Origin of the sequence: Hamadaea sp. NPDC051192 (assembly GCF_040682475.1) — a bacterium.
GTDB classification, from domain to species: domain Bacteria; phylum Actinomycetota; class Actinomycetes; order Mycobacteriales; family Micromonosporaceae; genus Hamadaea; species Hamadaea flava.
In genome coordinates this window covers 1-115,343 of sequence record NZ_JBFBAZ010000011.1, presented here as the reverse complement: position 1 = coordinate 115,343, position 115,343 = coordinate 1, and the positions used below count along the sequence as shown (strand labels likewise).

The 115,343-nt window shown below is 70.1% G+C and carries 100 protein-coding genes, 1 tRNA gene and 2 pseudogenes (1 of these 103 running past the window's edge); 47 read left to right on the top strand and 56 right to left on the bottom strand.

The features are described from left to right. Both AB0M47_RS07580 and AB0M47_RS07575 read left to right on the top strand, forming a co-directional pair. Positions 1-377 carry the 3' portion of a hypothetical protein gene (locus tag AB0M47_RS07580; RefSeq protein WP_363409982.1) on the top strand. The gene continues 310 nt to the left of window position 1, outside the view, so only the last 377 of its 687 coding nucleotides appear in the window; its start codon lies off the left edge, out of view; it ends in the stop codon at positions 375-377. A 76-nt stretch (positions 378-453) separates the two neighbouring features. Continuing rightward, positions 454-2,031 (top strand): acyl-CoA carboxylase subunit beta, encoded by a 1,578-nt coding sequence (locus tag AB0M47_RS07575; RefSeq protein WP_363409979.1) that lies wholly within the window; start codon positions 454-456, stop codon positions 2,029-2,031. A 43-nt stretch (positions 2,032-2,074) separates the two neighbouring features. On the opposite strand, the gene AB0M47_RS07570 is transcribed toward AB0M47_RS07575, so the two are convergent. After that, positions 2,075-2,683 (bottom strand): hypothetical protein, encoded by a 609-nt coding sequence (locus tag AB0M47_RS07570; protein ID WP_363409975.1) that lies wholly within the window; start codon positions 2,681-2,683, stop codon positions 2,075-2,077. A 158-nt stretch (positions 2,684-2,841) separates the two neighbouring features. Between AB0M47_RS07570 and AB0M47_RS07565 the strand changes: the two genes are divergently transcribed. The 6 genes from AB0M47_RS07565 to AB0M47_RS07540 all read left to right on the top strand — a co-directional run bounded on the left by AB0M47_RS07565 (position 2,842) and on the right by AB0M47_RS07540 (position 7,664). After that, positions 2,842-4,242 (top strand): hypothetical protein, encoded by a 1,401-nt coding sequence (locus AB0M47_RS07565; RefSeq protein WP_363409972.1) that lies wholly within the window; start codon positions 2,842-2,844, stop codon positions 4,240-4,242. Further along, on the top strand, positions 4,239-5,429 hold the full coding sequence (mycP, locus tag AB0M47_RS07560; protein ID WP_363409969.1) for a type VII secretion-associated serine protease mycosin: 1,191 nt from the start codon (positions 4,239-4,241) through the stop codon (positions 5,427-5,429). The genes AB0M47_RS07565 and mycP overlap by 4 nt, the downstream gene beginning before the upstream one ends. Before the next feature lie 28 nt (positions 5,430-5,457). Further along, complete coding sequence (locus AB0M47_RS07555) at positions 5,458-6,042, top strand: hypothetical protein (protein ID WP_363409966.1); 585 nt, start codon at positions 5,458-5,460, stop codon at positions 6,040-6,042. 104 nt (positions 6,043-6,146) lie between these two features. After that, positions 6,147-6,350, top strand: coding sequence for an acyl-CoA carboxylase subunit epsilon (locus tag AB0M47_RS07550; RefSeq protein WP_363409963.1), 204 nt, complete (start codon positions 6,147-6,149; stop codon positions 6,348-6,350). 31 nt (positions 6,351-6,381) lie between these two features. Beyond that, on the top strand, positions 6,382-7,005 hold the full coding sequence (locus AB0M47_RS07545) for a nucleoside triphosphate pyrophosphatase (protein WP_363409960.1): 624 nt from the start codon (positions 6,382-6,384) through the stop codon (positions 7,003-7,005). Further along, on the top strand, positions 7,002-7,664 hold the full coding sequence (locus AB0M47_RS07540) for an O-methyltransferase (RefSeq protein ID WP_363409957.1): 663 nt from the start codon (positions 7,002-7,004) through the stop codon (positions 7,662-7,664). Before AB0M47_RS07545 ends, AB0M47_RS07540 begins: the two co-directional genes overlap by 4 nt. A 97-nt stretch (positions 7,665-7,761) precedes the next feature. On the opposite strand, the gene AB0M47_RS07535 is transcribed toward AB0M47_RS07540, so the two are convergent. From AB0M47_RS07535 to AB0M47_RS07515, 5 genes are all read right to left on the bottom strand, one after another. Beyond that, positions 7,762-8,955 (bottom strand): MFS transporter, encoded by a 1,194-nt coding sequence (locus AB0M47_RS07535; protein WP_363409954.1) that lies wholly within the window; start codon positions 8,953-8,955, stop codon positions 7,762-7,764. 73 nt (positions 8,956-9,028) lie between these two features. Then, complete coding sequence (locus AB0M47_RS07530) at positions 9,029-10,828, bottom strand: S8 family serine peptidase (RefSeq protein WP_363409951.1); 1,800 nt, start codon at positions 10,826-10,828, stop codon at positions 9,029-9,031. 209 nt (positions 10,829-11,037) lie between these two features. Beyond that, positions 11,038-11,793, bottom strand: coding sequence for an ABC transporter permease (locus AB0M47_RS07525; RefSeq protein ID WP_253758012.1), 756 nt, complete (start codon positions 11,791-11,793; stop codon positions 11,038-11,040). A 2-nt stretch (positions 11,794-11,795) separates the two neighbouring features. Continuing rightward, positions 11,796-12,746, bottom strand: coding sequence for an ATP-binding cassette domain-containing protein (locus AB0M47_RS07520; protein WP_363410004.1), 951 nt, complete (start codon positions 12,744-12,746; stop codon positions 11,796-11,798). Between the two features lie 162 nt (positions 12,747-12,908). Next, positions 12,909-13,535: a PadR family transcriptional regulator gene (locus tag AB0M47_RS07515; RefSeq protein ID WP_363409948.1), complete on the bottom strand. Its 627-nt coding sequence runs from the start codon at positions 13,533-13,535 to the stop codon at positions 12,909-12,911. Positions 13,536-13,632: 97 nt separating this feature from the next. On the opposite strand from AB0M47_RS07515, the gene AB0M47_RS07510 reads away from it, so the two are divergent. The 6 genes from AB0M47_RS07510 (at position 13,633) to AB0M47_RS07485 (ending at position 19,794) form a co-directional block, all read left to right on the top strand. Beyond that, a complete protein-coding gene (locus AB0M47_RS07510; RefSeq protein WP_363409945.1) occupies positions 13,633-15,384 on the top strand; it encodes a biotin carboxylase N-terminal domain-containing protein in 1,752 nt (583 codons plus the stop codon). A 62-nt stretch (positions 15,385-15,446) separates the two neighbouring features. Beyond that, positions 15,447-15,815, top strand: a complete 369-nt coding sequence (locus AB0M47_RS07505) for a hypothetical protein (RefSeq protein ID WP_363409942.1) — start codon at positions 15,447-15,449, stop codon at positions 15,813-15,815. Then, complete coding sequence (locus AB0M47_RS07500; protein ID WP_363409939.1) at positions 15,812-16,450, top strand: hypothetical protein; 639 nt, start codon at positions 15,812-15,814, stop codon at positions 16,448-16,450. Before AB0M47_RS07505 ends, AB0M47_RS07500 begins: the two co-directional genes overlap by 4 nt. Before the next feature lie 9 nt (positions 16,451-16,459). After that, positions 16,460-17,899 carry a GuaB1 family IMP dehydrogenase-related protein gene (locus AB0M47_RS07495; RefSeq protein ID WP_363409936.1) on the top strand — a complete coding sequence of 480 codons (1,440 nt, stop codon included), beginning with the start codon at positions 16,460-16,462 and terminating at the stop codon, positions 17,897-17,899. An 86-nt stretch (positions 17,900-17,985) separates the two neighbouring features. Further along, the gene (locus AB0M47_RS07490; protein ID WP_363409933.1) at positions 17,986-18,852 is read left to right on the top strand and encodes a pyridoxal-phosphate dependent enzyme; all 867 of its coding nucleotides are present in this window, start codon (positions 17,986-17,988) and stop codon (positions 18,850-18,852) included. Between the two features lie 9 nt (positions 18,853-18,861). Next, positions 18,862-19,794, top strand: coding sequence for a class I SAM-dependent methyltransferase (locus AB0M47_RS07485; RefSeq protein ID WP_363409930.1), 933 nt, complete (start codon positions 18,862-18,864; stop codon positions 19,792-19,794). A gap of 115 nt (positions 19,795-19,909) precedes the next feature. On the opposite strand, the gene AB0M47_RS07480 is transcribed toward AB0M47_RS07485, so the two are convergent. Further along, entirely contained in the window at positions 19,910-22,984 is a 3,075-nt protein-coding gene (locus AB0M47_RS07480; RefSeq protein WP_363409927.1) for a BTAD domain-containing putative transcriptional regulator, read from the bottom strand. Positions 22,985-23,111: 127 nt separating this feature from the next. On the opposite strand from AB0M47_RS07480, the gene AB0M47_RS07475 reads away from it, so the two are divergent. Then, complete coding sequence (locus tag AB0M47_RS07475) at positions 23,112-23,501, top strand: hypothetical protein (RefSeq protein ID WP_363409924.1); 390 nt, start codon at positions 23,112-23,114, stop codon at positions 23,499-23,501. Positions 23,502-23,576: 75 nt separating this feature from the next. Here the strand turns inward: AB0M47_RS07475 and AB0M47_RS07470 are convergent, their stop codons facing one another. The 3 genes from AB0M47_RS07470 to AB0M47_RS07460 all read right to left on the bottom strand — a co-directional run bounded on the left by AB0M47_RS07470 (position 23,577) and on the right by AB0M47_RS07460 (position 26,702). Then, positions 23,577-23,879: a hypothetical protein gene (locus AB0M47_RS07470; RefSeq protein ID WP_363409921.1), complete on the bottom strand. Its 303-nt coding sequence runs from the start codon at positions 23,877-23,879 to the stop codon at positions 23,577-23,579. Beyond that, positions 23,879-25,168 (bottom strand): hypothetical protein, encoded by a 1,290-nt coding sequence (locus AB0M47_RS07465; RefSeq protein WP_363409918.1) that lies wholly within the window; start codon positions 25,166-25,168, stop codon positions 23,879-23,881. Before AB0M47_RS07465 ends, AB0M47_RS07470 begins: the two co-directional genes overlap by 1 nt. Positions 25,169-25,298: 130 nt before the next feature. Further along, positions 25,299-26,702, bottom strand: a complete 1,404-nt coding sequence (locus AB0M47_RS07460; protein WP_363409915.1) for an NAD(P)H-quinone dehydrogenase — start codon at positions 26,700-26,702, stop codon at positions 25,299-25,301. 115 nt (positions 26,703-26,817) lie between these two features. On the opposite strand from AB0M47_RS07460, the gene AB0M47_RS07455 reads away from it, so the two are divergent. After that, positions 26,818-27,273, top strand: a complete 456-nt coding sequence (locus AB0M47_RS07455) for a gamma-glutamylcyclotransferase family protein (protein ID WP_363409912.1) — start codon at positions 26,818-26,820, stop codon at positions 27,271-27,273. A gap of 124 nt (positions 27,274-27,397) precedes the next feature. Here the strand turns inward: AB0M47_RS07455 and AB0M47_RS07450 are convergent, their stop codons facing one another. Both AB0M47_RS07450 and AB0M47_RS07445 read right to left on the bottom strand, forming a co-directional pair. After that, positions 27,398-28,162: a hypothetical protein gene (locus AB0M47_RS07450; protein WP_363409909.1), complete on the bottom strand. Its 765-nt coding sequence runs from the start codon at positions 28,160-28,162 to the stop codon at positions 27,398-27,400. Between the two features lie 11 nt (positions 28,163-28,173). Further along, a complete protein-coding gene (locus tag AB0M47_RS07445) occupies positions 28,174-28,806 on the bottom strand; it encodes an MBL fold metallo-hydrolase (protein WP_363409906.1) in 633 nt (210 codons plus the stop codon). A 47-nt stretch (positions 28,807-28,853) separates the two neighbouring features. Here AB0M47_RS07445 and AB0M47_RS07440 point away from each other — a divergent pair, with 47 nt between their 5' ends. Then, on the top strand, positions 28,854-29,804 hold the full coding sequence (locus AB0M47_RS07440; RefSeq protein ID WP_363409903.1) for a DUF4349 domain-containing protein: 951 nt from the start codon (positions 28,854-28,856) through the stop codon (positions 29,802-29,804). Positions 29,805-29,850: 46 nt separating this feature from the next. Here the strand turns inward: AB0M47_RS07440 and AB0M47_RS07435 are convergent, their stop codons facing one another. Next, the gene (locus AB0M47_RS07435; protein ID WP_363409900.1) at positions 29,851-31,110 is read right to left on the bottom strand and encodes an amidohydrolase; all 1,260 of its coding nucleotides are present in this window, start codon (positions 31,108-31,110) and stop codon (positions 29,851-29,853) included. Positions 31,111-31,505: 395 nt separating this feature from the next. Beyond that, positions 31,506-33,080 (bottom strand): methylmalonyl-CoA mutase family protein, encoded by a 1,575-nt coding sequence (locus AB0M47_RS07430; protein WP_363409897.1) that lies wholly within the window; start codon positions 33,078-33,080, stop codon positions 31,506-31,508. A 224-nt stretch (positions 33,081-33,304) separates the two neighbouring features. Between AB0M47_RS07430 and AB0M47_RS07425 the strand changes: the two genes are divergently transcribed. From AB0M47_RS07425 to AB0M47_RS07360, 14 genes are all read left to right on the top strand, one after another. Further along, positions 33,305-35,080, top strand: a complete 1,776-nt coding sequence (locus AB0M47_RS07425; RefSeq protein WP_363409894.1) for a serine/threonine-protein kinase — start codon at positions 33,305-33,307, stop codon at positions 35,078-35,080. 56 nt (positions 35,081-35,136) lie between these two features. After that, complete coding sequence (locus tag AB0M47_RS07420; RefSeq protein ID WP_363409891.1) at positions 35,137-36,828, top strand: phospho-sugar mutase; 1,692 nt, start codon at positions 35,137-35,139, stop codon at positions 36,826-36,828. A gap of 24 nt (positions 36,829-36,852) precedes the next feature. Further along, positions 36,853-37,485, top strand: a complete 633-nt coding sequence (gene upp / locus AB0M47_RS07415) for a uracil phosphoribosyltransferase (protein WP_363409888.1) — start codon at positions 36,853-36,855, stop codon at positions 37,483-37,485. A gap of 331 nt (positions 37,486-37,816) precedes the next feature. Then, positions 37,817-38,764 (top strand): deoxyribose-phosphate aldolase, encoded by a 948-nt coding sequence (deoC, locus tag AB0M47_RS07410; RefSeq protein WP_363409885.1) that lies wholly within the window; start codon positions 37,817-37,819, stop codon positions 38,762-38,764. A 5-nt stretch (positions 38,765-38,769) separates the two neighbouring features. Beyond that, positions 38,770-40,200 (top strand): aldehyde dehydrogenase family protein, encoded by a 1,431-nt coding sequence (locus tag AB0M47_RS07405; RefSeq protein ID WP_363409882.1) that lies wholly within the window; start codon positions 38,770-38,772, stop codon positions 40,198-40,200. Continuing rightward, positions 40,190-41,101 carry an aldehyde dehydrogenase family protein gene (locus tag AB0M47_RS07400; protein ID WP_363409879.1) on the top strand — a complete coding sequence of 304 codons (912 nt, stop codon included), beginning with the start codon at positions 40,190-40,192 and terminating at the stop codon, positions 41,099-41,101. Before AB0M47_RS07405 ends, AB0M47_RS07400 begins: the two co-directional genes overlap by 11 nt. A gap of 90 nt (positions 41,102-41,191) precedes the next feature. Next, complete coding sequence (locus AB0M47_RS07395) at positions 41,192-42,415, top strand: cytochrome ubiquinol oxidase subunit I (protein WP_363409876.1); 1,224 nt, start codon at positions 41,192-41,194, stop codon at positions 42,413-42,415. 9 nt (positions 42,416-42,424) lie between these two features. Then, a complete protein-coding gene (locus tag AB0M47_RS07390) occupies positions 42,425-43,105 on the top strand; it encodes a cytochrome d ubiquinol oxidase subunit II (protein WP_363409873.1) in 681 nt (226 codons plus the stop codon). 23 nt (positions 43,106-43,128) lie between these two features. Next, positions 43,129-44,934 carry a thiol reductant ABC exporter subunit CydD gene (cydD, locus tag AB0M47_RS07385; protein ID WP_363409870.1) on the top strand — a complete coding sequence of 602 codons (1,806 nt, stop codon included), beginning with the start codon at positions 43,129-43,131 and terminating at the stop codon, positions 44,932-44,934. Then, on the top strand, positions 44,931-46,658 hold the full coding sequence (locus tag AB0M47_RS07380; protein ID WP_363409867.1) for an ATP-binding cassette domain-containing protein: 1,728 nt from the start codon (positions 44,931-44,933) through the stop codon (positions 46,656-46,658). The genes cydD and AB0M47_RS07380 overlap by 4 nt, the downstream gene beginning before the upstream one ends. Before the next feature lie 96 nt (positions 46,659-46,754). Next, a complete protein-coding gene (locus AB0M47_RS07375; protein WP_363409864.1) occupies positions 46,755-48,464 on the top strand; it encodes an aminotransferase class V-fold PLP-dependent enzyme in 1,710 nt (569 codons plus the stop codon). A gap of 112 nt (positions 48,465-48,576) precedes the next feature. Beyond that, complete coding sequence (locus AB0M47_RS07370) at positions 48,577-49,455, top strand: DNA primase (RefSeq protein WP_363409861.1); 879 nt, start codon at positions 48,577-48,579, stop codon at positions 49,453-49,455. Between the two features lie 58 nt (positions 49,456-49,513). Continuing rightward, entirely contained in the window at positions 49,514-51,964 is a 2,451-nt protein-coding gene (locus AB0M47_RS07365) for a transposase (protein ID WP_363409858.1), read from the top strand. Between the two features lie 118 nt (positions 51,965-52,082). Next, positions 52,083-53,285 carry an ABC transporter substrate-binding protein gene (locus AB0M47_RS07360; protein ID WP_363409855.1) on the top strand — a complete coding sequence of 401 codons (1,203 nt, stop codon included), beginning with the start codon at positions 52,083-52,085 and terminating at the stop codon, positions 53,283-53,285. Between the two features lie 79 nt (positions 53,286-53,364). Here the strand turns inward: AB0M47_RS07360 and AB0M47_RS07355 are convergent, their stop codons facing one another. The 5 genes from AB0M47_RS07355 to AB0M47_RS07335 all read right to left on the bottom strand — a co-directional run bounded on the left by AB0M47_RS07355 (position 53,365) and on the right by AB0M47_RS07335 (position 59,582). Beyond that, positions 53,365-53,952, bottom strand: coding sequence for an ATP/GTP-binding protein (locus AB0M47_RS07355; protein WP_363409852.1), 588 nt, complete (start codon positions 53,950-53,952; stop codon positions 53,365-53,367). Between the two features lies 1 nt (position 53,953). Next, on the bottom strand, positions 53,954-54,325 hold the full coding sequence (locus tag AB0M47_RS07350; RefSeq protein ID WP_253758075.1) for a DUF742 domain-containing protein: 372 nt from the start codon (positions 54,323-54,325) through the stop codon (positions 53,954-53,956). A gap of 66 nt (positions 54,326-54,391) precedes the next feature. Further along, positions 54,392-54,796, bottom strand: a complete 405-nt coding sequence (locus AB0M47_RS07345) for a roadblock/LC7 domain-containing protein (RefSeq protein ID WP_253758077.1) — start codon at positions 54,794-54,796, stop codon at positions 54,392-54,394. After that, the gene (locus tag AB0M47_RS07340; RefSeq protein WP_363409848.1) at positions 54,793-58,143 is read right to left on the bottom strand and encodes a nitrate- and nitrite sensing domain-containing protein; all 3,351 of its coding nucleotides are present in this window, start codon (positions 58,141-58,143) and stop codon (positions 54,793-54,795) included. Before AB0M47_RS07340 ends, AB0M47_RS07345 begins: the two co-directional genes overlap by 4 nt. 335 nt (positions 58,144-58,478) lie before the next feature. Further along, a complete protein-coding gene (locus tag AB0M47_RS07335; RefSeq protein WP_363409845.1) occupies positions 58,479-59,582 on the bottom strand; it encodes an adenosine deaminase in 1,104 nt (367 codons plus the stop codon). 24 nt (positions 59,583-59,606) lie between these two features. Between AB0M47_RS07335 and AB0M47_RS07330 the strand changes: the two genes are divergently transcribed. Beyond that, positions 59,607-60,413: a putative RNA methyltransferase gene (locus tag AB0M47_RS07330; RefSeq protein WP_363409842.1), complete on the top strand. Its 807-nt coding sequence runs from the start codon at positions 59,607-59,609 to the stop codon at positions 60,411-60,413. Between the two features lie 4 nt (positions 60,414-60,417). On the opposite strand, the gene AB0M47_RS07325 is transcribed toward AB0M47_RS07330, so the two are convergent. The 12 genes and pseudogenes from AB0M47_RS07325 to AB0M47_RS07270 all read right to left on the bottom strand — a co-directional run bounded on the left by AB0M47_RS07325 (position 60,418) and on the right by AB0M47_RS07270 (position 74,759). Beyond that, positions 60,418-61,098: a DUF4272 domain-containing protein gene (locus tag AB0M47_RS07325; RefSeq protein WP_253758084.1), complete on the bottom strand. Its 681-nt coding sequence runs from the start codon at positions 61,096-61,098 to the stop codon at positions 60,418-60,420. Between the two features lie 4 nt (positions 61,099-61,102). Next, complete coding sequence (locus AB0M47_RS07320) at positions 61,103-62,377, bottom strand: thymidine phosphorylase (protein ID WP_363409839.1); 1,275 nt, start codon at positions 62,375-62,377, stop codon at positions 61,103-61,105. 148 nt (positions 62,378-62,525) lie between these two features. Then, a pseudogene (locus tag AB0M47_RS07315) lies at positions 62,526-62,894 on the bottom strand (cytidine deaminase); the annotation flags it as partial. Beyond that, entirely contained in the window at positions 62,894-64,165 is a 1,272-nt protein-coding gene (locus AB0M47_RS07310) for an ABC transporter permease (protein WP_363409836.1), read from the bottom strand. The pseudogene AB0M47_RS07315 and the gene AB0M47_RS07310, both read right to left, overlap by 1 nt. 2 nt (positions 64,166-64,167) lie before the next feature. Next, positions 64,168-65,604: an ABC transporter permease gene (locus AB0M47_RS07305; RefSeq protein WP_363409833.1), complete on the bottom strand. Its 1,437-nt coding sequence runs from the start codon at positions 65,602-65,604 to the stop codon at positions 64,168-64,170. After that, a complete protein-coding gene (locus AB0M47_RS07300; protein ID WP_363410001.1) occupies positions 65,601-67,061 on the bottom strand; it encodes an ABC transporter ATP-binding protein in 1,461 nt (486 codons plus the stop codon). Before AB0M47_RS07300 ends, AB0M47_RS07305 begins: the two co-directional genes overlap by 4 nt. A 301-nt stretch (positions 67,062-67,362) precedes the next feature. Beyond that, positions 67,363-68,430 carry a BMP family ABC transporter substrate-binding protein gene (locus AB0M47_RS07295; protein WP_363409830.1) on the bottom strand — a complete coding sequence of 356 codons (1,068 nt, stop codon included), beginning with the start codon at positions 68,428-68,430 and terminating at the stop codon, positions 67,363-67,365. A 266-nt stretch (positions 68,431-68,696) separates the two neighbouring features. After that, complete coding sequence (locus tag AB0M47_RS07290) at positions 68,697-69,044, bottom strand: hypothetical protein (RefSeq protein WP_363409827.1); 348 nt, start codon at positions 69,042-69,044, stop codon at positions 68,697-68,699. Positions 69,045-69,054: 10 nt separating this feature from the next. Beyond that, positions 69,055-70,866 (bottom strand): glycoside hydrolase family 13 protein, encoded by a 1,812-nt coding sequence (locus tag AB0M47_RS07285; RefSeq protein WP_363409824.1) that lies wholly within the window; start codon positions 70,864-70,866, stop codon positions 69,055-69,057. A gap of 71 nt (positions 70,867-70,937) precedes the next feature. Further along, positions 70,938-71,786, bottom strand: coding sequence for a sugar ABC transporter permease (locus AB0M47_RS07280; RefSeq protein ID WP_363409821.1), 849 nt, complete (start codon positions 71,784-71,786; stop codon positions 70,938-70,940). Next, complete coding sequence (locus tag AB0M47_RS07275; protein ID WP_363409818.1) at positions 71,783-73,486, bottom strand: ABC transporter permease subunit; 1,704 nt, start codon at positions 73,484-73,486, stop codon at positions 71,783-71,785. Before AB0M47_RS07275 ends, AB0M47_RS07280 begins: the two co-directional genes overlap by 4 nt. Before the next feature lie 13 nt (positions 73,487-73,499). Continuing rightward, entirely contained in the window at positions 73,500-74,759 is a 1,260-nt protein-coding gene (locus AB0M47_RS07270) for a maltose ABC transporter substrate-binding protein (protein ID WP_253758100.1), read from the bottom strand. A gap of 162 nt (positions 74,760-74,921) precedes the next feature. On the opposite strand from AB0M47_RS07270, the gene AB0M47_RS07265 reads away from it, so the two are divergent. The 3 genes from AB0M47_RS07265 to AB0M47_RS07255 all read left to right on the top strand — a co-directional run bounded on the left by AB0M47_RS07265 (position 74,922) and on the right by AB0M47_RS07255 (position 79,307). Further along, positions 74,922-75,938 carry a LacI family DNA-binding transcriptional regulator gene (locus AB0M47_RS07265; protein ID WP_253758102.1) on the top strand — a complete coding sequence of 339 codons (1,017 nt, stop codon included), beginning with the start codon at positions 74,922-74,924 and terminating at the stop codon, positions 75,936-75,938. Between the two features lie 260 nt (positions 75,939-76,198). Further along, positions 76,199-77,653 carry an alpha-amylase family protein gene (locus tag AB0M47_RS07260; protein WP_363409814.1) on the top strand — a complete coding sequence of 485 codons (1,455 nt, stop codon included), beginning with the start codon at positions 76,199-76,201 and terminating at the stop codon, positions 77,651-77,653. A 46-nt stretch (positions 77,654-77,699) separates the two neighbouring features. Further along, positions 77,700-79,307, top strand: a complete 1,608-nt coding sequence (locus AB0M47_RS07255) for a glycoside hydrolase family 13 protein (protein ID WP_363409998.1) — start codon at positions 77,700-77,702, stop codon at positions 79,305-79,307. 31 nt (positions 79,308-79,338) lie between these two features. Here the strand turns inward: AB0M47_RS07255 and trpS are convergent, their stop codons facing one another. Continuing rightward, entirely contained in the window at positions 79,339-80,361 is a 1,023-nt protein-coding gene (gene trpS, locus AB0M47_RS07250; RefSeq protein WP_363409811.1) for a tryptophan--tRNA ligase, read from the bottom strand. A gap of 111 nt (positions 80,362-80,472) precedes the next feature. Further along, positions 80,473-81,375, bottom strand: coding sequence for a hemolysin family protein (locus AB0M47_RS07245; protein ID WP_363409808.1), 903 nt, complete (start codon positions 81,373-81,375; stop codon positions 80,473-80,475). 130 nt (positions 81,376-81,505) lie between these two features. Between AB0M47_RS07245 and galE the strand changes: the two genes are divergently transcribed. Then, on the top strand, positions 81,506-82,477 hold the full coding sequence (gene galE, locus AB0M47_RS07240; RefSeq protein ID WP_363409805.1) for a UDP-glucose 4-epimerase GalE: 972 nt from the start codon (positions 81,506-81,508) through the stop codon (positions 82,475-82,477). A gap of 193 nt (positions 82,478-82,670) precedes the next feature. Here the strand turns inward: galE and AB0M47_RS07235 are convergent, their stop codons facing one another. Beyond that, positions 82,671-84,083 (bottom strand): glycoside hydrolase family 18 protein, encoded by a 1,413-nt coding sequence (locus tag AB0M47_RS07235; RefSeq protein WP_363409802.1) that lies wholly within the window; start codon positions 84,081-84,083, stop codon positions 82,671-82,673. Between the two features lie 94 nt (positions 84,084-84,177). Between AB0M47_RS07235 and galK the strand changes: the two genes are divergently transcribed. Continuing rightward, a complete protein-coding gene (galK, locus tag AB0M47_RS07230; RefSeq protein ID WP_363409799.1) occupies positions 84,178-85,302 on the top strand; it encodes a galactokinase in 1,125 nt (374 codons plus the stop codon). A gap of 177 nt (positions 85,303-85,479) precedes the next feature. After that, on the top strand, positions 85,480-86,400 hold the full coding sequence (locus AB0M47_RS07225; RefSeq protein ID WP_363409796.1) for a YihY/virulence factor BrkB family protein: 921 nt from the start codon (positions 85,480-85,482) through the stop codon (positions 86,398-86,400). On the opposite strand, the gene AB0M47_RS07220 is transcribed toward AB0M47_RS07225, so the two are convergent. The 11 genes from AB0M47_RS07220 to AB0M47_RS07170 form a co-directional block, all read right to left on the bottom strand. After that, positions 86,285-86,884 (bottom strand): 2'-5' RNA ligase family protein, encoded by a 600-nt coding sequence (locus tag AB0M47_RS07220; RefSeq protein WP_363409794.1) that lies wholly within the window; start codon positions 86,882-86,884, stop codon positions 86,285-86,287. The genes AB0M47_RS07225 and AB0M47_RS07220 overlap by 116 nt on opposite strands. 169 nt (positions 86,885-87,053) lie before the next feature. After that, positions 87,054-88,352 (bottom strand): GTP-binding protein, encoded by a 1,299-nt coding sequence (locus AB0M47_RS07215; protein WP_363409791.1) that lies wholly within the window; start codon positions 88,350-88,352, stop codon positions 87,054-87,056. Further along, a complete protein-coding gene (gene cysD / locus AB0M47_RS07210; protein WP_253758121.1) occupies positions 88,352-89,266 on the bottom strand; it encodes a sulfate adenylyltransferase subunit CysD in 915 nt (304 codons plus the stop codon). The genes AB0M47_RS07215 and cysD overlap by 1 nt, the downstream gene beginning before the upstream one ends. Positions 89,267-89,327: 61 nt before the next feature. After that, positions 89,328-90,176, bottom strand: coding sequence for a 3'(2'),5'-bisphosphate nucleotidase CysQ (locus AB0M47_RS07205; RefSeq protein WP_363409995.1), 849 nt, complete (start codon positions 90,174-90,176; stop codon positions 89,328-89,330). 8 nt (positions 90,177-90,184) lie between these two features. After that, the gene (locus AB0M47_RS07200) at positions 90,185-91,537 is read right to left on the bottom strand and encodes a sugar transferase (RefSeq protein WP_363409992.1); all 1,353 of its coding nucleotides are present in this window, start codon (positions 91,535-91,537) and stop codon (positions 90,185-90,187) included. A gap of 285 nt (positions 91,538-91,822) precedes the next feature. Continuing rightward, positions 91,823-92,404, bottom strand: a complete 582-nt coding sequence (gene pth / locus AB0M47_RS07195; protein ID WP_363409989.1) for an aminoacyl-tRNA hydrolase — start codon at positions 92,402-92,404, stop codon at positions 91,823-91,825. 79 nt (positions 92,405-92,483) lie between these two features. Beyond that, entirely contained in the window at positions 92,484-93,119 is a 636-nt protein-coding gene (locus AB0M47_RS07190; protein WP_363409787.1) for a 50S ribosomal protein L25/general stress protein Ctc, read from the bottom strand. A gap of 203 nt (positions 93,120-93,322) precedes the next feature. Next, the gene (locus AB0M47_RS07185) at positions 93,323-94,303 is read right to left on the bottom strand and encodes a ribose-phosphate diphosphokinase (protein WP_363409784.1); all 981 of its coding nucleotides are present in this window, start codon (positions 94,301-94,303) and stop codon (positions 93,323-93,325) included. Positions 94,304-94,429: 126 nt separating this feature from the next. Beyond that, on the bottom strand, positions 94,430-95,881 hold the full coding sequence (glmU, locus tag AB0M47_RS07180) for a bifunctional UDP-N-acetylglucosamine diphosphorylase/glucosamine-1-phosphate N-acetyltransferase GlmU (RefSeq protein ID WP_363409781.1): 1,452 nt from the start codon (positions 95,879-95,881) through the stop codon (positions 94,430-94,432). Between the two features lie 53 nt (positions 95,882-95,934). After that, positions 95,935-96,006: transfer RNA gene (locus tag AB0M47_RS07175), tRNA-Gln, on the bottom strand. 17 nt (positions 96,007-96,023) lie between these two features. Beyond that, complete coding sequence (locus AB0M47_RS07170; protein WP_363409778.1) at positions 96,024-96,872, bottom strand: helix-turn-helix domain-containing protein; 849 nt, start codon at positions 96,870-96,872, stop codon at positions 96,024-96,026. Between the two features lie 181 nt (positions 96,873-97,053). Here AB0M47_RS07170 and AB0M47_RS07165 point away from each other — a divergent pair, with 181 nt between their 5' ends. After that, positions 97,054-98,094 carry an acyl-CoA desaturase gene (locus AB0M47_RS07165; RefSeq protein WP_363409775.1) on the top strand — a complete coding sequence of 347 codons (1,041 nt, stop codon included), beginning with the start codon at positions 97,054-97,056 and terminating at the stop codon, positions 98,092-98,094. A gap of 131 nt (positions 98,095-98,225) precedes the next feature. Then, positions 98,226-98,828, top strand: coding sequence for a TetR/AcrR family transcriptional regulator (locus tag AB0M47_RS07160; RefSeq protein WP_253763700.1), 603 nt, complete (start codon positions 98,226-98,228; stop codon positions 98,826-98,828). A 15-nt stretch (positions 98,829-98,843) separates the two neighbouring features. Here the strand turns inward: AB0M47_RS07160 and AB0M47_RS07155 are convergent, their stop codons facing one another. From AB0M47_RS07155 to metG, 9 genes are all read right to left on the bottom strand, one after another. Next, positions 98,844-99,326, bottom strand: a complete 483-nt coding sequence (locus AB0M47_RS07155) for a DUF4383 domain-containing protein (RefSeq protein ID WP_363409772.1) — start codon at positions 99,324-99,326, stop codon at positions 98,844-98,846. Positions 99,327-99,381: 55 nt separating this feature from the next. Continuing rightward, positions 99,382-100,395 carry a GNAT family N-acetyltransferase gene (locus AB0M47_RS07150; RefSeq protein WP_363409769.1) on the bottom strand — a complete coding sequence of 338 codons (1,014 nt, stop codon included), beginning with the start codon at positions 100,393-100,395 and terminating at the stop codon, positions 99,382-99,384. Between the two features lie 67 nt (positions 100,396-100,462). Further along, a complete protein-coding gene (locus AB0M47_RS07145; protein ID WP_253758137.1) occupies positions 100,463-100,900 on the bottom strand; it encodes a DUF4383 domain-containing protein in 438 nt (145 codons plus the stop codon). A 98-nt stretch (positions 100,901-100,998) separates the two neighbouring features. Continuing rightward, complete coding sequence (locus tag AB0M47_RS07140; RefSeq protein ID WP_363409765.1) at positions 100,999-102,789, bottom strand: ABC-F family ATP-binding cassette domain-containing protein; 1,791 nt, start codon at positions 102,787-102,789, stop codon at positions 100,999-101,001. A gap of 107 nt (positions 102,790-102,896) precedes the next feature. Continuing rightward, positions 102,897-103,847 carry a 4-(cytidine 5'-diphospho)-2-C-methyl-D-erythritol kinase gene (locus AB0M47_RS07135; protein ID WP_363409762.1) on the bottom strand — a complete coding sequence of 317 codons (951 nt, stop codon included), beginning with the start codon at positions 103,845-103,847 and terminating at the stop codon, positions 102,897-102,899. Next, positions 103,844-104,740 carry a 16S rRNA (adenine(1518)-N(6)/adenine(1519)-N(6))-dimethyltransferase RsmA gene (gene rsmA, locus AB0M47_RS07130; protein ID WP_363409759.1) on the bottom strand — a complete coding sequence of 299 codons (897 nt, stop codon included), beginning with the start codon at positions 104,738-104,740 and terminating at the stop codon, positions 103,844-103,846. The genes AB0M47_RS07135 and rsmA overlap by 4 nt, the downstream gene beginning before the upstream one ends. 33 nt (positions 104,741-104,773) lie before the next feature. Continuing rightward, entirely contained in the window at positions 104,774-105,631 is an 858-nt protein-coding gene (locus AB0M47_RS07125) for a TatD family hydrolase (protein WP_363409756.1), read from the bottom strand. Positions 105,632-105,696: 65 nt separating this feature from the next. Next, positions 105,697-106,722, bottom strand: coding sequence for a hypothetical protein (locus AB0M47_RS07120; RefSeq protein ID WP_363409753.1), 1,026 nt, complete (start codon positions 106,720-106,722; stop codon positions 105,697-105,699). A 54-nt stretch (positions 106,723-106,776) separates the two neighbouring features. After that, on the bottom strand, positions 106,777-108,567 hold the full coding sequence (metG, locus tag AB0M47_RS07115) for a methionine--tRNA ligase (RefSeq protein ID WP_363409750.1): 1,791 nt from the start codon (positions 108,565-108,567) through the stop codon (positions 106,777-106,779). Between the two features lie 108 nt (positions 108,568-108,675). Between metG and AB0M47_RS07110 the strand changes: the two genes are divergently transcribed. Further along, on the top strand, positions 108,676-109,479 hold the full coding sequence (locus AB0M47_RS07110; RefSeq protein WP_363409747.1) for a hypothetical protein: 804 nt from the start codon (positions 108,676-108,678) through the stop codon (positions 109,477-109,479). Here AB0M47_RS07110 and rsmI read toward each other — a convergent pair. Next, complete coding sequence (gene rsmI, locus AB0M47_RS07105; protein WP_363409744.1) at positions 109,476-110,297, bottom strand: 16S rRNA (cytidine(1402)-2'-O)-methyltransferase; 822 nt, start codon at positions 110,295-110,297, stop codon at positions 109,476-109,478. The genes AB0M47_RS07110 and rsmI overlap by 4 nt on opposite strands. A 104-nt stretch (positions 110,298-110,401) precedes the next feature. On the opposite strand from rsmI, the gene AB0M47_RS07100 reads away from it, so the two are divergent. The 3 genes from AB0M47_RS07100 to AB0M47_RS07090 all read left to right on the top strand — a co-directional run bounded on the left by AB0M47_RS07100 (position 110,402) and on the right by AB0M47_RS07090 (position 113,281). After that, positions 110,402-111,958 carry a phospholipid carrier-dependent glycosyltransferase gene (locus tag AB0M47_RS07100; RefSeq protein ID WP_363409741.1) on the top strand — a complete coding sequence of 519 codons (1,557 nt, stop codon included), beginning with the start codon at positions 110,402-110,404 and terminating at the stop codon, positions 111,956-111,958. Between the two features lie 301 nt (positions 111,959-112,259). Beyond that, positions 112,260-112,733, top strand: coding sequence for a hypothetical protein (locus tag AB0M47_RS07095; protein WP_363409738.1), 474 nt, complete (start codon positions 112,260-112,262; stop codon positions 112,731-112,733). Between the two features lie 29 nt (positions 112,734-112,762). Beyond that, complete coding sequence (locus AB0M47_RS07090; RefSeq protein ID WP_363409735.1) at positions 112,763-113,281, top strand: GNAT family N-acetyltransferase; 519 nt, start codon at positions 112,763-112,765, stop codon at positions 113,279-113,281. Between the two features lie 265 nt (positions 113,282-113,546). Here AB0M47_RS07090 and AB0M47_RS07085 read toward each other — a convergent pair whose 3' ends face one another. After that, positions 113,547-113,747: a hypothetical protein gene (locus AB0M47_RS07085; protein WP_363409732.1), complete on the bottom strand. Its 201-nt coding sequence runs from the start codon at positions 113,745-113,747 to the stop codon at positions 113,547-113,549. Between the two features lie 160 nt (positions 113,748-113,907). Here AB0M47_RS07085 and AB0M47_RS07080 point away from each other — a divergent pair. The 3 genes and pseudogenes from AB0M47_RS07080 to AB0M47_RS07070 form a co-directional block, all read left to right on the top strand. Then, a pseudogene (locus AB0M47_RS07080) lies at positions 113,908-114,219 on the top strand (metalloregulator ArsR/SmtB family transcription factor); the annotation flags it as partial. Between the two features lie 148 nt (positions 114,220-114,367). Next, positions 114,368-115,015 (top strand): SRPBCC family protein, encoded by a 648-nt coding sequence (locus AB0M47_RS07075; protein ID WP_363409730.1) that lies wholly within the window; start codon positions 114,368-114,370, stop codon positions 115,013-115,015. A 17-nt stretch (positions 115,016-115,032) separates the two neighbouring features. Then, a partial coding sequence (locus AB0M47_RS07070) for a VOC family protein (RefSeq protein WP_363409727.1) occupies positions 115,033-115,343 on the top strand: 311 nt, incomplete at its 3' end.

The following is a 115,343-nucleotide window of genomic DNA, read 5'->3' as shown; positions in this document are numbered from 1 at the left end:
GCGCCCGTGATTTCGAGCCCGCCTCGCCCGACCGGGAGCAGCTGAGCCGGCTGTTCCACGAACACGAGGGGATGCTGTCGCCCCGGCCGGAGCCGCCGCTGCCGGACGGAGCCGTCCGCGTATCCGTCCTGCTGGTCAAGGAGGTCCAGGGCGCGGGCGAGGAGATGGTCGCGACCGTCGCCGCCGACGTGCTCGCCGGAGCACTGCCCGTGGGCGCCCGCGTCACCGTGCCCGGCTCGCCGGAGCCGCTGGCCGTCGACGGCATCCGGGTCAAGGACGGGCCGGCCGAGGCGCTCGCCGCCGGGCAGAAGGGCCTGGTGCAGCTGCGGGGCGCCGCCGCGATCGCCCTCCACGGCGGAGTCGTCCTCACCGGCTGACCGCTTTCCCGGGTGTGAGCGCGTCGATGGCCCGCATCACAGCGACCAGCGGCCGAACGATCGTTAGGATCTCGGCATGACCGAGGCTCCGGATCCGCACACCACCGCCGGCAAGCTGGCCGAGCTGACCGCGCGTATCGACGAGGCGGTGCACGCCGGGTCGGCCCGCGCGGTGGAGAAACAGCATTCGCGCGGCAAGAAGACGGCGCGGGAGCGGATCGCCATGCTCCTCGACGAGGGTTCCTTCGTCGAGCTGGACGAACTGGCCCGGCATCGGTCGACGAGCTTCGGGCTGGAGAAGACCCGGCCCTACGGCGACGGCGTGGTGACCGGTTACGGCACCGTGGACGGTCGCCAGGTCTGTGTGTTCGCCCAGGACTTCACGGTCTTCGGTGGCTCGCTCGGCGAGGTCTTCGGCGAGAAGATCGTCAAGGTCATGGATCTGGCGATGAAGATCGGCTGCCCGGTGGTCGGGATCAACGACTCCGGCGGCGCGCGGATCCAGGAAGGCGTCGTCTCGCTGGGGCTCTACGGCGAGATCTTCTTCCGCAACGTCCGGGCGTCCGGCGTGATCCCGCAGATCTCCCTGGTCATGGGCCCGTGCGCCGGCGGGGCGGTCTACTCCCCCGCCGTCACCGACTTCACCGTGATGGTCGACCAGACCTCCCACATGTTCATCACCGGCCCGGACGTCATCAAGACGGTGACCGGTGAGGACGTCGGCTTCGAGGAGCTGGGCGGCGCGCGTACGCACAACACCAAGTCGGGCAACGCGCACTATCTGGCGGCCGACGAGGACGACGCGATCGAGTACGTCAAGGCGCTGCTGGCGTACCTGCCGGCCAACAACATGGACGAGCCGCCGTCGGTGCCGGCCGAGCCGTCGCTGGAGGTGAGCCCGGACGACGAGGCGCTGGACGTCCTCATCCCCGACTCGGCCAACCAGCCCTACGACATGCACAAGGTCATCGAGACGATCCTCGACGACGGCGAGTTCCTCGAAGTCCAGCCGTTGTACGCGCAGAACATCGTGGTCGGCTTCGGCCGGGTCGAGGGCCGGCCGGTCGGCGTGGTCGCCAACCAGCCCATGCACTTCGCGGGCTGCCTCGACATCGCCGCGAGCGAGAAGGCCGCCCGGTTCGTGCGTACCTGCGACGCCTTCAACATCCCCGTGCTCACCTTCGTCGACGTCCCCGGCTTCCTGCCCGGCACCGGCCAGGAGTGGGAGGGGATCATCCGGCGCGGCGCCAAGCTGATCTACGCGTACGCGGAGGCGACGGTGCCGAAGATCACCGTGATCACGCGCAAGGCGTACGGCGGCGCGTACGACGTCATGGGGTCCAAGCACCTCGGCGCGGACTTGAACTTCGCCTGGCCGACCGCGCAGATCGCGGTGATGGGCGCCCAGGGCGCGGTCAACATCCTCTACCGGCAGGAGCTGGCGCAGGCCGCCGATCCGGTGACCGAACGCGCCAAGCTGATCGCGGAGTATGAAGACGCCCTGGCCAATCCGTACGTCGCCGCCGAGCGCGGTTACGTCGACGCCGTCATCCAGCCGTCCTCGACCCGGGCGCACATCACCCGGGGGCTGCGCACGTTGCGGACCAAGCGGGAGACGTTGCCGCCGAAGAAGCACGGCAACATCCCGCTCTGACGGCCACGATCGGGTAACAGTTCGCAGCGCGCCGGGCGATCGGTCAGAGCCGGTCGACCTGGGCGAGCGCGATTCGGCGTACCTCGGACTCGGTGAGCTGCGTGCCGGTCACGGTGGCGACGGTGGATCCCCGGCGGACCACCGCCGTCCACCACTCCTTGGCCGGTTCCGCGCCTTTGACGTGGTCGCTGCGCACCATCAGGGAATCGTCGCCGGCGAACCCCTCCGCCTCGATCGTGTGGCTCGCCAGGACTTCGCCGTCGTCGTATCGCGGGCAGGCCGCGATCACCTCGCGTACGTCGGTCATGGCCTGATCGGCCCAGCTGTCCGCGTACCCCTCCAGGATCAATCGCAGCTCGCGGCCGTGCCCCTGGCTGAAGGCCGCGGCGCGGGCCGAGGCCCGGTGGCGTTGCGCGGGATAGTCGGCGGCGGCGTAGACCGGGCACCCGCTCACCGCGAAAGACCAGCCCAATTCAGCTGGTACGCCGACCGGCCGCCAACCGGCGCCGGGAATGTCGCCTCGAGTGAGCAGATCCGCCGCGTGAGTGGAGCCGGCACTGACGGCCGGCGCGGCCGTCCCCGTCGTACGCGGTTGGCATCCCGCGGTCGCGGCGAGCACGAGAACGGCGATGACCAGGGTGCGTGATGCCACGGTAGGGGTAACGCGCCCAGCCGGGTACGGGCAACGCACGAACCCCGGCGATCACCTTTATCCCCAAGTTATCCACAAGTAGCGGATCGGGTAGCACGTCGTTGCCTTGGCAAAGTACTCTCAGCATCGATCGCTCGAACATTGGGGAGGGTCTGGCGATGCTTGACGCGGGCGGCGGCGGCGGTGGCGGCACCAGCTGGTACGACAAGGACACGCCCACCATGTGGGCGTATATCAGCGAAATCAACACCGAGCCGATGTGGAAGCAGGCCGGCGGCTGGCAGAAGGCCATCGACCTGGCATCCACCAATTTGTACCGATTGAAGGACTTCCGGGAGCAGCTCGTCACGGCGTGGCCGCCGGACAAGAGCACGGCTTCCAAGGCTTACGTCGACAAGCTCGACGAGCTCATCAAGAGCGTGCAGGACGTCTACGACGGCGCGGTCACCAACAAGACCAGCGCGACCAACCTGGCCTCCGCGATCGGCGAGGCGCAGTACAAGGTCAAGCCGTTGTACGACCAGTGGCTCGAGAACCTCGGCAAGCAGTCGACCTACGACCAGAATCTCTCGGCGAAGAAGACCGAGCTGGCCGACAAGTACGGCGCGAACAGCCGGTCCTACTCGACCTCGCTCGGCTCGTGGATGCGGTCGAACCCGGACCCGAGTGTGGCGGCCAAGCAGGACGCGCTCGACAACCAGGCCCGGACGGCGATGTCGAACCTGAGCACCGATCTGGTGGTCAGCAAGGGCAACATGGTCGAGCCGCAGCCCTACACGCCGCCGAAGCTCGCCGGCAAGCCCCGTGACGACAGCGGCGGCGACAGCGGCAGCACCGGCTCGACCGGGTCCACCGGATCGTCGAGTTCCTACAGTGGGAGCTCGAGTTCGGTCCCGCCGGTGGTTCCGATGCCGGCCTACATTCCGCCGTCACAGCCGTCGCTGACGGGTAGCACCTACGTGCCCAACCCGACGATGCCGACGCCGATGCCGACCGTGCCGACGCTGCCGGGGACACCGCCGACCGGCCCGATCGGCCTGACGCCCCCGGTTCCGCCAGTCGGTCCGCAGGGCGTCATCAAGCCGAACCTGCCGCCGGGTCCGACCGGGCCCACGGTTCGTCCCGGCCCGCTCGGTCCCAACAACATCCTCGGCGGCAAGAACCCGTTGGCCGGTCCGCCCGGTGGACGTCCGCTCGTCGGCCCGCAGGGCATCATCGGCCAGCAGGGCGGCCGCCCCACGACCGGCGGCATGCCCGGTCGCGGCGGCGTCAACCCGGCCGGCGGCGTGGTCGGCGGTCGCGGCGCGGGCGGAGTCGGCGGCCCTGGCGCGGCCGGTGGCCGCGGCGGAACCGGTGGCACGGGTGTCGCCGGCGGCCGAGGCGCGGGCATGGTCGGCGCCGGAGCTGGTGGCCGTGGCAAGCGGGGCGACGACGAGCACGGCAACGAGTGGGATCCGGACAATCCGTGGGAGGTCGCGGAGGGCGTCGCGCCCGTCGTCGACGCACCCGGTGACTTCGGCCCCATCGACCCCGGTCCCGCGATCGGCGGCCGGTGGTGAGGTTGCTTCGCCGGTCGGCGCTGGCGGCGCTGGCGGCTTCGGCCGTCCTCGCGTCCGCCACGCCGGCCGCGGCGCACGGCGATGCCATCCGCGCCAAGCAATGGCACCTCGGCTACTTGAAGATCGCTCAGGCTCACCAGATCGCGCAGGGTCAGGGAATCACGGTCGCCGTGATCGACACGGGAGTGGCCGATCACCCGGACCTGACCGGCAACGTTCTCACCGGCGTCGACGTGATCAAGGGCGGCACCGGCAACGGCCGCGCTGACGACGACGGGCACGGCACCGGCATGGCCGGGATCATCGCCGCGCACGGTCACGGCACCAACAACCGTGACGGCGCGCTGGGCATCGCCCCGAAGGCGAAGATCCTGCCGATCCGGATGAGCGTCGGCAAGGGCTCGACCGGAGTCGAGGGCGGCGACAAGCCGGTCGCCGAGGGCATCCGCTGGGCGATCCAGCACGGCGCGAAGATCATCAACATCTCGCAGTCCGTGGGCGATCTCGAAACCCTGCGGGCGGTCAACGAGGCGCAGGCGGCCGGGGTGCTGATCTTCGCCGCGGCCGGCAACACCGACGCGCACGACACCGGCGTCCAGGTGCCCGCCCGGTATCCCTGGGCGGTCGCCGTCGCCGGTCTGGACCAGCAGGGCAACCACCTTTCGACGTCGGTCACCGGCGACGAGGTCGAGCTGTCCGCACCGGCGAAGAACATCTACAGCGACAACCGGGGCGGCATCTGGCGCTTCGGTACCGGGACGAGCGACGCGACCGCCATCGTGTCGGGCGTGGCGGCCCTGGTCTGGTCGAAGTTCCCCCAGCTGACCGCAGCCGAGGTGCTGCACCGGCTGGAGGCCACGGCGACCGACAAGGGCACGCCGGGCCGCGACCCGGAATACGGCTTCGGCGCGATCGATCCGATCAAGGCGCTGACCGCCGACGTCGCCCCGGTGGCGAGTCCGACCAAATCGGCGACCCCGTTGCCGACGTACAGCCCTCGATCGCCCGAGGCCGAGGTTCCGACGTCGACCAGCAACACCGGCCTGATCGTGGGGCTGGCGGCCGGCGGTCTCGTCCTGTTGGCGATCATCGCGCTGGTGCTGTTCCTGGCCCTGCGCCCACGGCGGTCGACCGGCCCGCCGGCCGGTCCCCCGCCACCCACGTGGCCGAACGGCCCGCGACCATGACTGCTATTCGAGCGACGGAGGTGTGACCATGACGGATCCGAACGACAAGCTGCTGTACGACCCGAAGCTCTACCACAACCTGCCCCCGGAGGACCGCCCGTCGCAGTTCATCAGCGACTACAAGGACATCCAGATCAACGTCAAGGATCTGGACTCGTTCGCCAAGTCGCTGCAGGCTGAACTGGAGCAGAACTACCTGCCCCACCGCGACCAGGTGGCCACCGAGCTGGCGGCCGGCGACGTGTACACCAACCAGGGCTTCACCGAGTTCATCGACGCCCTGCAACGGCACGCCGAGATCCGCCAGGTGACCCTCAACCGGCTGTTCGACCACGGCACCGGGACGGGCACGCTGTCCGAGGCTGCGACGATCATCAGCTCGAACTACGGTTCGGCGGACGCCTACTCGGCGGCCACGGCGAAGAGCGTCGACAACGTGATGACGCAGGCGCCGACCACGACGCAGGAAACGCCGGTCGACACGAACACGCAGGTCCGGACGGACCCGCAGGTCTACGTTCCCGGCACGGACACCAACGTCACCGTCCCGAAGGACACGACGACGACCACGCAGGGCGGTTCGCAGGACGAGGGCACCGACGTCTCCGGCTGACCGCGTACGCCTTGAAGGGCGCGCTTCCCCTCGGGGAGCGCGCCCTTTCGCTGTGATCGGGATCGCAGTCTCCCGACCGGGCGCGGCCGGGCAGAATGGGGGGCATGACGAGCGCGTACGCCGAACCGCCGGTGATCACCGTGGTCCGCGGCAATCCCACGGCCGAACAGGTCGCGGCGCTCGTCGGTGCCCTGCTGAGCACCCCTGCCACCCCGGCGCCGGAGCCCGTGCAGCAGCGCAGCGCGTGGTGGGCCAGCGGCCTGCCCGGCCGTCCCCGGGGTTGGCGCGAGTCCGGCCTGCCCCGCTGAACGGCGGTCGGCCGGCGGTTAGCCTGAGCCCATGAACCTCGTCCTCGCTTCGGCCAGCCCGGCCCGCCTGACTCTGCTCACCGCCGCCGGAATGGACCCGTATGTCGTGGTCAGCGGCGTGGACGAGGAAGCGGTGGAGGCGACCAGCGCAGAGGCGCTGTGCGCGACGCTGGCCCGGCTGAAGGCCAACGCCGTCGCGGCCCGGATCCGGTCCGGCGAGCTCGGCGACGGGCTGCCCGCCGGGAACACGCTGATTCTCGGCTGCGACTCGCTGCTCGCCTTCGAAGGCGAGATCCTGGGCAAGCCGGACGGTCCCGAGGAGGCGCGTAAGCGCTGGCAGGCGATGCGCGGGCGGAACGGCGTACTGCACACCGGGCACTGTCTGATCGACCTGGAGGGTGACCGCGCGGTCGAACAGGTCGCCTCGACCGTGGTGCATTTCGCCGACATCAGCGACGCGGAGCTGGACGCGTACGTGGACAGCGGCGAGCCGCTCGGGGTGGCCGGAGCGTTCAAGATGGACGGTCTCGGCGGCCCCTTCGTGGAGCGGATCGACGGCGACCCCAGCACGATCATCGGACTGTCCCTGCCGGTGCTGCGGCATCTGCTGGCCCGGCTGGATCTGACGGTCATGTCCCTGTGGAGGCGTTCATGAGTAAGCGATCCCTGTCGGTCGACGCCGAACTGCACCAGTACCTCGTCGCCCACGGAACCCCGCCCGACGATCTGATCGCCGAGCTGATCGAGGAGACGCAGGCCGCGCTCGGCTCGCTCTCCGGTATGCAGATCGCGCCGGAACAGGCGTCGTTCTTCACTCTCCTGGCCCGGCTGCTCGACGTGCGTACCGGGGTCGAGGTCGGCACCTTCACCGGTCTGTCGAGCCTCGCCGTGGCGCGGGGTATGCCGCCGGGCTCCAGCTTGATCTGCTTCGACATCTCCGCCGAGTACACCGCGATCGCCCAGCGCTACTGGGAGCGGGCCGGCGTGGACGACCGGATCGAGCTGCGGCTCGGCCCGGCGCAGGAGGGCCTTAACCGGCTGCCGGCCGAACCGCACCTGGACTGGGCGTTCATCGACGCCGATAAGGAGGGCTACCCGGGCTACTGGGAGGCGCTCGTGCCCCGGATGCGGCCCGGCGGCCTGATCGTGGTCGACAACGTGCTGCGTGGCGGCACGGTCATCGACCCGCCCGCCGAGCAGAACTCGTCGACCGCTGCCATCGTCGCCTTCAACGACATGGTCGCCGCGGACAAGCGGGTCGAGCCGGTCATGCTCCCGGTCGGGGACGGTCTGACCCTCGCCCGCAAGCGCTGACGGCTTCCCTGCCCCGGCTTCCGTCTTCGCTGGATCAGGGTTCCAGGTCGAATCTTGCACCAAGATTCGGCCGAGAACCGTGATCCAGCGGTGAGGGTTAGGCGGGCTGTGGTTCGAGCATGGGCACGGCGGCGGGCTGGATCATCGCCCGGCCCAGCCGCCAGGCCAACGCTCCTGCGGCGATCAGCAAGAGCGGGACGATCAGGAACGCCAGGCGTACGCCGATCAGGTCGGCCGCCGCACCGAGCACGAGCGGGCCCGCGCCGAAGCTGATCCCCATCGAGTAGGAGGCCACCGCCGCCGCTCGGTCCGGCTCGTCGGGCGCGACCTTCAAGGCCAGTGCGATGGCGATCGGATAGTGCATCGCGTTACCCAGTCCGAGCAGCAGCAACCCGGCCACGGCGACGGCTGGCGTCATCGTCGTCCAGAACACGGCGAACCCGGCTGCACTGGTGATCAGCGCGGCGAGGTAGAGCCGTAGCGGCGCGATCCGCAGCGACAGCCGCGCGCCGACGAACCGGCCGAGGAACATCCCGGCGACGATCGCCGAGATCGCCTGGGCGGCCGCCCCCGCGCTCATCCCGTCCCGGTCGCGCAGCAGGTCGGCGGCCCACAACGACAGCCCGGCCTCGATCGATCCGGTGACCGCCATCATGATCCAGGCCAGCTGGTACGCCCGCCCGAGCGGCCGTCGCCGGCGCGGGCCCGGTCCGGCGACCACTTCGCCCGCCGGAAGGCGTACCCGGAAGGCGAAGGCGACCAGCGCGAGCACCCCGATCACCGCGACCAGGGAAAGCAGGCCGGGCCGCCACCCCGCACCCGCGCTGACGGTGAGTCCGATGACGAACGGTGCGATCAGCCCCGCGCCGGTGGCGGCCGCGTTGGCCTCGGTGATCGCGGCCGGAGCGGCCGCGCCGTGCCGTTCGTTGAGCGCGGCCACCACGCCCGTGATCAGCACGATGCCGAAGATCGTGATGATGCCCGCCAGGGGCAGGGTGTATTCGAGTCCGTGCAGCGCGGCGAAGGCCACCACACAGGCGACGACCCCGCCGAGCGAGGCCCAGATGGCGTGCCCGCGGCCGAAGCGGCGCAACAGATAGGGCGCGATCGCGCCGCCGATCATCGACCCGGCGGCCATGGCGGTGCTGTGCAGACCTGCGACCGCGCTCGAGACCTGATTCTCGTCGCGCAGCAGCGGCACGATCGGCCCGAATCCGTAGAGGAAATAGCCCCACGCCCCGAGTTGGGCGTAGATGAGCCAGGTGACACGGTCGCGGAGCAGGTGGGGCACGAATTCACGCTACGCAGCGACGATCCAAACCTCAGTGGGTCGAACGGCCAGGCCGGTTATGACCTTGCCCACCTCAGTGCGGCTCGTCCCGCTTCTCCACCTTCGGGAAGTACGCCGTGTCGTAGATGCTCGGCTGGCTCTCGTCCGCCGTGTCGCCCGGGAACGCGAAACGCGGCCGCTGCACCGTGACGGTGGGCTGGTTGAGCGCCTCCGCGTCGACCGGCGGCCGATGCTGGGCCGGCTGCGGCTGAGCGGGCTGCGGCTGGGCGTGCTGTGGCTGGGAGTGCTGTGGCTGCGCGGGCTGCTGCTGGACGGGTCGCTGCCAAGCCTGCGTTGTCTCGGCCTGCGGTGGTTGCTGGGCCTGCGGCGGTTGCGGGGATTGCTGCTGGGCATACAGCGGCTGGACGTGCTGCGGATGCGCGGGTTGTCCGGGGCGCTGCACCGGGAGCTGCTGCGTCTGGTCGGCCGCCCGCTGCATCGACGGGAGCGTCGGCTGAGCGGCCGGCTGCTGGTACGCCTGGGTCTGCGGATAGCCCGGCTGGGCCTGCGGATACGCCGGGGTCGGCTGAGCGCCCGGCTGGTACGCCTGAGTCTGTGCGTAGCTCTGCTGCGGCGTCTGCTCGTATCCCACCTGCGACGGCAGCTGGACCTGTTGCGCCGCCCACGGCGACGAAGGCGGGGTCGGGCCGCCCGCACCGGCCAGTGCCGGGGAGGAGCCGCCGCCCTGACCGCGCTTGAGCAGCAGCACGACGCCGGCGGCGAGGAAGAGGAGGAAGAGGAGCCCGCCGCCGATGCCCAGCACCGGCATCATCGAACCGCCGGTGTCCTTGGTGTCGGCGACCGGCTCGGCGGCGGCCGTCTCGGTCGGCGCCGCCTCCTCGGACGGGCTCTCGCTCGGGCTCGCCGACGGGCTGGCCGACGGCGACGGCGATGCGATCACCTGCGCGGCCGTCAGCGCGTTCGCGGCGTTCACTACGCCATACCCGTACTGGCTATCCTTGCCTTTCGTGCCCTTGTCGGTCGCGCCCTTCTGCATCGCCTGCAACACCTCGGCGAGCTTCATCTTCGGGTACTTCGCCCAGACGAGCGCCGCGACCCCGACGGTGGCCGCGCTGGCCAGCGCCGTCGACGCCGGCGTGACGTACTTGCCCGCCACCTTGTCGACGGTGATCATCCCGCTGCCCGGGGCGGCGAAGTCCACCTTGGCGCCGGCGACGTAGAGCGGATCGAACTTGCCGCTCTTGTCGACCCCGGTGACCGCCACGACGCCGGGCCAGGACGCGGGCGGCATGATCTGCTTGTCGTACGTCGTGTTCCCGGTCGCCGCGACCACCATCACCCCGGCCGCGACGGCCTTCGCCACCGCGTCCATCGTGGCCTGATCGCCCTGGTACGCCGGAAGGTGGATGATCTTCGCGCCCTTCTTCCGGGCGTACGCGATGGCCTTGGCCACGGTGTCGTCGGTCGGCCAGTGCGAACGGTCCACGGCGACCCGCAACGGCAGGATGCGCGCGCTCGGCGAGATCCCGAGGAGGCCGAGACCGGTGCCGTGGCCCCGGCCGGAGATGATCCCGGCGATGAGGGTGCCGTGGCCGTCGGTGTCGACCTGACCGTTGCCGCCCGCCGCCGTGGTGTAGTCCATCCCCGCCAGCACCCGGTCCTTCAAGTCCTCATGGACGAAGACGCCGGTGTCGATGACCGCGACGGTGACCCCGCGCCCCTGGGTGATCTTGTGTGCGGTGGCCACTTTGAGGGTGCTCAGCCACCACTGCGCCGACCGCGTCGCGTCGGCGGCGCCGGCCGGTGCCGCGGGCAGCACCAAGGCGGCCACGATCGCCGTGACCAGCACAGTTTTGGCATGCCACCGCATCATGACCCTCCCCGGAGCGGCCCTGTCGAGCCCGTCGTCGGTGGACGCAGAAGCGCCGCAGGGCAGATTACCCCGCGGCGCAAAACGTGGTATCGCTCGCGGCCTCACCAAATCGTCACCACCAGATCAGGGATGTGCCTGGAATCTTGGGCAAAGATCGCCGTCATATCCCTGATCTGGTGGTTGAGTCGCCTCGCCAGCGACGATTCGGACTAACGGACAGACTTCGCGAACTCTCGGGCAGCCCAGACCACGGCGAGCACGGTCAGCAGGCCGACGATGGTCAGGCCCTGCCAGACGTGATCGGTTCCCGGGTGGCCGTTGAACAGGTCGCGTACGCCGTCGACCGCCCACGAGAACGGGTTCCACTTGGCGACGTTCTTCAGCCACTGCGGCGCGAACGCCAACGGCAGCAGGATGCCGGCGGTCAGCAGGATCGGCTGGCTGACCGTCTGGAGCAGCGGGGCGAGCGCGTCCTCACTGCGTACCTTGAGCGCGACGGCCGCCGAGACGGCTGAGCAGAGCATCGCGATGAGTCCCAGCATCAGGTACGCGACCAGCACGTTCTGCAGCTCGACCGAGAGCCCGAAGGGCAACGCGATCAGGGTGATCATGACGCCCTGGACCAGCAGCGTAACGACGTCGCGCATGGATCGGCCGAGCATCAGCGCGAGCCGGCTGACCGGGGTTACCCGGCTGCGTTCGATGACCCCGGCCCGCATCTCGGCGATGAGGCCGAAGCCGGAGAAGAGCGCACCGAAGATGGCCAGCATGACCAGCAGACCGGGCACGAAGACCTGGTACGCCTCGGCGTTCGTCCGCACGCCCAGCGCCGGCTTGAGCAGCGGCGCGAACAGCAGCAGGTAGAGCAGCGGCTGGAGGACGCCGACGACCACCCAGACCGGGTTGCGCAGCAGGAGCAGGATCTGGCGGCTGAAGACCAGCCACGTGTCGCGGAGGATCTTCATCGTCAGCTCTCCCGGAGGGTTCGGCCGGTCTTGGTGAGGAACACGTCGTCGAGGCTGGGCCGGTGCAGCTCGATCGTCCCGATCGCCACTCCGCCGCTGTCGAGCGCCCGCAGGACCAGCGGAATGGCGCTGCCCGCCTCGTCGACGTAGAGCCGCAGCGCGTCGTCGGTGGTCTCCAGCTTGCGGACGAAGTCGGCGCTGCCGAGCAGCTCCGCGCCCCGGGTGACGTCGGTCAGCCCGATGTTCACCACGTCGCCGGAGATCTCCTGCTTGAGCGCGTCCGGGGTGCCCTCGGCCACGACCTGGCCGTTGTCCATGATCGCGATGCGGTCACAGAGCGCGTCGGCTTCTTCGAGGTAGTGCGTCGTGAGGAAGACCGTCATGCCCTCGTCGCGGAGGCGGCGTACCTCGTCCCACATGTGCGCGCGGCTCTGCGGGTCGAGGCCGGTCGTCGGCTCGTCGAGGAAGACGATCTTCGGCTGATGGATGATGCCGAGCGCGATGTCCACGCGCCGGCGCTGGCCGCCCGAGTAGGTCTTGCACTTGCGGTCGGCGTATTCGGAGAGCTGGAAGGCGTCGAGGACGGCGGCGGCCCGGCGCTTCGCGTCGGCCTTGCTCACCCCGTACATCCGGGCGTGCAGGATGAGTTCCTCACGTCCGCTCGATTCGTCCCACGTGCTGCCGCCCTGGGCCACGTAGCCGATGCGGCGGCGCACCTCGCCGGGATCGCGCCGCAGGTCGGCGCCGGCGATGACCGCCGAGCCGCCGTCGGGCGTGATGAGGGTGGCGAGCATGCGCAGGGTGGTGGTCTTGCCCGCGCCGTTGGGACCGAGGAAGCCGAAGATCTCGCCCGGCGCGACCGCGAGGTCGACTCCCCGGACGGCGTCGACCGTCTTCGTCTCCCGACCCTGGCGCGACCGGAAGGACTTCTTCAGCCCATGGGTCTCGATCATCATGACGCGCACACTATCGCGTTATGACGCGATCGGTCAACTTTGAATAATGCCCAGAACGCGACAGTCGCGTTTCGCGGCGGATCAGGGTTCGCGGTCGAATCTTGGCCCGAGATTCGACCCGGAACGCTGATCCAGCGCCCCGCGACCAGCGCGGAACGGTCAGGCTTCGGCTTCGGCGATCTTGTCGCGGTACGCCTTCCACCCCGCTTCCTCGTCGAGTTCAGGGGTGGTTCCCGGCATGTAGGAGGCCCCGGATTCGATGAGGTCGGCGACCCGTTCGCACCAGGCGACCTCGCCTTCGGCGCGCGCGATCCACAGTTCGAACATCCACTGGACGTGCACCGGCTTGGTGATGTCCGTCCGCCCGGTCGCGATCATGTCGCGTAATCCCTGCGTGGTGACGCTGAGCATGCGGCCGCGATGCCGCAGCGCGGCGACCGCCTCCTTGCGCGGCAACGCGGGGAGGAAGGCGAACGCGGCGGTGAACGGATCGCTGCCGGTCTGAACCTCCCACCACTGCTCACGCAGCATGTTCTCGAAGGCGTCCTTGCCACGCGCGGTGATCTTGTAGGTGGTCCGCTCGGGGCGCGCCCCGACCTGTTCGGTGGTGACCTCTTCGAGCAGCCCTTCCTCGGTCATCTTCTTCAGCGCGTGGTAGATCGATCCCGGCTGGATCTTCGCCCACTTGTCGGCGTTCCAGCTCAGCAGCTCACGGCGTACGTCGTAGCCGTGGACCGGTTCCATCCAGTTGACCAGTCCGAGGATCATGAGCCGCGTCGTCGACATGCCCCAAGCGTAATACTCAAACTTTTCCAACTGATCAGTAGCATCGGTGAGCGATTGCACAGACCACCGAAGTGAACGGCCGTTTAGACTGCGGCGCATGAGGACAGTGCTGATCGCCAACCGGGGCGAGATCGCCGTACGCGTCATCCGCGCCTGCCGGGACGCGGGCCTGCGCAGCGTGGCGGTCTACGCGGACTCCGACCGCGACGCGCTGCACGCCAAGCTCGCCGACGAGGCGTACGCCCTGGGCGGCGAGACGGCGGCCGAGACGTATCTGCGCATCGAGAAGCTGATCGAGGTGGCCGCGAAGGCGGGCGCGGACGCCGTCCACCCCGGCTACGGGTTCCTGTCGGAGAACGCCGACTTCGCCCAGGCCGTCCTCGACGCCGGGCTGATCTGGATCGGCCCGACTCCGCAGGCAATCCGCGACCTGGGCGACAAGGTGACCGCGCGGCACATCGCCCAGCGCGCCGGCGCGCCCCTCGTCCCCGGTACGCCCGAGCCGGTCAAGGACGCGGCCGAGATCATCACCTTCGCCGAGCAGTACGGACTGCCGGTCGCGATCAAGGCGGCCTTCGGCGGGGGCGGACGTGGCTTGAAGGTGGCCCGGACGCTGGAGGAGATCCCGCACCTCTTCGAGTCGGCCACCCGGGAGGCGGTCGCGGCGTTCGGCCGGGGCGAGTGCTTCGTCGAGCGGTACCTCGACCGGCCGCGGCACGTCGAGGCGCAGGTCCTCGCCGACCAGCACGGCACCGTGATCGTCGTGGGCACCCGTGACTGCTCGCTCCAGCGTCGTCACCAGAAGCTGGTCGAGGAGGCGCCGGCTCCGTTCCTCACCGACGAGCAGCGCCGGGCGATCCACGAGTCGGCCAAGGCCATCTGCCGTGAGGCGAACTATCACGGCGCGGGCACCGTCGAGTATCTCGTCGGGCAGGACGGCACCATCTCGTTCCTCGAGGTCAACACCCGTTTGCAGGTCGAGCACCCGGTCAGCGAGGAGACCGCCGGTCTCGACCTCGTCCGCGAGCAGTTCCGCATCGCCGACGGCGAGCCGCTGCGGTTCACCGAGGACCCCCGGCCGCGGGGGCACAGCATCGAGTTCCGGATCAACGGCGAGGACCCGGGACGCGGCTTCCTTCCGGCCCCCGGCACGGTCACCACGCTGCACCTGCCGACTGGGCCGGGCGTACGGGTGGACACCGGGATCGAGGCCGGCAGCGTCATCGGCGGCAACTTCGACTCGCTGCTCGCCAAGGTGATCGTGACCGGCGAAAGCCGGGCCGAGGCGCTGGAGCGGGCGCGTCGCGTACTGGACGAGATGGTGGTCGAGGGCATGGCCACTGTGCTGCCCTTCCACCGGCTCATCGTCCGCGACCCCGCCTTCACCGGCGAGCCGTTCACCGTCCACACGCGCTGGATCGAGACGGAGTGGGCCAACACCGTCGAGCCGTTCACGGCCGTGGCGGGCGTCGAGACCGCCGCGGACGAGCGCACGACCGTGGTGGTCGAGGTCGACGGCAAGCGCCTGGAGGTACGCCTACCGGCCGGACTGGGCTCGGTGGCCCCCGCCTCGGGTGGGGCCAAGGCAGCGCGCAAGCGCGGTGGTGCGAAGCAGGGGCAGTCGGCGGCGGCCGGCGGCGACTCGCTGCTGGCGCCCATGCAGGGCACCATCGTGAAGATCGTCGTGGCCGACGGGGACGAGGTCGCCGAGGGCGATCCCGTCGTCGTGCTCGAGGCCATGAAGATGGAGCAGCCGCTGACCGCGCACAAGGCGGGCAAGATCTCCGGGCTGACCGCGACGGTCGGCGAAGTCGTCCAGGCCGGCACCACCATCTGCACCATCTCCTGACCGGTCCGGGGGTTATCCACAGGGGGTGTCGGCGGGGGTTCCGGCTCGGCTAGCCTGCGGATGTGACGGAACCCATCGCTGTCGATACGGGGCGGCTACGGCTGATCGGCCGCGAGCTGAGCGACCAGACGCGGGCCGTCCTGCTGCCGGTCTGGGACCAGTTGAACCAGCTGGAGATCCCGGACGATCCGAACGCGGCCACGGCCGAGGGTTCCGACGTCGCGGCCGGGATGGCCGCCTGCCTCACGGCCGTCACCGAGGAGGTCCGCCGGGCGGCGGTCGAGCTGCAAGAACTCGGCGATTCGCTGGTGCGCTCGGCGCAGGGCTACGAGGAGTCGGATCGGGAGGCCCATCGGCTGACCCGCGAGATCGTGACCGAACGGGCGGACGTGCCCGTGCCGCACACCGACCCGTCGAGGTGGAAGCTGTGATCATCCCCCGTGAGACGGTGAAACGGCTCTACGGAGTGGGTGCCGACCTCAGTCGGCTGCGGGTCGAGCCGGACTCGATCGATCGGCTGGGCACGCTGGTCACGGCGGCGGCCACGCTCACCACCCGGGTCTCGGTCGCCGAACTCGACGAGGCATACGCGGCGCTGCTGGAGAGCCCGGACAGCGCCGACGAGGCGGACCGGATCGTCGCCGCCACCGAGCGGGAGCTGGCTGGGCTCTGGGCCGGGACGGCCGGGGGCACCGCCGGGGTGGATCTGACGGGAGCTCGCGCTCGGCTGGCCCGGATTCGGGCGGCGGCGCTGGCCACGACGGAGGCGCTCGAACGGCTCGACCGGCAGGTCGCCGAGGTCGACGGGGTCATCCGGCAGGGCGGCAAGCATCTTGTCGACGCGCACAAGCAGCTGCCCGCGGTCGCGGCGGCGGCCGGCCAGTTCGGCGACCAGCTGCAGTTCGAGGCGGTCTTCGAGCAGACCCGGACCTCGGCGGTCACCGGAGCCGGCCTCGTTTACCAGGCGTACCTGCGGTTCGACAAGGTGTGCGCCGAGGCACGGAACACACTGGAGCGGATCGGGCGCGAGGTGGGAAACCCGGACGCGGTGCGCGCCTCTCCCTAGCATGAGGGCATGCGGTTCCTCAGCGGCGCGACGCCCGCGAACGACCTGACCTACAACGACGTCTTCATGGCCCCGAGCCGGTCCGATGTGGGCTCGCGCCTGGAGGTCGACCTGTCCACCAGCGACGGCACCGGCTGCACCATCCCGATCGTGGTGGCGAACATGACCGCGGTGGCCGGTCGGCGCATGGCCGAGACGGTCTCGCGGCGCGGCGGGCTCGTCGTCATCCCGCAGGACATCCCGATCGACGTCGTGACCGAGGTGATCGGCTGGGTCAAGGACCGTCATCTCGTGCACGACACGGCCATCACGCTCGGCCCGTCCGACACCGTCGGCGACGCGATCCACCTGCTCCCGAAGCGAGCGCACGGCGCGGTCGTCGTCGTGGACGCCGAACGCCGCCCGGTCGGTGTGGTCACGGAGACCGACACGATCGGTGTCGACCGGTTCGCTCAGCTGCGCCACGTGATGTCCGTCGACCCCTTGACCGTCGACGTCCGCGCCGATCCGCGTACCGCCTTCGACACGTTGTCGAACGCGCGCCGCAAGCTGGGCCCGGTGGTCGACCACGACGGACGCCTGGTCGGGATCGTGACCCGGCAGGGCGCGTTGCGCGCGACGCTGTACCGGCCCGCGTTGGACGAGAAGGGGCGGTTGCGGATCGCGGCGGCGATCGGCATCAACGGCGACGTGGCGGGCAAGGCCCGCGCGTTGCTCGACGCGGGCGTGGACACCCTGGTGGTGGACACGGCGCACGGCCATCAAGAACGCATGATCAACGCGTTGCGCGCGGTACGCGCGCTCGACCCGGACGTTCCGGTCGTGGCGGGCAACGTCGTGACCGCCGAAGGGGTACGCGACCTGGTGGAAGCCGGCGCGGACATCCTCAAGGTCGGGGTCGGGCCGGGCGCGATGTGCACCACCCGGATGATGACCGGCGTGGGGCGACCGCAGTTCTCGGCCGTGCTCGACTGCGCCGCTGCCGCCCGTGACCTGGGCAAGACCGTCTGGGCCGACGGCGGCGTACGCCATCCGCGCGACGTGGCGCTCGCGCTGGCGGCCGGCGCGGCGAACGTGATGATCGGCTCCTGGTTCGCCGGGACCTACGAGTCGCCGGGCGATCTCTACACCGACGTCGAGGGGCGGCGCTACAAGGAGAGCTTCGGGATGGCCTCGGCCCGTGCGGTCAGCGCCCGGACTGCCGAGGACTCCGCGTTCGACCGCGCCCGCAAGGCGGTCTTCGAGGAGGGCATCTCCACGGCGAAGATGTACCTCGATCCCCAGCGGCCCGGAGTCGAGGATCTGCTGGACGAGATCGTCGCGGGCGTACGCAGTGCCTGCACCTACGCCGGGGCCCGCACGCTCGACGAATTGCACGCCCGCGCGATCGTCGGAGTGCAATCGGCCGCCGGGTACGCCGAGGGAATGCCGTTGCCGACGAGTTGGTAGTCGCGTTGTAGCCAGTGCCGCCTCTATACGACATCGACAACTTCACATCGTGCGGGCGGCGTCCTGCAGGATATGAAGGCAAGGGCATGGTAGCCACCGTGATCGCAACCGGCATGGTCACCCGTAACGACGTCGAGGCGGCGGCTGCGCGTACCCGCAACGTCGTCCGGCACACGCCGCTGACGTTGGTGGAGTCGGGGATCTTCCCGGCCACCGTGATGCTGAAACTGGAGCAGCTGCAGCACGCCGGCGGCTACCCGGTCCGGGGCGTCTTCAACCAGGTCGTCGCCGGGCTGGAACGCCGGGCGTTCGACCCCGACGCCGGGCTGGTGACGGCGTACACCCCGACGGTGGCCGCCGCCGTGGTCCACGTCGCGCGACGGCTCGACCTGCCCGTCACGGTGTTCGCCCCGGCGTCGGCTGACCGCACTCCTGGCGGCTCGGGCAAGCCCTCCCCGGCGGCGAACGCGTCCACCACGATCACAGTGGACGGTACGCTCGCCGACGCTCAGCTGGAGGCGGAGCGGCACGCCGTGGCGACCGGCGCGATGCACTGCCCCGGCCTGACGCCGGAGTGCTGGGCGCAGATGGTGGCCGGGGCGGGCACGGTCGGGCTGGAACTGTGGACCCAGACGCTCGGGCAGCTCGACACCGTCGTGGTCCCCGAGCGCGCCATCGCACTGGCTGCCGGGATCTCCGCCGCCCTCGTCGGCCACGTACGCGTCGTCGAGGCGACGAGCACGCCCGAGCGCTGCGCGGTCGCCCGCCACGATCTCTGGCACGAGCGGCGGATCGCCGTCGACGACGTGGCCGCTTGCGCGTACGCGTTTCTCGTCGACGGCTATCGCCCGGCCGACGGCGAACGGGTGGCGGTGGTGCTGAGCAGTGCCGATACCGCCCCGGCGACGATTCCGGCCCCACTTTCACCACCATTGTCCGCATTGTCCGCATAGGATGGCGCCATGACCCAGGCCGACTCGTATCCCACGATCGACTACGACGCCAACGGCTACGACTACCAGCAGTACTGGGAAGGCCGGGACTACGAGCTGTGGGCGGAGGACCGGGCGCTCCGGCGGCTCGTGCCCCGGCTGGGTGCGTACCGGTGGTTCGTCGACCTCGGCGGCGCGTACGGGCGGAACGCGGGCTACTACCTGCCGCAGGCCGACCGGGCGGTGATCCTCGACTACTCCGCGACCAACCTCACCAACGCGGCTCGCCGCCACCCGGAGGCGGTCACGTCCGGCAGGCTCGGACTCGTCCGCTGCGACCTCAACGCCATCCCGTTCGGCGACCTCGCCTTCGACGGCGCGATGGTGGTACGCGTCCTGCACCATCTGCCCGACGTCGAGCACGCGCTCGGCGAGATGGGCCGCATCATCCGCGGCGCCTGGCTGGTCGACGTGCCGATCAAGCATCACCTGCTCGGGCTGGTCCGGGGCGCGGCGACCGGCCGCCTTCGCCAGATCCGGTCGGCCGAACCGCTGGTGACCGGTGCGACCGACGAGAAGTACTTCAACTTCCAGCTCACCGCCGTCCGGGTGCGGCTGACCGGGCTCGGCTTCCAGACTCGCCTCGGCGCGAGCGCCAACAACTTCCGCCGCTGGGAGAGCCGGGTGCCGGACCAGGTCGCCCGGTACGCCCGCCCGCTCGTCCAAGGCATGGAGGCGGCGACCCAGGGGCTCGGCAAGGGCTGGCTCGGGCCGTCGCAGTTCGTCCTCGCCACCCGGGACCCTGCGTCGGAGTCCCCGTACGCCGACCCCGACGAGCCCTTCACCGCACGCATGAACTGCCCGGACTGCCGGTCCCCGCTCATGTTCGACCCGGAGTCCGCGGCCTGTGTCGGCTGCTCCCGGGCGTTCCCGAAGTCCGGCCCCTTCTGGGACTTCGTCTAACTCTTGGGCACCGGATCTCTTGGGCACCGGATCTCTTGCGCACCGGATCAGGGATGTGCGGGCTTCGAAGCGCTTCGGTAGCCTGCACATCCCTGATCTGCAGGGGACCCGGCGGTCAGGAGAGAATGCGGTAGCCGGTCTCGGCGCAGATCTCCGCCTGCAACCGGCGATACTCGGCGGCCGCCGGATCTCCGAGATCGGCGTGGATCCGGGCGAGCACCTCCGCGGCGTCCGCCTCCACCACGCGTAACTGGTGCCGGCGGGTGTCGGCGAGCGCCTCTTCCGCCCGCGACCGCGCCTCGGCGTACCGCCCGAGTCCCCGGTACGCCTCGGCGAGCCCCACCACCGCGAGCAGGCGTACGCGGAGCGAGTGCGGTCCGTCGAGGAGGGTCAGGACGCGCTCGTGCTCTTCCGCCGCGGCGGCGTACTCCCCGCGCAGGGCCAGAATCGTGCCGAGGGTCACGCGCGACTCCGCCGCCGTACGCCTGAATCCGTGATCGGCCGCGATGGTGACCGCCTGACGCGCCAGTTCCAGCGCCGTGGCGAGGTCGCCGAGATCCCGATGAATGCAGGCCAGTACTTCCAGGACGGTGGGAATGGACCAGTTGTTGCCGCCCGCGTACGCGCGATCAAGCGCCTCCCGCGCCTCCGCCAGCGCGAGGTCGTACTCGCCCAGCATCCGATGGCTGCTCGCCATGTTCGAGAGGGCGTTGGACGGGTGCCCGCTCTTCACCTCCACTGCCAGCTCGCGCCGGGCCAGCTCGATGGACTCCCGCAGCCGCCCGAGGTCCTGGTAAGGACCACCGAGGTTGCCCAGCGCCAGCCCTTCGCCGGCCACGTCGCCGAGCCGCCGGAACAGCTCCGCCGCCGCCCGCAGGGCCGCCGAGGACTGCTGCGGCTCGGTCAGCTCCAGGTGCACGACGCCGAGATTGTTGTACGCCGCCGCCTGGCAGTCCAGCCACCCGATCTCGGCGGCCAGATCGATCGTCCGGTGGAGGAACTCGACCGCTTCCTCGTAGCGGGTTTGCCGGCGCGCGACGCCGGCGAGGCTGAGACAGGCCGACGTCTGACCCCAGCGGTCGGCCGCCCGTTCCGCGGCGGCGAGGGAGGCGAGCGCGACCGCCCGCCATTCGAGCATCGGCGCACGCGGCAGGAAGTGACAGCGCAACACGTCGCCCAGTCGCCAGGCGAGCGACCGCGACCCACGCTCGGCCGCGTCGAGCACCAACGCCACGAGGTTCTGCAGCTCCGCGTCCAGCCAGGCCTGCGCCGCCGGCCGGTCCGCGAAGCCGCGCGGTGAACGCTCCGCCAGCTCGGCCGCGTCGGGCAGGCGTTGGATGTGCGGGTACGCCGTCCGCGCCGCCGCCGCTGCGACGGTCAGATACCAGCCGGCCAGGCGCTCATGGGCGGACGCCGCCTCGGCGTCGTCGTCGGAGAGTTCCCGGGCGTACTCCTGGACCAGATCGTGCATCGAATACCGGTGTGGCGACGGCTCCTGGAGCAGATTGGCGGCGCAGAGCCGATCGAGCAGTGCGCGTACGCCTGCGGACCCGGCGAGCACGGCCGCCGCGTCCGCGCTGACGTCCGGCCCGACCAGCGCCCCGAGCAGCCGGAACAACCGTCCGGCAGCCGGATCGAGGCGGGTGTAGGACAGCTGGAGAGTCGCCCGGACCCCGGCGTCGCCGTCGACCGTCAGCGCGGCGAGGCTCCCCTCGCGCAGCAGTCCGAGGTAGTACTCGACGCTCCAGGTCGGATGCAGGGCCAGGTTGGCCGCCGCCACCCGGAGCGCCAGCGGGAGATGCCCGCACAGCCGGGCCAACTCGGCCGCACCCGGTCGATCGGCGGCGATCCGGTCGGCTCCGGCGATCTCGGTCAGCAGCGTCTCCGCGTCCGCCGGGGCCAGCTCGGCGAGCGGCAGGCGTACGCCCCCGTGCCGGGCGATCACCGAACCGAGCCGATCGCGGCTGGTCACCAGGGCGGCGCTGCCGGGGCACCCCGGCAACAGCGGGACGACCTGATCCACCGACCCGGCGTTGTCGAGCACGAGCAGCACCCGCCGGCCGCTCAATCGCGTACGCAGCAGCCCGGTCGCCTCGGCGTCGTCGTCCGGGATCTGATCGCTGTTGACGCCCAGCGCCCGCAGCAGCCGGGTCAGCGCCTCGATCGGACGCATCGGCGCCGCGTCGGAGTAGCCGTGCAGGTCGAGATACAGCTGACCGTCGGGGAAGTGGCTCGCGAGCCGATGGGCGGTGTGCACAGCGAGGGAGGTCTTCCCGACGCCGCCGAGCCCGTCGATCACGACGATCGGCGAGCCCGGCCGGCTCAGCGCGGCGAGCACCCGGTCGGCCTCGGCCCGCCGTCCGGTGAACGCGGTCGCCTCCCGGGGCAGCTGACGGGGCACGGGCGTACCGGCGGACGGGACCGGATCGGGAGCCCCGGACAACGCGGGATCGGCCCGGAGGATGCGCTGATGCAGCTCCCGCAGCCCGGCCCCGGGCAGCACGCCCAACTCCTCGTCCAGCAGGGTCCGCGCCTCCTCGAACGCGGCGAGCGCGTCGGCTTGCCGGCCGTCCCGGAAGCGCGCCAGCATCAGCAGCTCCCACAGCCGTTCCCGCAGGGGCTGTTTGCCGATGAGCGGCACCAGCTCGGCCGCCACCTCCCGGGCCTGGCCGAGTTCGAGCCGGGCGGCCAGGCACTCCGCCTGCGCGGAGAGCCGCAGCTCGGTCAGCCGGTTCACCTCGGGCTGCAGGTCGACGGGCAGCCCGAGGCCCTCGGCCACCGCCTCGCCCCGCCAGAGGCCGAGCGCCTCGTCGAACAGCCGAGCCGCCGTCGCCGGGTCGTCCGCCGCCGACGCCTGGAATCCCTGGGCGACCAGGCCTTCGAAGGCGGCGTGGTCGATCTCGCCAGGGTCGGCCCACAGCCGATAGGACCGTTCCCCGGTCTCGATTCCACACCCGTCGTCGCCGATCGCGCGGCGGCAGTGGGCCACATAGGTCTGAAGGTTGGCCTGCGCCGAGGCCGGTACGCGCTCGCCGTCCCACAGCAGCTGGAGCAGCTCGTCGACGCCGACGAAGCGGTTCGCCCGCAGCAGCAGGATCGCCGATAGCTGCCGTTCTTTGCGACGCGCCAGCTGGATCGCCAGCCCGTCCGGCGTACGCAGCGACAGCGGTCCCAACAGTCCGAATCGCACGCCGTGCCTCCCCTTGCCGATCGCGCTCCCCATACCGTAGCGATCCCGTGCAAGGTCCCGTATAGCCGACGTATGGCACGGATCCCTACGTTGTCCTCGTACCGCAACCGACCAGGGGGAGGACTCAGTGAAAGAACACGCGAGACGGCTGTTCGCGTTGTCAGCGGCGATCGGCGTATTGGTGACAGCTTCGGCGACCGCCGCCGCGGCCGACCTGCCGAGCGAGCCGTCGACCTGCGTCACCACGACGGGGACCCAGGTCTGCTACTACCCGAAGTCGCAGCACCTGAAGGTGTGGGACATCGTCGCGGACGGCCACCACGCCACCGGCGAGCTGATGGACTACAACGCCGACTGGGAGACGCCGTACTGCGAGAACTACCAGGGCAACAACACGATGCGCGAGTGTGACTACAGCTCGATCATCCCGGCCGGGGACCGGGCGGTGCTGCGCGCGATCACGATGGAGGGCGACGACTGGATCTCCACCAACTGGAAGATCGTCGAGCGCACCTGAGCGGCATACGGGGGGAAGGGCGGCCGGGGCATCTCGCCCCGGCCGCCCTTTGTGTTGTCGACCGCCCTGTGCTGTCTACGGTTCCAGGTCGTCCAGACCCGCCCGGTACGCCTGCCGCGCCTGGTCCTGCCAGCGCCAGCGCTCGTCGTCGCCGAGCGTGTCGAACCACTCCGCCCGGCGTTCGAGCCGGTCGTGCAGCGCCTCCTGGTACGCCGGGTAGGCGACCGCCTCGGCCGGCGACCTGATGCTGCCGTCGAGCAGCCCGGCGGCCATCTCGCGGACCATCGGGTCCGGGTCGGACTCGGCCATGCGGCGCAGGTGGGGACGCATCATCCGGGGTAGGTCGACGACGACCCGGGGATCGGACGGCTCGGTCATCAGGTGGTCCCTCCGGTTCGGCCTAGGCGAAGCGTGCGTAGCGCGCCGGTCTGCTCCCGCACCGCGTCGGCCAGCGAGGTGAGCGAGGTGGCGCAGGTCGTGGCGTCGTCGAGGCAGTGACCGTGGCTCACCTTCACCGAGTTGTGCCAGATGTGCAGGGCTTCGCCCAGGCAGTAGTCGAACGCGGCGAGGTCGTAGAGCTTGCTGATCGCGATGCCCTTGCCGCCGCCGGTGACGCCGTCCTTGGCGTTGCCGTAGTCGGAGCTGTCGGTCGCCGCCATCGCCCAGGACCCGAGGTACATGGTCGCCTGGATCCAGAAGGCCATCGTCGGAACCCGGTCGGCGACTGCGGCGAAGGCGTCGTCGATCGCCTGGGCCGAGCTGGTGAGCGCCTCGACCGGTTGCAGCGCTCGGGCCGACAGCTCGGAGAAGTACGCCTCGGCCTGGTCGGCTGCCTCCCCCGACCAGGTGACCCGCAGATCCGTCATGCCCTGCGTGACGTTCCGGCTGATCGACGCCAGCCCGATCGCGACCCGGCGCAGCCCGCTGGAGCAGACCCGCAGGTCGTGCCAGTCCCCCGTGAACTTCTCGGTCATCCCGTCGACGCCGATGCCGTAGCCGCTGAGGAAGGCCTTGACCGGTCCGGCCGCCTCCTCGTTCACGAAGTCGAACTCCCAGTTCCAGCTGGTCACCCGGTCCAGGAGCGACGGACCGCCGGTGAGCGAACGGACGCCGTCGCTCGCGGCCTTGATCTCGGCGTACGGGTCGGGGTCGCCGTAGAGGGTGTTGTCGAGCCGGAGGTAGTCGTCCTCCGGCACGGCGTACTCGAACGCGTGCGCGCTCTGCCCGTCGTAGTACGGCTCGGCGAGGATCACCGCATCCGGATCTGCCTGCGCGACCGCGTCCGCACTGTCCTGGTCGGCCCGCACGTACGCGGCGGCGACCCGGTTCAGCGTCGGCCCCGCCTCGGCCAGCACCCCGTGCAGGACGCCGAGGAAGTCGCCGAGCGCCGCGGTCAGCCCGTCCGAGGCCACCTTGATGGTCGCGAGCAGGTGCCCGCTCTCCGGCGTACACGAGACGAAGGTGGAGTCGCCTTTGTGCATGATCCGCTTGCCGGTGTAGTTCTCCAGCGGCTGTGGCTGCTGGACGACACAACTCGCCGCCGACTTCCGGTTGCCCTCGTTCTCGTCGTCGGCGGCGTCGAACATCTTCGCGTACGCCTCGATATCGGCCGGATCGACCTTGACGGTCTCCGGCTCCGACGTACCCCCTGGTGGATCTTCGAACATCTCGTCCCCCCTCGATCGGCTTTGCGACGAGGGTGGACCGCGGGGCCACACATCCGGTTCACAGCGGCTGGACATCCCAGCTCGACGGGCGACGGATCAGTGCGGGCCCTAGATCAGTGCGGGCGAGGGATCAGTCGGTCTGGTGCTGCATCAGCTGACGCGCGGCCTCGGCGATGGAGCCCGACAGCGACGGGTAGATCGTGATCGTGTGCGCGACCTGGTCCACGGTGAGCTGGTTCTCCACCGCCAACGCGATGGGCATGATCAGCTCGCTGGCCTTGGGCGACACCACGACGCCCCCGACCACCTGCCCGGAGGCCGGACGGCAGAAGAGCTTGATGAAGCCGTCCTCGATGCCCGCCATCTTCGCCCGCGCGTTGCCGCTCAGCGGCAGCATCACCTCGCGCGCCGGCACCTTGCCGCTGATCACGGCTTCCTGACTCACCCCGACGGTGGCCAGCTCGGGGTCGGTGAAGACGTTCGCCGCGACCGTCTTGAGCCGGAGCGGAGCGACCGCCTCGCCGAGCGCGTGCCACATCGCGATCCGGCCCTGCATCGCCGCGACGCTGGCGAGCGGCAGTACGCCGGTGCAGTCGCCGGCGGCGTAGATGCCCGGCACGTTCGTCCGCGACACCCGGTCGGTGGTGACGTAGCCGCCCGGTGCGACGGCGACGCCGTACTCGACGAGACCCAGGTCGGCCGTGTTCGGGATCGACCCGACCGCCATCAGGCAGTGCGACCCGGTCACGCTGCGGCCGTCGGCCAGCGTCACCTCGACGGTGTCGCCGATCCGGCGGACGGCCGACGCCCGGGAGTTGTTCATGATCTGCATGCCGCGAGCCCGGAAGACGCGCTCGATCGCCGTCGCGGCGTCGGCGTCCTCGTGCGGCATCACCCGGTCGCGGCTGGAAACCAGCGTGACCTGCACACCCATCGCCAGGTACGCCGAGGCGAACTCCGCGCCGGTGACGCCGGAGCCCACCACGATCAGATGCTCGGGCAGGTCGGGGAGGTCGTAGACCTGACGCCAGGTCAGGATGCGCTCGCCGTCGGGTTCGGCGTCGGCGAGGATGCGCGGCGTCGCGCCGGTCGCGATCAAGACCGTCCCGGCATCGACCGAATACTCTGGGTGACCGCCGGACGGCTGGATCTTGACCTTGTGATGGTGGCCGAGCGAGTCCTCGCCGAGCCGGGCCCGTCCGTGAACGACGGTTACGCCCGCCTTTATCAACTTGGTATGAATGTCCGTCGACTGCGCGGCGGCGAGTCGCCTCACTCGTTCGTGCACGGCCGACGCATCGACCGTGATGGCTTCCAGGCCATCCGAGTGGATGCCGAACCCTTCGGTGCCGCGATACCCGGTGACCACGTCCGAGCTGGCGATGAAGGTCTTCGACGGAACACAGTCATGCAGTACGCACGCCCCGCCGGCGCCGTCCGCCTCGACCACGGTCACGTCGGCGTCGAGTTGCGCGGCGACGAGCGCCGCCTCATAGCCGGCCGGTCCCCCACCGATGATCACAATCCGGTTCACGGCGATTTTCCCCTATTTGTCCAACCGGTCGTCTGAGCGTCTTTCGAGCCTGCGCGACATGCGACACGCCACGCCATATTCTCTCGTACGCCTCAGGCGGACTATCGTCATCGCCGTGCGTCATTACGCTGCGTACGGCTCCAACCTCGACCCCGCCCGAATGCGAGCCTACTGCCCGCACTCGCCGATGGTCGGCGTGGGCTGGCTGGAAGGCTGGCGAATCACGTTCGCCGGCGAAGAGGTCATCGGGTGGGAAGGCGCCGTCACGACGATCGTCGAGTCGCCGGGCGACCGTGTCTTCGTGTCGCTCTACGACGTGCACCCCTGGGACGAGTCGCAGCTCGACGAGGTCGAGGGCGTCGTCGCGGGCACCTACCGGAAACTGCACGTCCGGGTGCATACGCTCGACGGAGACGTCACGGCCTGGGTCTACGTCTTCAACGGGTACGAGGGCGGCCTGCCGACGGTCTGGTACCTGAACGAGATCGCGAACGCGGCCGCCAAGGCGGGTGCGCCCGACGACTACGTCTCGGATCTGCGATCCCGACCCACCCGCAACAACTCCCTCTAACGCGCCGACCGACCGCCCGACCGCCGCTCGGTGTTGATCATGGTGTTTCCGGCCTCGACACGCCGTCGAGACCACAGTTAACTCCATGATCAACGGGCATGGGCATGGGCGGGGGGGTGGGGGGTTAGGGGCGGGCGGAGAGGGGGACGGGGGCGGGGTGGATGACCTCGGCTAGTCCGGTGACCAGCTCCAGCCATTCGTCGCGCTCCAGGCCGGTGAGGGCGGCCAACGCCCCGGCCACGATCCGGTCGGCGACCGAGTCGGCCCAGCCGCGCCGCCGGGCCAGGTGACCCACGGCCGGAAAGGGCGGCTGCCACCCGTACGCCACCGCGCCGGCTTCGCCTTCAGGGCCGGACAGCAGCGCCTGCACCGGCGATAGCCCGGCTGCCGTCTGCGCCACCAGGGCGGCCCCGGCACGCAGTTCGGTGAGCAGGTAGAGGCATACCCCGGCGAGCTCGGCCGGGGCTTCGTCGGGCACGGGCATCCGCCGCCAGGCGGCGTACAGGGGCATCGCCGTCGCGTCGGCCGCCCGCAGGACCCGGCGGGTCAGCACCACGAAGCGAGGCAGTCCGGGCAGCCCGGTCAGCTCGTCGCGACCCCAGCGGCAGCACTGCGCCATCCGTTCGGCGGCGATCGCCGGAACCGCCATGACCGGCTGCGCCGACTCGTACGCCTCGCGTACGGCGTCGGGGTGGATCAGTCCCATGGCGGCCGCCGCGACGTGCGGCTCGACGTCGCCGAGGGCGCCCGCCCGGCCGGCGACGGTGAAGACCCAGGCGGACAGCCCCAGTTCCCGGGCATGCCGCAGGGTACGCGGGCACCGCGTCCACGCGCTCCCCAACGCCTCGATGCTCGGACGGCTTGCGGCCGCGGTCTGCTCCGGCGTCACGCCAGAGAAGATTACGCGGTAACCGTTGTGCCCGGCTCCAGGCGGGCGTACTCGCATCGGGCGAGCTTGGTCAGGCTGCCGTCGACGACCATGTACCCGAACTCGTTGAGCAGTCCATCGTGGAGGGCGAACACCCGGCGCGGGGAAATGGCCCGGATGAAGTCGACGGACTCCGCCAGCTTCAGCCACGGGCCGCTGACCGGCACGAACAGCGTCTCGACGGTCGCGCCCGCCGGCACGTCGAAGGAGTCGCCGGGGTGGTAGACGGAGTCCTCCACCAGGAAACCGAGATTGGGCACCGGCGTCATCTCCGGATGCACCAAGGCATGCAGGCCACCGTAGGCCTTCACGCCGAATCCGGCGGCCTCGAACGCGTCTCCGGAGGCCACCGTCTGGATAACCCCGTCCAACTCGGCGAGCTTGGCGACAACTGCCTCATGGGCGTGCAAAGTGACCGAAGGCCGCTTCGCCAGCGTGTCGGCCAGCTTTCCCACGTCCAGGTGATCGAAGTGCTCGTGGGTGATCAGGACCGCGTCCACGCCGTCCAGCGCGGCCGGGTCCGCCCAGGGTCCAGGGTCGATCACCAGGACCGCGCCGTCGCGCTCCAGGCGTACACAGGAATGCTCGAACTTGGTCACTCTCACGAGACTCAGCTTAGGAACCCGAGAGTCCAGGCGCGCGTCATAGGCCCATGTTGGTACGCCGAAAGACCGTAGCGCTCGCGTTGGCGGGCCTGGCGCTGGTGCTCGTCGCAGGTTGTGGCGCCAGCGATAAGACCGACAGCGGTGGGGCCGCCCCGGCGGCGGTCGCCCCGGAAGGCGCCGGCGACCTCGGGTCGAAGACCGGCGCGGATCAGAACACCACGAGTGAGCAGGGCGGGGGCCAGCCGCCCGAGATCGGCCGGGCGATCGTCTACAACGGCCAGCTCACCGTACGCGTCGACGACGTCGAGGTCGCGGCGCAGCGGGTGCGGTCGGCCGCCACCGGAGTGGGCGGCTTCGTCGGGTCGGAGAAGAGCACCAGCGGGGGCTCGCGGGCGCAGTCGTCGATCACCATCCGCGTACCGGCGGACAAGTTCGACTCCGTCCTCGCCGACGCGGCCAAGCTCGGCGAGGAACTGGACCGTTCGGTCAACGCCGAGGACGTCACCGCCACCGTCGTCGACCTCGACGCCCGGATCAAGGCGCAACAGGCCAGTGTGGACAGCGTGCGGCGGATGTTCGCGCAGGCGAAGCAGCTCTCCGAAGTCGTGCAACTGGAGCAGGAGCTGTCCCGGCGGCAGGCCGACCTGGACGCCTTGCTGGCCAAGCAGCGTCGCCTCGACGACCTGGTCAAGCTCTCCACCATCACGGTGACCCTCGTCGGCCCGGACACGCCCTACGTCGAGCCGAAGAGCGAGGACCCGTCGTTCCTCGGCGGCCTGCGGGCGGGCTGGAACACCTTCGTCGTCATCCTGAAGGTGGCCGCCGCCGTCCTCGGCTTCCTGCTGCCGTTCCTCGTCGTGGCGGCCGTGGTGCTGGCGCCGCTGTGGTGGTGGCTGCGCCGCCGTCGGCCGACGCCGCCGGCTGTTCCAGCCGCTCCGGCAACCCCGGTGCCGCCCGCGAGCACGCCGGCCGTGGAGCCGAAGTCGACCGAGGAATAGCCCGGAAAAGGGGCTCCCGACGCCGGGAGCCCCTTTCCGCGTACGACTAGAAGAAGCTGGACAGAGCCGCGAGAGCCGTGTGGACCATGGTCCGGACGCCGTAGCCGATGCAGCGCTCGTCGACGTCGAAGCCGGACTGGTGGATGTCCATCTTGACTTCGCTGCCGGGGGTGCTGGTGCCGAGGCGGATCATCGCGCCCGGCACCTGTTCCAGGTAGAAGGCGAAGTCCTCACCCCCCATGCTGATCTCGGCCTCGACCACGCGATCGGCGCCGAGCGCGGCGCCGGCGGCGGCCGCGATGACGGCGGTGGCCATGCGGTCGTTGATGACCGGCGGCACGCCGCGGGTGTAGCGGACGTCGACGCCCGCACCCGTGGCCGAGACGACGTCCTTGATCAGGTTGGTGATCAGCTCCGGTGCGGCCTGCCAGGCTTCCTTGTTGAGGATGCGCACGGTGGCCTTGGCCTGTCCCTCGATCGGGATGGCGTTGGCGACCTCGCCGGCGTGCACCGCGCCGAAGACCATCGACACCCCGGCCCGCGGGTCGACGCGGCGGTCCAGCAGGGCCGGCGCGTCCACGATCACCCGGGCGAGCGCGTGCACCAGGTCCGCGGTGAGGTGCGGCCGGGCGGTGTGCCCGCCCTTGCCGGTCAGTCGCACCTCGACGGTGTCGGCGGCGGCGGTGAACGGGCCCGAGCGGACGCCGATCAGACCGACGGGCAGCTGGGGCGCGCAGTGCAGCGCGTAGATCGCGGCGACGTCCTTCAGGGCGCCTGCCGAGATCATCTCCGGCGCGCCGGACGGGAACTTCTCCTCGGACGGCTGGAACACCAGCCGGACCCGGCCGGGCAGCTCACCGCGCTGGTCGAGCTGGGCCAGCGCCAGGCCGACGCCGAGCAGCACCGTGGTGTGCACGTCGTGGCCGCAAGCGTGCGCGGCACCGGGCACCTGGCTGCGGTAGGGCACGTCCTTGGTGTCCGGCAGCGGCAGCGCGTCGAGGTCGGCGCGCAACGCGACGACTCGATCACCGGTGCCGATGTCGCACAGCACGCCGTTGCCACGCGGCAGGAACTTCGGTTGCAGTCCCGCGACGGCCAGCTCCCGGGCGACCAGGGCGGCGGTCTCGAACTCGTGACCGGACAGTTCCGGGTGCGCGTGAATGTGACGGCGTACGGCGACGAGCTCCGCGCCTCGTGAGGCAAGCCAGCGGTCGAGTTGACCGGGTAGCGGATCGGCCCCAGGCAAAGTCTCGGGCCAGGTCGACGTCAGCGTGCTGCCCTCGGGCAGCGTTAGCGCACTCGTCACGGCAAGATCTCGATCTCGATTGACAGTGGGACAAACCTCGACAAGCCTAGCCCCAGACCCGTAACTCTGCGCAACGTCATTGCGGTAGCGGTTGCGTTGCTGAGTGTCACGTCCTCCCAGGTAGAGAGTCTCCGTGGCGGATTTCGTCGTCGGCATGGGCCCTTACACCTCTCACAACGCGTGACGGCTGTGGATGTGACGCACACCCCGTCCACCGGTTACGCGATTCCCCCGCTATGTCCCCTGACGTGCAGGTTCCGTCGGGGTCCCCAGGCACGATCACTCTTTCCCCGGTACGCGCGTCGCACACCTGGTGCGAGTAGTCAACTGAGTGGAGGTTCGGCTGAGTCGTTCGGGTGACGGGCGACGACGATTCGTCCGACCGGATGTCTCGATCAGAACCGATCGGCCGGTCGGTATGTCCCCCACACGTCGCGGAGAGCGTGACAGACCTCGCCCACGGTCGCCCGTGCGGCCAGGGCCTCCTTCATCGGGTGCAGCACGTTCTCCGTACCCTCGGCAGCCTTCTTGAGCTGCGCCAACGCTCCCGTGACCGCGCGGTTGTCCCGGTCCCGTCGCAACTGGGCGAGCCGGTCGGCCTGGGCCTGCTCGATCGACGGGTCCACTCGGAGCGGCTCGTAGGGCTCCTCCTCGTCCAGCGTGAACCGGTTGACGCCGACGACCGTGCGCGCGCCGGCGTCGATCTCCTGGGCCACCTGGTACGCCGAGGTCTCGATCTCTCGCTTCTGGAAGCCCGCCTCGATGGCGTCGACCGACGAGCCGTACTCGAAGACGCGCTGGATCAGCTCGTCGGCGGCCTGGGAGATCTCGTCGGTGAGCGCTTCGACCACGTAGGACCCGGCGAACGGGTCGACCGTGGCGGTCAGATCCGTCTCGTACGCCAGGATCTGCTGCGTACGCAGGGCGAGGCGGGCCGCCTTCGCGGTGGGCAGCGCGATCGCCTCGTCGTACGAGTTGGTGTGCAGCGACTGCGTACCGCCGAGGACGGCGCCCAATCCCTGTACCGCCACCCGGACGAGGTTGACCTCGGGTTGCTGCGCGGTCAGCTGCACTCCCGCGGTCTGGGTGTGGAACCGCAGCATCCACGACTTCGGGTCCTTCGCCCCGAACTCCTCGCGCATGATCCGTGCCCAGAGCCGGCGGGCCGCCCGGAACTTGGCGACCTCCTCCAGCAGGGTCGTCCGTGCGACGAAGAAGAACGACAGCCGGGGCGCGAAGTCGTCGACGGCGAGCCCGGCCGCGACCGCCGCGCGCACGTACTCGATGCCGTTGGCCAGCGTGAACGCGATCTCCTGCACGGGCGTCGCGCCCGCCTCGGCCATGTGATAGCCGCTGATGGAGATCGTGTTCCACTTCGGGACCTCGGCCCGGCAGTACGCGAACGTGTCGGCGACCAGCCGCAGCGACGGCTTCGGCGGGAAGATGTACGTGCCGCGGGCGATGTACTCCTTCAGGATGTCGTTCTGAATCGTCCCGCTGAGCGCCTTGCCCGGTACGCCCGACTTCTCCGCCACGAGCTGGTAGAGCAGGAGCAGGACGCTGCCGGGGGCGTTGATCGTCATGCTCGTCGAGACCTTGTCGAGCGGTATGCCGTCGAACAGCACGCCCATGTCGTCGACCGAGTCGATCGCCACGCCGACCTTGCCGACCTCGCCGTGCGCGATCGGCTCGTCCGAGTCGTAGCCCATCTGGGTGGGCAGGTCGAAGGCGACCGAGAGGCCCATCGTCCCGGCCTCGAGCAGGTGGTGGTAGCGCGCGTTCGACTCCGCGGCGGTGCCGAATCCGGCGTACTGCCGCATCGTCCAGGGCCGCGTCGTGTACATCGTCGGATAGACGCCCCGGGTGAACGGGTACTCACCCGGCTGCTCGGAGTCGCGTTCGGGCACGTCAGCCGGTCCGTAGACGGGCTTGAGCGGGAAGCCGGACTCGCTTAACCGACGTTCAGTCATACCGCTGATCGTAGGATGAACGGCGCAGACGGCGGATGAGGTCTTTCCCACATACTCTCGCCGATCTCCTGATGACAGAGAGTGGTCACTCGGCTCGGCTTTCATTTGCCACATTTCTCACGCAGAATGGGGCGGTTGGCCAATCCCCACCCCGGGTAACCAGGCCCGTCCGACGGCCACTGCACACAGTTTCCCCACGAGACGGCGGCAAAGTGACTACCCCCATGCCCACCACCTGGAACAGCTCCCCCGGCGACGGACGAGCGGCGCCGGGCACCGTGATCGGCGGGCGCTACTCCCTGCGTACCGCGATCGGCACCGGCGGCATGGGCACGGTCTGGCGCGCCTCCGACACCCTGCTTCGCCGGGACGTCGCCGTGAAGGAGGTCGTCTGCCCGCCCGGGATGGCGGCATCCGACCGGGACGCGATGTACGAGCGGACGATGCGTGAGGCTCGGGCGGCAGCCGCGTTGGCGCACCCCTCCGTCGTTCAGGTCTACGACGTCGTCACCGAGGGCGGCCGGCCGTGGATCGTGATGGAACTGCTCGACGCCCGCAGCTTGGCTGACATGGTCATCGAAGGCGGCCCGCTGGCCCCGCGTACCGTGGCCAAGATCGGCGTCGCCCTGCTCGGCGCGCTCGAGGTCGCCCACGCGGCCGGGGTGCTGCACCGCGACGTGAAGCCCGCCAACGTGCTGATCTGCCAGGACGGCCGCTGCGTCCTCACCGACTTCGGCGTGGCCCGGATGCCCAGCGACGTGCAGCTCACGACGCCGGGCATGGTGCTGGGCTCGCCGCACTTCATCTCGCCGGAACGCGCGATGGGGCACGCCTTCGGGCCGCCCAGCGACCTGTTCTCGCTCGGCGTCACGCTGTTCACCGCGGTCGAGGGGCGTCCGCCGTTCGACAAGGGCGACCCGCTGGCCACCATGCACGCGGTGGTCGAGGAGCCGCCGGCGCCGATGCAGCTGGCCGGGCCGCTCGTCGACGTGCTCAGCGGTCTGCTGATCAAGGACCCGTCCCGCCGCTGGGACGTGCCCCGAGCCCGCGCGACGCTGCGTGACCTGCTCGCCGGGGACCTGGCGCAGCAGCCCAGCGCGCCGAGCTACACCGACCCGTGGTCGGTCATGCCGACGCCGCAGGGGCAGTGGACGGACCCGACCGCGGTCGCGCCGACCAGCCCGCCCGTGGCGGGCAAGCCGCCCAAGCAGGTCGGCGGCCGGGCGCTGCTGGCCACCGGCGACATGCCCCAGTTCGGCGCCGGCCATCTGCCGTCCGGCCCGCCGAGGAGCGGGAACATGGCCGGGGCGATGGAGGCCACCGGCGCGATGCCGCAGCTGCCGACCGGGGCGATGCCGCAGGTCAAGCGCAGCTCGGGCTCGCTGGTCGACAAGTTCCGCGGGCTGCCCAAGGGTGCCCGGATCGGCCTGGCCGCCGGGCTCGCCGCCGTGGTGCTCATCGGCACGGTGGCCGCCGCGAGCAGCTTGTTCGGCGGCTCCGGAACGCCCGAGGCCGGGTCCACCAGCCCCGGCCCGAAGACCAGCGCCAGCGCGCCCGCCAGTCCGCAGGCCCAGCCGGTGGTCTACACCGGCAAGGGCTACAAGATCACCTTCCCGATCGGCTGGAAGAAGGGCAGCGGGATCGCCAACGGCATCGAGTACCGCGATCCCAAGGTCACCAACCGCTACGTCCGGGTCCAGGTCTACAGCGGCAAGAACGTGGACAGCGCGGTCGACTCGAAGGTCAAGGACCTCCAGAAGGCCGGCACCTGCGAGACCTACGAGCAGCTGGGCATCACGCCCACCACGCTCGCCGCGCAGGACGGCAGCCAGCTCGAGTACCTGTGCACCCCGAAGGGCCAGGACCAGCGGCACGGGACATATACGGTGATCACCGCGGACGGCAAGACCTACCGCATCCAGACCTCGACCGAGGCCAGCGACTGGGATGAGGCCAAGCCCGTCTTCGAGGAGATCGCACAGACTTTCACCCTGGTGTAGCGCACGGCTCTCCCGATCCCGGGACATCGCGCGGAGCACTGTGCTAAAAATCGCCCATGACCGACCACACCGCGCCAGACCCCGCGCTCACCGAGTCGCTCTTGGCCAGCGTCCGCGCCTGGATCGACGACGATCCCGACCCGGCCGATCGCGACGAACTGACCGCGCTGCTCGACGCGGGCGACACCGCCGAGCTGGCGGACCGGTTCTCCGGGCCGCTGACCTTCGGGACGGCCGGTCTGCGCGGCCCGCTGCGGGCCGGTCCCAACGGCATGAATCTGGCAGTCGTACGCCAGGCGGCGGCGGGCTTGATCAGGTGGTTGCTGGCCAACGAGACGACGGCGGCGGAGCCGATCGTCATCGGATACGACGCCCGGCGGGGCTCGAAGCAGTTCGCGGAGGAGACCGCGCGGGTGGCGACCGGTGCCGGGCTGCGTGCGCTCGTGATGCCCCGGAACCTGCCGACGCCGCTGCTCGCCTTCGCCGTACGCCACCTCGGCGGCAGCGCCGGCGTGATGGTCACCGCGTCGCACAACCCGCCGCAGGACAACGGATACAAGGTCTACCTCGGCGCCCGCCTCGGCGGCGCGCTCGGCGCGGGCGCACAGATCGTCCCGCCCGTCGACGGTGAGATCTCAGACCGGATCGCCGCCGTGACGAAGCTCGCCGACGTGCCTCTCGGCGACGCCGGTGAGCTGCTCGACGAGTCCATCGTGACGGCGTACCTGGACCGGGCGGCGTCGACTGTGGACGCCGACGGACCGCGTGACCTCGTGGTGGCGTACACGCCGATGCACGGAGTCGGCGGCCAGGTGGCGGCCGACGCGTTCGTCCGCGCCGGGTTCGCCGAGCCGCACCACGTCGACGCACAGTGGACTCCGGACGGCACGTTCCCGACGGTCAGCTTCCCCAATCCGGAGGAGCCCGGCGCGATGGACCGGGTGATCGCGCTGGCCAAACAGGTGAACGCCGACATCGCGATCGCCAGCGACCCGGACGCCGACCGGTGCGCCGTCGCGATCCCCGCGCCCGCCTCCCCCGGTGGCTGGCGGATGCTGCGGGGCGACGAGGTGGGCGTCCTGCTCGCCGACCACCTGATGCGACGGGGCCGCCGCGGCACGTACGCCACCACGATCGTGTCGTCGTCGCTGCTCAAGACGCTGACCGCGGAACGCGGCCTCGGGTACGCCGAGACGCTGACCGGGTTCAAGTGGATCTCCCGATCCGCCGCCGACCTGTGCTTCGGATACGAGGAGGCCCTCGGCTACTGCGTCGACCCCGACGGCGTACGCGACAAGGACGGGATCACCGCCGCCCTGGTGGTGGCCGAACTGGCCGCCGGGTTGAAGGCCGAACGGCGTACGCTCGCCGACCGGCTGGACGAGATCGCCGCCCAGCACGGCGTCTACGCCACCGACCAGCTCTCCGTACGCGTCGACGACCTCACCGAGATCTCCGACGCCATGGCCCGGCTGCGGTCGAAGACCCCGACGACACTGCTCGACGAACCGGTGAGCTCCGCCGAGGACCTGCTGCCCGACGCCGACGTCGTGATCCTGCGTACGGGCGAATGCCGGGTCGTCGTCCGGCCCTCCGGCACCGAGCCGAAGCTCAAGGCGTACCTGGAGGTGCGGGAGGCGGTCGTGGACGGCGACCTGGCCGCCGCCCGGGAACGGGCGAGCGCCGCCCTCACCGCTCTGCGTACGGAAACCGCCGCCGCGCTGGGCATCTGGTCGGTCGCGCCCTAACAGTTACCGGTAGGTTGTGAATCCGTGGACGTACTCGTCGTTGATCACCCGCTCGCCCAGTCCCGGCTGACCGCCATGCGCGACGCCCGCACGGACTCCGCGACGTTCCGGGCCGCCCTGCACGAGCTGAGCACCATGCTCGCGTACGAAGCCGCGCGGTCCTTCGCAGCCGAGAAGTATCCGGTGCAGACCCCGGTCGCCACCGCGCAGGGCACCAAGCTGGCCAACCCGCCGCTCATCGTGCCGGTGCTGCGGGCCGGGCTCGGCATGGCGGACGCCGTCCTGGCCCTGCTCCCGGAGTCGTCCATGGGCTTCGTCGGGCTGGCCCGCGACGAGCACACCTTCGAGCCGCGGGCGTACATGGAGTCGCTGCCGGCCGACCTGCGCGGCCTGCCGGTGCTCGTCCTCGACCCGATGCTGGCCACCGGCGGCTCGCTGGAGCACTGCTGCCGGCTGCTGGTCGACCGGGGCTGCACCGACATCACCGTGCTCAGCGTCATCTGCGCGCCCGAGGGCATCGCCCGCCTGGAGGGAACCGGGCTGCCGATCCGGCTCGTCACCGCCAGCGTCGACGAGCGCCTGAACGAGCAGATGTTCATCGTCCCCGGCCTGGGCGACGCCGGCGACCGCCAATTCGGCGGCATGCCCCGCTTCTAACCCCCTCCCCCGGCCTCCCCGGCCCCCCGGCCTCCCCCGCCTCCCCGGCCTCCCCCGGCCTCCCCCGGCCTCCCCGGCCTCCCCGTTGATCATGGAGTTAACTGTTGCGTCGCCGGTGTGTCGCCACCGGAAACTCCATGATCAACCAGTTCGGCGCACCCCCGTTGATCATGGAGTTGACCACCTCGACACGCCGTCGAGACCACAGTTAACTCCATGATCAACGGGGACAGGGGTGGGGGAGGCGGAGCGGGGGCGAGGGGGGCGGGAGCGAGCGGGGCGGGGGTGGAGCGGGAGCGGGGTGGTGGCGCTCGGAGATAGGCTTTCGGGCATGACAGTCACCGCACCTGCGCTTACCGAGGTGACCGGGTCGAATGCCGCCTTGCGGGCGTTCTTGCACGGGTTGCCCGGCGTGGACAAGGTGGGGGCCGACGCCCGTGCCGCCGCGCTCGGCACCCGGTCGATCAAGACGTCGTCGAAGGTGTTCGCGATCGATCTCGCGATCAGCATGGTCGACCTGACGACGCTGGAGGGCGCCGACACCCCCGGAAAGGTCCGGGCGCTGGCGACCAAGGCGCTGCGGCCCGATCCGCTCGACCCGAGTTGTCCTTCGACCGCCGCCGTCTGCGTCTACCCGTCGATGGTCAACGACGTCCGGGAGATCGTGGCCGGTTCGACGGTCAAGATCGCCAGCGTCGCGACCGCGTTCCCGTCCGGTCAGGCGTCGCTCAAGGTGAAGATCGACGACGTACGCGACGCCGTGGCGGCGGGCGCGGACGAGATCGACATGGTGATCAACCGGGGCGCGTTCCTGGCCGGCCGGTATCTCGAGGTGTTCGACGAGATCGTGGCGGTCAAGGGCGCCTGCGGCGACGCCCGGCTCAAGGTGATCATGGAGACCGGCGAGCTGGTGACCTACGACAACGTCCGCCGGGCGTCGTGGCTGTCGATGCTGGCCGGGGCGGACTTCATCAAGACGTCGACGGGCAAGATCTCGCCCGCCGCGACCCCGCCGGTGACGCTGATCATGCTGGAGGCGGTCCGGGACTTCCTCGCGGCCACCGGCCGGCAGGTCGGGGTGAAGCCCGCCGGGGGCATCCGGACGTCCAAGGACGCCATCAAGTACCTGGTGCTCGTGAACGAGACCGCCGGGGACGGCTGGCTGGACCCGCACTGGTTCCGGTTCGGCGCCTCATCGCTGCTCAACGACCTGTTGTTGCAGCGCAACAAGATGAAGACCGGGCATTACTCCGGTCCCGACTACGTCACTCTGGACTGAGCGCCATGGCTGTTTTCGAGTACGCGCCCGCGCCCGAGTCGCGCGCGATCGTCAACCTCAAGCCCTCGTACGGGCTGTTCATCGACGGCGACTTCGTCGAGGGGACGGAGACGTTCAAGTCGATCTCCCCCGCGTCGGAGGAGGTCCTCGCCGAGGTCGCGGACGCGACCGAGGCCGACGTCGACCGCGCGGTCGCGGCGGCGCGGCGGGCGTACGAGAAGGTCTGGGGCCCGATGCCCGGGGCGGAACGGGCGAAGTACCTGTTCCGGATCGCCCGGCTGATCCAGGAGCGCAGCCGCGAGCTGGCCGTCCTGGAGTCGCTGGACAACGGCAAGCCGATCCGGGAGTCCCGGGACGTCGACCTGCCGCTCGTCGCCGCGCACTTCTTCTACTACGCGGGCTGGGCCGACAAGCTCGACCATGCCGGCTACGGGCCGAACCCGAAGCCGCACGGCGTCGCCGGGCAGATCATCCCGTGGAACTTCCCGCTGCTCATGCTCGCGTGGAAGATCGCGCCCGCGCTCGCGGCCGGTAACACGGTGGTGCTCAAGCCGGCCGAGACGACGCCGTTGACGGCGCTGCTGTTCGCCGAGATCTGCCAGCAGGCCGACCTGCCGCCGGGCGTGGTCAACATCCTCACCGGCGCGGGCACCACCGGGGCGGCGCTGGTCAACCACCCGGACGTCGACAAGGTCGCGTTCACCGGGTCGACCGAGGTCGGCCGTCTCATCGCCCGCGCGGTGGCCGGGACCAAGAAGAAGGTCACCCTGGAGCTGGGCGGCAAGGCCGCCAACATCGTCTTCGAGGACGCGGCGATCGACCAGGCGGTCGAGGGCATCGTCAACGGCATCTTCTTCAACCAGGGGCACGTCTGCTGCGCCGGGTCGCGGCTGCTGGTCCAGGAGTCGGTGGCCGACGAGGTGCTCGAATCGCTCAAGCGCCGGATGGCGACGCTGCGGCTCGGCGACCCGCTGGACAAGAACACCGACATCGGCGCGATCAACTCGGCCGAGCAGCTGGCCCGGATCAAGGAGCTGACCGCGGCCGGGTCGCAGGAGGGCGCCGAGGTCTGGTCGCCGCCGTGCGAGCTGCCCGCCCGCGGTTTCTGGTTCGCGCCGACCCTGTTCACCGGCGTCTCACAGGCCCATCGGATCGCCCGCGAGGAGATCTTCGGCCCGGTCCTGTCGGTGCTCACCTTCCGCACGCCGGCCGAGGCGATCGAGAAGGCCAACAACACGCCGTACGGGCTGTCGGCCGGGATCTGGACCGAGAAGGGCTCCCGCATCCTCGCCGTCGCGGATCAGCTGCGCGCCGGGGTCGTGTGGGCCAACACGTTCAACAAGTTCGACCCGACGTCGCCGTTCGGCGGCTACAAGGAGTCCGGTTACGGTCGCGAAGGCGGCCGGCACGGCCTGGAGGCGTACCTTGCCCACTAGAGACAGCGCCACCAAAGACAGTGCGAGGCTGGCGGTCCGGAAGACCTACAAGCTGTTCATCGGGGGCGCGTTCCCGCGCAGCGAGTCAGGCCGCAGCTACGTCGTCACCGACGCGAAGGGGCAGTTCGTGGCCAACGCCTCCCAGGCGTCCCGCAAGGACGCACGCGACGCCGTACTGGCCGCTCGGGGCGCTGTCGCGAAGTGGTCCGGCGCGACGGCGTACAACCGGGGTCAGATCCTGTATCGCGTGGCCGAGATGCTGGAGGGGCGCCGCGATCAGTTCGTGGCGGAGCTGCGGACTTTCGGCCTCGCCGCGGGCGCGGCCACCGCGGAGGTCGAGTCCGCGATCGATCGTTGGGTCTGGTACGCGGGCTGGAGCGACAAGGTCGCGCAGGTCGTGGGCGGGGCGAACCCCGTGGCCGGGCCGTTCTTCAACATCTCCGCCCCGGAGCCGACGGGCGTGGTCGCGATCGTGGCCCCGCACGAGCCCGCCCTGTTGGGGCTGGTCAGCGTGGTGGCACCGGCGATCGTGACGGGCAACACGGTGGTGGTGGTCGCGAGTGAGCCGCGACCGACGCCCGCGATCACACTGGCCGAGGTACTGGCCACATCGGACTTGCCGGGCGGCGTGGTGAACATCCTCACCGGCTCGCCGGCCGAGATCGCGCCGTGGCTGGCGTCGCACTCCGACGTCAACGGCCTGGACCTGGCCGGGATCGAGGACGCGGAGCTGGCCAAGGACCTGGAGATCGCGGCGGCCGACACGCTCAAACGCCTGGTACGCCCGGCTTCGGTGGACTGGTCGGCCGATCCGGGCCTGAGCCGCATGACGCCGTTCCTGGAGACCAAGACGGTCTGGCATCCCAAGAGCTTCGAGGGCGCGAAGGGTACCGCCTACTAGCGCGAGAAGATCACCTAGGGGATGTGATTTGGGGGACGCCTCGGGGGGATTCCCGATCCGTGGGAGAAACCTCGGAAGTAGCTTGATCCCGTGACTGTCCTGGAGATCGCGCGGTTGCAGTTCGCGACCACCACCATCATCCATTTCCTGTTCGTCCTGCTGACGCTGGGACTGGTGACGCTGTTGGTCGTCCTGCAGACGACCTGGGCGATCACGAAGAAGCCGATGTACGAGCGGCAGACCCGCTTCTGGGGTCGGCTCTACGTGATCAACTACTTCCTCGGGATCGCCACCGGCGTGGTCCTGGAGTTGCAGTTCGGGACGAGCTGGAGCGGGCTGTCGCACTACCTCGGCAACGTGTTCGGCGCGCCGCTCGCGATGGAGACGATCATCGCGTTCTTCCTGGAGTCCACCTTCCTCGGGTTGTGGATCTTCGGCTGGGGGCGGCTGAACCGCTGGGTGCACACCGCGTTGATCTGGCTGGTCGCGTTGACGGCGTACGCCAGCGTCTTCTGGGTCATGGTCGCCAACTCGTTCCTCCAGCACCCGGTCGGCTACGACAAGGGCGCCGACGGCGTCATCCGGCTGACCGACATCGGGGCGCTGTTGTCGAACAAGTCGCTGGTGATGGCGCTTCCGCACGTCGTGTTCGCGGCCATCTCGGTCGGCGGCTTCGTGATGGCCGGGATCAGCGCGTGGCACTTCATCCGGCGTACGCAGGAAGTGGAGTTCTTCCGCAAGTCCCTGCGGCTCGGCGTGGTGACCGCGGCCATCGGCGGCTTCTTCGTGGTCGGCTTCGGCTACGCCCAGTACGGCTTCGTGTCCGACCTCCAGCCGACCAAGTTCGGTGACGACGCGGCGAAGGCGGCGGCCGTGGCCGACTTCACCGCCCGGTTCGGCCCCGGCGACTACCACCTGCCCGCGTACGCGAGCACGGCTCTGGGCTTCATGATCCTCATCGGCAATCTGCTGCCCATGGTGATGTTCCTGATCCCGCTGTTCTTCCGGGACTGGATCATCCGCTGGCGGTTCCCGCTCTATCTGCTGCTCCTGGCCATTCCACTGCCGTTCCTGGCGGCCAGCCTCGGCTGGCTGTTCCGGGAGGGCGGCCGGCAGCCGTTCGCGGCGTACGGGCTGCTCCCGTTGCAGGACGCGGTCACGCCAGGCGGCTCGCCCGGCGCGATGCTCACGGCGTACGCGGTCTTCACGACCGTCCTCGTCGCGCTGGCGGTCACCGACTGGGTGCTGATCGCCCGGGCCGCCAACCGAGGCCCGGTGGACCCCGCTCCCGACGCCCTGACCCCGTTGGCCTAAGGACCTGTGATGACTTTCCTGCTCGCACTGCTCTTCGGCGGCTACTTCGTCCTAGGTGGACTGGATTACGGCGTCGCCCTGGTCTCGCGGGGGCGCGCCGACCTCGACCGGGTCGCCCCGGTGTTCCTCGGCAACGAGGTCTGGCTCGTGGGCGCCGTCGGCCTGCTCTTCGGGGCGTACCCGCTGAACGAGGGTGAGCTGCTGTCGCAGCAACGCGTACCGGTCGGGGTGGCGCTGCTCGGCGTGATCCTGGTGACCGCGGCCTACGGCCTCCGGCTGTTCCGGCGTACGCCCGGCGGGGTGGGCCTCCTGGACGGGGTGGCCCGCATCGGCGGGGCGCTGGCCCTGATCGGCTGGGGCGCGGCACTCGGCGGCATCTGGCAGGGCGGCACCTTCCACGTCACAGCGGTGACCGGCGCATGCGCGCTCGGCCTGCTCGCCTTGGGTGGTCTGCACGGTTGGGCGTTCGTCTCCCGCCGCTGGGCGATCTTGGGCGGGACGAGCGTCGTCATCCTCGCGCTCACCTTCGCGGCGGGCAGTGCGGTGGATTGGCACGTTGCCGACTCGGCCACCCTCGACCTGGTCCGACCGGCCGCGTACGCCCTGCTCCCGCTCGTGCTCCTGGCTCAGGCGGCGACCTGGTGGATGTTCCGTACGCGACACCCGCGCCAGGCTCCCGTCGCAAGCTGACCCGGATCTGCTTCACTGCCAGCATGCGGCCTTTCGATCCTCGGCTGCTCCGGGCGGCGCCGGCCGCCCGGGGCGACGCGGCGCTGCTCGCGGCGGCGGGCGCCGGTGTTGCACTGGCCGCCGTCGGATCGGCCTACGCCCTGGCACGGACGCTCGTGGCCGCCGCGGACGGCAGACTCGACGCGGTCGCCCTGGCCGGGTTCGTCGTGGCGCTCGGCCTGCGAGCACTGCTCGCCGCGGCGAGCGGCCTGGCCGCGGCTCGGATGTCGGCCACGGTCAAGGCGCAGCTTCGCGACGACCTGCTCAAGGCGGTCGGCGATCGGGGACCGGCTTGGCTGACCGGGCAACGCGCGGGCGAGTTGGCCACCCTCACCGGACGCGGGCTCGACGCCCTCGACGGCTACTTCACCGGGTACCTGCCGCAGCTGATCCTCGGCGTCACGGTGCCCGCCGCAGTCCTGATCACGCTCGCGGCCAGCGACTTGACCAGCGCGATCATCGTGCTCGTGACACTGCCGCTGCTGCCGATCTTCGGCATCCTCATCGGCTGGCAGACCCAGGCCACCACCGAGCGGCAGTGGCGGCGGCTGCAGATGCTCGGCGGGCACTTCCTCGACATGGTGGCGGGCCTGCCGACGCTGCGGGCCTTCGGCCGCGCGCAGGCCCAGGTCTCCGCCGTACGCAAGATGGCCGACCAGCATCGGGTCGCCACCATGCAGACGCTGCGGGTCGCCTTCCTCTCCGCGCTCGTGCTCGAACTCGTCGGCACGATCTCGGTGGCCCTGGTCGCCGTCCCGGTCGGGCTTCGGCTGCTCAGCGGCAGCCTGACCCTCTCGACCGCGCTGCTCGTGCTGCTACTCACGCCGGAGGCGTACGCGCCGCTTCGCGCGGCGGGCAGCCGGTTCCACGCCAGCATGGAAGGCCTGACCGCGCTCGATCAGGCCTTCACCCTCATCGCCGCCGATTCGCCCGCCGCCGACTCCCTCGCCGCCGACTCCCTCGCCGTCGATTCGGCCCGGATCACGGATCTAGGTCGAATCACTGCCCAAGATTCGACCCGGAACCCTGATCCAGCCCAGAGGGGTCCGGCTCGGGAGCCTGCGGTAGCGCCGGTGGACGCGTCGATACTCGTGCGGGTCGACGGGGTGACCGTCGAGTACGAGCGGGGGCCGGCCCTCAAGGACGCCGTCCTGGAGGTGCGGCGCGGCGACCGGATCGCCCTCGTCGGGCCGAGCGGCGGCGGCAAGAGCACCCTGGTCGGGCTCATGCTCGGCTTCGTCACGCCGACGACCGGCGCGGTGCTGCGGGGGGAAGACGACCTCGACGCCTGGCGGCGGCGCATCGCGTGGGTGCCGCAGAAGGCGCATCTCTTCGCGGCCACCCTCGCCGAGAACATCGCTCTCGGGGCGCCGGACGCGACTCGGACCGAGATCGAGGCGGCGGCTCGGGCGGCGTACCTCGACGAGGTCGTGGCGAGTCTCCCGGACGGCCTCGACACGCCGCTGGGCGAGCGCGGTCACGGCCTGTCCAGCGGGGAACGCCAGCGACTCGCCCTCGCCCGCGCCTTTCTGCGTGTCCAGCGGTACCCGCTGGGCTCCGACGGGCTAGCCGCCCGGCACGAGATAAGTGCTGAATTGATCTTGTTGGACGAGCCCACCTCGCGGCTGGACGCGAAGAGCGAGCAGGCGGTGATCGAGGCGACCGAGCGGCTCATCGCGGATCGGACCGCGGTGTTCGTGGCGCACCGGCCCGCGATGCTGCGGCTGGCCACGCGGGTCGTGCGGGTCGAGGACGGGCGTCTCATCGAACGAGCCGAGGTGCCGGCATGACGTGGGACCTGATCCGGCCGATGCTGTGGCGCCTGGGGGGCGCGGGCCTGCTCGCGACCGTCACGGAGCTGTCCGGCCTCGGGCTCATGGCCACCGCGACGTGGCTGCTCATGACCGCGGCGGGCCAGCCCCCGATCACCGCGCTCACCGTCGCCATCGTCGCGGTCCGCGCCCTGGCGATCTCCCGGGGAGCTTTCCGGTACGCCGAGCGCCTGGCCGGTCACGACGCCGTGCTCCGCATCGTGACCGAGGTACGCGCGCGCGTGTTCGCCTCACTCACGCGGCAGCCCGGGTTGGTGGCGCGCCGGGGTGACGCGCTGTCCCGCATGGTCTCCGATGTGGACGCCGTGCAGGACCTGGTCGTACGCGTCGCGCTGCCGGCCTTCGCGGCCGCTCTGGCCGGCGCCGTGGCCGTGGTGGCCGCCGTCGCCATCGACCCGCTCGCCGGGCTCGTGCTGGCCGTCGGCCTCCTGATCTGCGGCCTGCTGCTGCCCGCGATGGCTGCCCGGATGACGTCGTCCGCCAGTGCCGAACTCGCGCCCCTGCGCGCCGCGTACGCCGTGTCGACGATCGACCTCGTGCACGGTGCTGCTGACCTGGCCGCGTACGGCGCCCGGGAAGCCTTCGAGCAGTCCGCCGCCGGTACGGCCACGCAACTGGCGACGGTGGAGAAGCGCCTGGCCCGGCGGGCACTCGGCGTGGACCTGCTCGGTTCGCTCGTGATCGCCGCGACCGCCGCCGGGGTGGTGCTCGCCGCACTCGCCCAGGACGTCCCCGGCGTCTGGATCGGGGTCCTCGCGGTCGGCACGCTCGCCGCGGGCGAGATCGCGCTTTCGCTGGTCGCCGCCGCTCGCAAGCGCGCCGAGATCTCCGGGGCGCTCGCTCGCCTCCGGCCGCTACTCGCTCCCTCTCCCGCCGCCGCTGCTCCCGCCGCCGCTCCCGCCGCCGCTCCCGCCGCTGGCGCCGGCGCTGGTAAGCGGCAGATCAGGGATATGCATGCTTCCGAGCCCCAAGATCGCATGCATAACCCTGATCTGCCCGAAACCGCCGAGCACGAATCCGCGGAGCGCGAGACGGCGGAGCGCGAGAAGGCGCAGCCGGGCGAGGTGCGGCTGGACGAGGTCACGGTCCGGTACCGCGCGGGCGGCGTACCAGCGCTGGAGGGCTTCTCGCTGACGTTGCCGCCGGGTTCGAAGACCGCCCTGGTCGGGCCGAGTGGTGCGGGCAAGTCCACGGTGCTCGGCCTGCTGTCCGGCGCGATCGCCCCCAGCGACGGCGCGGTCACGTACGCCGGCCGGCCGCTGCCGGAGGAGGCGTACGACTTGGTGGGCGGCTTGTTCGCGGACGCGGCCGTGTTCCACGCGAGTGTCCTGGACAACGTGACGCTGGGCCGTTCGTCCACCCTGGAGGAACGGAATGCCGCCGCCGAGGCGGCCGGGTTGCTCGACTGGATCGAGGCGCAGCCGGACGGCTGGGACACCCTGGTCGGCGAGGAGGGCGCCGCGATGTCCGGCGGGCAGCGGCAGCGGCTGACGCTGGCGCGAGCGCTGCTTCACGCGCCGCCGGTCCTGGTGCTGGACGAGCCGACCGAGGGGCTGGACCCGCAGCACGCGGACGAGGTTCTCCGCCGGGTGCTGGCGTACGCCGGAGACCGGACGGTTGTCCTGGTAACGCACCGAACCGCCGAAACGAGCGCTTTCGACACGGTCGTCACGCTGGCTTAGCCGAGTCGTCTTGGCTGGGTGCCGAGTCAGCTTGGTTGGTGCCGATAGGACCGCGCGACCGATGCGGGCAGTGATCTGAAGGTCACATACTGAAGCATGGTCGCGGAGGACACCCCGCTCGTCCGGCGGGTACGAGATTCGGTGATCGGTGACGACCAGGTCATGTGGGGTCCCTACGGCCCCCGCCGGGTCACGTACGCCGACTACACCGCGTCCGGCCGGGCACTGAGCTTTCTCGAGGACTTCGTCCGGAACGAGGTCCTGCCGAGGTACGCGAACACGCACACCGAGTCCTCCGGCACCGGACGGCAGACGACGCGTCTACGGGAGGACGCGCGGCGGATCATCCACGACGCGGTCGGCGGGGACGAGAACACCGTCGTGATCTTCACCGGGTCGGGGTCGACCGGCGCGATCGACAAGATGGTCGGCATTCTCGGCATCCGGCTGCCGGCCGAACTCGACGACCGTTATCGGCTGCGCGAGCAGATCCCGGCGGCCGAGCGCCCGGTGGTGTTCATCGGCCCGTTCGAGCATCACTCCAACGAGTTGCCGTGGCGGGAGTCCATCGCCGACGTCGTGGTCATCCCCGAGGATCACGACGGCCACATCGACGTCGAGGCGCTGGAACGGGAACTCGTCCGGTACGCCGACCGCCCTCTCAAGATCGGCTCGTTCTCGGCGGCGTCCAACGTCACCGGCATCGTGAGCGACACCCACGGCATCTCCGACCTGCTGCACCGGCACGGCGCGCTGTCGTTCTGGGACTTCGCGGCCGCCGCGCCCTACGTCGAGATCGAGATGTCCGGGCGATGTACGCGGTACCCGCTGGCGTACAAGGACGCGATCTTCCTGTCCCCGCACAAGTTCGTCGGCGGACCGGGCAGTTCGGGCGTCCTGATCGTCCGGCGCGAGTTGCTGCGCAATCGCGTACCGACGGTGCCCGGTGGCGGCACGGTGGACTACGTCAACGCCGTCGAGCACCACTACCTGTCCGACCCCGCGCACCGCGAGGAGGGCGGCACCCCGGCGATCGTCGGCGACATCCGCGCCGGACTGGTCTTCCAGCTCAAGGAGGCCGTCGGGGCCGGAGTCATCCGGGCCCAGGAGGAAGACTTCCTGCGCCGGGCCATCGCCTCCTGGCGACAGGACCCCCACCTCGACGTGCTCGGCAATCTCGAGGCCGAGCGCCTCTCCATCGTCTCCTTCGTGGTACGCGCACCGACGCGTCGCTATCTGCACCACAACTACGTGGTGGCGCTGCTCAGCGACCTGTTCGGGATCCAGTCCCGGGGCGGCTGCTCGTGCGCCGGACCCTATGGGCACCGGCTGCTCGGCATCGACCTGGATCGGTCGCACCGGTTCGAGCAGGAGATCCTCGCCGGCTGTGAGGGGATCAAACCGGGCTGGGTCCGGGTCAGCTTCAACTACTTCATCTCCGAGGCCGTGTACCAGTACATCGTCGAGGCGGTGCACCTCGTGGCGGCGTACGGCTGGCGGCTGCTGCCCGACTACCGGTTCGACGCGCGCACGGGGTTGTGGCGGCACTCCGACGGCATCGTCGAGCCCCCGTTGCGGCTGGATCGGCTGCGCTACGACGCGACCGGCCGGCTCCGGCATCCGACCCAGCACGAGCGCGCCCCCGAGAGCGCATTGCCCGACTACCTCGCGTACGCCCGCGACGTCTTCGACAAGCACGCCGACCGCGCGTACGCCGACGGGACCGCCGGCGCGGGGGTGTCCCCCCGTTTCGAGGAGCTGCGCTGGTTCGAGTTGCCGGACGAATGCCTGGTCACGCCGCGGTGAGACGGCCCGGCGTACACCCTGTGGACAAGTCGCCGATCCGGGCGCACGGACCGTGCGTCCAACGACTAGGGTTGTGCGTTGAGTCACCGACAGGACAGTCCAGGAGGACGCAGTGGCGGAGGAACCCACCGAGTTCTGGGGCGAATTGGCCATCGACCCGGTCGAGATCGCCTTGCCGCGCGGGAGCGGCTTCACCCTGCGGGCGTACCGATCGTCGACCACCTTCACGCCGACGGACGTCTCCGAGCGGCCCGAGGACGACGACCCCTTCGCGCGTAAGCCGGACGCCGCTCTCGAGGACGACGAGGAAGAGCTGCCCGACTTCGACGAGGAGGAGCTGACCCGCCAGGCGCTGGGCCAGGCCGACGAAGACGAGGCCGCCGGCAAGCCCCGCAAGGCTTCCGACACCAGCGTCGACCTCGAGCCGATCGACGACGAGGAGGCGGCCGAGGCCGCCGAGTCCGAGGACGAGGAAGAGGCGGCCGAGGAAGAGGCGGAGGACGTCGAAGAGGTCCCGCTCTTCCTCACGCACAGGGGCAAGCTGCTGCTCTTCAAGAGCGCGGAAGGCCTGGTCGAGTTCGTGAAGTCGGGCGCGGCGAACGACATGTCCCAGTTGCCGGAATGGGAGCGCCTGACCGACGAGATCGACGTCGAGCAGCTCACGCCGGCCGATGACGACACCTACGAGCTCGACCTCGTCGTCGAAAACCTGCGCGGCGGGCATGACGCCTGGGACCCGAACCTCATCCTCAGCGCGGGCGAGGTCTCCCGGGACATCGCCTACTCGCTGCGCCTCAACGACGTGCTGGGCATGCTGTCCCCCGGTTCGCCCCTGGACGACCTCGACGAGGCGCTCCGGTCGGCCGGCTCGGGCGGCGTCGGCGGGTTCCTCGCCAAGCGGCGGGTCCGCAAAATCGGGGCACAACAGGCAAGTCTCGGCTGGCGAACGGTGATCGGCAAGATCTCCGGCATCGTGGACTGGCGCGACTGACAGTTCCAAGGCAGCATCAAACCTTGGCACACGACAGTCCCGGGAGGAGGACGACGCCGTGGCGCTCGTTCGGGTGTATTGCGGTTTGGCTTCGGCCGACACAGGGGTGGCCGGCGACGAAGGCTGGCTGACCGCCGCGGTCGTCGACGATTCAGGCCGTCTGCTTGAGGTCTGCGAGATCGGCGACGACGCGAACGGGTACGCGACGCTCAGCAGCCTGCTCGCCGAGCGCTCCAGCGCGCCGTCGGGCGTGGCGGTCGCCGCCGACAGCGACGATCACCTCGTCACCATGCTGCTGACGACGGCGGGCCGTCCGTTGTCCGTCGTCGACGACGACGCTGCCGACGACTACGCCGAGCGCTTCGCCGACGACGAGTCCCAGGAGGAGATCGAGTCGGAGCCGGCCGAGCGCCGGGCCGTCGGTCTCGCCCGGGCGCTCCAGGCCGGTGCATTGTCGGCCCAGGCTGGTCCGGCTCCTCGGGATCTGGCCGGGCTCAAGCCCGTGCTCTCCGCCCACTCGGCGCTGACGCACGGCCGCCACGGCGCGGCCGGCGCCCTGCGCGAGGTGCTTCGCGAGCTGTATCCGGCGGCGCTCCGGGCGTACCCGGACCCGGCGGAGCCGGTGGCGCTGACCATTCTGGACCTCCTTCCCGAACCCGGTCTGCTCGCCGCCCCGGCCACCGGCCGCAACCGTGACACCGCCCTCGCCGTCGACTCGGTCGCCGCTCAGGTCGCCGCGTCCGGCGTCACCGACCACGCCAGCGCGCTGGAAGCAGTGACCGCGTTGCGCGTCGCGATCGCGGAGACCCCCCGCCGCGGCGGGGTGACCAAGCATCTGACCAGTGCCATCGCCGAGACCGTCCGGCAAGCGGTGGCCGCCGTCCGAGCCTGCGACGCGGCCTGCGCCGCCCTCATCGACTCGGTCGCGGCCCGGGTCGCGACCCCGGCTCCGGCCAAGGGCCGGCGGGCCGCCACCCCGATCACGCCTCTGCGGGCGGTTCGTGAGGCGCCCGAGCCGCCGGTCACGCGCATTCCGGCCGCTCGCCGCAACCGAGCGCCGCTGGCTCCGGTCTCGGCCAGCCCGGTCTCGGCTGAGCCGGTCTCGGCCGCTCCGGCTACCGTGACACCTGTTTCGGCGACGCCCGTCTCGGCAACACCCGTCTCCGCGACGCCCGTCTCGGCAACGCCCGTCTCCGCGACGCCGGTCTCGGCAACGCCCGTCTCGGCAACGCCGGTCTCCCCGGCGGCCCCGCTGCCGCCCGGCTTCGAGCCGACTCCGGCCGTGGGTGTGCCGATGGTGCAGCCGACCGCCGCCCAGCCCATCATTCAGCCGGCCGCGCCGCAGCCGATGGCGCAGCCGGTCGTCCAGCCACAGCCCGTCGCAGCTCAGCCGGTCGCGGCTCAGCCCGTGTCGGCTCCGCAACCGGTGGCACAGCCGGCCCACCAGCCGCAGCCCGTCGCCGTCGCGCAGACCGCCGTGCCGCAGCCGGTGTCGGGCCAGCCGATGCCGACCCGGCAGCCGCAGGCCATGCCGATGGCGCAGCCCGCCGCCAACCCGGTGCCCGCGCAGCGCGTACCGGTCGAGCCCGAGCCGCTGCCGTCCCGGATCACTCCGGCGGAGACCGGCGCGCCGTTCGTGCCGAAGCTCAGCCAGGCCGCGATCAACAACGCGCGGGCCGAGCGACTCACCGCGCCGCCCGCCGAACCCCTGCTCGCCGCGTTGGACGAGCAGGGCGCCGGAGCCGCCGCAGCCGAGATCGTGTTCCCGCTGAGCCGCCCGGCCGCCCCGGCCAACGGCGGCGAGGTGCCGGGCGCCCGATCGTCCTGGCCGCTGCTCGGCGACCGGGACGAGCCCGAGGCGTACACGCCGGAGCAGCCGGAGGTCCGCGACTTCGGGACCGGCGGCTACGACAAGGTCACGCCGCCGTGGCTCGCCGACGACCTGAAGCTGCCGGAGCCGCCCGCGTTGCGCCTGGTCGACGCGGCCGCGCTCGACGAGCCGCTGCCGGGTCGGGTCCGCCGCAGTAGTGGTCCCGACCCGTTGGACGCCAACGTGTCGATGCCCGATGACGCCGACGGCGACCTGCTGATCTTCTCCACCGTCCGGTCCGCTTGGTTCACCGGGCAGGCCGACGAGGCCGTCGAGGACGAGCCGACCTGGAACTCCGAGATGGACCTCGGCTGGCAGGCGGCGCAGCACGCCTCGCACCCGGACATCGTCGAGCAGACCCGGGCCGGGCTGCCCAAGCGCGTACCGCAGGCCAACCTGGTGCCGGGATCGCCGATCGCGGCGCCCGAACGCCCGCTGCAGATCGTGCGCGACCCGCAGCGGCTGGCGCAGCACACCTCGGGCTACTTCCGGGGTTGGCGTCGTGGCCAGGAAGTCAACGGTTACGCCGTCGGCGGCCGGCCGGGCCGGGAGTCGGCGGGTGGCTGGGACTTCAGCCGGGACAACGACCGCGACGACCGCGACGACTACGGCTACCGAACCGCTGGATACGGCAGGTAGCATTCGAACCTCTTTGCCAAGCCCTACCCGTGAAGTAAGCCACACGGACGGGGCTTGACCTTACCTGCGGCGAGGCGAGAGCATACGCCAGCAGCAGTTTCAGGTTCGGAGGCGGTTCATGAGTGTCACCCGACGCGGATTCCTGTCCCTGGGAGCCGCGGTGGCAGCGGGGTCGGCGCTCACCGGTTGTGGCGTCCTCAACGGTTCGTCGGCGACGGCCACCGAGAACAAGGTGCTGAGCACGGACCCGATCCGGGTCGGCGCGACGCTGGAACTCTCGGGCAGCGGCACGGTCTCCGGCCGGCTGCAGGAGCGCGCCATCGCGATCGCCCTGGCCGAACTCAACGTCGACGGCGTACGCGTCGGCGACAGCTATCGCAAGCTCGACGTGGTCATCCGCGACAACCAGAGCGACGCCGCGACCGCGACCGCCGTCGCCGAGGAGTTCGCCGAGATGGGCGTAGCCGCCATCATCGGCGGCCTGAGCGCCGAAGCCGCGTTCGCCACCCTCAAGGTGGCCGAGGCGAAGCACGTGCCGTACCTGTCGTTCTGCGCCGCCGACGCCATCTCCATTCCGTTGAGCACGCGGAAGTTCACCTACAAGCTGGCGCCGAACGCCTCGGACGTCGGGACTCGGCTGGCCCGCCGCATGCGCGCCGCCGGCCAGCGGGACGTCGTCATCCTCTCCACCGACGACACGCTCGGTTCTGACGGCGTACGCGCGACCAAGGCAGCCCTGACGGCGGCTGGACGCAAGTTGGTGGACACGGTCGAGCTGGCCGCCTCGGGCAAGGACTTCGCCGGAGCGGCCGCCCGGGCTGTCGAGGAGAAGCCGGACGCGGTCGTCGTCTGGACGTCGCCCGCCAACGCCGTACGCGCTGTGCAGGCGCTCAAGGACACCGACGAGAACCCGGCGATCTACCTGCCGCCGACCGCGATCGACGACGACACCTTGAAGGAGGACAACGCCTCCGTCATGGAAGGCGTGTACGTCCTCTACTCGCCGGTGCTGGCCGGGGCGCCGTTCATCGTGAACACCGCCAGCGGCCGGGAGATCCGGCTGTTCGTCAACCGCTACAACCAGGAATACGGCGCGTTCAGCGGCTGCATGCCGTACGCCGTCGACGCCTTGGCGCTGGTGGCCGCGGCCGCCCGGCGCGTCTCCACCGTGGAGGGGCGCCGATTGCGGGGTGCGCTGGAGTCCACCCCCTACGACGGTGTCGCCGGGGCGTACGGCTTCAGCCCGATCGACCACGGCGGGATGGCCCCCGAAGTGCTGGCCCTGTTCCAGGCCAAGGGCGGGGCCTGGCAGCGCCTCTGAGGCCCGCTCAGCCCACGGAACACGCAAACGAAAGAGCGGCCTCCCGCGTAGGGGGCCGCTCTTCTCGTCGTGACCGGCGTCAGGCCGGAATGCCGGTACGCGTCCGCCGCATGTTCAGCACGTATTCCACCAGGCCGATGAGCACCTGCTTGGTGGACTCGCGGCCACGGGCGTCACACGGCAGCACCGGGACCTCCGGGGAGATCGCGAGCGCGTCGCGAACGTCCTGCTCGGAGTGGAACTGCGTACCGTCGAAGCAGTTGATCGCCACGACGTACGGCAGCTTGCGATGCTCGAAGAAGTCGATCGCCGCGAAGCAGTCGGCCAGCCGCCGGGTGTCGACGAGGACGACCGCGCCGATCGCGCCGCGGACCAGCTCGTCCCACATGAACCAGAACCGCGTCTGGCCCGGCGTACCGAACAGGTACAGGATCAGGTCGCGGTCGATCGAGATCCGGCCGAAGTCCATCGCGACCGTGGTCGTCGTCTTGCCCGGCACCTGCCGGGTGTCGTCGACCCCGACGCCCGCGGACGTCATGATCGCTTCGGTGGTCAACGGGGTGATCTCCGATACCGACCCGACCAGCGTGGTCTTGCCCACGCCGAAGCCACCGGCGATGACGATCTTCGCCGAGGTCACCCGTCCCACGTTAGGACGGTGCGACATTTCAGAGCCTCCGAAGTCCACTCAGCACCCTCTCCAGCAACTCAGTGCCTACTGCGTCATTGGTCTCGAACGAGGTCGGCTCATAGACCGCGACGAGACCATCTGCGGCCATATCAGCGATGAGAACCCGCGCCACGCCGAGCGGCAGCTGCATCCGCGCCGCGATCTCGGCCAGCGACTGCAGGCGGCCGTCGCACAGTGAGGCGATGTGCTGGTGTTCCCGGCCCGCGCCTTTGGTCGACTGCGTCGACCGGCCACGCATGGTCGTCTCCACCAGCGCTTCGATCGCGATCTCCAGCCTGGGCCGGGTGCGACCTCGGGTAACGGCGTACGGCCGAACCAGCGCACCGGTCGGTTCTTCGCGTTCAACCATCTAGCCGTTCACCCCCTTCCAAACCCGCCGTGGACCCTCCACTGCGGGTTCGTACCGCGCGCGTCCTCAGTTGAGCATGCCCGCCGCCGCCCGCGGGGCCGGCGTGAGCGCATCGCCCACCCGATCCACCAGCAGCGCCATCTCGTAGCCGACCTGACCGACGTCGCAGCTGCGCGCGGCGAGAACGGCGAACGAGGAACCGTCCGAAATGGACATCAGGAACAGGAACCCGTTGTCCATCTCCACGACGGTCTGCAGGACAGCCCCGCCCTCGAAGCATCGCGCGGCGCCCTGGGTCAGGCTGACCAGGCCGGAGGAGATCGCCGCCAACTGGTCGGCGCGGTCCCGCGGCAGGTCACGTGACGACGCCAGGAGCAGGCCGTCGGCGGAGACTGCGACCGCGTGGGCGACTCCCGGGACGCGATCCGCGAAGTTGGCGAGGAGCCAACCCAGATCCTGCGTTGATGTCATGCCTCATGCTCCTTGCCACCTTGCCGCCCGTTCGGGTTCGAACCAGCGGTCGAGTCATCGTCTTTCTGCTGCGTACGGCCTCGCTGCACACCGCGGTGGTATGCGGAGAGCAGGCCGCGAACACCTTCGGGCGTACGCCGGTCCAGCGTCGTGCCGCCCTTGTCCACACCGCCCGGGACCAGCTGCGCCATCGGAACACGCTTGGGCAGGCCGGAGCCGGTAACTTCGGTCGAATCCTCGTTCGAGGCGGACGCGGCCGCCGTGGCCGCCTTCCAGCCGTCGTCGGCGATCGTCTGCCAGCTCGGCGCGTACGGCGCCGGAACCGTGTACCCCGTAGGGCGGTCGTTGCTCCCCATGCCTGCACTACCCGCCATCGTGCTCGAACGCTGTTGCTCTCCGTCCCGAGCGCCCCCACCGGCGATCGTCGGATACTGCCCCGTGGCCTGCTCGGTCGCGGGAACGGTGGCGTACGGCCCGGCGGCCGTCTCCGCGGTGATCCGCGGGATCTGCGCGGTGGCCGAGGCGTCGGCCGCGTCGGCCAGTTCGCCGGCGGCCGGCTTGCGCGTCCGGAACCAGGCCGACTCCAGCTCCCGGAAGATCGGCAGCTCCATCGTCTCGTCCGCGGGCGGCACGTGACGATCCGGCATGGCGGGCGCGGGCGGCACGTACGCGAGGGTCGGCCGCGGCTCCGCCCCGGCCGTCGGAACGGCCGGGTAGTCAGACGTCCGCTCGGTCGGGCGCTGCGGCAGCGGCTCGCCGACCGACGGTGTCGTCGGGACGTTGGGCGTCGTCGGCATGGTGACCGGCGGCCAGACCGGCAGCGACGGCGCGGTCGGCGATGCGCTCGCCGGGCCGCTGACCGGGGTCGAGCTGACCGGAGCCGAGCTGACCGGTACGCCGCTGACGGGGTATCCGCTGACCGGAGCGCCGCTCACCGGGTATCCGCTGACCGGGACACTGCTGATCGGCGGGGTGCCCGTCGTGGGCATCGCCTCCGGCGAGGTCGGCATCTGGCGCGGGATGCCCACGCCGTCCGACATCAGTTCGCCGTCGACCGTCCAGCTCTCCTGCGGCCGGCGAGTCGGTAGCGGGTCGTGGTCGGCCGGGCCGGATCCGTTGACCGGGCCGGCCGGGGCGGCCGGGCGGCCGTTGACCCCGGTGAGGTCGGACCACGCCGGCATCGAGCGGCCGTTGACGGGCTCGGGCATCGGCGGGACGTTCGGGGCGGCCGGCGCTTCGAAGATGCGCGGCGGCTGCTGCTCGTACGCCGGACGCTGAGCCTGGCCCGGACGCTGGCCCGGCGCCTGGCGCTGCACCGGCCCGCTCTCCAGCGCCAGCGGCTGGGCGAACGGGGAACGCGGCGGCGTCTGGGCCGGCGGAGCCTGTGGCGTGACGGGCCGGCTCGGGGCCTGACCGCGCCCGGACAGCGCCCGCGGCACAAGCACGGACTGCGGCAGCGTGACGTCGGCGATGGTGCCCCGGTCGGTGGCGGGTCGCAGCTCGGTCTTGACGCCGTGCCGGGCGGCGAGCCGCGCGACCACGACCAGACCCATCATCCGGGAGACCGCCACGTCCACCATGGGCGGCGTGGCGAGCCGCTCGTTGATGTCGGCGAGCATCTCGTTGGAGATGCCGATGCCCTGGTCCTCGACGTAGAGGACGGCGCGGTCGCCGACCCGCCGCGCCTCGACCATGACGATCGAGTCCGGCGGCGAGAACGCGGTCGCGTTGTCGAACAGCTCTGCGACGAGGTGGACGAGGTCGTTGACGGCGTGCGAGGCGACCTCGATGTCCCGGTCGACCGTGCCGAACTCGATGCGGGTGTAGTGCTCGACCTCGGACTGCGCGGCGCGGAGCACGTCCACCAGGGACGCCGGGTCGCGCTGGACGCGGGTCGAGTCGGCGCCTGCCAGCACCAGGAGGTTTTCGTCGTTGCGGCGCATCCGGGTGGCCAGGTGGTCGAGCTGGAACAGCTCGGCCAGCCGGTCCGGGTCCTCCTCGCCGCGTTCGAGCCGGTCGAGGTGGCCGATGAGCCGGTCGACCAGGATCTGCGAACGTCGGGCCAGGTTGACGAACATCGTCGCGACGGAGGACCGCAGGGCGGCCTGCTCGGCCGCGGTACGCACGGCTTCCAGGTGGACGGCGTTGAACGCCTCGGTCACCTGGCCGAACTCGTCCTTGCTGCGGACCGGCAGCGGGTCGGCGATCTGCGTCGCGACCTGGGCCGGGGACAGCTGCGCGGAGATCGACGGATCACGCAGCCGGGCGACCGCCTGGGGCAGCCCGTACTGGGCGACGTTGAGCGCGCCGTGCCGCAGTTCGCGCAGCGACCGGGCCATCGACCGGGCCACGAGCCAGGCGAACAGGATCGCCAGGATCAGCGCGCCCAGCAGCAGACCGGTCTGCACCAGGACCTGCCGGGTGACGTCGTCCCGGACACGGGTCGCCTCGCTGGCCGCGTCGGCGTCGACCTTCTCCTCGACCTTGCGGACGAGGTCGGCCGCCTCGGAGTGCGACTGGTCCCAGTTCTGCGCGGTGAACGTCAGGGTGGACATCTGCGGCGAGCTCATCGACTCGATCAGCCCCTGGTCGAGGCTGACCTCTCGGAATGCCCGGCCGCTGGTGCGGGTGGTCCAGATCTCGAACTCGTCCGCCGTCGCGAGCAGCTTGAACGCGTTGAAGGCCTGCTCGGAACCCATCAGGGTGGCGATGTAGTCGTCCTTCATCTGCGTCGTCATGGTGCCGCTGGCGAACGCGTTCAGGACGATGATCCGCTTCTGCGCCTGATATTCCTTGTACTTGGCGAGCTGCGCGCCGGCCTGCATCCGCTCGGACAGCGAGGTGTCGCCGGCCAACCGTGCGGTGTAGTCCCGCAGCTGGTTCAGGTCGCCGATGATCGAGCTGTAGGTCGAGGCGACGTCGCTGGCCTGGGACTTGGCGTTCTTCGTGCCGTCCCGGACCGGGCCGAGCGCCTGCAGACCCTGGGTGACGTTCTCCAGCGTCGCGGTGAACTTGGCGGGCAGGTCGGTCGTCGACAGCGACTGCACCTGCTGGAGGTAGTCGTCCTTGGCCTTGTCCGTCGCGGTGATGACCTGGTCGAGCGCGCTCAGCGCGGTCTGCCGGGCCGCCTTGTCGGTGCCGGCGCCCAGCGCCATGACCGCCTTGGCCCGTTCTTCCTGCAGCTCATGGGCGAGCTCGCCGGCCTCGGTGTTGACGTTCGCGAAGGTACGCGCACGGTCCGCCAGCTCGACCGTATCCATCTGGCCGACCAGACCGTTGACACCGACGACGATGGTGGCCAGCGTCGGCACCACCATGATGAGGCCAAGTTTGGCCCAGATGGGCATGTCCCGGAGTCGACCCGCCGGTCGACGGAGACGCGAAAGGACCGAACTATCCGATCCTGGCCGCTTGCTCACGTCACCGTCCTTCCCACAACGGGCCGCCCTCGGCCCGCAGCGCTCGCTGGCCCCGCACACGCTACCCACAGTCGTGGGCGATCCGCCACGCCGTTGCTCAGCAATCAACTGCCGACCGTGTTAGGCCGGACCCCCGAGATTCCATCACGTTGGGCGATAAAGCAAAAGGCCAGCCTGCCCCAGTTCCCACAACTGGGGAGAAACATCAGGACACTTGGGTAATACCGCGCCTGCGACATCCCACCAAGAGTGACTGAAGGTGACTACGCGGTTCCGATCAGCTTCGCGTACGCGGGTTTGATGGTGTCGTTGATGATGGCCAGTCGCTCGTCGAACGGGATGAACGCGCTCTTCATCGCGTTGATGGTGAACCACTGCAGCTCGGCCCAGCCGTAGCCGAACGCCTCCACCAGCAGCGCCATCTCCCGGCTCATGGACGTCCCGCTCATCAACCGGTTGTCCGTGTTGACGGTGGCCCGGAAGCGCAGATCCCGCAGGAGGCCGATCGGGTGCTCCGCGATCGACGGGGCGGCTCCGGTCTGGACGTTCGACGAAGGACAGAGTTCGAGCGGGATCCGCTTATCCCGGACATATGCCGCCAACCGCCCGAGCCGCCGGCCGCCGCCAAGCCCACCGGCCGCCTCCGCCGGGCCGATGTCGTCCACGATCCGCACCCCGTGGCCGAGCCGGTCGGCGCCGCACCACTGAATGGCCTGCCAGATCGAGGGCAGGCCGAAGGCCTCGCCGGCATGGATGGTGAAGTGAAAATTCTCACGTTGTAGATATTCGAAAGCATCGAGGTGTCGGGTCGGCGGGTAACCCGCCTCAGCTCCGGCGATGTCGAAGCCGACCACCCCGGCGTCCCGGTAGGCCACGGCCAGCTCGGCGATCTCCATCGACCGGGCGGCGTGCCGCATCGCCGTGAGCAGGCAGCCGATCCGGATCGTCCGGCCCAGCGCGGCGGCCTGGGCGGTGCCCTCGGCGAACCCGGCCAGCACCGCCTCGACCACCTCGGCCAGCGTCAACCCGTTCTCCAGGTGCTGCTCCGGGGCGTACCGGACCTCGGCGTAGACCACGCCGTCCAAGGCCAGGTCGAGCGCGCACTCGGCGGCCACCCGGCGCAGCGCCGCCGCGGTCTGCATGACCGCCACGGTGTGCCCGAAGGTCTCCAGGTAGCGCTCCAGCGAACCGGAGTCGGCGGCGGCGGAGAACCAGCGCCCGAGCGCGTCGGGATCGGTCTCCGGCAGCTCATGGCCGATCTCGGCGGCCAGCTCGACGATGGTCGCGGGTCGCAGGCCGCCGTCGAGGTGGTCGTGGAGCAGGGCCTTCGGGGCGTTGACGATCTCGGCGTAGCTGGGTGCGACCATGTGATGACGATATCGGAGAGAAACTTGATCCACACCGTACTGGCCGCCCTGCGCTGCCCGGTCTGCCACGAGGCGCTCCACCGGTCCGACGGCTCGCTGCGCTGCCCGCGCGGCCACAGCTTCGATCGCGCCCGGCAGGGCTACGTGCACCTCGGCACGGGCCGCAAGCTCCCCGAGGGCGACACGGCCGACATGGTCGCCGCCCGTTCCGCGTTCCTGCAGGCCGGTCACTACCAAGGGGTACGCACGACGGTGGCGGGCTTCGTCCCCCCGTCGGCAGCGCTGATCGCGGACATCGGCGCGGGGACCGGCTACTACCTGGCCGGCGCGCTGGACGCCGCCCCCGACGCCGCCGGGATCGCCCTCGACGTGGCGAAGCCCGCGCTGCGCCGGGCGGCTCGCGTACACCCCCGAGCCGAGGCGGTCCTCGCCGACGTGTGGGCTGGACTGCCGCTGGCCGACGGGTGTCTCGACGTCCTGCTGAACGTCTTCGCGCCCCGCAACGGCGCGGAGTTCCGTCGTGTCCTGCGCCCGGACGGCCGCCTGGTGGTCGTCACGCCGCTGCCGCGGCACCTCGCCGAGCTGCGGGAGCGCTACGGCCTGCTCGACGTCGACCCGGACAAGGCCGAGCGGCTGGCCGCCACGCTGCGTGAGTTCGACCTGGTCGGGGCGGCGGAGCTGGAGTTCCCGCTCCGGCTGACCCCGGACGAGGTACGCGCCCTTATCGGGATGGGTCCCAACGCCTTCCACTCGGCCGTCCCGGACGCCGACGCCGTCACCACGGTCACCGCCGCCGTCCGCGTCGCCGCGTACGCCCCCGCCGGCGGTTAGCTAGCTAGGTGGAGAGGTCGATCTCTTCCCAGCCGCCGGGCGGATCCTGATAGGGCCCGGAGAACACGACCGCCCATTCCAGACCCCACCGGCGCTGACCGATCGCCGCCGACCCCAGTACGCCCGGCCGGTCGCCGCCCGCGGCCTCCACCGCGAGGAACGCCCAGTCGAGGCAGTAGTAGAGGTCGAGGACGGCCGCCACCAGTTCCGTCTCCCGGGGTGCCGGCAGCATCCGGGCCCGCCAGTGGGCGAAGGACTCCCCCGCCGCGAAGTCGGGCAGCAGCGGACCGTGCGGGTCGGGCGGGTTGGTCGGGTCGAGCCGGCGGCTCAGCCCGAGGACCCAGGTCAGCGCCGCCAGCGCGTCCAGGTGCAGGGCGAAGGCGTGGTGATCGCCGACGCCGCCCTTGATGAAGTCGAACTCGAAGTCGGTGACCTCGTCGTTGAGTCGGTTCTCGTCCAGCCAGGCGAGCGCGATCTCGGGCGGCATGCCGAAGCAGCGTTCCAGGATGACGGCGAGGACCGCGGCGCGGGCCTCGATCTCCCGGGTGGGGCGCAGCGACACCAGGTCGCCGGGCTCCCAGACGAACGGGAAGGTCTCCGGCGGCAGCGGCAGGCCCAGTCGTTGCAGTTCCGCTAGGTTGGCGAGGCGCGTGGCGACCGGGTCAGGGGCGAGGACTTCGGCCACAGCCCTACGCTACCCGGTCGATCACGAGCGGCTGAGCGGCGACGACGGCGTCCGAGAAGGTGAACGCGCCGGTCGCGTCGGCGAGCGCGGCCGGAATCCGGGCCGGGTCGTCGGCGTGCAGTTCGCAGAGGACGTCCCCGGCGTTCACCAGGTCGCCCGGCTTGACCTTGAGCAGTACGCCGGCGCCCTCGCTCACCGGGTCCTCCTTGCGGGCCCGGCCCGCGCCGAGCCGCCACGCCGCCAGGCCGACGCCCATCGCGTCCACGCCCGCCACGTGACCGGCCTGCGGTGCGCGTACCACTTCGATCTCCTTGGCCCGCGCGAGTGGTGCGCCGGAGTCGCCGCCCTGGGCCGCGATCATCTCCCGCCACTTGTCCATGGCGCGGCCGTCGCGCAGCGCGGCGGCCGGGTCGGCCTCGATGCCCACGGTCGCGAGCATCTCGCGGGCCAGCGCGAGGGTGAGTTCCACGACGTCGGCGGGGCCGCCGCCGGCGAGCACCTCGAGCGACTCCTCGACCTCGAGCGCGTTGCCGACGGCCAGGCCGAGCGGAGTGCTCATGTCGGTGAGCAGCGCGACCGTGGTGACGCCGTGGGCCTTGCCCAGCTGGACCATGGTCTGGGCCAGTTCGCGGGCGCCGTCCACCGACTTCATGAACGCGCCCGAACCGACCTTCACGTCGAGGACCAGGGCCGAGGTGCCCTCCGCGATCTTCTTGCTCATGATCGAGCTGGCGATCAACGGGATGGCCTCGACCGTGCCGGTGACGTCGCGGAGCGCGTAGAGCTTGCGGTCGGCCGGCGCGAGCCCTTCGCCGGCCTGGCAGATCACCGCGCCGACTCGGGCGAGCTGGGCGATGAACTCGTCGTTGGACAGCGCCGCCCGCCAGCCTGAGATCGATTCCAGCTTGTCGAGCGTGCCGCCGGTGTGGCCGAGTCCGCGCCCGGACAACTGCGGCACGGCCGCGCCCAGCGAGGCGACCAGCGGCGTCAACGGCAGCGTGATCTTGTCGCCGACACCGCCGGTGGAGTGCTTGTCCACGGTCGGCCGGGGCACGCTCGACAGGTCGAGCCGCTCCCCCGACGCGATCATCGCGGCGGTCCACCGGGCGATCTCCCCGGGCGTCATGCCTCGCAGCAGGATCGCCATGGCCAGCGCGGACATCTGCTCGTCCGCGACCGACCCCTTCGTGTACGCGTCGACGACCCAGTCGATCTGCTCATCGCTGAGTACGCCGCCGTCCCGCTTGGCGCGGATCACGTCGACTGCGGCGAATCCCATGGTGGTGCCTCTCTTACTGAACTCTCCCGTTGATCATGGAGTTAACCGTGGTCTCGACGGTGTGTCACGACCGGAAACTCCATGATCAACGGGACTTACCAAGGTGGGGCGACGAGCAGGTGGTTGCGGACTATAGGTAGTCCGGGCCGAAGGCGCCCGGGAGGAGCGTGCCGACGGTGGTGTGCCCGTCGGCCGTCTCGACCTGGCAGTCCGGTCCGCCGTGCTCGTACAGCAACTGCCGGCAGCGCCCGCAGGGCGTCAGCGGTTCCCCGTCGCGGTCGACGCAGGAGACCGCCACCAGCCGCCCGCCACCGGTGCGGATCAGGTCGCTGACCATGCCGCACTCCGCGCACAGGGTCAGCCCGTAGGAGGCGTTCTCCACGTTGCAGCCGCTGACGACCCGGCCGTCCTCGACCAGCCCCGCCACGCCCACCGGGAACTTCGAATACGGGGCGTACGCCCGATGCATCGCCTCGACGGCGACCTTCCGGAGTGTGCCCCAGTCGATTCCGCTCATCAATGACCCTTCTCGTACGGCTTGCCGTCGGCGGCCGGCGCGCGTACCCGGCCGACCAGTCCGGCGACCGCGAAGATGGTCGCGATGTAGGGCAGCATGTTCAGGAAGTCGCTCGGGATCGGGGTCGCGATGGAGCCCAGCGTGGTCGCGAGCGCTCCGGCGAAGCCGAAGAAGAGCGAGGCGAACAGGGCGCCGATCGGCTGCCACCGGCCGAAGATCATGGCCGCCAGCGCGATGAAGCCCGCGCCGCCGGTCAGGTTCTTCGTGAAGCTCGTCGCGGAGACCATGGAGAAGTACGCCCCGCCGAACCCGGCGACCGCCCCGGCGATCAGCACGTTCGTGTAGCGCAACCCCAGGACGCGTACGCCCAGCGTGTCGGCGGCCTTCGGGTGCTCGCCGACGGCTCGCGTCCGCAACCCCCACCGGGTGCGGTAGAGGGCGATCGTGACCACGGCGACCAGCACCATCGCGGCGTACGTGAGAATCGTGCCCTGGAACAGCGCCGGTCCGATGATCGGGATCTTGGACAGCAGCGGGATGTCCCACTCCGGCAGCCGCGGCGGCGAGTTGTACGCCTGGGTGTCCGACCGCATGATCTGCTCGTACAGGTAGCCGGTGATGCCGAGGGCGAACGTGTTGAGCACGATGCCGATCACGACCTGATCCACCAGGTACCGGATGGCGAACACCGCGAGCAGCGCCGAGATGATCACGCCGCCGACCGCCGCCGCCAGCAGGCCGACCCAGTAGCTGCCCGCGACCGAGCCGAGGAAGGCGCCGAGGAACGCACCGGTGAGCAGCTGACCCTCGATCGCGACATTGACGACGCCGGTCCGCTCGCACAGCACACCGCCGATCGAACCGAAGATCAGCGGCAGCGCCGCGAGCACGGTCAGCTGCGCCAACGAGCCCAGCGGGATGGTGTCGCCGTTGGCGGCCTGGGAGACCTGCCAGCACAGGGACGAGATCACGAACGCGCCGAGGGAGACGCCGACCCAGAGCCCGAACCGCTTCTGGGTGATCATCAGGGCCAACCCGGCACCCAGCGCGATGAGTCCGAAGACGATCGCGCCGAGCTTGCCCGGGATCGGGATGGCCGCCCCGGAGGTGGTCGTGCCGAGTGCGTAGTGGGTGGTCTTGGTGCTGGCCAGCAGGCCGAACACGACGGTCGCGATCAGGCCGAGCACGGCCAGGACCGCACCGGTCTTGCGCGCGCGGTTCCAGGTCGCCTCGGGTGCGACCAGCACGACGTCCGCAGTAGACGCGGTCATGCTCACCCCTTCGCCAGTCCGACGGTGGCCGCCGCCGAGGGCGAACGGCGCAGCTTGAAGATCGCCCGCACGAGCAGCGGCGCCGCCACGAAGATGACGATCAGCGCCTGGATGACGCCGACGATCTCGTTGGAGATGCCGGGGATGTTGACCGTGGTGCCGTCCGCGTGGGTGGCTACCCCGCCTGTCTGCATCTTGCTGCCGCCCGCGGTCAGCGCTCCGTAGAGCAGACCGGCCGCCACGACGCCCCAGGGTTTCACCCGGCCTAACAGTGCGACCAGAATGCCGTTGAAGCCGACTTGGCCCATCATGTCGACGGTCAGCGCGCCGGCCGTGCCGACCGCGATCGAGGTGCCGCCGAGCCCGGCGAGCGCACCCGAGATCGCCATGGTCAGCGCGAGGGTGGCGCCCACCTTCATGCCCGCCGTCTTGGCGGCGTCGGGGTTGTAGCCGACCGCCCGCAGCTCGAAGCCGAACGTGCCCCGGCGCAGCAGCCAGGAGATCGCCCAGGCGGCCAGGATGGCCAGCACGATCGCCAGGTTGGCCCGCAGACCGGTGTCCGACGCCGTCGTGCCGAAGATCTTCGGGTACATCGAGTCGGGCGGGATCGGCTTGCTGATCGCGTCGCTCCGCTCCGGGTTCTTGACCCACGGCTGGATGATGTACCAGCTCATGAAGTACAGCGCGACGTAGTTGAGCATGATCGTCAGGATGACCTCGTGCGCACCCGTACGCGCCTTGAGCAGGCCGACGAGCCCGCCGTAGAGGAAACCGGCCAGTGCCCCGGCGATGGTGGCGGCGATCCAGCCGAACGGCGACGACCAGCCGAGGGCGAACCCGGCGGTGCCACCGGCCAGCGCCCCCATGATCGCCTGGCCCTGACCACCGATGTTGAACAGACCGGCCCGGAACGGCAGCGCGACCGCCAGACCGGTGAAGATCAGCGGCGCCGCCGCGGTGAGCGTCTCGGAGATCGGGTAGAGCACCCGCTGCCAGGTCACCCCGTCCATGCCGTAGACCCACCGGCTGAACGTGTCGGGGTCGACGATGGACCCCTTGAACAGGTTGCCGAACGAGACGCTCAGCAGGTCCCAGGTCGCCTGCAGGGTGGTGCCCGGCTGATAGAAGAAGTACGCCCACTGCTGCCGGGTGTTCTCGTCGCCCAGCACCATGAGGACCGCCGCGACGACGCCCGCGAGCACGATGGCCAGCAGCGTCACCGTGAAGCTGTTGTCGGCCCACAGTTCCTTGAGGAAGGCCTGACCGAGGCTGGGTTTGCCGCCCTTCTTGGTCGGCGCGACCGGCTGGCCGGCCAGGGCCTCCGCCTGCGCCGCGCTCGGCACGGGCGTCGGGTTGACCGGGAAGGCCTGACCGCCGCCGGTCTCCGGCTCGCTTGCAGCGTCGCCACCCGGCTCCACGGGAGGATCTTGCTCGCTCATGCCCCTGCCTCCGGGGTCTCGGTCTGGGTGACGCCGGCCATCAGCAGGCCGATCTGGTCGCGGGGGATGTCCGGGGAGACCACGGCGAGCACCTGGCCCCGGTACATCACGGCGACGCGGTCGGACAGCGACAGCACCTCGTCCAGTTCGCTGGAGACGACGAGGACGGCGGTGCCGCCGTCGCGCTCGGCGATGATCTGCTTGTGGATGAACTCGATCGAGCCCACGTCCACGCCTCGGGTCGGCTGCGACGCCACCAGCAGCTTCAGGTCGCGGGAGATCTCCCGGGCGACGATCACCTTCTGCTGGTTGCCGCCGGACAGTGTGCCCACCGAGTAACCGGCGGAACGCGTACGGATGTCGAAGTGCTCGATCCGCTCCTTGGCGCCCTCGTCGATCTTGCCGGGGTTGAGGGCGAGCTTCGAACCGAACGGCTTCTGGTTGTAGGTGTCCAGGACGAGGTTCTCGGCCACCGAGAACTCCCGGACCAGGCCGTCGACCCCGCGGTCCTCGGGGATGTAACCGACCCCGGCGTCCAGCGTCTGCCGGGTCCGCCAGGAGTTGATGGGCTCCCCGTTGAGCGAGATCTTGCCGGAGGCCACCGGGCGCAGGCCCATGATCGCCTCGACCAGCTCGGTCTGCCCGTTGCCCTGGACGCCGGCCACGCCGAGCACTTCGCCGGCGCGTACCTCCAGGGAGACGCCGGCGACCGCCTGCAGACCGCGGTCGTCGGCGACGACCAGGTCTTCCACGGTCAGCACGGGCTCACCCGGCTTCGCGACGTCCTTGTGGACCCGCAGGAGCACGTCGCGGCCGACCATCAGCTCGGCCAGCTCCGACTCGGGCGCCGACGGCGGCGCGGTACCCACGGTCTTGCCGCGGCGGATGACGGTGATGCGGTCGGCGACCGCCTTCACCTCGCGCAGCTTGTGGGTGATGAAGACGATGGACTTGCCGGCCCGCTTCAGCCCGCGCATGACCTCGAGCAGGTCGTCGGTCTCCTGCGGGGTGAGCACGGCGGTCGGCTCGTCGAGGATGAGCAGGTCGACGTCGCGGGTCAGCGCTTTGACGATCTCCACCCGTTGCTGTACGCCGATCGGCAGGTCCTCGACGACGGCGTCCGGATCGACCGGCAGCCCGTATTCCTTGGACACGTCGACGACGAGCTTGCGGGCCTTCTCGTGATCGAGGAAGCCGCCCTTGACGAGTTCCGCGCCGAGCATGACGTTGTCGGCCACGGTGAACACCGGGACGAGCATGAAGTGCTGGTGCACCATGCCGATGCCGGCCGCGATGGCGTCGCTCGGGCCCTTGATCTTGATGGGCTTGTCGTCGACCAGGATCTCGCCCTCGTCCGGCTGGAGCAGCCCGTAGAGGACGTTCATCAAGGTCGACTTGCCGGCGCCGTTCTCGCCGAGCAGGGCATGGATCTCGCCCGGCTCCACGGTGAGGCTGATCTGGTCGTTCGCGACGAGGTCACCGAAGCGCTTGGTGATGCCGCGCAGTTCGAGTCTCAGCGGGACCTCCTCAGGCCGTGCGTGGAGTGACCTTTTCCTCCGGTGAACCCCTGTGCGCGAAGATTCTTCAGCACACGGGCGGTCTTTTGTAGCAGACGTTCGTCTACGAAAGCCCACCGGCCGCCACACCTGTCGCGCGCAGTACGCGGAGGCGGGCGGCCGGCGTGGACCGGCCGTTCGCGGGTTATCTACCCCTAGCGGGATGATCTCACCCGCGAACGTCCTCAGTTGGAAGAACTGGTCACTTCGGCTGAGCCGGCGAGGTGACCGTGATCTTGCCGGCGATGATGTCCGCCTTCAGCTGGTCGATCTCGGCCTTCAGGGTGGCGTCGATCTTGGAGTCGAAGTCGTGGTACGGCGCCAGCGAGACGCCGTTGTTCTCCAGCGTGCCCTTCGAGCCCGTGTTCGGCAGCAGCGCACCGTTCGAGGTCGCGGACTTGCCGACGGCCTCGGACACCAGGTCGGTCATGTTCTTGACGACCGTGCTGAGCATGACGGAGCAGTACTGCGTGGTGTTGCAGCCGTCCGAGTCCACCCAGATGACGGTGTACTTGTTGCCCGCGTTCGCGGCGGTGCCCAGACCGGCGCCACCGGCGACCGGCATGATCACGTCGGCGCCCTGCGCGGCGAGCGCGTCGGACTTGGCCTTGCCGGCGTCCTGCTTGACGAAGTCATTGGTGAACAGGCCGTCCTGCTTGGCCTTGTCCCAGCCGAGGACCTGGACGTTCTTGCCCTTGACCTCGTTGTACTTCTTCACGCCGTCGGCGAAGCCGTCCATGAAGATCGTCACCGGCGGGATCTTCATGCCGCCGTAGGTGCCGACCTTGCCCGACTTCGAGTAGCCCGCAGCCAGGTAGCCCGCCAGGAACGCGGCCTGCTGGGTCTCGAACTGGATCGGGTAGATGTTGGCCTGGTCGCCGTTGCCCGAGTCCACGATGGAGAACTGGATCTTCGGGTTCGCCTTCGCCGCCGCGGTGGTCGCGTCGGCCATCAGGCCGCCGACGGCCTGGATGTACTGGCAGCCCGCGCTGGCCTGGTTCGTCAGGTTCGGCGCGTAGTCCGACTGCGCCGAGGACGCGACGTAGCTGGTCTTGATGGCGGAGTTGGCGCCCTTGGCCTTCTCCATGCCCGCCCAGGTGCCGGCGTTGAAGGAGTGGTCGTCGATGCCACCCGTGTCAGTGACCATGCACGCCTTGAAAGCGGCACCGGCGGCGCTGGTCGAGCCGCCACTCGGCGTCTCGGCGGGCTTGCTACACGCGGCGGCGAACAGCGCCAGGCCGCTGGCCGCGACGAACGCGGCAATCTTCATCCCACGCACAGGGCGCAAGACGGTCTCCTCTCCCATGTGACGTCGCAAGTCCAGGTCTGCTGTTGCAAACAACTTGCGACGAATCTACGGACGGGAGATTACGCCTCTCCCTGCCCAACAGCGGATCATCGTGCCCGGTTGTTGAGCACCCGTTATGGCCGCGTGACTAAGAGGTGCACTGGGTCACCACGGCCGTCCGTCATGATCCCCGTCTTTGAGGAATCTATCGCTTTTGTCGTTTTCGCGGGCCTGAACGAGGTACCTTCTCAGCGCCAGAAGACGGCGACGCCGGCGGTCACGAGAACCATGCCGATGATGCCGTAGAAATGGCCCTTCGAAACTTCCTCGCGCTTGCGGACCGGGAAGACCGCGCCGAAGATCAGCAGTGCCAGGACGAGCTTGACGATCAGCTTCGCCGTCGGCGGCTCGTGACCCTCGCCCCGCAGCGGCGCCGACAGGGCGATCCCCGTGATCAGCTGGGTCCAGACGCCGATCAGCATCGCCTGGTTGATCCGGAACTTCCCGGCCAGCCACTGGGTGACCGCCCCGCCGAGCAACAGCGCGAAGCCGATGAGGTGGGCGTAGAGCAGGATGTACCGAACGAGATCCTTCACGCCGCGCAGCTTACGCCAGTCGCCACACCTGCACGTCCGGCCCGGTTGCCGCCGGAACGACGCCTGCCACGAGGTCCGCGCCGCCGTACAGATTCACGCCGTCGCCAATCCCCAAGTCGAGTGCCTCGCCGGCCGCACGCCGGGCTACGACCAGCAGCGTCTCCTCCGGCGACTCGCGCAGGAAGGCCAGTGTGTCGGCGGCGGCGTACACCCAGCGAAGGCCGCCGCGGCGCAGCGCCGGCTGCTCGGTGCGCAGTCTCACCAGCGACTTGTACGCCGAAAGCGTCTCCTGATCCTGATCGCCCGCCCGGTTCCACGGCATCGGCGTCCGAGAGTTCTCCCCGTTCCAGCCGGTCAGGCCGAACTCGTCACCGGCGAAGACCATCGGCGTACCCGGCATGGCCATCTGGAGCGCGACGGCCACCAGGTGCCGCTCGCGGGATCCGGCGACCGTCCGCATCCGGGCCGAGTCGTGCGAGTCCAGCGGGTTCCACGAGTGCACCAGGGTGCGCCAGGACATCCGGCCGCCGAAGGAGTGCACGGTGTCCAGCACCGATTCGGCCGTACGCCGAGGAACCCCGCCCGGGGTACCGAAGAAGTAGTCGTCGGGGGTGTCGGGTTCGCAGAGCCAGGTCCAGATCGGCCGGGTGAACCCGCCGTAGTTCATGGTGCCCTGCCAGCCGTCCAGGTCGACGTCGCCGGTCGAGTCGTGCATGTGCTCGGCGACCAGCATCGCGTCCGGGCGCACGGCGACGATCTCCCGGCGCAGCAGCGCCGCGACCTCATGCGTACGGTTCTCGTCGGCGCGGCGGCCGGTCATGTTCGCCACGTCCACCCGCCAGCCGTCGAGCAGCGGCGACCCGTCCGGGGCGTGCAGCCATTTCCGCAGTACGCCGATCATCCGCTCCCGGGTCAGCGCGCTGCCCCAGTTGAGCTTGGGCAGGCTCTTGACCCCGTTCCACGACTCGTAGTCCCCATCGGCTAGGCCGTAGTCCGGGCCGAAGTAGAACATCTCGCGCTCGGGCGAAGCCGGGTCCTCAGCGGCGGCCCGGAACCACTCGTGCGCGTCGCCGCAGTGGTTCGTCGTGATGTCGCCGATCAGCCGCATGCCCCGGGCGTGCACCGCGTCGGCCAGCCGGCGCAGCGCCTCGTCCCCACCCAGCAGCGGATCCACCACGTCGAAGGTGGACGCGTCGTACCGGTGGTTGGACCGGGCCGGGAAGATCGGCGTCAGGTACACCGTGTTCACGCCGAGCGCCTGGATGTGGTCCAGGTGCTCGACGACGCCGTCCAGGTCGCCGCCGAAGAACTGCTCGGCGGTGCCCGGGCCACGGCCGATCACCTCGTCGAGGTCCCATTCCCGGGGCAGCGCCCAGTCCGGCAGGTCGTCCTTGTCCAGCGCCCCGGCGCTGGTCGAGCGGGCGTACCGGTCCGGGAAGATCTGGTAGACGATCGCGTCCGTCATCCACTCCGCCGGAGCGTCGTAGGCGACCAGCCGGAAGTCGGTGGCGTCGGTGAGGTCCCCGGCCACGATCCCGGCGGCGGTCAGCCACACCGGCTCGCCCTCCTCGCGGAGGAAGTAGAACCGGTAGTTCGTGACCGGGTTCCGCACTTCGTAGTGGATGACCCACCACTCGCCCTCGTGATGGCGTACGGGAATGAAGCGCGGTTCGCCGTCCGGGGTGCCCCGCAACCAGACCTCCCGGACCCGTGACGCTGCGGGTACGCGTACCCGCAGCGTCACGGTCTCGCCCAGCGCGGGGCGGGCGGTGGAGACGTAGAGCGGCGAACCGTCGTGATGGGGTTGATCGATCAGACGCATGTCGCGTCCCCTTCTGGTGAGAAGTCGACGTTTCGTCCCACGCGAGGGTGGGGTCGCGACATGGGTGATGGTTAGCCCTTCACCGCACCCGCGGTGAGGCCGTTGACGATGTATTTCTGGAGGTAGAGGAAGACGCCCACGGTGGGAATCGCGGTGAGCAGCGTGCCCGCCGCGAACATGCCGAAGTTGACGTTCCGCTCGCCCGCCACCATGCCGTAGAGCCCGACCGCCAGGGTCTTCGAGTCGGCGTCGCGCAGGAAGACGTTGGCCATCAGGAACTCGCTCATCGTGCCGATGAAGGCGAGCATCGCGGTGACCGCGAGGATCGGCGCGACCAGCGGCAGGATGATCCGGAAGAAGATCTGGACGTGCGAGGCGCCGTCGACGGTGGCCGACTCGTCCAGTTCCTTCGGGACCGTGTCGAGGAAGCCCTTCATCAGCCAGGTGTTCACACCCAGCGCCGTGCCCATGTAGAGCAGCAGCAGGCCGGAGGTGGTGTCGAAGCCGATGTAGCGCCAGTTCTCCGTGATGTCGGTGAACAGGATGAAGATCGCCACGATCGCCAGGAACTGCGGGAACATCTGCACCAGCAGGAGCGCCATCAGGCCGACCCGGCGGCCCTTGAAACGCATCCGGCTGAACGAGTACGCCGCCGAGAAGCTCAGGAAGACGCTGGCGAATGCCGAGATCAGCGCGATGACCAGCGAGTTCACGAACCAGTGCGCGAACGGGTACCGGGAGTCGGTGAACAGGTGCTGGAAGTTGTCCAGGCCCGCCCCGGTGGGCCACAGCTTGGTCGAGGCCAGCGTGCCCAGCGGGTTGAGCGCGGCCGAGACCACGAAGACGATCGGGAAGAGCGAGAAGATCGCGACGACGACGGCGACCAGGTGCCGCCAGCCCGTGCGCTTGAACCAGGTCACGAGTAGACCTCCTCGAGCGACCGGCTACGCCGGAACCCGATGATCGACATGACGGCGACCAGCGTGAAGATGATCACCGAGACGGCCGCCGCGAAGCCGAGCTGCGCGATGCCGCCGAAGGCCAACCGATACGTGTAACTGATCAACAGGTCCGTCGCCCCCACGGTGGCGTTGTCGATGGCGTACGGACCGCCGTCGGTGACCAGCTTGATCGCGTTGAAGTTGTTGAAGTTGTACGCGAACGAGGAGATCAGCAGCGGGGTCAACGCGACCAGCAGCAGCGGCAGCGTCACCCGCTTGAAGCCCTGCCATGCCGTCGCCCCGTCGATGCTCGACGCCTCGGTCAGCTCCTTCGGGATGGCCTGCAGAGCGCCGGTGGCCACCAGGAACATGTAAGGGAAGCCGAGCCACAGGTTCACCAGGACCAACGACAGCCGGGCCGTCGTCGGCTGGCCGAGCCAGTCGATGTGCCAGCCGAACAGGTTGTTGATCAGGCCGAAGTCCTTGTTGAACATGTCCCGCCAGACCAGCAGCATCGCGAACGACGGCATGGCGTACGGGAGGATCAGGATCGTCCGGTAGATCTTGGTGCCGCGCATCCGGGGCGAGTGCAACGCGAGCGCGCACACCAGGCCCAGCGCGAACGTCGTCAGAACCGACAACAGCGCGAAGACGACGTTCCAGACGAAGACCGAGAAGAAGTTCCCCGAGACCGTCTTGTCGGTGAAGATCCGGGTGAAGTTCGCCCAGCCGACGCCGACCTTCCAGCCCTGGCCGCCCGAGAGCACCGTCCCATCGGCACTGACGAAGTAGCCCTTGGCCTCGTCGGCGGGGTAGACCGTGCCGGTCTTGGTGTCCGTGACGCAGTCGCACGCCGCGTCGTAGGCCCGGACCGCCCTCAGCTCGACCGCCTTGCTCAGGCCGCTGGACTTGATCGCGCCCTGCTCGGTCGGCACCGCGAAGTTCGCGATCTCGTCACCGCGCGCGCTCGCGTCCGGCTTGCTGAGGATGTCGTAGCCGGGAACCTCGGAGAGCTGCTTGGTCAGCGACAGGTTCGCGTCGGTGAGCCCGGTCAGGTCGGTCAGGCCGTCCGCCGTGCCGACCTTCGCCTGGTCCAGCACCGGGTCGCCCTTATCGTCGACCGGCACCAGCAGGAAGACCAGCTTGCCGTCCTTGAGCGCGGGCGACAGGTTGTACGACGCCGCCCCGGCGACCTGCTCCAGCGAGCCGGTCTGGATCGCCGTGATCGCCTCTTCCTTGGTCCCCCGGTGGCCGTCGCCGAAGTTCGTGAACGCCGTGCTCACCGTGAGGATCACCGGCACGAGCTGGAAGACGATCAGGAAGACCGTGCCGGGCAGCAGATACTTGAGCGGCACGTGCCGCCGGGTCAGATAGAGGTACGCGATCCCCGCGCCCGCCGCCACCAGTACGCCGACCCCGATCCAGTTGTCGGTGCGGATCAGCGGCGGCAGTCCGAAGAGCAGAAGGGCGGCGACGAGGCCGAGCGCGATCAGCCGGCCCACGAGGAACCCGACGGTGATCTCTCGGGGACGATGTTCGGACGAGTTGGCGGACTTGCCGGCCCCACGCTTCGGTGCGTCGGAACCGCGCTGGCCGGGCAGGCCGGAGCGCGGGGAGCCGGAGCCCCCCGCGCCCGTCACGCCACCCGACCCGGATGAGGTCGTGCTCGGCGTCGTCATCGGCGTACGCTGCCTACTTCTTCTTCGCGATCGCGTCGTTGATGGCCTTCGCGGCGGCGTCCGCCGCGGTCTTCGGGTCGCCGCCCTTGATCACGGCCACCTCGGCGTTGCCGAACGGGCCCCAGATCTCGTTCATGGCGGGGATGGCCGGCATCGGCAGGCCGTCCTTGCCCGCGTCCAGCCACTTCGCCACGTCCGGGTCGGCGGTCTTCGCGTCGTCCTGCGCGGCCAGCAGCGCCGGCGGACGCGGGTCGGCGGCGTACAGGGCGTTGGCGACCTCCTTGTTCGTGACGTAGTTCGCCACGAACTCCTGGGCCATCGCCTTGCTCTTGCCCTTGCTCGCGACGAAGAAGGCCTGGACGCCGAGGAACGGCTGGGCCGGCTTGCCGCCGGCGAAGCCCGGGATCGGGGTGATGTCGTACTTGATGCCGGCCTTCTTGATGTCGGCGATGTTCCACGAGCCGGTGATGAAGAAGGCGGCCTTCTTCGCGGTGAAGGTGGCCACGACGTTCTCGGCGGCGATCGAGGTCTTCAGCGCGCCGGAGCCCTTCTCGCCCAGCTCCTTGAGCTTGGTGAAGGCGGCGATCGAGTCGGCGCTGTTGACCGTGACGTTGTTCGGGTCCGGGTCGCCGGCCGAGGTCAGGCCGAACAGCGAGCCGCCGCCCGAGGAGTAGATCGGGTAGATATGGTACGCGTCGCCCGAAGCGCCGCACTGGTCGAGCAGGATCTCGCTGACCTTGCCCGACTTCTTCAGGTCCTGCCCGGCCTTGACCAGGTCCTCGATGCTCGCCGGGGCGGTCGGCACCAGGTCGGTGTTACGCACGAGAGCGATGTTCTCCAGCGCGTACGGGGCGCCGTAGATCTGGCCGTTGAACGTCACGGCCTTGACCGCGGCCGCGGCGAACAGCGACTTCTGCTGCGCCGAGAGCTGCACCGGGTCGATGGCGCCGTTCTGGACGAGGTTGCCGATCCAGTCGTGCGCGCCGACCACGACGTCCGGGCCGCTGCCCTGCTGCGAGGCGGTCACGAAGACCTGCTGCAGGTTCTCGCTGATCTCCTTGACCTCGACGGTGACGCCGTTGTCCTTGCCGAACTGGTCGGCGTACTTCTTGAGCACGGCCGTGCGCTTGGTGTCGGCCCAGATGACCAGCTTGCCGTTGCCCTTGTCCTTCGACGGGGTCGCCGTGGGCTCGTCCTTGTCCGATCCGCATGCCGCCAGCGCCGAGGCGGACGCCGCCGCGCCCAGAGCCGCAAAGACGGTACGTCTACGCATCAAGGTCTCCTGTTCAGATGGGCCACACCTTCCGGGCCCAGAGGGGGTCAACCAGGGGTATGCAGTTGTGTGTTGCGCGCACGTTAGCAAGACTTTGCAAGGAGTGGAAGTCCTTGCAGTCCCCTGGCCGCAAGATCTTGTCTGTTCAGTTAGCATTCCGCCATGCGTGCACGTCTGGCCGACATCGCTCGGCAGGCCGAAGTGAGCGAGGCTACGGTCTCGCGGGTCCTCAACGACCGTCCTGGGGTGTCGACGGAGACCCGCCAGGCGGTGCTGACGGCGCTCGATGTATTGGGCTACGAGCGCCCCACCAAGCTGCGCAAACGTAGCGCAGGCCTGGTCGGGCTGGTAGTTCCCGAGCTGGACAACCCCATCTTTCCGGCGTTCGCTCAGATCATCGAGTCGGCGCTCGCCCAACAGGGCTACACCCCGGTCCTCTGTACGCAGACCGCCGGCGGCGTGACCGAGGACGAGTACATCGAGATGCTGCTCGACCGGCAGGTGGCCGGCATCGTCTTCGTGTCCGGCCTGCATGCCGACACGACGTCGGATCCCGACCGCTACCGCAAGCTTCTGACCCGGCCGTTGCCGATCGTGCTGGTCAACGGGTTCGTCGACGGGCTGGAGGCGCCGTTCGTCTCGGTCGACGAGCGAGCCGCGGCCGATGCTGCGGTGTCCCATCTCGCCGCGCTCGGCCACAAGCGGATCGGCCTGATCTCCGGGCCGGACCGGTTCCAGCCGGTACAGCGCAAGATCGCCGGCTACCGGGACGCGATGCGCCGGTTGCTGCACCTCAGCGACCGCGAGATGGACTCGATGATCTCGTTGTCCCCGCTGTTCGGCGTCGAGGGCGGGTACGCCGCCACGACCCGGCTACTGGACCGCGGGGTGACCGCCGTCGTCTGCGGTTCCGACCTGATGGCGCTGGGCGCGATCGGGGCGGCGCGGCAGAAGGGCCTCGGTGTGCCGGACGACTTCAGCGTGGTCGGCTTCGACGACTCCCCGCTGATGGCCTTCACCGACCCGCCGCTGACCACGTTGCGGCAGCCCATCCGGGCCATGGCGGTGGCCGCCGCCCGGGCACTCATCGACGAGATCCTGGGCCATCCGGCGCCGCATTCCGAATACGTCTTCCGCCCCGAACTGGTCGTACGCGGCTCCACCGCCCAAGCACGCTGACCCCACCGTTCCCCCTCCCCCTCCCCCGCCCCACCCCACCCCGCCGGCCTGCCCGCCCCGCCCCGCCCCGCCCCGCCCCGTTGATCATGGAGTTAACTGCTGCCTCGACGGCGTGTCAGGGGTGCAAACTCCATGATCAACGCACGCTCGCACGGCCAGCCGATGAAACTTGCTGAAAGCTTCTGCTTGACGTTTGCAAGGTTTGCGGCGCATTCTTCATCCCGTCACCAGTCAGGTGGCGGGTGGAGAGGAGCAGCAGCGTGCGCGGGTGGCGAAAGCGGGCCGGATGCGCGCTGCTGCTCGCCGTCTCCGGCTGCTCGGCCGCGCCGCTTGCAAACGCCCAGCCCACGACCCAGCCCTTACCGTCGGCTGCGGCGTCCGCTGGGAGCGCTCCGACCGGTGTCGTCGTCCACCTCTTCGAGTGGCCCTGGGCGTCGGTCGCGACCGAGTGCCGCGACCAGCTGGGCCCGGCCGGAGTAGCGGCGGTCCAGATCTCCCCGCCACAGGAGCACGTGGTCCTCGCCGATCAGGGCTTCCCGTGGTGGCAGGACTACCAGCCGGTCTCCTACGCGATCGGCAGCCGGCGGGGCGACCGTGCGGCGTTCGCGGCGATGGTCACCGCCTGCCATGCGGCGGGCGTCAAGATCTACGCCGACGCCGTCATCAACCACATGACCGCCCAGCTCTACGGGGTCGGCTCGGCCGGGACGAAGTTCACCCAGACCGGCTATCCGGGCTACGACGGCGCCGCCGACTTCCACCACTGCGGCAAGTCGATCTCCGACTACAGCAACCGCGACGAAGTGCAGAACTGCGACCTCGTCGGGCTCGCCGACCTGGCGACTGAACGCGAACCGGTCCGGCAGCGGCTGGCGGCGTACTTGAACGATCTGCTCTCGCTGGGCGTCGACGGGTTCCGGATCGACGCCGCCAAGCACGTTCCAGCGACCGATCTGGCCGCGATCTACGCCAAGCTGGCCAAGACGGCCGGCGGGACCGTGCCCGTGCTGTACCAGGAAGTCCTCTTCAGCGTCAGCGAACCGATCCAGGCCGACGAGTACCTCCCCTACGGCGCGGTTCTCGAACCCCGGTACGGCCCGGACCTCGCCCGGGCGCTGCGTACCGGTGGCAGCCTGGCCAATCTCGAAGGACTCGGCGACGAATCGGGCACGCCGTTGGTCGACTACAAGCCGTCGGCCTCCTCCGTGGTCTATGTGGACAGTCACGACAGCCAGCGCGGTGGCACTACTTTGACCTACAAGGACGGCGCGCTGCATACGCTCGCCGGGCAGTTCATGCTGGCGTACCCGTATGGGACGCCGCTGGTGATGTCGAGCTTCACCTTCGACTCCTACGACGCCGGCCCGCCGGCCGACGCCAAGGGCGTCACGCTGCCGGTCTCCTGCGGCCACGGCTGGGAGTGCGAGCACCGCTCGCTGCTGAACCTGGTCGCCTTCCGGACGGCGGTCGGCGACGCGCCGGTCTCGCAGTGGTGGACCACGGACGACCAACTCGGCTTCGCGCGTACGGGCAAGGGATACTTCGCCTTGAACCGCGCAGCCGCCGCCGTGACCCGGACCGTCGAGACCGGACTTCCGGCCGGGACCTACCGCGACCGAATCCACGGCACCGCCGTCACCGTCGACGCCTCGGGCCAGGCTTCCCTCACCATTCCCGCGCAGAGCGCGCTGGCCTTCGACCTGACTTCACGCTGAGTTGCACGGACCCACCCCCGCCGAAAGGAACCATCCTGTGAGTACGATCGCCGCCCCGGCCGAGACGATCCTGGGCAACGACGACTGGTGGCGCGACGCGGTCGTCTATCAGATCTACCCGCGCAGCTTCGCCGACGGCGACGGCGACGGCACCGGTGACCTGCGAGGGGTACGCCAGAAGCTGCCCTACCTCAAGGATCTGGGCATCGACGCCATCTGGCTCAGCCCGTTCTACACCTCGCCGCTGGCCGACGGCGGCTACGACGTGGCCGACTACCGCGACGTCGACCCCCGCTTCGGCACCCTCGCCGACTTCGACGAGATGACCGCCGACGCCCATGCGCTGGGCATCCGGATCATCGTCGACCTCGTCCCCAACCACTGCTCCGACGAGCACGAATGGTTCCAGGCGGCGCTGGCCGCCGGCCCCGGCTCGGCCGAGCGCGCCCTGTTCGTCTTCCGCGACGGCCAGGGCGAGCAGGGTGAGCTGCCGCCGAACGACTGGGAGTCCATCTTCGGCGGACCGGCCTGGACCCGAATTCCCGACGGGCAGTGGTACCTGCACCTGTTCGACCCCGGTCAGCCCGACTTCAACTGGGAGCACCCGGCGGTCCGCGCCGAGTTCCGCGACATCCTGCGGTTCTGGCTGGACCGCGGCGTCGACGGCTTCCGGATCGACGTGGCCCACGGGATGATCAAGGCTGACGGGCTGCCGAACGTCGGCCGCACGAGCGCCGACGGCGAACGTCAGGTCGTCATGATCGGCAACGACACGCTGCCCTACTTCGACCAGGACGGGGTCCACGAGATCTACCGCGAATGGCGGCCGATCCTCGACTCGTACGCCGGTGGCCGGATGGCCGTCGCCGAGGCGTGGGTGCCCGACGCTCAGCGGCTGGCCCGCTACATCGGCTCCGACGAGCTGCACCAGGCCTTCAACTTCGACTTCATGATGGCCTCGTGGGACGCCGAGTCGTTCCGGACCATCATCGACAAGTCGCTTGCCGAGGCCGACCTCGTCGGCGCGCCGACCACCTGGGTCCTGTCGAACCACGACAAGCACCGCCACGTGACCCGGTACGGCGACGGCGACCTCGGGCTCGCCCGTGCCCGCGCTGGAACGCTGCTCATGCTCGCACTGCCCGGCTCGGCGTACCTCTACAACGGCGAGGAACTCGGCCTCAACGAGGTTCTCGACCTGCCCGACGAGCTGCGGGAAGACCCCGCGTTCCGGCGTACGGGCGAGAGCCGGGACGGCTGCCGGGTGCCGCTGCCCTGGTCGGGCGGCGCCGAGACCGGATTCGGCTTCGGCCCGGCCGGATCGGCCCGGCCGTGGCTGCCGCAGCCGGCGTCGTGGGCGGCGCTGACCGCGGAGGCGCAGGAGAACGATCCGGCGTCGACGCTCAACCTCTACCGCTCGGCGCTGCGCGTACGTAAGGAGCAGCCCGGGCTCGGCGGCGGCACGTTGACCTGGCTGGACAGCCCGACCGGCGTACTGGCGCTGCGGCGGGAGCCCGGCCTCGTGGTCGTCGCGAACGTCTCCGGCGAGCCGGTCGACCTGGCGTCCTACGGCTCGGCGGTGCTGCTGGCGAGCGGTCCGCTCGACGGCGACGGCCGCCTCCCGGCCGACACCACCGCCTACCTCACCGCCTGATCAGCGGCCGCTCCCCGCTAAGTAGCGTCCGCTACTTAGCGGGGATGAAGCCGACGTGGTCGTAGACCGTGGCGAGCGTCTGGGACGCCACCGCGCGCGCCTTCTCGGCGCCGATCGCCAGCATCTTGTCCAGCTGCGCCGGGTCGTCGAGGTACTCCCGGGTGGCCGCCTGGATCGGCGTCACGAAGTCGACGAAGACCTCGGCGAGATCCTTCTTCAGGTCGCCGTAGCCCTTGCCCGCGTACGCCGCGACCAGGTCCTCGATCGTCCGGCCGGACAGCGCCGAGTAGATCGTCAGCAGGTTGCTCACCCCGGGCTTGTCCTCGGGGTCGAAGAGGATCTCGCGACCGGTGTCGGTCACCGCCGACTTGATCTTCTTCGCCGAGCGCGCCTTGTCCTCCATGATCTCCAGCAGGCCGGTCGGCGAGGACGACGACTTCGACATCTTCGCCGTCGGGTCCTGGAGGTCGAGGATCTTCGCGGTCTCCTTCGGGATGTACGCCTCCGGCAGCGTGAACGTCTTGCCGAAGAGGTGGTTGAACCGCTGGGCCAGGTCGCGGGTCAGCTCCAGGTGCTGGCGCTGGTCCTCGCCGACCGGCACGGCGTCGGCCTGGTAGAGCAGGATGTCGGCGGCCTGCAGGATCGGGTAGGTGAACAGTCCGACGCTGGACCGCTCGGCGCCCTGCTTGGCCGACTTGTCCTTGAACTGGGTCATCCGGGACGCCTCGCCGAAGCCCGTGATGCAGCTGAGCACCCAGCCCAGCTGCGCGTGCTCGGGGACGTGCGACTGGATGAACAGGGTGCTGCGCGTCGGGTCGATGCCGAACGCCAGCAACTGGGCCAGGCTCACTCGGGTCCGGTCGCGGAGCACCTTCGCGTCGTGGCCCGCGGTGATCGCGTGCAGGTCGACGACCATGTAGTACGCGTCGCAGGTGTCCTGCATGGTCACCCAGTTGCGGACCGCGCCGAGATAGTTGCCCAGGTGGAACGAGTCCGCGGTGGGCTGGATCCCGGACAGCACCCGGGGACGGCGATCGGTCGGCGCAACAGACATGGACCTATTGTTCCAGCCTTCGTGCCGGCGTACCGACCGCCCCGCGCCACCTCCGTTGATCATGGAGTTTCCGGTGTCGACACACCGTCGAGACCACAGTTAACTCCATGATCAACGGGTCGAGGCGGAGGAGGCGGGGGAGGCGGAGGAGGCGATGGCGGGGAGGGCCGGCGCAGGGCTGCCGGCTTCGATCGCTGCCGGGGGCGTACCCGCCGGCAGGGCAAGGGGGATCGGCGCGGCCGGAAGCTGGTGCGGGACCTCGGCCACCCGGGCGAGGACGACCCGCGCGATCCGGCGGCCGTCGAGCGCGAGGACCCGCAGCGTGACCGCACCGCCCGGGACCTCGACCTGGTCGCCGACCCGCGCGAGCCGGCCGAGGGCGGCCATGAGGTAGCCGCCGAGCGTCTCGTACGGCCCCTGGGCCAGTTCCACCCCGGTACGCCGGGCGAAGTCGGTCAGGCTGAGGCGCCCCTCGACCTCGGCCGGGAGCAGGCCGGTGAACGGCTCGTCGTCCTCGTCGTACTCGTCGTGGATCTCCCCGACGAGCTGCTCGATCAGGTCTTCCAGGGTGACTATGCCCGCGGTGCCGCCGTATTCGTCGACCACCAGGGCGAGCTGGTGACGTTCCCGCCGTAGCTCGGACAAAGCGGGCAGAATCCGGATGGCGGCCGGCAGGCGCATGATCTCCCGCACCAGTACGCGCAACGGTGTGGCCGGGTCGCCCGCGAGCAGATCCCGCAGGTGGACGAAGCCGATCACGTTGTCGGCGTCACCGTCGACCACCGGAAACCGGGAATGGTTGTGCGCGCGGGCCACCGCCTCTGCCTGCGGCCGCGCCCAGCGGGCGTCGAGGAAGACGACATCCGGCCGAGGCACCATGACCTCGCGGATCAGGGAGTTCCCGCTGGCCCAGACCTCGTCGATGATGCGGCGCTCATCGCCGCCGAGATGCGTGTTCGTGGTCACGAGAGCGCGCAGCTGATCCTCGCTGAGTCGCTCCCGCAGGACCCTCATGATCCACGGGGACAGAGTTCGAGCCAAGAGTCCGGGTCTATGACCGTCGGGCATCCTTGCATCGTACGGCTCCCGCCGGGCGTCCTCCCACCAGCACGTAGTGTTGCCAGGGAACTGTTAGGGAGGTCAGATGAAGCTGCTCGTCACCGGGGGCGCCGGATTCGTCGGCGCAACGGTCACCCGCCTGCTGCTCGACGCCGGCCACGAGGTAGTGGTCCTGGACGACCTGTCGCGCAACGACGCCGCACAGGTCCCCGCCGACGCCACCTTCGTCCAGGCGCGAGTCCAGGAGGTCGGCGACGTCCTCGCACCGGACGCGGGCTTCGACGGCGTACTGCACTTCGCCGGGCTCATCTCGGCGGGCGAGTCGATGACCCACCCGGAGCTGCACTGGGAGGCCAACACCCGGGCCGGGCTCAACCTGCTGGACGCGATGCGTACGGCGGGGGTGAAGCGGCTCATCTTCTCCTCGACCGCCGCCTGCTACGGCGAGCCGTCCGAACTGCCGCTCACCGAGCGCGCGATCACCATGCCGATCAACACCTACGGCGCGACCAAACTCGCGGTCGACCTGGCCATCGCCTCCGAGGCCCGCGCGCACAAGCTCGCCGCGGTCAGCTTGCGCTACTTCAACGTCGCAGGCGCATTGGTACGCGAGGACGGCGGCATGATCGGCGAGCGCCACGATCCGGAGACCCACCTGATCCCGATCGCCCTCGAAGTGGCGGCCGGGAAGCGGGAGAAGCTGCCGATGTTCGGCGACGACTACCCGACCCCCGACGGCACCTGCATCCGCGACTACATCCATGTCGCCGACCTGGCCGAAGCACACCTGCTCGCCCTGACGGCAGCGGTGCCCGGCGAGCACAAGATCTACAACCTCGGCAGCGGGACCGGATTCTCGAACGCCCAGGTCATCGACGCCGTACGCACCGTCACCGGGCACCCGGTTCCGGTCGAATGGCTGCCCCGGCGGCCCGGCGACCCCGCCTCCCTGTACGCCTCCTCCGCGCTCGCCCAGGCCGACCTCGGCTGGACGCCTACGCGTACCTCGCTGGAGGCGATCGTCGCGGACGCGTGGGCCTTCTACCAGGGCCGCTGACCGCGCCGCTGGGGATGCGCCGCCGCTAACGCGGCGCCACGCGGGGCCGGCCTCGCGCCGCTGGAGATGCGCCGGGTGATCTTGGCGAGAAAAGGTCGCTATAGCCACCGAAACTCGCCAAGATCACCCAGCTCCCTCCCCGGAGGGCCCGCGAGCTGGCCCGCGAAGCGCGCCAGGGAGCGGGGGGACCGGCCTAGCGCAGGATGGGGGCGAGCGCCCCGATCAGCGCCCCGTCGTCGGAGTCCTGGGAGATCTCCCAGGCCATCGCTCCCCGCAGGCCGAGTGCCTTGACGAGCGCCGTCCGCTCCCCGATCGAGCGCGGGTCCGAGTAGCAGATCGTCGTGGCGACCGTGACCGTGCCGGACGCGAGGGCGTGCGTACCGGCGGGGTTGACCAGGTAGGGCTCACCGGCCAGGACGTTCCACTTGCGGGTGTAGCCGTTCGCGCCGACACCGGTCGGTGACACGATGCCCGCCACGTCCACCAGGTCGTGGTAGGACGGCTGCGGTTTCTGGTCCCATTGCAGCGATTCCCCGTCGAGCCCGGTGTTGTCGAAGGGCCCGTAGAGTCCCGCGTCGGAGCGGATGTACTGGTTGGCGTAGAACGGCACGCCGACGACGATCTTCTTCGCCGGTACGCCTTGAGCCAGGTAGTACGCAACGGTGCCGACGGTGTTCCACGTCCAGTCGGACGCGTTCGGGTCCCGGGGGTCCCGGGTGAACAGCGTGTCGTGCGCGGCGACGGCGCCGCCCATGACGTTGAAGTCGTACGTCATGATGTTGACCCAGTCGAGCTGCTTCACGAAGTCGCGCAGCTCGTAGTACTTGGTGGAGTTCTTCGCCGCCGGGAGCGCCGCGGTGAGCAGGTAGTGCTGCCCGGTCTCGCGGCTCAGGGCGTCGAGCTGACGGCGGAACTCCTGGGCCAGCAGGGTGGCGTTGTGCCGGTCCTCCGGGCCGTAGTCGATGTTGCCGTCGGCCTTGGCCGTGGGGTACTCCCAGTCCAGGTCGATGCCGTCGAAGACGCCCGCGGCGGCCCCGAGGCCCCCGGCGTTCTCCGGCCAGCCGCCGGTGGGCAGGTTGCCCTTGATGAAGGTGTCGATGCAGGACGCGACGAACGCCTGGCGACGCGCGGCGGTCTTGGCGACCTGGGCGAAGTGGGTGGACTTGGTCCAGCCGCCGAGGGAGATCTCGACCTTCAGCCCCGGGTTCGCCGCCTTCAGCTTCCTCAGCTGGTTGAAGTTGCCGTAGAGGCGCTGGTCGGGATAGTTGTCGGCGACGCCGTCGACGGTGTTCTCGCCGGACCAGTAGACCTGCTGGAAGTCCGCCCAGGGGTCGAGGACGGAGCAACCGGGGGTCTCGGTCGCCGCGTCGAAGGTGGGTACGCCGAAGGCGTACTGGATGACGTTGAGCTTGTCGACGGGGATGTCCTTGACGTAGTAGCCCCGCCCGTAGACGTTCCAGTCGGCGAAGTAGGCCGAGACGACCTTCTTCGGCGCCTGCCCGCCGAGCGGGGCGCCGGCGCTGGCGGCCTGTGCGGGCAGGAGCGCGACGCCGGCGGCGAGCGCCGCCGCGAGGGCGACGCCCGGCCTGACGAGTGAACGAATCATGTGACGACCCTCACTTCTCGTCGAGCATCTGTCAAGAGTCCTAACAGATAGGGTCGCTGGGCTGCTCCGATGTACGCCGACTACCATCCAGCCCATGACAGCAGCCGCCCGCGCTCATGGCCTTTTCCAGCACCTCTACGGGATTGAGCCGGTCGGCGTCTGGGCCGCGCCCGGCCGCGTGAACCTCATCGGCGAGCACACCGACTACAACGACGGCTTCGTCCTCCCCTTCGCGCTGCCGCACCGCACCGCCGTCGCCGCCGACGTGCTGCCCGAGCAGCGTTGGGCGGTCACCTCGGAGCTGACCGGCGAGACCGTCGAGTTCACCCTGGACGCCAAGGTCGACGGCTGGGCGGCGTACGTGGCGGGCGTGGTCTGGGTGCTGGCCGAGCAGGGCCATCGCGTTCCCGGCGCCCGGCTCACCGTCGCCTCCGACGTCCCGATCGGTTCCGGGCTGTCCTCGTCGGCCTCGCTCGAATGCGCTGTGCTGACCGCCCTCGTCGACCTGGCCGGGCTGGACATCCCGATCGCCGACCGGCCCCGGCTCGCCCAGCGGGTCGAGAACGACTACGTCGGCGTACCGACCGGCATCCTCGACCAGTCCGCCTCGATCCTCTGCACCGCCGGCAACGCCCTCTTCATGGACTGCCGCTCGTTGCGTACCGAGCAGATCCCGTTCGATCTGGCCGCGGACGGCCTGGCCATCCTGGTGATCGACACCCGCGCGCCGCACCAGCACGCGGGCGGCGAATATGCCGCGCGCCGGGCGGCCTGCGAGCAGGCGGCGGCGGAACTGGGGGTGGCCGCCCTCCGCGACGCGGTCCCGGCCGATCTGGACCGGCTCTCCGACGACCTGCTGGTACGTCGTGCGCGCCACGCGATCACCGAGAATCAGCGGGTGCTGGACACCATCGAGCTGCTGCGCTCGGGCCGGCACCGGGAGATCGGGCCGCTGATGACCGCCTCGCACGCGTCGCTGCGCGACGATTTCGAGGTGACCGTGCCGGAGCTGGACGTCGCGGTGACCGCCGCACTGACCGCGGGGGCCTACGGCGCCCGGATGACCGGCGGCGGCTTCGGCGGGTGCGTCATCGCCCTGGTGGACGCCGACCGGGTGGACAACGTCGCCGACGCGGTCGCCAAGGCGTTCGCCGAGCACGGTTTCGCCGAGCCGGCCGCGTTCAAGGCCGTCCCGAGCGCCGGCGCCGGCGCCGCCTGACCCCCTTGCCTAGCTGCAGATCACGGATATCCCGGCAATCTGGCCCCAAGATCGCATGGATATCCCTGATCTGCATGCGAGACGGGCGGCCGCATCCGCGAAGATGAACGTGTGGTGGCGATCTTCCGACGGATCCAGCGGGTTGGCAGCGCGATGCTGGAGCGCTATGAAGATTCCGTGGCCGCCGCACGGAAGCGCTCCAGTGCCTTCGACAACGTCTGGGCCGCGAAGGAACGCTACTCGGAGGTGCTCGGCGGGCGGCTCGCCGCCGCGATCGCCTACTACGCCTTCTTCGCGCTCTTCGCGCTGTCCCTCGTCGCGTTCTCGGTGTTCGGCATCGTGTTCAGCTCGAACGACACCGTCAAGGGAGCCGTGACCGACTGGCTCGCGCAGACGCTGCCGACCTTCCAGCCGGAGCAGTTGCAGGCCAATTCCACCGCGATCGGGATCTTCGGTCTGGTCGGCCTGGTGTTCACCGGGCTCGGCTGGGTCGACGCCTTCCGCACCTCGCAGCGGGCGATCTGGCGGCTGGAGCAGCACCCGGGCAACCTCTTCGTCCGCCGGGTGGTCGATCTGGGGATGCTGCTGGCGCTGACGCTGGTCCTAGGCCTGTCGCTGGCCGTGATCGACTTGTCGTCCGCCTTGTTCGGCTGGATCTCCGGCGACACGTCCTCGGTCTGGCTGACGGTGTCGACCGTGGCCGTGACGCTCCTGGTCAACAGCTTCATCGGGGCGGCGCTGCTGACGGTCCTACCGCGGTTGCACGTCCAGCCGCGGCGGCTGATCCCCCCGGCGATCACGGTCGGCATCGGGGTGTCGCTGCTCAACTGGGGCGGCCGGGCGTACTTCACGCATTCGCTGCGGTTCTATCCGACCGCCACGGTGATCGCGACGACCGGCGTACTGCTGCTCTACCTGTACTTCTTCAACCAGATCGTGCTGTGGGGCGCGGCGCTCGCCGCCAGTTCGACCCGGGGCCGGTTCATCGACCTCGCCGCCGGGCCGCGCCCGGCCGATTCCCCCGGGGACCGATCGGAGCCGACGGACCCGCCAGCCGATAGTCCCGCTGGGGGTGCCAGCGGTTCTCCGGCGACTTGATGTCGCCCGTGTGCGTGAACAGCGTGAACTCGCTGACGTCGAAGCGGGCCTCGAACCCGGCCAGTTTCTCGAAGACGCCGTCGAGGGCCGGCTCGGGCACGTCCTGAGCGATCGTCACGTGCGGGTGGTAGGGATAGTGCCGCGGCCGCTGGAGTTCCGGTGTGGCGGTGATCGCGGCGGCCAGCTGCTCGCATTCGCTGATCCCGGCCGCGACGGCCACGAACACGACCTCGGTGATCGGCCGGAAGGTGCCGGTGCCTCGTAGGAGCAGCTCGAACTCGGCGTGTTCCGCGGCCACCGTGGCGAGGTGCCGCTCGATCGCGGCCAGCTCGGTCGCGTCGATCTCGGTCGGCCCGAGCAGGGTGACGTGCGCGGGGATGGCCGCGCCTAGTGGATCACCCGCCTCGATGCGATGGCGGGTCAGCTGTGGTCCCCACGGGGGCGGGACGTCGACCGCCACGCCGATGCGGACGGTCTGCGTCATGGCCGCCCCCTTTCGGCTGGGACTGTAGCCATCGGAGTCCCGGCGAGGATCGTCCGTTCCTCCAGCGATCATCACCCGTTCGCCGGGATCACGCGAGCTGAACCCGCTCTCATTCACGAAAGCGTTCCGCCGGAAAGCCGGGCGTGCGCGCTTCGCCGGGAGGCCGGGGTCAGGAAGCGGCGACGATCATCCCCGCCCCGACGGTCCGGTTCGTCACCTCGTCGATGATGATGAACCCGCCCGTCGTCCGGTTCCGCCGATACTCGTCGACCAGCAGCGGCTGGGTCGTACGCAGCCGGATCCGCCCGATCTCGTTGAGCCCCAACGAGGAGGCCGCCTCGTCGCGGTGCAGCGTGTTGATGTCCAGCCGGTAGTTCAGGGCCTTGACGATGCCCCGGACCGAACGGGTCGTGTGCTTGATGGCGTACTTGCCGCCGACGGCGAGCGGTGCGCTCTCGTCCATCCAGCAGACCATCGCCTCGATGTCCTGGGCCACCGCCGGCGCGTTGTGCGGGCGGCAGATGAGGTCGCCCCGGGCGATGTCGATCTCGTCTTCCAGCCGGACCGTGACCGACATCGGCGGGAACGCCTCGTCGACGGGACCGTCGGCGGTGTCGATCCCGGCGATGCGTGTGGTCAGGCCGCTGGGCAGGACGAGCACCTCGTCCCCGGGCTTCAGTACGCCCGAGGCGACCTGTCCGGCGTACCCGCGGTAGTCGAGGACGGCCGAGGACTGCGGCCGGATCACGTACTGCACCGGGAAGCGCACGTCGACGAGGTTGCGGTCGGACGCGATGTGCACGTGCTCCAGGTGGTGCAGCAACGACGGGCCCTCGTACCACGGCATCCGGTCGCTGCGGCTGACGATGTTGTCGCCGTTGAGCGCCGAGATCGGGATCGCGGTGAGGTCGGGCGCGTCGAGCTTGGCGGCGAAGGACGCGAACTCGTCGGCGATGGTGTCGAAGACCTCCTGCGAGTAGTCCACGAGGTCCATTTTGTTGACGCAGAGCACCAGGTGCGGCACGCGCAGCAGGGAGCAGAGGAAGGCGTGCCGCCGGGACTGCTCGACCAGGCCCTTGCGGGCGTCCACGAGGATGATCGCGAGGTCCGCCGTGGACGCACCGGTGACCATGTTCCGGGTGTACTGGATGTGCCCGGGGGTGTCGCCGATGATGAACTTGCGCCGGGGCGTGGCGAAATACCGGTACGCGACGTCGATGGTGATGCCCTGCTCGCGTTCCGCTCGCAGGCCGTCGGTCAGCAGCGCGAGGTTGGTGTACTCGTCGCCCCGGGCGGCGCTGACCGCTTCGACCGCTTCGAGCTGGTCGGTGAACAGCGACTTGGTGTCGTAGAGCAGCCGCCCGATGAGGGTCGACTTGCCGTCGTCGACCGAGCCGGCGGTGGCGAACCGGAGCAGGTCCATGCGGGCGGGCGGCGCCGAGACCGGCGCCGACTCGAGAACAGTCATCAGAAGTAGCCCTCCCGCTTGCGGTCTTCCATCGCCGCCTCGCTGACCTTGTCGTCGCCTCGGGTCGCGCCGCGTTCGGTGATCCGGGTCGAGGCGACCTCGTCGATCACCTTCTCGACGGTGTCGGCCTCGGAGGGCACCGCCGCCGTCATGCTCGCGTCGCCGACCGTGCGGTACCGCACGCGCCGCTTGGTGACGGTCTCGCCGGCCCGGGGGCGGATGAACTCGTTGACGCCGTAGAGCATGCCGCCGCGGTCGACGACCTCACGGTCGTGCGCGAAGTAGATCGAGGGCAGGTCGATGCGCTCCCGGGCGATGTAGTGCCAGATGTCCAGTTCGGTCCAGTTGGACAGCGGGAACACCCGGATCGACTCGCCGGGGCTGATCTTGGAGTTGTAGAGCGACCACAGCTCAGGGCGCTGGTTGCGGGGGTCCCATTGGCCGAACTCGTCGCGGAAGCTGAAGACCCGTTCCTTGGCCCGAGCCTTCTCCTCGTCGCGCCGGGCCCCGCCGAACAGGGCGTCGAAGCGGTACTTCTCCACGGCGTCGAGCAGCACCGGGGTCTGGATGCGGTTGCGCGTACCGTCGGCGGGCTCGCGGACCAGGCCGCGCTCCAGCGCCTCGGGGACGCTGGCGATCACCAGCTGGACGCCGAGTTCGGCCACTCGCCGGTCGCGGTACTCCAGCACCTCGGGAAAGTTGTGCCCGGTGTCGACATGCATCACCGGGAACGGGATGCGACCCGGGTGGAAGGCCTTCTCCGCCAGCCGGAGCATGACGATCGAATCCTTGCCGCCGGAGAACAGCAGCACCGGACGCTCGAACTCGGCAGCGACCTCGCGCATGACGAAGACGCTCTCCGCTTCGAGAGCATCCAGGTGCGATATGCGGTAGGCGGCATTCGTCTGGCCCATATTTCCAGACCTTTCCTAGTGCTTTGCTGGGGAATTAAGCTACCCGGCGATTGGGGCCGGTTCAACCAGCCTGTGACCTGCTCAACAGTTCGCGTTCGACGGCCGCCAGCAGTGGCCGGGCCAGCCGGGACCGGCAGACCAGCAGGTCCGGCAGCCGCGGGTCGGCCTGGTTGTAGATCAACGGCGAACCGTCCAGCCGGGAAGCGTGCAGACCTTGAGCCAGTGCGACCGCGACCGGCGCGGCGGAGTCCCACTCGTACTGTCCGCCCGCGTGCAGATAGGCGTCGACCTCGCCGGAGATCACCGCGGCGATCTTCGCGCCCGCCGACCCCATCGGCACCGGCACCGCGCCCAGCTCCTCGGCCACGCGCGCCACGAACTCCGGCGGCCGGCTGCGGCTCACCGCGATGCGTACCTGGGCGCCGTGCGCGGTCTGCTCCGGCGGCGACTGCGGCGCGCTGTCCGTGGCCAGCACGCTGCCCTGGGCGGGCAACGCGATCGCTCCGGCGGCGAGCCGTCCCTGGTCGCTCTTCAACGATCCACTGGTACGCCGACGGCGGCGAGCTGTACTGGCGGCTGTGGTGGTCCACAACGCGACGTGCACCGCCCAATCGGTACGGCCGGGTTCGGCGTACTCGCGGGTGCCGTCGAGCGGATCGACGATCCAGATCCGTTCGGCGCCCAGGCGTTCGGCGGCCTCGTCGGCGTCCCGGGCGCCCAGCGCCTCCTCGGAGAGGACCGCGTCGTCGGGCCGCCACGCGGCCAGCTGCGCCATGAGGTACTCGTGCGAGCGCCGGTCCCCCTCGTCGCGCAGCCGTCCCGGGTCGGTGAAGCCCATCTCCGTACGCAGGCCGAGCAACAGCTCTCCGGCCTGGGTGGCGAGGTTACGGGCGAGTTCGGCGTCCAGCATGTCGGTCATCAGTAAGCCCCAGATGTGCGTACCACGGCGGTGAGCGTGCGCAACAGGATCACCAGGTCCAACGAGAGCGACCAGTTCTCGACGTACCGCAGGTCGAGCCGGACGGCTTCCTCCCACGGCAGATCCGATCGGCCGGACACCTGCCAGAGGCCGGTCATCCCCGGCTTGACCGCGAGGCGGCGCAGCACGTCGTCGTGGTACATGGCCACCTCCTGCGGCAGCGGCGGGCGGGGACCCACGAGCGACATCTGCCCGGCGAGGACGTTGAACAGCTGCGGCAGCTCGTCGAGGGAGAGCCGGCGCAGCCAGCGCCCCACATCGGTCACCCGCGGATCGTCACGGATCTTGAAGAGAACCCGATCATTCTCATTGAGGTGTCGGAGTTCGCTCAGACGCGCCTCTGCGTCGACGTGCATGGTACGGAACTTGTAAATGCGGAACTCCCGCCCGTCCCGGCCGACTCTCACCTGACGGAACAGCACCGGGCCGGGCGAGTCCCGGCGGATACGCCACGCGATGAGCCCGAACAGCGGCGAGAGGAGCCCGATGAGCAGGGCCGCGCCGGCCCGGTCGACCAGCTCCTTGACGACCCGGCTGCCCCCGGACAGCCGGGGGTGGTCGACGTGCAGCATCGGCAGGCCGTCGACGGGGCGCAGCGTCGTCCGATCGCCCGCCACATCCATCAGCGCACTGGCCACGATGAGGTCGACGTCGTCGCCTTCCAGTCGCCAGGCCAGCCGCCGCAGCCGATGCCCGTCCAGCTCGGGGCAGCTTAGCACGATCACGGTGTCCGCACCCGCCCGGCGTACCGCCTCGGCCACCTCGTCGAAATTGCCGAAGACCGGCAGTCCCACCTGCCCGTCGCCGTCGGCCGGCACGCACGCGCCCACGACGTCGAGGCCGTGAAACCGTTCCCGCCGCAGCTGGTGCGTCATGGCGACGACCGCCAGTTCGTGGCCGACGACGATCACGCGGCGCAGGCATTCACCCCGCGACCGTCGGCGGTGCAGCCGTTTGCGCAGACAGAACCGCACCACGATCGCGGTCGCGGTGGCCGCCGGCAGCGCGACGAGCACATAGCTCCGCGCCGTGGGCAGCTCGAAGGCGTACGAGAAGATCGCGATCCCGGCCGTCAGCGCCAGCCCGCCCCGGATTACCCGGTCGTACTCGTCGGTGCCGACGTAGAGGAACCGCGTGTCGTACGCCCGCGCGAGCGCCAGTACCGACACCAGCACGATCGGCAGCAACGCCGACAGCACCAGATAGATCCGGGTGTACGAGGTGAGCTGACTGAACCGCAGATGGAAGGCGAGCCACCCGGCGCCGAGCCCGACGAGGAAGTCGGCGAGCATCAGGGTGAGCTGGTACCGCGTCTCCCAGCGGCGGGCCCGCCGCACGAGGGCCGGATGCACATACTGGTACGCCCCCGGCAGCAGCCGCGGCAGCACGACGGTGTCGATCTCGGTCAGCGGCCGCGTGTCCAGGATCGGCGGTACGGGCGGCGTGGCCACACGTGGATGCGGCCGGGGCCCAGTTCGACGCTGTTCCTCCGCCATCACGCACCCCCCGCTCGCTGACGCACGGGCGCTGCGGACGCCCGTTATGTCGGCATGTTCAACGGGTGAGCAGCGACGACGTCACGCCGCGTGGTACGCGTTCTGGGTGGGCTCCAAGCCTTTGACGATCAGCGACTCCACCGCGTCGGCGGCCCGATCGACGAGGAACTCCAGTTCTTTGCGCTCAGCCCCCGAGAAGTCGGAGAGCACGAAATCGGCCGGATCCTGGCGGCCGGGCGGCCGGCCGATGCCGAACCGGACCCGCAAGTAGTCCTTTGTCGACAGTGACTTGCTCATCGAGCGCAGACCGTTGTGGCCGCCCTCGCCGCCGCCCAGCTTCATCCGGATCTGGCCGTAGGGGATGTCCAGTTCGTCGTGCACCGCGACGACCTGCGCCGGCGGCACCTTGTAGAACTGCGCGAGCGCGGCGACCGGGCCGCCCGACAGGTTCATGTACGTCAGCGGCTTGGCCAGCACCAGTTTCGGGGCGTCCACGCCGTATCCCAGGCGCCCCTCGGCCACCTCGGCGACACCGCCCCGGGTCTTCCGCGCGAACGATCCCCCGACCCGCTTAGCCAGCAGGTCGGCGACCATGAAGCCGACGTTGTGCCGGTTCTGCGCGTACTGCGGACCCGGGTTGCCCAGACCGACCACCAGCCACATGCTCACACGCACCTCCCGCGTACACGATGCCAGAAAGAAGAAGGCCGCCACATGGTGGCGGCCGTCTTCGAAGGAGAACTCAGCTCTCGGCGGGAGCCTCGGCCTCGGCGGCCTCGCCCTCCTCGGCGACCTCGGCAGCCTCGGCGGTCTCGCCCTCGAGCTGCTCGGCGGTCGGCGCGACGCTGACGACGGCGATGGTGGTCTCCGCGTCGGTCGCGAGCTCGACGCCCCGCGGCAGCTTGAGGTCGCCGGCGGTGACGTGCGCACCGGCGTCGAGGCCGTCGATCGAGGCCTCCAGCGACTCGGGCAGGTGCAGCGCCTCGGCGACGATCGAGACGCGGTCGTGCTCGGTCACCACCAGGGTGCCGGCCGCCGCGGTGCCGACCAGGTGCACCGGAACGTCCACGGTGACCTTCTCGCCGCGCTTGACGATGACGAGGTCGACGTGCTCGAAGGTGTCCCGAATCGGGTCACGCTGAATCGCCTTGGGCAGCGCGAGGGTCTTCGTGCCGTCCTCCGCGTGCAGCTCGAAGACGGTGGTCATGCCGCCGTGGCGGATCGCCGCGGCGAACTCCCGGGCGGGCAGGGCGATGTGCTTGGGCGCTTCGCCATGCCCGTAGACGACTGCGGGCACCTTGCCTGCGCGGCGGGTGCGACGCGCGCCGCCCTTGCCGAACTCCGTACGCGGCTCGGCGCTGATCTTTACCTCAGACACGGTTCATACTCCTGGCTCAACGGGCTGGCTGGCTGTCGTGGGCCGACGCGAGGGCGCACGGGCACAGACCCGGAGCACCATGTCGATCACGGTGCTTCAACGCAGACCGCGAAGCCCGCAGAGCACCCTCGCCGTGGCAACCGGACCAGCCTACCCGACCACCGACGGTGACCCCAGCCGACCCCCGCTTTGTGAGCGGCGTCTTAGCTGAGTCCACCGAAGAGGGTCGTGACCGAGCCGTCGTCGAATACCTCGCGGATGGCGCGGGCCAACAGCGGGGCGATCGAGAGCACGGTGAGCTTGTCGAACTGCTTCTCCGGCGTGATCGGGAGCGTGTTGGTCACGATCACCTCGGCGATGCGGCTGTTCTTGAGGCGCTCGGTCGCCGGGTCGGAGTTGATCGCGTGCGTCGTCGCGACGATCACGTCGCCGGCACCGGAGTCGAACAGGATGTCCGCGGCCTTGCAGATGGTGCCGGCCGTGTCGATCATGTCGTCGACGATGATGCAGGTTCGTCCCTCGACCTCACCGATCACCCGGTTCGCCACCACCTGGTTGGGCTTGAGCGGATCGCGGGTCTTGTGGATGAAGGCCAGCGGACAACCGCCCAGCCGGTCGGTCCAGCGCTCGCCGACCCGGACCCGGCCCGAGTCGGGCGCGACCACGGTGAGCGCGCGATCGCCGTACTTCGCCTCGACGTAGCCCGCGAGCGTGTCCATCGCGAACAGGTGGTCCACTGGGCCGTCGAAGAACCCCTGGATCTGCGCGGTATGCAGATCCACGGTGAGGATCCGGTTGGCGCCCGCCGTCTTGAGCAGGTCGGCGATGAGGCGGGCCGAGATCGGCTCCCGGCCGCGGTGCTTCTTGTCCTGCCGGGCGTACGGGTAGAACGGGAGCACCACGGTGATCCGCTTGGCCGAGCCCCGCTTCAGGGCGTCGATCATGATCAGGGTCTCCATGACCCAGGTGTTCACCGGGCTCGTGATCGACTGGACCACGAAGGCGTCCGATCCTCGGACAGACTCCTTGTACCGGACGAAGATCTCACCGTTGGCGAAATCGTAGGCGGCGGTCGGGGTCGGTGCGACACCCAAGGTCTGCCCGATCTCCTCGGCGAGCTCGGGGTACGCCCGCCCCGAGAAAAGCATCAGATTCTTTCGGTTCTCCGCGACGATGCTGCCCATCGGCCCTGTCTGCCCCTCCGCGCGCCACTGCGACCAAGTATGACCCTCGCGGGTCATCCTCTCCTGGTACTTGACCAAGCTCGTAGCCGGTTCACGATCAGGTGCGAAAGATCACCGCGCCGAGTGTCACCGCTGGTCAGCGGCGTCCTCGTCGGCCGTCTCCGCCGCGTCGAGCGCGGCTTGCGCCGCCTGCGCGGCGGCGCTGTCGGGCCGGCGCTTGAAGATCCAGCCCTCCTTGTTGACCTGCCGCTCCCGCGCCACGGCCAGCGCACCCGGCGGGACGTCGGCGTCGACGACCGAGCCGGCCGCGGTGGACGAGCCGTCCCCGAGCGTCACCGGGGCCACCAGCACCGAGTCGGAGCCGGTGTTCACGTGGGAGCCGATGATCGTCCGGCTCTTCGACCGCCAGTTGTAGTTGGCCACGACGTTCGCCGCGCCGATGTTGGTGAAGTCGCCGACGGTCGCGTCGCCCACGTAGGACAGGTGCGGGACCTTCGTCCCCTCGCCCAGCGACGAGTTCTTCACCTCGACGAACGTGCCGACCTTGGACTTCACGCCGAGGGTCGTCCCCGGCCGCAGGTACGCGTAAGGCCCCACCTTGGCCTGCGGGCCGATCTCGGCCAGCACGGCGTGCGCCTTCACGACCTCCGCCCGCTCGCCGACGACGGTGTCGACCAGCGTCACCTCGGGACCGACGACCGCACCGGCCGCCACCGAGGTCGCTCCCTTGAGCTGCGTGTTGGGCTCGATCACCGCGTCCGGGTCGATGGTGACCGCGGGCTCGATCCAGGTCGAGGCCGGGTCCACGATCGTCACGCCGGCCCGCATGTGGCCGTCGTTGATCCGGTCTCGGAGCAGGGCGCCCAGCCGGGCCAGCTCGGCCCGGTCGTTGCAGCCCAGCGTCTCCTCCACCGCGGGAGCGGTGTGCACCGCGAGCCGGCGACCGGCCGCGAGCAGCAGCCCGAACACGTCGGTCAGGTATTCCTCGCCCTGGGCGTTGTGCGTGGTCAGCTTGCCGAGCGCGTCGCGCAGGGCGTCGGCCTCGAAGGCGTACACCCCGGCGTTGATCTCCCGGATGGCCAGCTGCTCGGCGTCCGCGTCGCGGGCCTCGACGATCGCGGCCAGCCCGCCCTCGGCGTCCCGCACGATCCGGCCGAGGTTGCCCGGTTCGGCCATCACCGCGGTCAGCACGGTCGCCGCGGCGGCGTCCTCCTCGTGCCGCTCGATCAGGGCGGTCAGCGTCGCCGTCCGCAGCAGCGGGACGTCGGCGTTGACGACCAGGACCGTGCCGGTGGCGTCTTCGAGCGCGTCGAGCGCCACCCGCACCGCGTGCCCGGTCCCCCGCTGCTCGGCCTGCAGGACCGGCCGCGCCTGCGGCGCGATCTCGGACAGATGCTCGATGACCTGCTCAGCCTTGTGCCCCACGACGACCGCCGTACGCTCGGCGCTCAGCGGTTCGGCGGCGGCCAGGACGTGCCCGACGAGACTGCGACCCAACAGCGGATGGAGGACCTTGGGCAGCTGGGACTTCATCCGCTTGCCCTCGCCGGCCGCGAGGATGATCACAGTACGCGCCACGCGGGTTACCGCCTCTTGATCCGCAGGTACTTCCGGGTCTGCTAGATGGACAGCTCGGCCGCCAGGGTTCGAACCTGAAACTTCAGAGCCAAAATCTGAGGTGATGCCAATTTCACCACGGCCGAAGGTGTGCGCGGAAAGCCTAACGCGCCTCGCCGTCCGGCACATCCGCAGGCCCGGCGAGCGCGTCGAGCACGCTCTCGATGGTGCGATAGAGATCGCGGCTGTGGCAAACCCGTATTCGGAGCCGGCCGTGATGTTCCTGGAGGTGATCGGGCCGCTCCGCCGCCATGAGCAGGCGCTTGGGGTCGGGGGCACGGAAGTCCTCCACCCGCGCGCCTAGGTGTTCCGCCCACCAGACGACCGCCGCCACCGGGTCGACGGCGTCCTGGAGCAGCACTCGCAGCGACAGATCCGTCCGCGCCACCCCGACGGCGTCGAGGAAACGAAGGAAGAGGAGCCCGAGCCGGGCGTCCGCGGTGACCAGCTCGACGCGCTCGTTCGGCCGGGTGGGCGTGGCCTTGGCACCCGCGCACCAGTAGACGACCGAACCGAGCAGGAGCAGGTCGCGATCGTCGAGCGAACCGATCCGGGCGGCGTTCTCGGCGGCCAGCCGGTGGCGCTGCGCCGACCGCTCGGCCCGGTGCCGCGTCCAGCGGGCGTCGGTCATCCGCCGGGCGTTGGCCCTGCGGCGCTCGGCGTCCACCGGATCGCCGGTCAGCGGGATGTGTTTGGTCCACTGCCAGGCCGTGGACCGGGCGACGCCCAGCTCCTCGGCGATGACCGGGACGGTACGCCCGGAGCGGCGCAGGTCGACCGCACGGGCGCGCAGTTCGTCCTTGGCGTTCGGGCGCTTGGTCCACTCCGGCACGGGTACGCCCCGCAGCCAGTCGTCGATCTGAGCGCGGCTGACGCCGAGCAGTTCACGGATTTGGGCTATCGACAGCTGATCGTCGGCCCGCAGACGGCGGGCCACCTCCCCCATGTCCATGCATAAGGGTTAGCACGGGTGTACGAGGAAGGGGAGTCTTGCGTTTGCTTCGAGCTTGTGCAGGTGGACCAAGGAAATTCACAGGTGCCGACCCTGTGAAACTACGGGACCGTAAGTTACGGTGACGTAGGCGTAAGAGAGCCGCCCCACCCCCGCCCAGCACAGTGAGGTGCCATCGCCCATGAGCACAGACGTCCACCCGGCCACGGAGTCAGCGTTGACGGCCGACCTCGAGACCAACGCGACCGGCGCCGCCGAGATCGAGCAGACCATCCGGGGGCCGAAGCCGCTCACCGAGGGCGCTCAGCCGACCGGCGTACTGATCGGTTTGTGGGCGTTCGTCGTCATTCCGTTCATCGCGCTGATCGCCGCGATCCCGGTCGCCTGGGGCGGCTGGCTGTCCTGGGTCGACATCGCCATCTTCGCCGTGTGGTACTGCGTCGCCGGGCTGGGCATCACCATCGGCTTCCACCGTTACCTCACGCACGGCTCGTTCAAGGCCACCCGGTGGCTGCGCGTGACGCTCGCGGTCGCCGGCTCCTTCGCCGTCGAGGGCTCGCCCACCCAGTGGGTCGCCGACCACCGCCGTCACCACGCGTTCTCCGACAACGAGGGCGACCCGCACTCGCCGTGGCGCTTCGGCACCTCGTTCTGGGCGCTGACCAAGGGCCTGTTCTACGCGCACATGGGCTGGCTGTTCGCGCGGGAGCTGACCAACCGCGCCCGATTCGCCCCGGACCTGGTCGCCGACAAGGACATCCAGAAGGTCGACAAGCTCTTCCCGACGCTGATCGCCATCTCGCTGATCGCCCCGGCGGCCGTCGGCGGCCTGGTCACCTGGTCCTGGCAGGGCGCGCTGACCGCGTTCTTCTGGGCCGGGCTGGTCCGCGTCGGCCTGCTGCACCACGTCACGTGGTCCATCAACTCGATCTGCCACGTCTACGGCGAGCGCCCGTTCGAGACCCGGGACGGCGACAAGGCCTCCAACTTCTGGCCGCTGGCCATCCTGTCGTTCGGCGAGAGCTGGCACAACCTGCACCACTCGGACCCGACCTGCGCCCGCCACGGGGTCATGAAGGGCCAGATCGACATCTCCGCGCGTACCATCTGGCTCTTCGAAAAGGCCGGCTGGGCGACCAATGTTCGCTGGCCCAAGCGCGACCGGCTGGCCTCGAAGCTGGTGGAGGGCGCTCAGACGAGCGCCGGCCGCCTCGGCCGGTGACCTCCACCGCCGCCTTGCCGGAGCGACCCGCGGGGGCGTCGGCCTGGCAGGATGGCGGCGTGGAAGAAGCGCGAGTACGCGACCAGGCAGCGCGACCGGCGGAGCGCACCCAGGCCAAGGGCCGGGTACGCATGTCGGCGGCGCAGCGCCGCGAGCAGCTGATCGCGATCGGCCGTCAGCTGTTCGCGGAACGGGGGTTCGACGCGACCTCGATCGAGGAGGTCGCGGCCCGGGCCAAGGTCTCCAAGCCGGTGGTCTACGAGCACTTCGGCGGCAAGGAAGGCCTGTACGCGGTCGTCGTGGACCGCGAGGTGCGCTCGCTGCTCGACCGCATCGCCGGCGCGCTGACCGCCGGGCATCCCCGTGAGCTGCTGGAGCAGGCGGCCCTGGCGCTGCTGGACTACATCGAGGAAGAGACCAACGGCTTCCGGGTGCTCGTCCGCGAGTCGCCGGTGATGTCGGCGTCGGGCAACTTCTCCTCGGTCCTCAACGACGTCGCGCACCAGGTCGAGCACATCCTCGGCGCCGAGTTCAAGACGCGGGGCTACGACCCGAAGCTGGCCGAGCTGTACTCGCAGGCGCTCGTCGGCATGGTGTCGCTGGTCGGCCGCTGGTGGCTGGAGGTGCGCAAGCCGCGCAAGGAGACGGTGGCCGCGCACATGGTCAACCTGGCCTGGAACGGGCTGGCCCAGTTGGAGCAGAAGCCCGGTCTGCTGACCCGCCGGGGCAAGTAGCCCCGGCGGCGGGCCTCAAACGGCGGCGTGTCCCGGATGCTTACCGCCCGGTACGCGGATCGCCTCCTCCTGCCGGGCCTGCTCGGGCGGGCCGGTGCGGTTGTAGAGGCCGATCGTGAGCAGCGCGGTGCCGATCAGGCTGGACACCACACAGGTCGCGACCGAGAAGTTCAGCTTGTTCAGGTCGGACCGGATGATGATCAGCCCGAAGACGCCGACGAACATGAACAGGCCGCCGGCCCCCAGGTCGACGAAGTGGTCGATGTTGCGGCCGTAGAGGTTGGCCAGCAGCACGATCACCCCCATGACGATGGAGAGCACCGAGAAGGCCATATTCGTCTTGAGGCCGAGCACGACCGTGTCGCCGCGCGAGAAGAACGACTCGTCAGCGGTCTGGATCGCCCCGATGATCCCGAAGATCAGCAGATAGAGCCCGATGAGGACGGCCAGCGCCCGGTAGAGCGGCCGCAGCCGATGGTTGACCGGTATGTGCGACATGATCGGATTCTCCCATCCGCGCAGCCGCTCCACCCCGCGATTCAGGCCATTCCCGTTAGAGGGCGCGCTGCCACTCCATACCTCCCCAGGCGGGGCGGAAACCCATCGCCTCGTTGATGGAGATCATGTAGCCGTTGCTGGCCGCGTTCCACGTCGTGATCCGGGCGATGGCCGGGTCCTCCTGACGGGCCCGGCGCAGGTTCTCGACCTTGGCGATGGTGCCCAGCCGGTGGCCCCGGTGATCGGGATCGACGAGGGTGATGAACTGCAGCGCCTGCCCGTTGGTCAACTCGGGATCGAGACAGATCGTCGTCCAGGCCACGAGCTTGCCCGACGCCTCGTGCACCAGGCCCGTGTGGACGGTCTGGCGGCCGCGTACGGTCAGCGACGCCTCCCGTTCGCGGACGCGGTCGGCGGTGACCTTCTCCGGCTCGAGCTCGAGGTCGCCGGTCGGGGCGTCGGAGAACAGCCGCCCGTCGAGGTACGCGACGTCGTCGATCAGGTCGTCGGGCGGCACGCCCAGCCACTGCACGACGCGGTAGCCCTCGGCTTTGGCCCAGGCCTCGGCGAGCATCCGGTCCAGCACCGCCTCGTCGACGGTGGCGACCTCCAGCTGCCGGGCGATCTCGGGCAGGGCCGGCTCGAAGCCCAGCGACCGGGCGAAGGCCGCGGGCGCGGCCGGAGCGGGCGGGCACCCCTCGACGTCGTACATCGTGGCGCAGTGCAGCTTCGTCCGGCCCAGCTCTTGAGCCCGGCGGACGGCGTACGCGAAGAGCTGGCGGCCGAGCCCCTGGCGCCGGAACTCCGGCGCCACGATGACGTCGACATTGGCCATGTCGGTGTTCTCGAGCACCGGGGCCTCGATGCGGACCAGCCCGACGGCGGCGCCGTCCAGCCGGGCCAGATAGCGCTCGCCGATCTGACCGGGGAACGGATCGGTGACGAAGCAGTCGAAGGCCCGCCGGGAGAAGACCGGGCCGCGTGGGTTGTCCACGGTCATGGCCGCCTGATACACGGGGTACGCGTCATCGTGGTCGGCCAGGGTGGCGAGGGCGATGTCGAGACTCATCCGCCCAGCATGTCCGACGGGTGCGACAGCCGCAGCCGGGTTTTACGCACCCGCCGGACAGCGGTGGTCAGTGGGCGGCGGCGGCAGCCCGGCCGGACTTCAGGTACAGGCCGGCGGCCATCAGCAGCGAGCCGATGACGTACGCGACGATCACATTCGACATGCGGTAGCTCAGGAAGTTGGCGTCCGTCCGCATGATCAGCAGGCCGACCGTGCCGACGGCCATCAGCGCGCACCCGAGGAGGAAGCTGATCGTGCTGTCGACGTTGCGGCCGATCAGCAACGCCAGCAGCATGACGACGCCGCTGCCGACCATCAGCAGGGCGTGCCCCGGGTTCATGCCCAGCAGGCCGAGCACCTTGCTGTCGTTGGCGGCGAAGTACTCCTGCGACGAGGTGCTGAAGTAGCCGATCGCTCCGATCAGGACAGTCACCGCCGAGGCGACGGCCGCGATCGTCCGATAGACCGGACGCAGGGGGTGGTTGACCGGCGCGTGCTTGAACATCTCGCACTCCCGAGTGAGGGTGAGGGGTGTAGCCGGCCGCGCGAACCGGGCTCACCCGGGCCGTACGGCAGACGCCGAGCAGGGTACAACGGGACGGTTCAGGCCTCGGAGACGGTCTCGGCCAGGGTGAGCCACTCCTCCTCCAGCGCCTCGCGTTCGGCGAGCAGCGTCCGCAGCTCGGCATCGAGGCCGGCCACCTTCTCGTAATCCGTCGCGTTGTCGGCCAGCTGCTTGTGCAGCTTGCCCTCGCGCTCGCTGAGCTTGCTCAGCGCCCGCTCCACGCGTACCAGTTCCTTCTTGGCGGCCCGGAGGTCTCCCGCGGTGGAGCTGGTCCGATCGGACTTGACCGGCGCGAGCGCCGCCGGTGGCGCGAGGCCCGGGGAGCGGGCGAGATACTCGTCGATTCCGCCCGGCAGGTGGGTGATCCGGCCGTCGCCGAGCAGCGCGTACGCCGCCTCGGTGACCCGCTCGACGAGGTAGCGGTCGTGGCTGGCCACGATGAGCGTGCCGGGCCAGCCGTCGAGCAGGTCTTCCAGCGCGGCCAACGTGTCCGTGTCGAGGTCGTTGGTCGGCTCGTCGAGGATGAGCACGTTGGGCTCGGCCGCCAGCAGCCGCAGGAGTTGCAGCCGGCGCCGCTCGCCGCCGGACAGGTCCTTGACGTAAGTCCACACTCGACGATCGGTGAACCCGAACACCTCGGCGAGCTGCGTCGCCGACAACTCCTTGTCGCCGACCTGCACCCGCTTGGCGACCTCCTCGACGGCCTCCAGCAGCCGTAGGTCCCCGGGCAGCTCGGCCAGCTCCTGCGACAGGTACGCGATCTTCACCGTCTGCCCGGTGAGCACCTGGCCGGAGGACGGCTGGAGCTGCCCGGTCAACGCCCGGAGCAGGGTCGTCTTGCCCGCTCCGTTCGGGCCGAGCAACGCGATGCGATCGCCGGGGCCGACCCGCCAGGTGACGTCGTCGAGGATCTTCTTCGGGCCGGCGTACAGGGTGACGTCCTCCAGGTCGAAGACCTGCTTGCCGAGGCGCGCGGTGGCCATCCGGGCCAGCGACACCGAGTCGCGGACCGGCGGCACGTCCGCGATCAGCGCGTTCGCGGCATCGATCCGGAACCGCGGCTTGCTCGTCCGCGCCGGTGCCCCCCGGCGCAGCCAGGCGATCTCCTTGCGCAGCAGGTTCTGCCGCCGCTCCTCGGACACCTGCTCGCGGCGCGCGCGTTCCACCCGGGCGAGGGTCCAGGCCGCGAAGCCGCCGTCGTACGCGCGGACGGTCTGGTCGGCGACCTCCCAGATCCGGGTACAGACGGCGTCGAGGAACCAGCGGTCGTGCGTCACGAGGACGAGCGCGGACTTCAGCTTGGTGGTGATCCAGTCGGCCAGCCAGCCGATCCCGGTGATGTCGAGGTGGTTGGTCGGCTCGTCCAGGATCAGCACGTCGCAGTGCCGGATGAGCAGCGCGGCCAGGGCGATCCGGCGGCGCTCGCCACCCGACTTCGGGCCGATCGGATCGTCGAGCCCGATGCCCGGCATGCCCAACCCGTCCAGCACCGTACGCACACCGGCGTCGCCGGCCCATTCATGCTCGGCGGCGAACCCCTCGTCGAGCCAGGCGGTGCCCAGGACGACGTCGCGTACGGTGATCTCACCCGGCAGGTCCAGCCGCTGGGGCAGGGTGGCCACCCGTAGATCACGGCGGTGCGCGACCCGGCCGGTGTCCGGTTCCTCGATCTTCGCCAGCAGTTTGAGCAGCGTGCTCTTGCCCGCGCCGTTGAGCCCGACGACGCCGATGCGATCGGATTCGTCCAGCCCGAGCGACACGTCCGTCAACAGCTGCCCGGCGGTGCCGTAGCCCTTGCCGACCCGGTCGAGATTGATGATGTTCGCCATTACGTCCCGCTCTCCCCGTTGATCATGGAGTTAACTGTGGTCTCGCCGGTGTGTCAGGGGCGCATACTCCATGATCAAAAAAGATGGTCGGCGCACGAGAGCCGGTGTTACACGGATCTAGCGCCGATGACGGGGCCTTGGGCGACGCGGACGGCTCGGCAGACACCGGCCTTTTCCAGGCCGGCCGCGACCTCGCCCGCGTGGTCGGCGCTCGATGCAAGGAAGACACAGGTCGGGCCGGAACCGGAGACCAGGCCCGCGAGCGCGCCCGCTTCGGTGCCCGCCCGCAGCACCTCGCCCAACGCCGGGCGCAAGGAGATCGCGGCTGCCTGGAGGTCGTTGCCGAGTGCGGCGGCCAGCACGGCCGGGTCCCGCTGCCGCAGCGCCGCCATCAGATCGTCGGTGTCGCCCAGCGGCTCGGGCGCCTCGCCCGCCAGCCGCAGCCGGTCCAGCTCCCGATAGACGTCCGGAGTGGACAGACCGCCCTCGGCGAGACCGAGCACCCAGTGCCAGGTATGCGCCCGCGCCAGCACCGGGCTCACCGCCTCACCCCGGCCGGTGCCGAGCGCGGTGCCGCCGTGGATGAGGAAGGGCACGTCGGAGCCGAGCGACGCGGCGAGCCGGGCCAGTTCGTCGCGTGGCACACCGGTCCCCCACAACGCGTCGCAGGCGACGAGCGTCGCCGCGGCGTCGGCCGAGCCCCCGGCCAGGCCGCCCGCCAGCGGGATCTGCTTGCGCAGGTGCAGCCGCGCGTGCGCGTTGACCTTGGCGAACTCGGCCAGCGCGTGGGCCGCCCGGATGATCAGGTTGCTGTCGTCGAGGGCGAGCGAGCCGGCGCCCTCGCCCTCCATGGTGAGCGTGAGCGTGTCGCCCCGGCGTGCGGTCACCTCGTCGTGGAGGGAGATCGCGTGGTAGACCGTGCGCAGCTCGTGGAAACCGTCGCGGCGCAGCGGGCCGACACCCAGATGCAAGTTGATCTTCGCCGGAACGCGCACCTTCACGGTGCTGGGCAACGGCCGGTCCTGCTCGTCGTCATCCGGCCACCACGCTTCGGTCACCGGGCAACCCTACCGTCTGCCTCCGCTTCCGGCGGTTCGCTCACCGCGGTCCGCCGGGCGGCCGCGATCGCGGCGAATTCCATGACCGTCAACGATTCCCCGCGCGCCTGTGGGTCGACACCCGCCGCTCGCAGGATCTGCTCGGCCACCGCCGAACCACCGGCCCAGCCGGCGAGCGCCGCCCGCAACGTCTTACGCCGCTGGGCGAACGCCGCGTCCACGACCGCGAAGACATCCTCCCGGGGGACCGCCGCCGGCGGCGCGTCGCGCAGGGTGAACGCCACCAATCCGGAGTCGACGTTCGGAACCGGCCAGAACACCGCGGGCGGCACCTTTCCCGCCATCCGTGAGTCGGCGTACCAGGCGAGTTTGACCGAGGGGATGCCGTAGACCTTGGACCCCGGCCCGGCGGTCAGCCGGTCGGCCACCTCCAGCTGCACCATCACCAGCCCGTGCCGCAGGCTCGGCAGGGTCGCGAGCAGATGCAGCACGACCGGTACGGCGACGTTGTAGGGCAGGTTGGCCACCAAAGCGGTGGGCGCCGGTGTGAAGTCAGCCACCGTGGTCTTCAATGCGTCCCCGGCCAGCACGGTCAGCCGGTCCTCGGCCTCCGGGGCCTGCTCGGCGACGGTCTCCGGCAGCGCTGCGGCGAGCACAGGATCGAGTTCCACCGCGTGCACCCGGGCGGCGGTCTCCAGCAGTCCCAGCGTCAGCGAACCCAGCCCGGGGCCGACCTCGAGCACGACATCGTCCGCGGTCAACCCGGCCGCCGCCACGATGCGCCGGACCGTGTTGGGGTCGTGAACGAAGTTCTGCCCCAGCTTCTTCGTCGGGCGTACGCCCAGCTTGGCGGCGAGGGCGCGGATCTGCGCCGGCCCCAGCAGTCCGGTCATAGTCGATCAGCCTACGGCCTCACCAGGGCCTGTTCACCAGGGGCCGAACACGCGCTCCCCGGTCGCCGAGATGCCCTGGCAGACCTCCTCGACCGGCAGCCCCTTCGCCTCGGCCAGCCCGCGTACGGTCAGCGGGATCAGGTAGGAGGCGTTCGGCGCACCCCGATGCGGCATCGGCGTCAAGTAGGGCGCGTCGGTCTCGACGAGCAGCTGCGACGGCGGCGTCAACGCGGCCGCCTCCCGCAGGTGCGGCGCGTTCTTGAAGGTCACCGTGCCGGCGAAGGACAGCACATACCCCCGGCGTACGCACTCGGCGGCGAAGAAGACGTCGCCGGAGAAGCAGTGCAGCACCACGGTGTCGGGCGCGCCCGCGTCGTCGAGCACCCGCAGGACGTCGGCGTGCGCGTCGCGATCATGGATCACCAGCGCCTTTCCGGTGCGCTTGGCGATCTCGATGTGCCCCCGGAAGCTGTGCTCCTGCGCCTTGAGGCCGTCTTCGCCGGTCCGGAAGAAGTCCAGCCCGGTCTCGCCGATCCCGCGTACGCGCGGCTGCCCCGCGAGCGAGTCGATCACGGCGAGCGCGGCGTCCAGATCGGCCAGCCGCGGAGCCTCGTTGGGATGCAAGGCCACCGTCGCCAGCACGGCCGGTACGCGTTCGGCGAGCGCGGCGCTCCACTGGGACGAGGTCACATCGACCCCGACCTGGACCAGCCGGTCGACGCCGACCGCGCGGGCCGCCGCGATCTGATCCTCGACCGACCACCCCGACCCGTCCGACCCGACGATGTCGAGATGCACATGGCTGTCCAGCACGGCAACCGGCAGCGCGGCGGGCGCTTCCGGGGCCGGACGCGTACGCCGATCGGCCGCTCGCTGGCTGCGATCACTCACCCGACGATCCTACGGGCCGCGCTGAACCCGAGGCCGCCGCGTCAGATCTCGTAGTAGCCGCCGCGTCAGATCTCGTAGTAGAGGTCCAGGTCGTGCACTTCGGTGAGTTCGGCGACCGGTGCCCACACCTCGTAGACGCCGCGCTCCTGGCATTGGGCTCCGGTGGCGGCCACGGTCACCGCGTCGGGGTCGCAGATCCGCAGGCGCGCCCAGTCGCCCTCGGCTCCGACGCCGGTGCAGAGGACGCCGCGCCAGCGGGCGTACCGGGTGCGACGGGCGAGCGAGTCGACCGGGAAGCGGGCCGCCCGCGACATCGCCAGTACGCGGAACGTCTCCGGCGGGTCGGCGACCGCGTCGTGCTCGGCCTCCTGGAACCGGCCCACCAGGCGGCTGAACGCGCGCTCGCCGTGCAGCGGGTGGTATTCCTGCTCGGGTGCGACGCCGGGCAGGCCGTAGAGCAGCGGCCGCCACTGCGGACCGGCCAGGCGCAGCCAGCCGCGCTGCTCCGGCTGATAGGTGTAGAGGATCGCCTCGGACCCGTCCGGCGTGTACGCGATCAGTGAGGCGTTCGCGGTGAGCGGCAGGTCGGCGAAGTCGGCCGTGTGGAACTCCGGGATGAGTTCGGTGCTGCTCGGGGCGAACCCCGTCCCCAGCACGGGCGGGCCGACCCGTTCGTGGGCCGGGATGGCACTCAGGCCGCCGCCGGCTTTCGGGTACGCGTAGTCAACCGGGTCGACCGCGCGCCACCGCAGGACGAAGGTGACCGGGGCACTCGGATCGGCGCCGAGCACCGACCAGTCGCCCGGGCTACGCAGGGACGCGGTGTCGTAGCCGCGATAGCAGAAGCCGGACACGACGGCGCCCCGCAGCACTCCGGCGACGGCGCGGGCGGGCAACGGTTTGACCATCCGGGTGCCCCGCCGGACGACAGCGGTGGAGCGGACTGTCTCGATCAGCTCGGCGTCGACGCCGCGCGCATGCTGCTGGCTGAGCCGCTGGATCCTTTCCCAGCTCACCTCCCGGCTGAGCGGAACGAGCATCGGCCCGTCCAGCTCACCCGGGGAGATCACGGAGTGATCGACAATCGTCACAATCAGCGACCGTAGCCCCCGAAGGTGAACGGAGCGTGACCGTCGCCGGAAGGGTCAGCCGGCCAGCCGGGCCAGCTCCTCCTCCACGATCGACGGGTCCAGCTTCTTGAAGACCGGGGTCGGCGGCTTGAGCGGCGTACCGGAGACGATCGGGACCGTCTCCCACTTCGCCCCGACCGTGTAGTCCCCGGTCAGGATCGGGTACGCCGGACCGCCGTCCAGGTCGTCGACCTCGACGATCTGCGGCATCGGGGCGTGGACCCCCGTCCCGCCGAGCAGCTCGTGGATCTGCTGGGCGGCGTGCGGCAGGAACGGCGTCAGCAGGGTGTTGCAGTCGCGGATGACCTGCAACGCGACGTGGAGAACCGTGCCGAGGCGCGCGCGCTCGTCCTCGCCCTTCAGCTTCCACGGCGCCTGGTCGGAGAAGTAGCGGTTGGCCTCGGCCACGACCTTCATCGCCTCGGAGATGGCCTGCTTCTGCCGGTGGTGCTCGATGAGGTCGCCGACCGTCTGGAAAGCGTTACGCGACAGCGCCAGCAGCGCCTCGTCCTCCGGGGTCAGCGGACCGGCCGCCGGGATCTCGCCGAAGTTCTTCGCCGCCATCGAGATCGCCCGGTTCACCAGGTTGCCCCAGCTCGCCACCAGCTCGTCGTTGTTCCGCCGAAGGAACTCCGACCAGGTGAAGTCGGTGTCGGTGGTCTCCGGTCCGGCCACCGCGATGAAGTACCGCAGCGCGTCGGCGTCATAGCGCGACAGGAAGTCCCGGACGTAGATGACGACCCGGCGCGACGAGGAGAACTTGCGGCCCTCCATGGTCAGGTACTCGCTGGACACGACCTCGGTCGGCAGCGACAGCTCGCCGAACTCGCCGGGCTTGCCGCCCTTGGTGCCCTGCCCGTTGTACGCCAGGAGCTCGCCGGGCCAGATCTGCGAGTGGAAGGTGATGTTGTCCTTGCCCATGAAGTAGTAGGACCGCGGGTTCTCCATCGCCGCCCACCACTTCCGCCAGGACTCCGGGGTGTCGCCGAAGCGGCGGGCCCACTCGACCGAGGCCGAGAAGTAGCCGATGACGGCGTCGAACCACACGTACAGCCGCTTGGCGGGGTTCTCCTCCCAGCCGGGCAGCGGCACCGGGATGCCCCAGTCGATGTCGCGCGTCATCGCCCGGGGGCGGACGTCGTCCAGCAGGTTCAGGGAGAACTTCAGGACGTTCGGGCGCCAGCCCTCCCGCGTACGCAGCCAGTCGCCGAGCGCGGGGGCCAAGGCGGGCAGGTCCAGGAAGAAGTGCTGGGTCTCGATGAACTGCGGCACCTCGCCGTTGATCCGGGAGTGCGGATTGATCAGGTCCTCGGGGTCGAGCTGGTTGCCGCAGTTGTCGCACTGGTCGCCGCGCGCGCTCTCGTACCCGCAGATCGGGCAGGTGCCCTCGATGTAGCGGTCGGGCAGCGTACGCCCCGTAGACGGGGAGATCGCGCCGTGCGTGGTCTGCTCGAGCATGTAGCCGTTGTCGTTGACCGTCTTGAACAGCTCCTGCGCCACCTTGTAGTGGTTGCGCGTGGTCGTCCGGGTGAACAGGTCGTAGGACAGGCCCAGCGCGGCGAGGTCTTCGACGATCACCCGGTTGTAGCGGTCGGCCAGCTCGCGCGGGGTCACGCCCTCCTTCTCCGCCTCGACCAGGATCGGCGTGCCGTGTTCGTCGGTGCCGCTGATCATGAGCACGTCGTGGCCGGCCATCCGCATGTAGCGGCTGAAGACGTCGGAGGGCACCCCGAACCCGGAGACATGGCCGATGTGGCGCGGGCCGTTGGCATAGGGCCAGGCGACCGCCGCGAGAACGTGACTCATGGAATAGAGCCTAGTAACCGAAGTGAGGGGGCAGCGAACTGGATATCACTCTGTGCGACACGCGGGGGAATGTCCAGCTAGATATGGTTTTTTCGGGAAGATGATGTAGTGACCGGATCAACGGAGTTCGACGGCAACGCCGGTTCGCCGCCCCCGCGCCCGGAGGGCGAGTCGAATCCCTGGGCCGCGCACTGGTCCCGCCCCGAGTCCGACACCGAGGCCGAGATCGAACCGGTCGGCCTGCCCGTCGTCGAGGTGCCGGCCCAGTCGGTGGTCACGGTCACCGCCCCGGCCGCGCTCCGCGCCGTGCCGGTCGAGGCCGAGCCCTGGCCCACGCGCGAGATGATGGCCGGCCGCCAGGTCCGCGGTCACCGCCCGTCCGCGTCCCGTCCCGCCAAGCCAGACCAAGGGGTACGCACAGCGTCCGCCGTCGGCCTGGCGGGCCTCGTTCTCTTCGCGCTCCTGGCCGCGTTCTTCGCCTGGGTCACCGCCGAACCGCTGTGGCTCGCGTTGGGCCACGGGCACGACGGGAAGGCCACCGCCATCCAGTGCGTCGGCAGCGGGGTCAGCCAGCGCTGCGTCGGCGACTTCACGGCCGACTCCGGTCTCACCGTCGAGCGGGTGGCCCTGCTCGGCGTCGACCAGCAGACCCTGCCCCGAGGCGAGCAGGCCCAGCTCCTGGCGCGCATGGTCGGCTCGCACAGCGATCAGGCGTACGTCGGGGACGCGTTGCGCGGGCTGCACCTGCGCTGGGTCGTCAGCTTCTGCCTCGCCATGCTGTGCGGTCTCGGGATCGCCGTGAGCACCGGCGCGATCCGGTTCAGCGACCCGAAGGCCCGGCGGGCGGCCATCGGCACCAGCCTCGCCGCTCCGCTGCTGTTGATCATCGGCTTCCTCGCCGCGTCCTACTAGCGGCTCACCGCGGCGGCGTACACCTCGCGTTTGGGGACCGAGTGGGCGGCGGCCACCGCCTCGATCGCGTCCCGGCGGGTGAGCCCGGCCGCGACCTGCTCGGAAACCAGCTCGCGGAGTTCGTCGTCGCTCGGCCGCGGCGTCTGCTGGGGCGCCGCCCCCGCGACGACGAGCGTGATCTCCCCCTTGAACTGCGTCGCCGCTTGACTCAACTCGCCCAGCGGCGCTCGGCGTATCTCCTCATATGTCTTGGTCAGCTCGCGGCAGAGAGCGGCCGCACGGTAGGGACCGAACGCGGCGGCCAGGTCGCGGAGCGCGGCCTCGATGCGATGGGTTGACTCGAAGAAGACGAGGGTGCGGGGCTCGGTCGCGAGTTCCGCGAGCCGGGCGCGCCGTGCGGAACCGGTACGCGGCAGGAAGCCCTCGAAGCAGAACCGGTCGACGGGCAGGCCGGACAGCGCGAGGGCGGTGGTAACCGCGCTCGGGCCGGGCGCGCACGTGATCGGTACGCCCGCCGCCAGCGCCGCCGTGACCAGGCGGTAGCCGGGATCGCTGACGCTGGGCATGCCGCCGTCGGTGATCAGCGCGACAGTCGTGCCCGCCCGCAGCAGCTCGACCAGCTCAGGAGTACGCCGTTCCTCGTTGCCCTCGAAGTACGAGATCAGCTTTCCGGACATCTCGATCGAAAGGTCGCGGGCGAGCCGCACCAGCCGCCGGGTGTCCTCGGCCGCCACGACCTCGGCGGTGGCGAGCGTCTCGCGCAGACGTGTCGATGCGTCGGCCGGGTTTCCGAGCGGCGCGCCGCAGAGGATCAGCATGCTGACAGTATGGGCGAGCAGCTCACTGTCTGCCCTGACGGGCTTGCCCGGGCCGCCGATGGCGGAGCCACCGCTACGCGAGATTTCAGCGCTACTATGCGCCCATGACGATTGCCCCCGAAGCGACCGCCAGCGCGCCGCAGCCGGCGACGCCGGACGCCCCGGCCGTCTCCGACATCCGGCAGCGCCTGTTGCCGATCGAGGTCAAGTTCGACCCGTGGGCCTGGCTCGCCATGGGCGTCGTCACCCTGATCGCCGGCATCCTGCGCTTCGTCGGGCTGGGTTCGCCGAAGGGCAAGATCTTCGACGAGATCTATTACGCCACGGACGCGCACAACATCTGGCGCCTGGGCTACGAGTGGGACGAGAAGGCGAACAGCGCCGGATATGTGGTGCACCCGCCGTTCGGCAAGTGGCTCATCGGCATCGGGGAGCAGATCTTCGGCTACAACGAGGTCGGCTGGCGCTTCTCGGCCGCCCTGTTCGGCACGGCCAGCGTCCTGATGCTGATGTTCGTCGCGCGGCGGCTGTTCGGCTCGATCGCCCTCGCCTGCGCGGCCGGGCTGCTCATGGCGTTCGACGGCATGCACTTCGTGCTGTCGCGGTCGGCGCTGCTCGACATGTTCCTCATGTTCTTCGTGCTCGCCGCGTTCACCTGCCTCGTCCTCGACCGGCAGCAGCGCCGGCGGCGCTGGGTGAAGTTCATCGAAGCCGGCGGCGACCCGGCCGGACGCGGCCGGGCGAGCCGCCCGTCGTTCGCCGTGCCGTGGTGGCGGATCGCCGCGTTCGCCATGATCACCCTCGCCTTCAGCGTCAAGTGGAGCGCGATGGCGTTCGTCCCGATCATGGTGATCCTCGTCTACTGGTGGGAGATCGGCGCTCGCCGCGTCGCCGGCGTACGCCGCCCGATCGTGGACACCCTGCTCGACGAGACCGGCTGGTTCCTCCTCATGGTGGTCTTCGCCTTCTTCCTCTACCTGTCCACGTGGAGCGGCTGGCTGCTCACCGACGGCGGCTACAACCGGCACTGGCTGCGTGACACCGGTGGCACCGAACTCCCCGTCCTGGGCGCGCTGCAGAACCTGTGGCACTACCACCAGATGGCGTACGACTTCCACATCCACCTCGACGACGCGCACACCTATCAGTCGTGGCCGTGGCAGTGGCTGCTGCTGGCCCGCCCGGTGGCGTTCTACTGGTCGAGCAACGACCCCTGCGGCAGCGGCAACTGCGCCGCCGAAGTCGTCCTCAACGGCACCCCGGCGCTGTGGTGGGCCTTCCTGCCCGCCCTGGCCGCGCTCGTCTGGCTGGCCATCTCCCGCCGCGACTGGCGGGCCGGCGCGATCCTCGGCTTCATCGCGATGGGCTGGCTCCCCTGGTTCTACTACGAGCTCGACAACCGCACGATGTTCTTCTTCTACGCGCTGCCGATCGAGCCGTTCCTCATCCTCGCCGTCGTCTACGTCCTCGGCGCGATCATGGGCCCGGGCAAGGACGGACTGCCCGACGAACGAAGGCGGATGACCGGAGCGGTGATCGCCGGGGCGTTCGTGCTGCTGGTGGCGCTGAACTTCGCGTACTTCTATCCGATCTTCACCGGGCAGTCGATCCCCTACGAGTCCTGGCTCCACCGCATGTGGCTAGGCAACCGCTGGATCTAGCCGGCTCTCCCCGCCGCGCCACACCACCGCCGCGTCGGCTCACCCGCCGCCGCGCCACTCACCCGCCGCCGCGTCGCTCACCGCCGCGCCGCGCCGCCGCCGCGTTGATCATGGAGTTAACTGTGGTCTCGACGGTGTGTCGACGCCGGAAACTCCATGATCAACGCCGATGGGGTGGCGGCGAGGTCAGGCCGCGTTATCCCGGATAACGCGGCCTGACGGAGCGGCGAGACCGCGTTATCCCGGGATGCTGTCGGCGTACCGGGTCGGGCTGTCGGTCCTGGTTCCTAGCGTCTACTCCATGAGCGCACACATCCATCCGGCGCAGGCGATCGTCCGCGAAGTGACCGGCCCCGATCGCACCGGCCAGATCTCCGCCTCGCCCTCCGACGACGGGCGCTGGGACTTCAGCCTGATCATCTGCGACACCGACGGGCAGGTCATGACCGACCTGACCGGCGTGATCGCGCCCTCCGACGTCTCCCTCGTGCTGACCGTGCTGCCGTTGGAGGTCGCCACCATGAGCGCGTGGGGCGGCGTACCTCCGGTGGCGGAGCGGCGGCGGAAGCATCCCAACCTCTATACGAAGTGGACGGAGGATGAGGAGGCGGCGCTCGTCGAGCGGTTCGAGGCCGGCGAGGCGTACGACGACATCGCGAGCGCGCTCGGCCGGTCGGCCGGCGGGGTGAAGGCCCGGCTGGTGCGGCTCGGTCACCTCACGGCGAAGGAGGCGGGCTGGCCGATGGGCAGTCTGCGGGCGGCGGCCGATGCCTGAGGCACTGATCCGGGTGGCAGGATGGTCGGATGTCCTCGCTGATCATTCGCCCAGGAACCCTGGACGACGTCTTCACCGTGCTGCGCTTCATGGACGGGGCGACCGAGTGGCTGGTCTCCATCGGGCGTACCGATCAGTGGGGGTCGGAGCCGCATTCGGCGAACCCGAAACGGATCGCCCAGATCGAGGGCTTCGCCCGCGGCGGCGGGCTCTGGATCGCCGAGGCCGACGGCCGTCCGGTCGGCGCGCTCTCGGTCGGCGACGCCCTCCCGTACGCACCACCGGCCGAGGAGCCGGAACTCTACGTCCAGCTGCTCATCTCCGACCGCACTGTCAAGGGCAGTGGCGTCGGCTCGGCGTTGCTCGACCACGCCCGGGAGCTGGCGCGGCAGCGCGGCGTCGGGTTGCTGCGCCTGGACTGCTTCGCCGGGGGCGAAGGGGCGCTGGTCCGCTACTACGAGGGGCAAGGCTTCACTCGGGCGCAGACGTTCTCGGTGGCCCAGGGCGACCGGGACTGGCCCGGACAGATCCTGACCCAGCGCCTCTGACCCGCCGAAGCCGCGGACCCGGCGGCTCAGGACCGCAGGAACCGAGGCCACCGCGCGAACCGAGGACGCGGCAGGAGCCAAGGACGCCGCGCGAACCGAGGACGCGGCAGGAAACAAGGACGCCGCGCGAACCGAGGACGTGCTGGGAGCCAAGTGTCCCAGCGTCTCTGACCCATGGAAGCCGAGCGCTTGACAGCGCTCAACCACGGAACGAGGACACAACCGGCAGCCGAGGGCTCGGCGACGCTGGGGCTCCCACGCGTCGTCAGCCGGAGCCGCAGACGTGGGTGACGTCGCGAAGCTCCTGGACGCACTCGGCGCACTCCCAGTGACGGCAGTAGAGCCCGCAGTCCAGGCACATAGACCAGGCGGGCCGCATCATCCCGTGCCCGGCGGGGCACGCCTGCACCCGGCCTCGCTGGCGAGGCGGATGACCGTACGGGAGCCAGATCTTCGCGCGTCCCACGGACGGAAACTATCGAACGGATGTTCGTCAGAGTCAAGGTGCGACACGCCCGCATCGAAGCGCCGCATCGCCTGGTGACGTTGGGCGTTACGGACGTCACGGTACGCCGCCGACAACCTAAGTCTTGACTTATATAAGCTCCCCCTGAAATAGTCGGGAGGTGCACGCGTTCGACGTACTCGGCGACCCGGTACGCCGTCGGATCCTGGAGCTGCTCGCAACGGGCGAACAGGCCGCCGGCGCGGTGAGCACGACCATCCAGGCGGAGTTCGGCATCTCTCAACCCGCCGTCTCCCAACATCTCAAAGTGTTGCGGGACAACGGATTCACCACCGTACGCGCCGAGGGGACGCGTCGCCTCTACGCGCTCGATCCGGCCGCCTTCGAGGAGGCCGACGAGTGGCTCAGTCGGTTCCGGGCGTTCTGGAACCAGCGACTGGACGCGCTGGCCACCGAACTGGCTCGCGGCCAACGGGAAGCCCAGCAACAGGAAGCCCAGCAACAGGAAGGCCGCCGGGGAGAACCCGGCCGGCCGGGAGGCCACCACCAGGAAAGCGACCGGCAAAGCGAACGAGAAAACGAACGGGAAAGCCGCAGACCAGGAGAACAGGAGCAAGCCAATGATGGACATCATCGCGGAACTCGCCGCCGTGCAGCGTGAGACGGGACGCCGGGCACTGCCCAACGGCGATGCCCGCACCGTCCGGCTGCGTCGGGCGTACAACGCGAAGATCGACGACGTCTGGGACGCGCTGACCCGCGCCGAACGGATCGTCCGATGGTTCCTGCCGGTGAGCGGCGATCTGCGCCTCGGCGGCAGGTACCAGTTCGAGGGCAACGCGGGCGGCGAGGTGCTGGAGTGCGAGGCACCCGAGCGGCTGCGCGTGACCTGGTTCTTCGGTGAGCCCGCTGCGGGCGACGTCTCCGAGGTCGAGGTACGCCTGACAGAGGACGGCGACCGCACCGTGCTGGATCTGGAGCACGTGGCGACCGTCGACCCCGAGCGGTGGGCGACGTACGGGCCGGGTGCCGTCGGGGTCGGCTGGGAGCTGGGCCTGCTCGGCCTGAGCTGGGAGCTGACCGGCGTCGAGGCGTCGTTCGAGGAGCGGATGGCTTGGGGCGCCTCGACCGAGGGCCGCGAACTCACCACCGGCAGCAGCGAGGCCTGGGGCCAGGCGTTGCTGGCGTCGGGCGCCACGCCCGAGGAGGCGGCCACGGCCACGCGCAACACGACGGAGTTCTACGTTCCACCGGAGAACGCCGAATAGAAAGATATCGTCGCGGTATGTTCCGCGATCCGTTCCCCATCTTCCTGACCGACGACATGGCGGCGATCACGGCGTTCTATCGCGACCTTCTCGGGTTCTCGGAGGCGTACCGGTTTCCTCCGTCCCCATTGGACGATCCCGAGTTCATCGTGCTGAGCCTCGGCCCGGCCCAGTTCGGCTTCGGCCGGGCCGGCTCAGTACCCCTGCACGGGCGCATGCGCAGCCTCGAAACCGGAAACCGCGTCGAGGTCTGTGTGTACGCCGACAACGTCGACCTCGCCGTCGAGTTCCTGCGCGGAGCCGGCGTCTCGGTCCTCTCCGAACCGAC

Coding starts and splice junctions, on each gene's coding strand:
- AB0M47_RS07160 (WP_253763700.1), top strand. CDS start 98,226: ATGTCGGCGGCGCAGCGCCGCGAGCAGCTGATCGCGATCGGCCGTCAG.
- AB0M47_RS07465 (WP_363409918.1), bottom strand. CDS start 25,168: ATGTTCGAAGATCCACCAGGGGGTACGTCGGAGCCGGAGACCGTCAAG.
- AB0M47_RS07155 (WP_363409772.1), bottom strand. CDS start 99,326: ATGTCGCACATACCGGTCAACCATCGGCTGCGGCCGCTCTACCGGGCG.
- AB0M47_RS07425 (WP_363409894.1), top strand. CDS start 33,305: ATGCCCACCACCTGGAACAGCTCCCCCGGCGACGGACGAGCGGCGCCG.
- AB0M47_RS07140 (WP_363409765.1), bottom strand. CDS start 102,789: ATGGCGAACATCATCAATCTCGACCGGGTCGGCAAGGGCTACGGCACC.
- AB0M47_RS07520 (WP_363410004.1), bottom strand. CDS start 12,746: ATGATCGAGACCCATGGGCTGAAGAAGTCCTTCCGGTCGCGCCAGGGT.
- AB0M47_RS07550 (WP_363409963.1), top strand. CDS start 6,147: ATGACGAGCGCGTACGCCGAACCGCCGGTGATCACCGTGGTCCGCGGC.
- AB0M47_RS07350 (WP_253758075.1), bottom strand. CDS start 54,325: ATGGTTGAACGCGAAGAACCGACCGGTGCGCTGGTTCGGCCGTACGCC.
- AB0M47_RS07090 (WP_363409735.1), top strand. CDS start 112,763: ATGTCCTCGCTGATCATTCGCCCAGGAACCCTGGACGACGTCTTCACC.
- cydD (WP_363409870.1), top strand. CDS start 43,129: ATGCGGCCTTTCGATCCTCGGCTGCTCCGGGCGGCGCCGGCCGCCCGG.
- cysD (WP_253758121.1), bottom strand. CDS start 89,266: ATGGGCCAGACGAATGCCGCCTACCGCATATCGCACCTGGATGCTCTC.
- AB0M47_RS07575 (WP_363409979.1), top strand. CDS start 454: ATGACCGAGGCTCCGGATCCGCACACCACCGCCGGCAAGCTGGCCGAG.
- AB0M47_RS07270 (WP_253758100.1), bottom strand. CDS start 74,759: ATGCGTAGACGTACCGTCTTTGCGGCTCTGGGCGCGGCGGCGTCCGCC.
- AB0M47_RS07565 (WP_363409972.1), top strand. CDS start 2,842: ATGCTTGACGCGGGCGGCGGCGGCGGTGGCGGCACCAGCTGGTACGAC.
- AB0M47_RS07525 (WP_253758012.1), bottom strand. CDS start 11,793: ATGAAGATCCTCCGCGACACGTGGCTGGTCTTCAGCCGCCAGATCCTG.
- AB0M47_RS07165 (WP_363409775.1), top strand. CDS start 97,054: ATGAGCACAGACGTCCACCCGGCCACGGAGTCAGCGTTGACGGCCGAC.
- rsmA (WP_363409759.1), bottom strand. CDS start 104,740: ATGACCGGACTGCTGGGGCCGGCGCAGATCCGCGCCCTCGCCGCCAAG.
- AB0M47_RS07215 (WP_363409791.1), bottom strand. CDS start 88,352: ATGACTGTTCTCGAGTCGGCGCCGGTCTCGGCGCCGCCCGCCCGCATG.
- AB0M47_RS07095 (WP_363409738.1), top strand. CDS start 112,260: ATGAGCGCACACATCCATCCGGCGCAGGCGATCGTCCGCGAAGTGACC.
- AB0M47_RS07200 (WP_363409992.1), bottom strand. CDS start 91,537: ATGCTCGCCGACTTCCTCGTCGGGCTCGGCGCCGGGTGGCTCGCCTTC.
- AB0M47_RS07295 (WP_363409830.1), bottom strand. CDS start 68,430: ATGAAGATTGCCGCGTTCGTCGCGGCCAGCGGCCTGGCGCTGTTCGCC.
- AB0M47_RS07185 (WP_363409784.1), bottom strand. CDS start 94,303: ATGGGCAGCATCGTCGCGGAGAACCGAAAGAATCTGATGCTTTTCTCG.
- rsmI (WP_363409744.1), bottom strand. CDS start 110,297: ATGCTGATCCTCTGCGGCGCGCCGCTCGGAAACCCGGCCGACGCATCG.
- AB0M47_RS07305 (WP_363409833.1), bottom strand. CDS start 65,604: ATGAGCGAGCAAGATCCTCCCGTGGAGCCGGGTGGCGACGCTGCAAGC.
- AB0M47_RS07310 (WP_363409836.1), bottom strand. CDS start 64,165: ATGACCGCGTCTACTGCGGACGTCGTGCTGGTCGCACCCGAGGCGACC.
- AB0M47_RS07490 (WP_363409933.1), top strand. CDS start 17,986: ATGGTAGCCACCGTGATCGCAACCGGCATGGTCACCCGTAACGACGTC.
- AB0M47_RS07170 (WP_363409778.1), bottom strand. CDS start 96,872: ATGGACATGGGGGAGGTGGCCCGCCGTCTGCGGGCCGACGATCAGCTG.
- AB0M47_RS07440 (WP_363409903.1), top strand. CDS start 28,854: ATGTTGGTACGCCGAAAGACCGTAGCGCTCGCGTTGGCGGGCCTGGCG.
- AB0M47_RS07345 (WP_253758077.1), bottom strand. CDS start 54,796: ATGACATCAACGCAGGATCTGGGTTGGCTCCTCGCCAACTTCGCGGAT.
- AB0M47_RS07220 (WP_363409794.1), bottom strand. CDS start 86,884: ATGACGCAGACCGTCCGCATCGGCGTGGCGGTCGACGTCCCGCCCCCG.
- AB0M47_RS07265 (WP_253758102.1), top strand. CDS start 74,922: ATGCGTGCACGTCTGGCCGACATCGCTCGGCAGGCCGAAGTGAGCGAG.
- AB0M47_RS07530 (WP_363409951.1), bottom strand. CDS start 10,828: ATGATGCGGTGGCATGCCAAAACTGTGCTGGTCACGGCGATCGTGGCC.
- AB0M47_RS07360 (WP_363409855.1), top strand. CDS start 52,083: ATGAGTGTCACCCGACGCGGATTCCTGTCCCTGGGAGCCGCGGTGGCA.
- AB0M47_RS07145 (WP_253758137.1), bottom strand. CDS start 100,900: ATGTTCAAGCACGCGCCGGTCAACCACCCCCTGCGTCCGGTCTATCGG.
- AB0M47_RS07555 (WP_363409966.1), top strand. CDS start 5,458: ATGACGGATCCGAACGACAAGCTGCTGTACGACCCGAAGCTCTACCAC.
- deoC (WP_363409885.1), top strand. CDS start 37,817: ATGACAGTCACCGCACCTGCGCTTACCGAGGTGACCGGGTCGAATGCC.
- AB0M47_RS07150 (WP_363409769.1), bottom strand. CDS start 100,395: ATGAGTCTCGACATCGCCCTCGCCACCCTGGCCGACCACGATGACGCG.
- AB0M47_RS07245 (WP_363409808.1), bottom strand. CDS start 81,375: ATGAGGGTCCTGCGGGAGCGACTCAGCGAGGATCAGCTGCGCGCTCTC.
- AB0M47_RS07075 (WP_363409730.1), top strand. CDS start 114,368: ATGATGGACATCATCGCGGAACTCGCCGCCGTGCAGCGTGAGACGGGA.
- AB0M47_RS07515 (WP_363409948.1), bottom strand. CDS start 13,535: ATGTCGACGACGCGGCTCATGATCCTCGGACTGGTCAACTGGATGGAA.
- galE (WP_363409805.1), top strand. CDS start 81,506: ATGAAGCTGCTCGTCACCGGGGGCGCCGGATTCGTCGGCGCAACGGTC.
- AB0M47_RS07355 (WP_363409852.1), bottom strand. CDS start 53,952: ATGTCGCACCGTCCTAACGTGGGACGGGTGACCTCGGCGAAGATCGTC.
- AB0M47_RS07545 (WP_363409960.1), top strand. CDS start 6,382: ATGAACCTCGTCCTCGCTTCGGCCAGCCCGGCCCGCCTGACTCTGCTC.
- AB0M47_RS07335 (WP_363409845.1), bottom strand. CDS start 59,582: ATGGTCGCACCCAGCTACGCCGAGATCGTCAACGCCCCGAAGGCCCTG.
- AB0M47_RS07430 (WP_363409897.1), bottom strand. CDS start 33,080: ATGACTGAACGTCGGTTAAGCGAGTCCGGCTTCCCGCTCAAGCCCGTC.
- AB0M47_RS07510 (WP_363409945.1), top strand. CDS start 13,633: ATGAGGACAGTGCTGATCGCCAACCGGGGCGAGATCGCCGTACGCGTC.
- AB0M47_RS07100 (WP_363409741.1), top strand. CDS start 110,402: ATGACGATTGCCCCCGAAGCGACCGCCAGCGCGCCGCAGCCGGCGACG.
- AB0M47_RS07275 (WP_363409818.1), bottom strand. CDS start 73,486: ATGACGACGCCGAGCACGACCTCATCCGGGTCGGGTGGCGTGACGGGC.
- AB0M47_RS07420 (WP_363409891.1), top strand. CDS start 35,137: ATGACCGACCACACCGCGCCAGACCCCGCGCTCACCGAGTCGCTCTTG.
- pth (WP_363409989.1), bottom strand. CDS start 92,404: ATGTGGCTGGTGGTCGGTCTGGGCAACCCGGGTCCGCAGTACGCGCAG.
- AB0M47_RS07495 (WP_363409936.1), top strand. CDS start 16,460: ATGCGGTTCCTCAGCGGCGCGACGCCCGCGAACGACCTGACCTACAAC.
- AB0M47_RS07340 (WP_363409848.1), bottom strand. CDS start 58,143: ATGCCCATCTGGGCCAAACTTGGCCTCATCATGGTGGTGCCGACGCTG.
- AB0M47_RS07485 (WP_363409930.1), top strand. CDS start 18,862: ATGACCCAGGCCGACTCGTATCCCACGATCGACTACGACGCCAACGGC.
- AB0M47_RS07405 (WP_363409882.1), top strand. CDS start 38,770: ATGGCTGTTTTCGAGTACGCGCCCGCGCCCGAGTCGCGCGCGATCGTC.
- AB0M47_RS07285 (WP_363409824.1), bottom strand. CDS start 70,866: ATGCGTCTGATCGATCAACCCCATCACGACGGTTCGCCGCTCTACGTC.
- AB0M47_RS07380 (WP_363409867.1), top strand. CDS start 44,931: ATGACGTGGGACCTGATCCGGCCGATGCTGTGGCGCCTGGGGGGCGCG.
- AB0M47_RS07390 (WP_363409873.1), top strand. CDS start 42,425: ATGACTTTCCTGCTCGCACTGCTCTTCGGCGGCTACTTCGTCCTAGGT.
- galK (WP_363409799.1), top strand. CDS start 84,178: ATGACAGCAGCCGCCCGCGCTCATGGCCTTTTCCAGCACCTCTACGGG.
- AB0M47_RS07540 (WP_363409957.1), top strand. CDS start 7,002: ATGAGTAAGCGATCCCTGTCGGTCGACGCCGAACTGCACCAGTACCTC.
- trpS (WP_363409811.1), bottom strand. CDS start 80,361: ATGTCTGTTGCGCCGACCGATCGCCGTCCCCGGGTGCTGTCCGGGATC.
- AB0M47_RS07470 (WP_363409921.1), bottom strand. CDS start 23,879: ATGACCGAGCCGTCCGATCCCCGGGTCGTCGTCGACCTACCCCGGATG.
- AB0M47_RS07375 (WP_363409864.1), top strand. CDS start 46,755: ATGGTCGCGGAGGACACCCCGCTCGTCCGGCGGGTACGAGATTCGGTG.
- AB0M47_RS07235 (WP_363409802.1), bottom strand. CDS start 84,083: ATGATTCGTTCACTCGTCAGGCCGGGCGTCGCCCTCGCGGCGGCGCTC.
- metG (WP_363409750.1), bottom strand. CDS start 108,567: ATGAGTCACGTTCTCGCGGCGGTCGCCTGGCCCTATGCCAACGGCCCG.
- AB0M47_RS07320 (WP_363409839.1), bottom strand. CDS start 62,377: ATGGGATTCGCCGCAGTCGACGTGATCCGCGCCAAGCGGGACGGCGGC.
- AB0M47_RS07205 (WP_363409995.1), bottom strand. CDS start 90,176: ATGCTGGACGCCGAACTCGCCCGTAACCTCGCCACCCAGGCCGGAGAG.